General features: G+C 62.3%; 96 protein-coding genes, 1 tRNA gene and 1 pseudogene (1 of these 98 only partly in view). 34 read left to right on the top strand and 64 right to left on the bottom strand.

Features of this window, described 5'->3' with window-relative positions; all coding sequences use genetic code 11:
• Window positions 1–39: 39 nt before the first annotated feature.
• The gene (locus INS93_RS18865; protein ID WP_192984835.1) at window positions 40–300 is read left to right on the top strand and encodes a DUF2790 domain-containing protein; all 261 of its coding nucleotides are present in this window, start codon (window positions 40–42) and stop codon (window positions 298–300) included.
• A 96-nt stretch (window positions 301–396) separates the two neighbouring features.
• Here INS93_RS18865 and xerD read toward each other — a convergent pair whose 3' ends face one another.
• Complete coding sequence (gene xerD / locus INS93_RS18860; protein ID WP_046492770.1) at window positions 397–1293, bottom strand: site-specific tyrosine recombinase XerD; 897 nt, start codon at window positions 1291–1293, stop codon at window positions 397–399.
• A 63-nt stretch (window positions 1294–1356) separates the two neighbouring features.
• Between xerD and INS93_RS18855 the strand changes: the two genes are divergently transcribed.
• A complete protein-coding gene (locus INS93_RS18855; RefSeq protein ID WP_192984832.1) occupies window positions 1357–3198 on the top strand; it encodes a cation:proton antiporter in 1842 nt (613 codons plus the stop codon).
• A gap of 52 nt (window positions 3199–3250) precedes the next feature.
• On the opposite strand, the gene INS93_RS18850 is transcribed toward INS93_RS18855, so the two are convergent.
• The 6 genes from INS93_RS18850 to ffh form a co-directional block, all read right to left on the bottom strand.
• On the bottom strand, window positions 3251–3664 hold the full coding sequence (locus INS93_RS18850) for an acyl-CoA thioesterase (RefSeq protein ID WP_160016606.1): 414 nt from the start codon (window positions 3662–3664) through the stop codon (window positions 3251–3253).
• An 81-nt stretch (window positions 3665–3745) separates the two neighbouring features.
• On the bottom strand, window positions 3746–4096 hold the full coding sequence (gene rplS, locus INS93_RS18845; protein WP_003246155.1) for a 50S ribosomal protein L19: 351 nt from the start codon (window positions 4094–4096) through the stop codon (window positions 3746–3748).
• A gap of 42 nt (window positions 4097–4138) precedes the next feature.
• Entirely contained in the window at window positions 4139–4882 is a 744-nt protein-coding gene (gene trmD, locus INS93_RS18840) for a tRNA (guanosine(37)-N1)-methyltransferase TrmD (RefSeq protein WP_021488829.1), read from the bottom strand.
• A gap of 5 nt (window positions 4883–4887) precedes the next feature.
• Window positions 4888–5424, bottom strand: coding sequence for a ribosome maturation factor RimM (gene rimM / locus INS93_RS18835; RefSeq protein ID WP_046492759.1), 537 nt, complete (start codon window positions 5422–5424; stop codon window positions 4888–4890).
• 8 nt (window positions 5425–5432) lie between these two features.
• Window positions 5433–5684 carry a 30S ribosomal protein S16 gene (gene rpsP, locus INS93_RS18830; RefSeq protein ID WP_003246162.1) on the bottom strand — a complete coding sequence of 84 codons (252 nt, stop codon included), beginning with the start codon at window positions 5682–5684 and terminating at the stop codon, window positions 5433–5435.
• Between the two features lie 185 nt (window positions 5685–5869).
• Entirely contained in the window at window positions 5870–7249 is a 1380-nt protein-coding gene (gene ffh / locus INS93_RS18825) for a signal recognition particle protein (protein ID WP_192984830.1), read from the bottom strand.
• A gap of 157 nt (window positions 7250–7406) precedes the next feature.
• Between ffh and INS93_RS18820 the strand changes: the two genes are divergently transcribed.
• Window positions 7407–8207 carry a cytochrome C assembly family protein gene (locus INS93_RS18820; RefSeq protein ID WP_192984828.1) on the top strand — a complete coding sequence of 267 codons (801 nt, stop codon included), beginning with the start codon at window positions 7407–7409 and terminating at the stop codon, window positions 8205–8207.
• Between the two features lie 10 nt (window positions 8208–8217).
• Complete coding sequence (locus INS93_RS18815) at window positions 8218–9504, top strand: HlyC/CorC family transporter (protein WP_192984819.1); 1287 nt, start codon at window positions 8218–8220, stop codon at window positions 9502–9504.
• Here the strand turns inward: INS93_RS18815 and INS93_RS18810 are convergent.
• From INS93_RS18810 to INS93_RS18790, 5 genes are read right to left on the bottom strand one after another with little or no spacing between them, the layout of a single operon-like run.
• On the bottom strand, window positions 9476–10210 hold the full coding sequence (locus tag INS93_RS18810) for an SGNH/GDSL hydrolase family protein (protein WP_192984817.1): 735 nt from the start codon (window positions 10208–10210) through the stop codon (window positions 9476–9478). The genes INS93_RS18815 and INS93_RS18810 overlap by 29 nt on opposite strands.
• Complete coding sequence (gene purT / locus INS93_RS18805; protein ID WP_192984815.1) at window positions 10207–11388, bottom strand: formate-dependent phosphoribosylglycinamide formyltransferase; 1182 nt, start codon at window positions 11386–11388, stop codon at window positions 10207–10209. Before purT ends, INS93_RS18810 begins: the two co-directional genes overlap by 4 nt.
• 21 nt (window positions 11389–11409) lie before the next feature.
• Window positions 11410–11607 carry a DUF1289 domain-containing protein gene (locus INS93_RS18800; protein ID WP_075749219.1) on the bottom strand — a complete coding sequence of 66 codons (198 nt, stop codon included), beginning with the start codon at window positions 11605–11607 and terminating at the stop codon, window positions 11410–11412.
• Window positions 11600–12127 (bottom strand): gamma carbonic anhydrase family protein, encoded by a 528-nt coding sequence (locus tag INS93_RS18795; RefSeq protein WP_192984813.1) that lies wholly within the window; start codon window positions 12125–12127, stop codon window positions 11600–11602. The genes INS93_RS18800 and INS93_RS18795 overlap by 8 nt, the downstream gene beginning before the upstream one ends.
• A 20-nt stretch (window positions 12128–12147) precedes the next feature.
• Complete coding sequence (locus INS93_RS18790; protein ID WP_075751179.1) at window positions 12148–12753, bottom strand: CoA pyrophosphatase; 606 nt, start codon at window positions 12751–12753, stop codon at window positions 12148–12150.
• Window positions 12754–12902: 149 nt separating this feature from the next.
• Between INS93_RS18790 and INS93_RS18785 the strand changes: the two genes are divergently transcribed.
• Both INS93_RS18785 and INS93_RS18780 read left to right on the top strand, forming a co-directional pair.
• The gene (locus INS93_RS18785; protein WP_192984811.1) at window positions 12903–13457 is read left to right on the top strand and encodes an NUDIX hydrolase; all 555 of its coding nucleotides are present in this window, start codon (window positions 12903–12905) and stop codon (window positions 13455–13457) included.
• A gap of 18 nt (window positions 13458–13475) precedes the next feature.
• Window positions 13476–13979 carry a L,D-transpeptidase family protein gene (locus INS93_RS18780; protein WP_046492739.1) on the top strand — a complete coding sequence of 168 codons (504 nt, stop codon included), beginning with the start codon at window positions 13476–13478 and terminating at the stop codon, window positions 13977–13979.
• A gap of 46 nt (window positions 13980–14025) precedes the next feature.
• Here INS93_RS18780 and INS93_RS18775 read toward each other — a convergent pair whose 3' ends face one another.
• From INS93_RS18775 to purL, 3 genes are all read right to left on the bottom strand, one after another.
• Window positions 14026–14343 (bottom strand): YqfO family protein, encoded by a 318-nt coding sequence (locus INS93_RS18775; RefSeq protein WP_160016598.1) that lies wholly within the window; start codon window positions 14341–14343, stop codon window positions 14026–14028.
• A gap of 156 nt (window positions 14344–14499) precedes the next feature.
• On the bottom strand, window positions 14500–14676 hold the full coding sequence (locus INS93_RS18770) for a CDGSH iron-sulfur domain-containing protein (RefSeq protein WP_226945625.1): 177 nt from the start codon (window positions 14674–14676) through the stop codon (window positions 14500–14502).
• A gap of 301 nt (window positions 14677–14977) precedes the next feature.
• A complete protein-coding gene (purL, locus tag INS93_RS18765; protein ID WP_192984807.1) occupies window positions 14978–18874 on the bottom strand; it encodes a phosphoribosylformylglycinamidine synthase in 3897 nt (1298 codons plus the stop codon).
• 167 nt (window positions 18875–19041) lie between these two features.
• On the opposite strand from purL, the gene mltF reads away from it, so the two are divergent.
• Complete coding sequence (gene mltF / locus INS93_RS18760) at window positions 19042–20508, top strand: membrane-bound lytic murein transglycosylase MltF (RefSeq protein WP_192984805.1); 1467 nt, start codon at window positions 19042–19044, stop codon at window positions 20506–20508.
• A 270-nt stretch (window positions 20509–20778) separates the two neighbouring features.
• On the opposite strand, the gene INS93_RS18755 is transcribed toward mltF, so the two are convergent.
• Genes INS93_RS18755 through INS93_RS18745 form a run of 3 tightly spaced genes read right to left on the bottom strand, consistent with a single transcriptional unit; the run spans window position 20779 to window position 23174 of the window.
• On the bottom strand, window positions 20779–21246 hold the full coding sequence (locus tag INS93_RS18755; RefSeq protein WP_192984803.1) for a hypothetical protein: 468 nt from the start codon (window positions 21244–21246) through the stop codon (window positions 20779–20781).
• A gap of 21 nt (window positions 21247–21267) precedes the next feature.
• Entirely contained in the window at window positions 21268–21744 is a 477-nt protein-coding gene (tadA, locus tag INS93_RS18750; RefSeq protein WP_192984801.1) for a tRNA adenosine(34) deaminase TadA, read from the bottom strand.
• A gap of 56 nt (window positions 21745–21800) precedes the next feature.
• Complete coding sequence (locus tag INS93_RS18745) at window positions 21801–23174, bottom strand: multicopper oxidase family protein (protein ID WP_192984799.1); 1374 nt, start codon at window positions 23172–23174, stop codon at window positions 21801–21803.
• Window positions 23175–23354: 180 nt separating this feature from the next.
• On the opposite strand from INS93_RS18745, the gene INS93_RS18740 reads away from it, so the two are divergent.
• Both INS93_RS18740 and INS93_RS18735 read left to right on the top strand, forming a co-directional pair.
• Window positions 23355–23825 (top strand): hypothetical protein, encoded by a 471-nt coding sequence (locus tag INS93_RS18740; protein ID WP_192984797.1) that lies wholly within the window; start codon window positions 23355–23357, stop codon window positions 23823–23825.
• An 8-nt stretch (window positions 23826–23833) separates the two neighbouring features.
• A complete protein-coding gene (locus tag INS93_RS18735; RefSeq protein WP_319017562.1) occupies window positions 23834–24343 on the top strand; it encodes a hypothetical protein in 510 nt (169 codons plus the stop codon).
• A gap of 104 nt (window positions 24344–24447) precedes the next feature.
• Here INS93_RS18735 and INS93_RS18730 read toward each other — a convergent pair whose 3' ends face one another.
• The 3 genes from INS93_RS18730 to guaB form a co-directional block, all read right to left on the bottom strand.
• Entirely contained in the window at window positions 24448–26571 is a 2124-nt protein-coding gene (locus tag INS93_RS18730) for a TonB-dependent siderophore receptor (protein ID WP_192984792.1), read from the bottom strand.
• A gap of 647 nt (window positions 26572–27218) precedes the next feature.
• A complete protein-coding gene (gene guaA, locus INS93_RS18725) occupies window positions 27219–28796 on the bottom strand; it encodes a glutamine-hydrolyzing GMP synthase (RefSeq protein WP_192984790.1) in 1578 nt (525 codons plus the stop codon).
• A gap of 74 nt (window positions 28797–28870) precedes the next feature.
• On the bottom strand, window positions 28871–30340 hold the full coding sequence (guaB, locus tag INS93_RS18720) for an IMP dehydrogenase (protein ID WP_192984788.1): 1470 nt from the start codon (window positions 30338–30340) through the stop codon (window positions 28871–28873).
• A 145-nt stretch (window positions 30341–30485) separates the two neighbouring features.
• Between guaB and INS93_RS18715 the strand changes: the two genes are divergently transcribed.
• Window positions 30486–32588 carry a TonB-dependent siderophore receptor gene (locus INS93_RS18715; protein ID WP_192984786.1) on the top strand — a complete coding sequence of 701 codons (2103 nt, stop codon included), beginning with the start codon at window positions 30486–30488 and terminating at the stop codon, window positions 32586–32588.
• Window positions 32589–32696: 108 nt separating this feature from the next.
• Here INS93_RS18715 and INS93_RS18710 read toward each other — a convergent pair whose 3' ends face one another.
• Window positions 32697–33251 (bottom strand): sugar ABC transporter ATPase, encoded by a 555-nt coding sequence (locus INS93_RS18710; protein ID WP_192984841.1) that lies wholly within the window; start codon window positions 33249–33251, stop codon window positions 32697–32699.
• Window positions 33252–33306: 55 nt separating this feature from the next.
• A complete protein-coding gene (locus tag INS93_RS18705) occupies window positions 33307–33774 on the bottom strand; it encodes a multidrug/biocide efflux PACE transporter (RefSeq protein WP_192984784.1) in 468 nt (155 codons plus the stop codon).
• 34 nt (window positions 33775–33808) lie between these two features.
• Between INS93_RS18705 and INS93_RS18700 the strand changes: the two genes are divergently transcribed.
• The 10 genes from INS93_RS18700 (at window position 33809) to leuA (ending at window position 45246) form a co-directional block, all read left to right on the top strand.
• On the top strand, window positions 33809–34741 hold the full coding sequence (locus INS93_RS18700) for a LysR family transcriptional regulator (RefSeq protein WP_192984782.1): 933 nt from the start codon (window positions 33809–33811) through the stop codon (window positions 34739–34741).
• 43 nt (window positions 34742–34784) lie between these two features.
• Window positions 34785–36164: an exodeoxyribonuclease VII large subunit gene (gene xseA / locus INS93_RS18695; RefSeq protein WP_192984780.1), complete on the top strand. Its 1380-nt coding sequence runs from the start codon at window positions 34785–34787 to the stop codon at window positions 36162–36164.
• Window positions 36165–36185: 21 nt separating this feature from the next.
• The gene (locus tag INS93_RS18690) at window positions 36186–37124 is read left to right on the top strand and encodes a LysR substrate-binding domain-containing protein (RefSeq protein ID WP_160019801.1); all 939 of its coding nucleotides are present in this window, start codon (window positions 36186–36188) and stop codon (window positions 37122–37124) included.
• Between the two features lie 164 nt (window positions 37125–37288).
• Window positions 37289–38329 (top strand): TRAP transporter substrate-binding protein DctP, encoded by a 1041-nt coding sequence (dctP, locus tag INS93_RS18685; protein ID WP_192984778.1) that lies wholly within the window; start codon window positions 37289–37291, stop codon window positions 38327–38329.
• 66 nt (window positions 38330–38395) lie between these two features.
• Window positions 38396–38890 carry a TRAP transporter small permease gene (locus tag INS93_RS18680; RefSeq protein WP_192984776.1) on the top strand — a complete coding sequence of 165 codons (495 nt, stop codon included), beginning with the start codon at window positions 38396–38398 and terminating at the stop codon, window positions 38888–38890.
• Window positions 38887–40167: a TRAP transporter large permease gene (locus tag INS93_RS18675; protein WP_192984774.1), complete on the top strand. Its 1281-nt coding sequence runs from the start codon at window positions 38887–38889 to the stop codon at window positions 40165–40167. Before INS93_RS18680 ends, INS93_RS18675 begins: the two co-directional genes overlap by 4 nt.
• Window positions 40168–40171: 4 nt before the next feature.
• Window positions 40172–40939 (top strand): M15 family metallopeptidase, encoded by a 768-nt coding sequence (locus tag INS93_RS18670; RefSeq protein WP_192984772.1) that lies wholly within the window; start codon window positions 40172–40174, stop codon window positions 40937–40939.
• A 95-nt stretch (window positions 40940–41034) separates the two neighbouring features.
• Window positions 41035–41862, top strand: a complete 828-nt coding sequence (locus INS93_RS18665; protein WP_420707326.1) for a peptidoglycan DD-metalloendopeptidase family protein — start codon at window positions 41035–41037, stop codon at window positions 41860–41862.
• A gap of 120 nt (window positions 41863–41982) precedes the next feature.
• Window positions 41983–43239 carry a mechanosensitive ion channel family protein gene (locus tag INS93_RS18660; protein ID WP_192984768.1) on the top strand — a complete coding sequence of 419 codons (1257 nt, stop codon included), beginning with the start codon at window positions 41983–41985 and terminating at the stop codon, window positions 43237–43239.
• Between the two features lie 336 nt (window positions 43240–43575).
• On the top strand, window positions 43576–45246 hold the full coding sequence (gene leuA, locus INS93_RS18655) for a 2-isopropylmalate synthase (RefSeq protein ID WP_160019807.1): 1671 nt from the start codon (window positions 43576–43578) through the stop codon (window positions 45244–45246).
• Window positions 45247–45331: 85 nt separating this feature from the next.
• On the opposite strand, the gene INS93_RS18650 is transcribed toward leuA, so the two are convergent.
• From INS93_RS18650 to trmJ, 22 genes are all read right to left on the bottom strand, one after another.
• On the bottom strand, window positions 45332–45793 hold the full coding sequence (locus tag INS93_RS18650; protein ID WP_226945616.1) for a hypothetical protein: 462 nt from the start codon (window positions 45791–45793) through the stop codon (window positions 45332–45334).
• Between the two features lie 11 nt (window positions 45794–45804).
• Window positions 45805–46587: an amidohydrolase gene (locus INS93_RS18645; RefSeq protein WP_192984766.1), complete on the bottom strand. Its 783-nt coding sequence runs from the start codon at window positions 46585–46587 to the stop codon at window positions 45805–45807.
• A gap of 156 nt (window positions 46588–46743) precedes the next feature.
• On the bottom strand, window positions 46744–47892 hold the full coding sequence (locus INS93_RS18640) for a pyridoxal phosphate-dependent aminotransferase (protein WP_192984764.1): 1149 nt from the start codon (window positions 47890–47892) through the stop codon (window positions 46744–46746).
• 141 nt (window positions 47893–48033) lie between these two features.
• A complete protein-coding gene (gene der / locus INS93_RS18635) occupies window positions 48034–49512 on the bottom strand; it encodes a ribosome biogenesis GTPase Der (RefSeq protein ID WP_017675169.1) in 1479 nt (492 codons plus the stop codon).
• Between the two features lie 113 nt (window positions 49513–49625).
• Window positions 49626–50777 (bottom strand): outer membrane protein assembly factor BamB, encoded by a 1152-nt coding sequence (bamB, locus tag INS93_RS18630; RefSeq protein WP_160019810.1) that lies wholly within the window; start codon window positions 50775–50777, stop codon window positions 49626–49628.
• A complete protein-coding gene (locus INS93_RS18625) occupies window positions 50770–51408 on the bottom strand; it encodes a tetratricopeptide repeat protein (RefSeq protein ID WP_160019811.1) in 639 nt (212 codons plus the stop codon). Before INS93_RS18625 ends, bamB begins: the two co-directional genes overlap by 8 nt.
• Window positions 51409–51440: 32 nt before the next feature.
• On the bottom strand, window positions 51441–52727 hold the full coding sequence (gene hisS / locus INS93_RS18620; RefSeq protein WP_160019812.1) for a histidine--tRNA ligase: 1287 nt from the start codon (window positions 52725–52727) through the stop codon (window positions 51441–51443).
• Window positions 52728–52747: 20 nt separating this feature from the next.
• Window positions 52748–53860, bottom strand: coding sequence for a flavodoxin-dependent (E)-4-hydroxy-3-methylbut-2-enyl-diphosphate synthase (gene ispG / locus INS93_RS18615; RefSeq protein ID WP_160019813.1), 1113 nt, complete (start codon window positions 53858–53860; stop codon window positions 52748–52750).
• A 3-nt stretch (window positions 53861–53863) separates the two neighbouring features.
• Window positions 53864–54853 carry a helix-turn-helix domain-containing protein gene (locus INS93_RS18610; RefSeq protein WP_192984762.1) on the bottom strand — a complete coding sequence of 330 codons (990 nt, stop codon included), beginning with the start codon at window positions 54851–54853 and terminating at the stop codon, window positions 53864–53866.
• On the bottom strand, window positions 54850–55611 hold the full coding sequence (pilW, locus tag INS93_RS18605) for a type IV pilus biogenesis/stability protein PilW (protein ID WP_160019815.1): 762 nt from the start codon (window positions 55609–55611) through the stop codon (window positions 54850–54852). The genes INS93_RS18610 and pilW overlap by 4 nt, the downstream gene beginning before the upstream one ends.
• Before the next feature lie 13 nt (window positions 55612–55624).
• Complete coding sequence (gene rlmN, locus INS93_RS18600) at window positions 55625–56773, bottom strand: 23S rRNA (adenine(2503)-C(2))-methyltransferase RlmN (RefSeq protein ID WP_160019816.1); 1149 nt, start codon at window positions 56771–56773, stop codon at window positions 55625–55627.
• Between the two features lie 26 nt (window positions 56774–56799).
• Window positions 56800–57231 (bottom strand): nucleoside-diphosphate kinase, encoded by a 432-nt coding sequence (ndk, locus tag INS93_RS18595; protein ID WP_072426064.1) that lies wholly within the window; start codon window positions 57229–57231, stop codon window positions 56800–56802.
• Between the two features lie 101 nt (window positions 57232–57332).
• Complete coding sequence (gene iscX / locus INS93_RS18590) at window positions 57333–57533, bottom strand: Fe-S cluster assembly protein IscX (protein WP_160019817.1); 201 nt, start codon at window positions 57531–57533, stop codon at window positions 57333–57335.
• A gap of 112 nt (window positions 57534–57645) precedes the next feature.
• Window positions 57646–57987 carry an ISC system 2Fe-2S type ferredoxin gene (gene fdx, locus INS93_RS18585; RefSeq protein ID WP_037049601.1) on the bottom strand — a complete coding sequence of 114 codons (342 nt, stop codon included), beginning with the start codon at window positions 57985–57987 and terminating at the stop codon, window positions 57646–57648.
• Between the two features lie 3 nt (window positions 57988–57990).
• Window positions 57991–59856, bottom strand: a complete 1866-nt coding sequence (hscA, locus tag INS93_RS18580) for a Fe-S protein assembly chaperone HscA (RefSeq protein ID WP_192984760.1) — start codon at window positions 59854–59856, stop codon at window positions 57991–57993.
• A 45-nt stretch (window positions 59857–59901) separates the two neighbouring features.
• The gene (hscB, locus tag INS93_RS18575) at window positions 59902–60423 is read right to left on the bottom strand and encodes a co-chaperone HscB (RefSeq protein ID WP_192984758.1); all 522 of its coding nucleotides are present in this window, start codon (window positions 60421–60423) and stop codon (window positions 59902–59904) included.
• 9 nt (window positions 60424–60432) lie between these two features.
• Window positions 60433–60756 carry an iron-sulfur cluster assembly protein IscA gene (gene iscA, locus INS93_RS18570; protein WP_017675181.1) on the bottom strand — a complete coding sequence of 108 codons (324 nt, stop codon included), beginning with the start codon at window positions 60754–60756 and terminating at the stop codon, window positions 60433–60435.
• Window positions 60757–60769: 13 nt separating this feature from the next.
• The gene (gene iscU / locus INS93_RS18565; protein ID WP_017362576.1) at window positions 60770–61156 is read right to left on the bottom strand and encodes a Fe-S cluster assembly scaffold IscU; all 387 of its coding nucleotides are present in this window, start codon (window positions 61154–61156) and stop codon (window positions 60770–60772) included.
• 74 nt (window positions 61157–61230) lie between these two features.
• Entirely contained in the window at window positions 61231–62445 is a 1215-nt protein-coding gene (locus INS93_RS18560; protein ID WP_072426067.1) for an IscS subfamily cysteine desulfurase, read from the bottom strand.
• A 30-nt stretch (window positions 62446–62475) separates the two neighbouring features.
• Complete coding sequence (iscR, locus tag INS93_RS18555) at window positions 62476–62967, bottom strand: Fe-S cluster assembly transcriptional regulator IscR (protein ID WP_037001944.1); 492 nt, start codon at window positions 62965–62967, stop codon at window positions 62476–62478.
• A gap of 138 nt (window positions 62968–63105) precedes the next feature.
• The gene (gene cysE, locus INS93_RS18550) at window positions 63106–63891 is read right to left on the bottom strand and encodes a serine O-acetyltransferase (RefSeq protein WP_160019821.1); all 786 of its coding nucleotides are present in this window, start codon (window positions 63889–63891) and stop codon (window positions 63106–63108) included.
• Window positions 63884–64663, bottom strand: a complete 780-nt coding sequence (gene trmJ, locus INS93_RS18545) for a tRNA (cytosine(32)/uridine(32)-2'-O)-methyltransferase TrmJ (protein WP_178094771.1) — start codon at window positions 64661–64663, stop codon at window positions 63884–63886. The genes cysE and trmJ overlap by 8 nt, the downstream gene beginning before the upstream one ends.
• Before the next feature lie 145 nt (window positions 64664–64808).
• Between trmJ and suhB the strand changes: the two genes are divergently transcribed.
• Entirely contained in the window at window positions 64809–65624 is an 816-nt protein-coding gene (gene suhB / locus INS93_RS18540) for an inositol-phosphate phosphatase (RefSeq protein ID WP_192984756.1), read from the top strand.
• A gap of 130 nt (window positions 65625–65754) precedes the next feature.
• Here suhB and INS93_RS18535 read toward each other — a convergent pair whose 3' ends face one another.
• From INS93_RS18535 to INS93_RS18505, 7 genes are all read right to left on the bottom strand, one after another.
• Window positions 65755–66297: a glycine zipper 2TM domain-containing protein gene (locus tag INS93_RS18535; RefSeq protein WP_192984754.1), complete on the bottom strand. Its 543-nt coding sequence runs from the start codon at window positions 66295–66297 to the stop codon at window positions 65755–65757.
• A 118-nt stretch (window positions 66298–66415) separates the two neighbouring features.
• Window positions 66416–67333 (bottom strand): protein translocase subunit SecF, encoded by a 918-nt coding sequence (gene secF, locus INS93_RS18530; RefSeq protein ID WP_192984752.1) that lies wholly within the window; start codon window positions 67331–67333, stop codon window positions 66416–66418.
• Window positions 67334–67342: 9 nt separating this feature from the next.
• Window positions 67343–69211, bottom strand: coding sequence for a protein translocase subunit SecD (gene secD, locus INS93_RS18525; RefSeq protein ID WP_192984750.1), 1869 nt, complete (start codon window positions 69209–69211; stop codon window positions 67343–67345).
• 69 nt (window positions 69212–69280) lie between these two features.
• The gene (yajC, locus tag INS93_RS18520; RefSeq protein ID WP_160019827.1) at window positions 69281–69610 is read right to left on the bottom strand and encodes a preprotein translocase subunit YajC; all 330 of its coding nucleotides are present in this window, start codon (window positions 69608–69610) and stop codon (window positions 69281–69283) included.
• 40 nt (window positions 69611–69650) lie between these two features.
• Entirely contained in the window at window positions 69651–70766 is a 1116-nt protein-coding gene (gene tgt / locus INS93_RS18515) for a tRNA guanosine(34) transglycosylase Tgt (protein ID WP_192984837.1), read from the bottom strand.
• A gap of 20 nt (window positions 70767–70786) precedes the next feature.
• Entirely contained in the window at window positions 70787–71830 is a 1044-nt protein-coding gene (gene queA / locus INS93_RS18510) for a tRNA preQ1(34) S-adenosylmethionine ribosyltransferase-isomerase QueA (protein ID WP_192984748.1), read from the bottom strand.
• 35 nt (window positions 71831–71865) lie between these two features.
• On the bottom strand, window positions 71866–72639 hold the full coding sequence (locus tag INS93_RS18505; protein WP_192984746.1) for a substrate-binding periplasmic protein: 774 nt from the start codon (window positions 72637–72639) through the stop codon (window positions 71866–71868).
• Window positions 72640–72844: 205 nt separating this feature from the next.
• On the opposite strand from INS93_RS18505, the gene INS93_RS18500 reads away from it, so the two are divergent.
• From INS93_RS18500 to INS93_RS18490, 3 genes are all read left to right on the top strand, one after another.
• Window positions 72845–72929: transfer RNA gene (locus INS93_RS18500), tRNA-Leu, on the top strand.
• A 336-nt stretch (window positions 72930–73265) separates the two neighbouring features.
• Window positions 73266–73478 carry a cold-shock protein gene (locus tag INS93_RS18495; RefSeq protein WP_003459665.1) on the top strand — a complete coding sequence of 71 codons (213 nt, stop codon included), beginning with the start codon at window positions 73266–73268 and terminating at the stop codon, window positions 73476–73478.
• 312 nt (window positions 73479–73790) lie between these two features.
• Window positions 73791–74288, top strand: a complete 498-nt coding sequence (locus tag INS93_RS18490; RefSeq protein ID WP_192984744.1) for an RDD family protein — start codon at window positions 73791–73793, stop codon at window positions 74286–74288.
• Between the two features lie 61 nt (window positions 74289–74349).
• Here the strand turns inward: INS93_RS18490 and lptG are convergent, their stop codons facing one another.
• Entirely contained in the window at window positions 74350–75414 is a 1065-nt protein-coding gene (lptG, locus tag INS93_RS18485) for an LPS export ABC transporter permease LptG (RefSeq protein ID WP_160019830.1), read from the bottom strand.
• Window positions 75407–76531, bottom strand: coding sequence for an LPS export ABC transporter permease LptF (gene lptF / locus INS93_RS18480; protein ID WP_192984742.1), 1125 nt, complete (start codon window positions 76529–76531; stop codon window positions 75407–75409). Before lptF ends, lptG begins: the two co-directional genes overlap by 8 nt.
• Window positions 76532–76674: 143 nt before the next feature.
• Here lptF and INS93_RS18475 point away from each other — a divergent pair, with 143 nt between their 5' ends.
• The 8 genes from INS93_RS18475 to INS93_RS18440 all read left to right on the top strand — a co-directional run bounded on the left by INS93_RS18475 (window position 76675) and on the right by INS93_RS18440 (window position 87618).
• On the top strand, window positions 76675–78162 hold the full coding sequence (locus tag INS93_RS18475) for a leucyl aminopeptidase (RefSeq protein WP_192984740.1): 1488 nt from the start codon (window positions 76675–76677) through the stop codon (window positions 78160–78162).
• 121 nt (window positions 78163–78283) lie between these two features.
• Window positions 78284–78703: a DNA polymerase III subunit chi gene (locus tag INS93_RS18470; RefSeq protein ID WP_192984738.1), complete on the top strand. Its 420-nt coding sequence runs from the start codon at window positions 78284–78286 to the stop codon at window positions 78701–78703.
• A gap of 60 nt (window positions 78704–78763) precedes the next feature.
• Complete coding sequence (locus INS93_RS18465) at window positions 78764–79192, top strand: DNA polymerase III subunit chi (protein WP_192984736.1); 429 nt, start codon at window positions 78764–78766, stop codon at window positions 79190–79192.
• A 183-nt stretch (window positions 79193–79375) separates the two neighbouring features.
• Complete coding sequence (locus tag INS93_RS18460; protein ID WP_192984734.1) at window positions 79376–82207, top strand: valine--tRNA ligase; 2832 nt, start codon at window positions 79376–79378, stop codon at window positions 82205–82207.
• 220 nt (window positions 82208–82427) lie between these two features.
• A complete protein-coding gene (gene nhaC, locus INS93_RS18455) occupies window positions 82428–83858 on the top strand; it encodes a Na+/H+ antiporter NhaC (protein ID WP_192984732.1) in 1431 nt (476 codons plus the stop codon).
• Between the two features lie 187 nt (window positions 83859–84045).
• Window positions 84046–85422, top strand: coding sequence for a sodium:proton antiporter NhaD (gene nhaD / locus INS93_RS18450; protein WP_192984727.1), 1377 nt, complete (start codon window positions 84046–84048; stop codon window positions 85420–85422).
• 37 nt (window positions 85423–85459) lie between these two features.
• Window positions 85460–85756, top strand: a complete 297-nt coding sequence (locus INS93_RS18445) for a winged helix-turn-helix domain-containing protein (RefSeq protein ID WP_192984725.1) — start codon at window positions 85460–85462, stop codon at window positions 85754–85756.
• Window positions 85757–85788: 32 nt separating this feature from the next.
• Complete coding sequence (locus tag INS93_RS18440; protein ID WP_192984723.1) at window positions 85789–87618, top strand: SLC13 family permease; 1830 nt, start codon at window positions 85789–85791, stop codon at window positions 87616–87618.
• A 6-nt stretch (window positions 87619–87624) separates the two neighbouring features.
• Here INS93_RS18440 and INS93_RS18435 read toward each other — a convergent pair whose 3' ends face one another.
• A complete protein-coding gene (locus INS93_RS18435) occupies window positions 87625–88095 on the bottom strand; it encodes a bacteriohemerythrin (protein WP_192984721.1) in 471 nt (156 codons plus the stop codon).
• A gap of 209 nt (window positions 88096–88304) precedes the next feature.
• On the opposite strand from INS93_RS18435, the gene rlmF reads away from it, so the two are divergent.
• On the top strand, window positions 88305–89306 hold the full coding sequence (rlmF, locus tag INS93_RS18430) for a 23S rRNA (adenine(1618)-N(6))-methyltransferase RlmF (protein WP_192984718.1): 1002 nt from the start codon (window positions 88305–88307) through the stop codon (window positions 89304–89306).
• 490 nt (window positions 89307–89796) lie between these two features.
• Here the strand turns inward: rlmF and INS93_RS18425 are convergent, their stop codons facing one another.
• From INS93_RS18425 to INS93_RS18395, 7 genes are all read right to left on the bottom strand, one after another.
• Window positions 89797–91041, bottom strand: coding sequence for an SLC13 family permease (locus tag INS93_RS18425; RefSeq protein ID WP_192984716.1), 1245 nt, complete (start codon window positions 91039–91041; stop codon window positions 89797–89799).
• Window positions 91042–91385: 344 nt separating this feature from the next.
• Window positions 91386–91928 (bottom strand): hydrolase, encoded by a 543-nt coding sequence (locus tag INS93_RS18420; protein ID WP_192984714.1) that lies wholly within the window; start codon window positions 91926–91928, stop codon window positions 91386–91388.
• A gap of 2 nt (window positions 91929–91930) precedes the next feature.
• Window positions 91931–95365 (bottom strand): SbcC/MukB-like Walker B domain-containing protein, encoded by a 3435-nt coding sequence (locus INS93_RS18415; RefSeq protein ID WP_192984712.1) that lies wholly within the window; start codon window positions 95363–95365, stop codon window positions 91931–91933.
• 59 nt (window positions 95366–95424) lie between these two features.
• Window positions 95425–95790 (bottom strand): hypothetical protein, encoded by a 366-nt coding sequence (locus tag INS93_RS18410; RefSeq protein ID WP_192984710.1) that lies wholly within the window; start codon window positions 95788–95790, stop codon window positions 95425–95427.
• 70 nt (window positions 95791–95860) lie between these two features.
• The gene (locus INS93_RS18405; RefSeq protein WP_319017561.1) at window positions 95861–96832 is read right to left on the bottom strand and encodes a GGDEF domain-containing protein; all 972 of its coding nucleotides are present in this window, start codon (window positions 96830–96832) and stop codon (window positions 95861–95863) included.
• Between the two features lie 201 nt (window positions 96833–97033).
• On the bottom strand, window positions 97034–97639 hold the full coding sequence (locus INS93_RS18400; RefSeq protein WP_192984706.1) for an N-methyl-D-aspartate receptor NMDAR2C subunit: 606 nt from the start codon (window positions 97637–97639) through the stop codon (window positions 97034–97036).
• A 48-nt stretch (window positions 97640–97687) separates the two neighbouring features.
• Entirely contained in the window at window positions 97688–98173 is a 486-nt protein-coding gene (locus INS93_RS18395; protein WP_192984704.1) for a shikimate kinase, read from the bottom strand.
• A gap of 163 nt (window positions 98174–98336) precedes the next feature.
• On the opposite strand from INS93_RS18395, the pseudogene INS93_RS18390 reads away from it, so the two are divergent.
• A pseudogene (locus tag INS93_RS18390) lies at window positions 98337–98516 on the top strand (IS110 family transposase); the annotation flags it as partial.
• Between the two features lie 128 nt (window positions 98517–98644).
• Here the strand turns inward: INS93_RS18390 and sbcD are convergent.
• Complete coding sequence (gene sbcD, locus INS93_RS18385; RefSeq protein WP_192984702.1) at window positions 98645–99865, bottom strand: exonuclease subunit SbcD; 1221 nt, start codon at window positions 99863–99865, stop codon at window positions 98645–98647.
• Window positions 99862–99874: the 3' portion of an Lrp/AsnC family transcriptional regulator gene (locus INS93_RS18380; RefSeq protein WP_192984700.1), read on the bottom strand. It continues 407 nt past the right edge of the window; only the last 13 of its 420 coding nucleotides appear in the window; its start codon lies beyond the right edge, outside the window; its stop codon occupies window positions 99862–99864. Before INS93_RS18380 ends, sbcD begins: the two co-directional genes overlap by 4 nt.

The following is a 99874-nucleotide window of genomic DNA, read 5'->3' as shown; positions in this document are numbered from 1 at the left end:
GGCCAACGCCCGAGCGCGGCACCCAAGAGGAGAACCACCATGAAAGCCCGCACCCTGTTCGCCACCGCCCTGACCGCCATCGCACTCAGCGCGTCGCTCACCAGCCTCGCCCACAGTGCCGAGGCCACGACCTACCGCTACGGCCAGAACCTGGATATCGCCAAGGTGATTTACATCGACGCGCCCAACAGCCCGCAGTGCGAAGTGGTCACGGCAACGATGACCTACCGCAACAGCGCGGGTGACGTGGAAGTTCTCGACTTTGAGCAGCTCTCCAGCGCCTGCGCCAGCCAGAGTTGATGATCAAGACCTGCCCGCCCGGCAAGCCAGAGGGCAGCCACTGAAAAGAGTGATCCCCGCCACCGGCAACGGTGGCGGGGATTCGTTCATGGCCAGTCAGCCGCGCGGATGGTGCTGCGCATGCAACTCCTGCAGGCGAGCGCGAGCGATGTGGGTGTAGATCTGCGTGGTGGACAGGTCGCTGTGGCCCAGTAACATCTGCACCACCCGCAGATCGGCGCCGTGATTGAGCAGATGAGTCGCGAAGGCGTGGCGCAGCGTGTGCGGCGACAACGCCTTGCTGATGCCAGCGACCTGCGCCTGATGCTTGATACGATGCCAGAAGGTCTGCCGAGTCATCTGCTCGCCACGCAGGCTGGGAAACAGCACATCGCTGGGCTTGCCGCCCAGCAACAGCGGGCGCGCCTCACGCGTGTAGCGCTCGATCCAGGCAATGGCCTCTTCACCCAATGGCACCAGACGCTCCTTGCTACCTTTACCGAACACCCGCAGCACACCCTGGCGCAGATTGACCTGCTCCAATGTCAGCCCAACCAACTCACTGACCCGCAAACCGCAGGCATAAAGCACCTCGAGCATGGCGCGATCACGCAGGCCGATTGGGTCATCCAGGTCTGGCGCCTGCAGCAGCGCTTCGACATCCGCCTCGGACAATGACTTGGGCAGTGGCCGACCGATCTGCGGCAAATCGATCTGCAAAGTCGGATCTTCACTGATCAGCGTTTCGCGCAGCAAAAAACGGTAGAAACCACGCACCCCTGAGAGAAAGCGCGCAGTGGAACGCGCCTGATAGCCCTGCTCGAGGCGCCAGGCCAGGTGATCGAGAATGGCGTCACGGCCGACGTGCTGCAGGGCCAGACCGCGCCCATCGAGCCAGGCATTGAAGTGTTCCAGATCACTACGATAGGCGGCCTGGGTGTGGGCGGAGAGTCCCTTTTCCAACCACAGGGCTTCGAGGAAGCGTTCGATCAGAGGATGAGTTAACGTTGCCATCGAGGGTCCATGACGAAATATGATTGCTAGTTTTCCACAGCCCCACCGCGATAGGGAGATCCAATGAGCGAGACTCATATCCTGCTGAGCCTGGGCGGCATCGGCCTGCTGGCCCTGGCCAGTCAATGGCTAGCCTGGCGCCTGCGCCTGCCGGCCATCCTGTTCCTGCTGTTCGGTGGCATTCTCGCTGGCCCGTTGCTGGGCATGCTCGATCCGCAGGAGCTGTTCGGCCCCCTGCTGTTTCCGTTCATTTCCCTGGCCGTGGCGCTGATCCTGTTCGAAGGCAGCCTGACCCTGCACCTGTCGGAATGGCGCGAGATCGGCAGGGTGGTGCGGCGCCTGGTAACCATCGGCGCACTGCTCACCTGGGCGGTAATCACCGTCGCCAGTCATTATCTGCTGGGGTTCTCCTGGGACCTGGCACTGCTGTTCGGCACGCTTACGCTGGTTACTGGCCCCACCGTGATCGCCCCGATGCTGCGCGTGGTCCGACCCACATCAGCGGTGGCGAACATCCTGCGCTGGGAGGGCATCGTCATCGATCCCATCGGTGCTCTGCTGGCAGTGGTGACTTTCGCCTTCATCGTCAGTTACGCAGAAGGTAACGCCATGAGCGAGAGCCTGAGCACCTTCGCTGCGGTGATCGCTTGCGGCAGCCTGCTCGGCGCGGGTGCGGGCTGGGCCTTCGGCATCGTCCTGCGACGACGCTGGCTGCCGGAGTACCTGCATAATTTCGCGTCCCTCGCTGCAGTGCTGGGAATTTTCATCGCCGCCAACCTGATGGTGCATGAATCCGGCCTGCTCGCCGTGACGGTCATGGGCATGTGGCTGGCCAACATGCGCGGCGTGGACATCAGGCCGATCCTGCACTTCAAGGAAAACCTCAGCGTGCTGCTGATCTCCGGTCTGTTCATCATCCTCGCCGCTCGCCTGGACCTGCAGGCGCTGCTGGCACTGGGCCCGGCAACGCTGGCCTTGCTCGCGGTCATCCAGCTGATCGCACGCCCACTGAATATCGCCGTCTGCACCCTGGGCTCCAACCTCAACTGGCGCGAGCGCGCCCTTCTGGCCTGGATCGCACCACGTGGCATCGTCGCTGCTGCAGTCTCGGCGATCTTCGCCCTGCGCCTGGAGCAACAGGGCAATGAACAAGCCCACCTGCTGGTGCCGCTGACCTTTCTGGTCATCATCGGCACCGTGGTCCTGCAGAGCGCGACGGCGCGGCCTCTGGCGCGACTGCTCAAGGTCGCCGAACCCTCACCCAGCGGTTTCCTGATCGTCGGCGCGAACCCGGTCGCGCGAGCGCTGGGCAAAGCCATCCAGGGCCTGGGCAGCCAGGTCTTGCTGACCGATTCCAGCTGGGAAAACATCCGCGCTGCACGCATGTCCGGCCTGCCCACCTTCTTCGGCAACCCGACCTCGCAACATGCCGAGGCGCACCTGGATCTGGTCGGCCTGGGTCACCTGCTGGCACTGACGCCCTCGGCAGAACTCAATGCTCTGGCCTGCATGCATTTTCGTCACGACTTCCCCGGTAACCGGCGCTTTACCCTGCCCACCAGCGCCGACGGCAGGCGCAGCGACAAGCACCGCAGCAGTGATGAGGTACGCGGGTTGCCGCTGGGCGGACAGCCACTGAGCTTTCCGCAGTTCGCCAGCCGCCTGGCGCGCGGCGACGAAGTACGCAGCACCACTCTGACCCAGACCTTCGACTGGAATGCCTACAACGCCCTCTACGGCAAACGAGCCACACTGTTGCTGGCTCGCGCACCGAATGGGTGGCTGCATATCGCCACGCAACCTCTGAGCTTCACTCCTGGTACCGGCTGGACATTGATGGCACTGATCGAATCAGAAGAACCAGCCAGCGAGCCCAGTGCGCAGGAAGCCCACGCCGCCATGTGAGTCCCGAGCGGCCAGCCTGACAGTCAGCTTGTGCCCCCGAGATGCGGGCTGACTACTGATCGAAGCCCGGCAAGACCGGCACGGGCTTTTGCTGATCATCGACGGCAACGAAGCTGAAGCTGCCGCTGATCGCCCGCTCGCGCCCTTCCTGATACAGCCCCTCGACGAACACCTCGACCTCGACCTTGAGACTGGTGTTGCCGACCTTGATCACCCGCCCGATCAACTCGACGATGGAGCCGGCCGGTATCGCATGCTTGAAATCGATGCGATCACTGGACACCGTCACCAGCGGCAAACGGCAGAAACGCGTGGCAGCGATGAACGACACTTCGTCCATCCAGGCCAGCGCGGTGCCGCCGAAGAGGGTGTTGTGATGATTGGTGGTCGGCGGAAACACCGCCTTGGTCACGCGGGTTTCCGACAGCACAATGCGCCGCTGAATCTCTTGCTCTCTTGGAGTCATGTCACTGCCACTCATGATTACTGGAAGCCAGAAACGACAAAAGCAGCCCGAAGGCTGCTTTTGTCAGAAAAGCGTCCGAACTTAGGACAGCTTTTCCTTGATGCGTGCGGCTTTGCCGGACAGGTCGCGCAGGTAGTACAGCTTGGCTTTGCGCACGTCACCGCGACGCTTGACGCTCAGGCTGTCGACCAGCGGCGAGTAGGTCTGGAAGGTACGCTCGACGCCAACACCGCTGGAGATCTTGCGCACGGTGAAGGCGCTGTTCAGGCCGCGGTTACGCTTGGCGATAACGACGCCTTCGAAGGCCTGCAGACGCTGACGGTCGCCTTCCTTCACTTTCACCTGAACGACTACGGTGTCGCCCGGGGCGAAAGTCGGGATTTCTTTGTTCATCTGCTCGGCTTCGAGCATCTGGATAATCTTGTTGGTCATGCTGCGCTCCTAAGACAAGCCTCCCGGCCTGCCATCGATACGTTAACTATCGTCCCGCTGGCGGATGTATTCCTCCAGCAGCTTTTTCTCTTCTCCAGAAAGCGAGCGGCTATCCAGAAGATCAGCGCGACGTTCCCAGGTCCGACCAAGGGACTGCTGTAAACGCCAGCGCCGGATGTGTTCGTGGTTGCCACTCAGCAACACTTCGGGAACACGTTTATCCGCATACACCTCCGGGCGGGTGTAGTGCGGGCAGTCGAGCAGGCCATCCGTAAAGGAGTCCTCCTCGGCCGAATCGGCATGACCCAATGCACCAGGCAAAAGGCGCGTCACCGCATCGATCAGCACCATGGCCGGCAGCTCACCGCCGGACAGGACGTAGTCGCCAATCGACCATTCCTCATCGACATGCGTTTCGATGAAACGCTCGTCGATGCCTTCATAACGACCGGCAATCAGGATCAGTGCATCTTCCTGAGCCAGCTCGCGGACCGCAGCCTGATTCAGGCTACGTCCCTGCGGCGACAGGTAGATCACCTTCGCCGTCTCTCCCGCGGCTTGCTTGGCACTGGCCAAGGCATCCTCGAGAGGCTTGATCTTCATCACCATCCCCGGACCACCGCCGAAAGGGCGGTCATCCACCGTATGGTGACGATCGGTCGTGTAGTCTCGCGGGTTCCAGCAATTGAGCTTGAGCAGCTCCTGCTTGACCGCACGACTGGTAATGCCGTACTCGCCAATGGCAGCAAACATTTCCGGGAACAGGGTGATGACTTCTACGCGCATGAGCCTTAGAAATCCGCATCCCAGTCGACCCGCATCTCGCCGGCTGCCAGGTCGATCGAAAGCACGCACTGATCCGTATAGGGCAGCAGACGCTCGCGATCATCCAGACTGCCCGCGCAGGGCTTGACCACCATCACATCGTTGGCACCGGTTTCGAACAAGTGGTCGACCACACCGAGCAACTGCCCCGCCTGATCAATGACCTTCAAGCCCTGTAACTGGTACCAATAGAACTCGCCATCTTCCAGATCCGGCAGCTCGCTACGCGGCACGCAGATCTCGAAGCCGGCGTAGGTACGCGCGATTTCTCGATCATCCAGACCTTTCAACTTGGCTACCAGCACCTTGCCCTGAAGGCGGCCGCTGGCCAGTTCCACTTTCTTTACCTCACCGTCACGCTTGAGCGTCCAGTTGCGGTAATCGAGCACGTTATCGATAGGATCGGTAAAGGAGTACACCTTCACTTCACCCTTGACGCCGTGCACCGAAACAATCTTGCCGAGAACGATCAAATCCTCGGCGACGGCCGGCGTCGTACTCATAAAGATGCTTAGGCAGCAGCCTTGGCAGCTTCCTTGAGCAGCTGAGCAACACGCTCAGACGGCTGAGCGCCCTGGCCCAGCCAGTAGGTCGCACGCTCTTGGTCGACGGAAAGACGCACTTCGCCACCGGCAGCGATCGGGTTGAAGAAACCGATACGCTCAACGAAACGACCATCGCGCGCATTGCGGCTGTTGGTCACGGTCAGGTGGTAGAAGGGGCGCTTTTTGGAGCCGCCACGAGCAAGACGGATGGTTACCATGTGAACATCGTTCCTATAGTCGGTGCTAACTTGAGGCACACATTAAAAATGGGCCTGGGCCCGAAAGGCCGCATATTCTATGAGCAAAAGCGACAAGCTTCAAGCCACAAGCTACAAGTAAAAGCAGATTTCCAGACTGCAGCTCTTTCTTGCGGCTTGAAGCTCCTGGCTTGTGGCTGCTTTGCCTAGAATTTCGGCATGCCACCGCCGCCGGGCAGCATACCGCCCATGCCGCGCATCATCTTGGCCATACCGCCCTTGGCGGTGAATTTCTTCATCATCTTCTGCATCTGCTTGTGCTGCTTGATCAGCCGACCAATGTCCTGCACCTGGGTACCGGAACCCAGAGCGATGCGACGCTTGCGCGAGCCGCTGATGATATCCGGGTCGCGGCGCTCGGCAGGGGTCATCGAGTTGATGATCGCCTCCATCTGCTTGAACTGCTTCTCGGCCGCGCCCTGGGCGCTGCCCATCTGCGACAGGTTGACGCCACCAATGGACGGCAGCTTGTCCATCAGGCCGCCAAGGCCGCCCATGTTCTTCATCTGCTGCAGCTGATCACGGAAGTCTTCGAGATCGAAGCCCTTGCCCTTCTTCAGCTTCTTGGTGAGCTTCTCGGCCTTCTCGCGATCAAGGGTCTGCTCAGCCTGTTCGATCAGGCTGAGCACGTCACCCATGCCGAGGATGCGCGAGGCGATACGATCCGGGTGGAAGGGCTCGAGCGCGTCACTCTTCTCGCCCATACCGATGAACTTGATCGGCTTGCCGGTGATGTGGCGCACGGACAAGGCCGCACCGCCCCGCGCATCACCGTCGACCTTGGTCAGCACCACGCCGGTCAGCGGCAACGCTTCGCCGAACGCCTTGGCCGTGTTGGCGGCATCCTGACCGGTCATGGCATCGACCACGAACAGCGTCTCGACCGGGTTGACCGCAGCATGCAGCGCCTGGATCTCGGCCATCATCTCGGTATCCACGGCCAGGCGACCGGCGGTATCGAGAATGACCACGTCAATGAACTTCAGCTTGGCTTCGCGGATCGCTGCATTGGCGATATCCACCGGTTTCTGGCTGGCGTCGGAGGGGAAGAAGGTCACCCCGAGATCGCTCGCAAGGGTTTCCAACTGCTTGATTGCCGCCGGACGGTAAACGTCGGCCGACACCAGCAGCACAGACTTCTTCTTGCGCTCCTTGAGGAACTTGGCCAGCTTGCCGGCAGTGGTGGTCTTGCCCGCCCCCTGCAGACCCGCCATCAGCACCACGGCAGGTGGCGCCGCATTGAGTGCCAGATCTTCGTTGGCCGCGCCCATCAGCTCTTCCAGCTCGGCGCGGACGATCTTCACGAAGGCCTGCCCCGGGGTCAGGCTCTTGGAAACTTCGGTGCCAACGGCGCGATCCTTGACCTTGCCGACGAAGTCCTTGACCACCGGCAGCGCCACGTCGGCCTCGAGCAGGGCCATGCGCACTTCGCGCAGGGTGTCCTTGATGTTGTCTTCGGTGAGCTTGGCCTTGCCCGTGACGTTACGCAGCGTCTGGGACAGGCGATCGGTAAGATTTTCGAACATGCGCGTTCCTTTGATAGGTGCGACCCGGCGCGCCGGGTGTGCGACAGGCGGCGGATTATAGCGAAGTCGCCGAGCTGCCGACACCGCCGGCAGTCTTTCGTGCTGATGCCCTTCTGTGCCACACTCAGCGCCTTTCGGGCTCGCCTTACACGGATTTATGCACCCTCTGTTGCCCAGCCTCGCCGCCGCCCTCCTCTACGCTGGCGCCGCCGCTTACCAAGGACTGCGCCTTACGCAGCGCAGCATTCCTGACAAACGTCTGCTCGCGCTGCTTGGCGTGGTCGCGCTTTGCCTGCACGGCATCAGCCTGTTCTATCAGCTGTATGACGTCCACGGCCTCAGCCTGGACTTCTTCAATGCCGCCAGCCTGATCGCCTGCGCGGTCATTGGCCTGATTCTGCTGGCCTGCCTGCGCATCCCGGTGGAAAACCTGCTGCTGCTCCTGTTCCCGCTCGGCACATTGACGGTCCTTGCCGCAGAGTTCATGCCCAGCGGCACCATCAACCCAATCGACGAACACCCTGGCATCCTCGCCCATATCCTGTTCTCGATCATGGCCTACGGCATGCTCACCATCGCCGTGTTCCAGTCGGTCCTGTTGCTGCTGCAGGACCATCAGCTCAAGCACAAGCACCCGTCGGGGCTGATCCGCAACTTTCCACCACTGCAGACCATGGAAAGCCTGCTGTTCGGCTTTCTCTTCGCGGGCTGGCTGCTGCTGTCGCTGTCGCTGCTGTCCGGCGCGCTGTACATCGATGATCTGTTTGCCCAGCACCTGGCACACAAGACCATCCTTTCCTGCTTCGCCTGGGTGGTTTTCGCCGTTCTGCTGTGGGGGCGCCACCAACTCGGCTGGCGCGGCCACAAGGCCATTCGCTGGACCCTCGCCGGGTTCTGCCTGCTGATGCTGGCGTACTTCGGCAGCAAGCTGGTACGCGAATTCATCCTGCACATCTGAGACAGACGTCGTGGACGACATTCATTCGAGCTACCTACTCGGCCTGCTGATTTTCCTGATTCTCTGCTCGGCGTTCTTTTCCAGCTCCGAGACCGGCATGCTCAGCCTCAACCGCTACCGACTCAAGCATCTGGCCAAGGAAGGGCATAGCGGCGCCAAGCGCGTCATCCGCCTGCTCGACCGCCCGGACCGCCTGCTCGGCACCATCCTGGTTGGCAATAACGTGGTCAACATTCTCGCCGCCTCCATCGCCACGGTGCTGGCAGTGGACCTCTGGGGCGAAGCCGGCATCGCCATCGCCACGGCGGGCCTGACCATTATCGTGCTGATCTTCGGCGAAATCACGCCCAAGACCCTGGCCGCCCTGCGCCCGGAACTGGTTGCCTTCCCCGCCAGCCGCGTGCTCAGCCTGCTGCTACGCGTACTCTACCCAGTGGTGTGGCTTACCAGCGTGATCAGCAACGGCCTGCTGCGCCTGCTGGGCGTCGACCCGGCGAAGCGCGCCAGCGACAGCTTGTCCACCGAAGAGCTGCGCAGCGTGGTGCGCGAATCGGGCTCGGAGCTGCCACTGAATCGACAGAGCATGCTGCTGAGCATCCTCGACCTCGAACGGGTCACGGTCGACGACATCATGATCCCGCGCAACGAAGTGACCGGCATCGATCTCGACGACGACCTGGAAATCATCATCGGCCAGTTGCGCAGCACCTCGCACACGCGCCTGCCGGTGTTTCGTGGCGACATCAATCAGATCGAAGGCGTGGTGCACATGCGCCAGATCGCCCGACTGCTGAGCCACAACCAACTGACCAAGGACTCGCTGCTGGCAGCTTGCAACGAGCCTTACTTCATCCCTGAAAACACGCCCCTGGCGACCCAACTGATCAACTTCCAGAAGCAGAAGCGGCGCATCGGCATCGTCGTCGACGAATATGGCGATGTGATCGGCATCGTCACCCTGGAAGACATCCTCGAAGAGATCGTCGGCGACTTCAGCAACCAGGACAGCCTGCGCAGCCCGGATATCCACCCGCAGGAGGATGGCACTCTGGTCATCGACGGCGCCGCCTACATTCGCGAAGTGAACAAGACCCTCGGCTGGCACCTGCCCAGCGACGGGCCCAAGACCCTCAACGGCCTGATCACCGAAGCGCTGGAGAGCATTCCTGACAGTAGCGTCTGCCTGAAGATCGGCCCCTACCGCCTGGAAATTCTCCAGGCGGCGGAGAACCGGGTGAAGAGCGTGCGCGTCTGGCAGGTGGAAAAGGTCAAAGCGGACGCAACAGCTCCGGAGTGAGGCGCTCGGCAAGGCCGGCTGCCCATTGCCGATAGCCCAATGCCGACGGGTGATAGCCATCCTCGGCCAGATAATGCGCCTCGAACGGTAGGTCCAGCACGCAGTGCCGCGCGCCCAGCCGTTGCGCCAGGCTCTGCAACTCACGATCCAGCAAGCTGGCCCGCCAGCCCATCAACTGCCGCAACAGCCACGGCAAGGCGCTGAAATGCTGCAAGGGCGGCACAGCGCTGAACGCCACGCGACAGCCCCGCTCGCCCAGCGCATCGGCCATGCCCGTGAGCGCCTGCAACCAGCGCTTGCTCGGCGTGAGGTGCGTGGTGTCATTGACGCCGAACACCAGCAGCGCCAGGTCGGCCGGCTCGGCCAATCCAAGCGGCAGCAGGCGTTCATGCGCCTCAGAGGCGGTGATGCCGTTCTCGCCACAGGCGCGCCAGCGTATCGGCCGCCCCAGGCGCTCGGCCAGGGCGACCGCCAGACAACTCGCCAGCGACTGTTCGAAACTCGTGACGCCGACACCCACCACGGTCGATTCACCGATCAGCAGCAGGCGAAACGCCTCACCCGGTAAATGCGCGGCAGCGATGCCGCTTGGCTCGCCCTGCGCAACCGGCAGACGCAATGCCGTGCGTCGGGCGTGCAGGGCCAGAGGCAGCGCCAATGGCAGCAGTGGCACAGTCGCCAGCCACCACAGCGCATGCCGACTCACAACTGGACGCGAACCGCTTGCGCGCTGCGCAGTGCCTTGGCGCGAGCTGCTTCGATGGATTCGTCACGCGCCAGCGCCACGCCCATGCGGCGCTGGCCCTTGACCTCGGGCTTGCCGAACAGACGCAGCGCGGTGTCTGCCTCGCTCAATGCGGCTCCGAGGTTGGCGAAGCTGGCCTGCTGCGAATTGCCCTCCACCAGAATCACCGCCGACGCGGACGGGCCCATCTGGCGGATCGCCGGAATCGGCAAACCGAGAATCGCACGCGCATGCAGGGCGAACTCGGACAGTTCCTGGGAAATCAGCGTCACCAGACCGGTATCATGCGGGCGCGGCGAGACTTCGCTGAACCACACCTGGTCGCCCTTTACGAACAGCTCGACGCCGAACAGGCCACGGCCGCCCAGCGCTTCGGTCACCGCCAGCGCCACGCGCTCGGACTCGGCCAGGGCCTTCGGGCTCATGGGTTGAGGTTGCCAGGACTCCTGGTAATCGCCGTTCTCCTGGCGATGGCCAATCGGCGCGCAGAAGCTGGTGCCGCCGACATGACGCACGGTGAGCAGGGTGATTTCGTAGTCGAAGTCGATGAAACCCTCGACGATCACCCGCCCCTTGCCGGCGCGTCCGCCCTCCTGGGCGTAGTCCCAGGCGCGCTGCAGGTCGGCGTCGCTCTTGAGCACGCTCTGGCCCTTGCCGGAAGAGCTCATGATCGGCTTGACCACGCAGGGGTAGCCGACGGATTTCACCGCTGCGGTGTAGTCCTCGAAGGTGTCGGAGAAATGGTACGGCGAGGTCGGCAGGCCCAGCTCTTCGGCTGCCAGACGACGAATGCCTTCGCGGTTCATAGTCAGCTGTGCGGCGCGTGCGGTCGGCACCACGTTGAAGCCTTCGGCCTCCAGCTCGACCAGGGTGGCAGTGGCGATGGCTTCAATTTCCGGGACGATGTAGTGCGGCTGCTCCTTCTCGATCACTGCACGCAGGGCTGCACCATCGAGCATGTCGATGACGTGGCTACGATGTGCCACCTGCATGGCCGGCGCATTGGCGTAACGGTCGACACCGATGACTTCGCAGCCCAGGCGCTGCAACTCGATCACCACTTCCTTGCCGAGCTCGCCGCAGCCACACAGCAGTACACGGGTCGCGGAGGACGACAAAGGGGTTCCAATACGGGGCATGAGTGTTCCTCGAACAGTGAATCAGGAGGTCATTAAGAGACCGGAAGCACGGGCGCGCTCCAGGCAGCGTTGCAGTACCTCGCGGCGCTCGGCATTGTCCATGCGGCCCCAGCGGGTGATTTCGGCGACGGTACGCTGACAACCAATGCAGACATCCTGCTCGTCCAGCGCGCAGACATGCACGCAGGGCGAGCGCACCGGCTTTTCTACATCACTCATCGTCATCAGGTACCAGCTCACGGGAATAGCGCTGCGCATTATGAACGTAATGAGCGGCGCTGGCCTCCAGCATCTTCTTCTGCGCCTCGGTCAGCTCGCGCACCACCTTGCCGGGGCTGCCCATGACCAGGCTGCCATCAGGAATCACCTTGCCTTCGGGAATCAGGCTGTTGGCGCCGATGATGCAGTACTTGCCGATCCTGGCCCCATTGAGGATCACCGCATTGATGCCGATCAGGCTGTAATCGTCCACCGTGCAACCATGCATCATCACGTTGTGACCCACGGTGACGCCCTTGCCCAGGGTCAGCGGAAAACCCATGTCGGTGTGCATGACACTGCCGTCCTGCACGTTGCTGTTCTCGCCGATATGGATCAGTTCGTTGTCGCCGCGCAGCACGGCACCGAACCAGACGCTGGCACCGGCCTCCAGGCGAACCTTGCCGATCAGGTCGGCACTTGGCGCGACCCAGCTATCAGGATGGGCGTCGACACGGAAGCTTCCCAGGCGGTATTTCATGCTCGTCAGTCCTCGGCGCTTCAGCGCAGGTGTATGAAGTGTTCGGGCGGCTGGTGCAGAGCGATCTGCGCATCATCGAAGACCAGGTTGACCAGTTCCACCACCATGATCGCCGTGAGCCCCCAGATGCGGTATTCGCCATAGGTGTAGGACGGCACGTACCAGCTGCGCCCGAGGTAATCGATGCGATGAGTCATCTCGCGCGGATCGCTGCGGAAGAACTCCAGCGGTACCGAGAATACCGAGGCGATCTCGGCGTCGTTGGCCTTGTACTCGACATAATCCGGCACCAGCCCGACGTAGGGCGTGACCTGAATGCCGTGGCGTGAGACCAGGCTGCTGAGCGGCCCGACTACTTCCACCAAGCCGGGTGGCAGACCTATTTCCTCTTCGGCTTCGCGCAGCGCGGTGTCCACCAGATCACGATCTTCCGGGTCGCGCCGGCCACCGGGAAAGGCGACCTCGCCACCGTGGGTCGACAAACCGCTGGCGCGCAGAGTCAGCACCAGCTCAGGTTCATCACTGCGGGTAATCGGGACCAGCACCGCCGCCTCGGGGAAGCTGCGCTCGGTCTCCAGAGGACGCGGACTGTAGCCGCGCACGCGATGGAGCAAGTCGTCCAGCATGGGCATACTCGGAGTCTTGTTTTGCCGGGCATCATGGCATGAAAGCAGGCGGGCGCCCAACCCCGACGACAGGACAGGCTGGCCGCAATAGCGGGCTTGCCGGCCACCTCTCAGCCGGCCAAGATAACGCCAGAAAAAGAGGAGCGGGCATGAAATTCTGCAGTCAGTGCGGCAACTCCGTCACGCGCATGATCCCGGCTGGCGACAACCGCATGCGCCATGTCTGCGCTCACTGCGCCACCGTGCATTACGAAAACCCGCGTATCGTCGCTGGTTGCCTGCCCGTATGGCGCGACCAGGTGCTGCTGTGCCGCCGCGCCATCGAGCCGCGCCGCGGCTACTGGACATTGCCGGCCGGCTTCATGGAAAACGGCGAAACCATCGAGCAGGCCGCCGCCCGCGAAACCCTCGAAGAAGCCTGCGCCCGCGTGCGCGATCTCAGCCTCTACACCCTGTTCGACCTGCCGCACATCAGCCAGGTGTACATGATGTTTCGCGCCGAGCTGGTCGATCTGGATTTCGCCGTGGGCGAAGAGAGCCTGGAGGTGCGACTGTTTACAGAAAGCGAAATCCCTTGGTCAGAGCTGGCTTTCCCGACCATAGGCCGTACCTTAGAATGCTTCTTCGCCGACCGTCGGCAAAATCTCTTTCCGGTACGCAATGAGCCACTTGAAGCACTGCGTGCCCATTACACACCCCGTTGACCCTTGCGGACGTTCCCGATGCGTTGGTTGTTGCCCCTGCTTTGCCTGACTCTCAGCTTCAACGCCCTGGCCAGCGCCACGCCAGCGACCAGCAGCCGCACCGTGGACAAGGTGCTGGTACTCAAGGCCGAGCGCAAACTGCACCTGCAACAACGCGGCGAGACCATCAAGTCCTACCGCATTTCGCTGGGCAAACAGCCCAGCGGCGCCAAGCAGCGCGAAGGCGATCTGCGCACACCGGAAGGCTTCTACTGGATCGACTGGCGCAAGCCGAGCGACAAGTACCAACTATCGCTGCACATCTCCTACCCCAACGCCCGCGACCTGGCCAAGGCCAAGGACGCCGGGGTGCCGCCGGGCAGCATGATCATGATCCACGGCACGCCGCTGGATGAGGAATACCCGGAGTGGTTCTTCCACACCCTGGACTGGACAGAAGGCTGCATCGCCATGAAGAACGACGACATGCGCGAGGTCTGGAGCCTGGTCAAGGATGGGACGCTGATCGAAATCAGGCCCTGAGCCACTGCATTGAAAAAGGCGCCATCGGCGCCTTTTTCATATCGACTCAAAACTGCAGATCGGACAAACGCCAGACGTCGAAGGCCGGCGTTTCGTAAGGATGGCTCTTCTTCAGCGCCTTGACAGCATCGTGGATCAACTCGTCGGCGACGACCATTTCCACTTTCCATTCGGCAACCTGCTCGACGCTGCCGACCTGCCCGATGAACGGCTGGCTACCTTCCAGAGCACGGAACTGGCCATGACCCAGCACCTGCCAGCAGCAACTGTCGTAACGCCCGATGCGCCCGCCTCCAGCTGCGAACACCGCCTTTTTCACCGGTTCCAGATGGGCTTCCGGCACGTAGAAACACAGTTTGTACATCAAGTTCTCCGCAAATGGGCAACCGAACAACAGACAAGCCATGACGCCAATATGATGTCACTTTGACATGGAGTTGTCTTGAGATCGCCCGCACAAATCCACACGTAGAATTAAGACGATCTGCAGCCTTCGACTCAGGCGACGGGCGTGGCGTTCTCAGCGACCGCTGAAAAAGCGCCGCCATTTGTCGGCCAGACCAGAGGCCGGCGGGCTGTGGCTACCGTCGCAGTAGGGCGGGTTTGCGGATCGGCTACAGCGGCATAACAAAAGGCGCTGCTCACGCTCGGGGCGCAGAATCAGAGAGTGGACGCAACCGGGCGTGCAGTTCGGCATGCCGGGCGAGTGCCCGCAGCGGCATAGGCGATGAGTTTCACCGGGTGTGACCAGGCGAACTTCGGGAAGCACAACGCGGGGATCATCGGCCATGGTTGGGCCTATGTAGCCCGGATGAAATCCGGGGCGAGGTGTGACGGCGTTTTCCCGGATTGCATCCGGGCTACGGGCCCTGCTCCCCTCTCCCGCTTGCGGGAGAGGGTCATCAGAAGACTGGTGCGCGACCGCTTTCCCTCTCCCGCCCTGCGGGCACCCTCTCCCAATGGGAGAGGGTCATCAGAGGGCCGCTACGCGGCCGCTATTAGTCCACCCAGACGCGAGCGTTGCGGAACATGCGCATCCAGCCGCCATCTTCCTGCCACTCGTCCGGGCGCCAGGAGTTCTGCACGGCGCGGAATACCCGCTCCGGGTGCGGCATCATGATGGTCACACGGCCGTCGCGGCTGGTCAGACCGGTGATACCGCGCGGCGAGCCATTGGGGTTGGCCGGATAGGCTTCGGTGACCTTGCCATGGTTATCGACGTAACGCAGCGCAATGGTGCCGGACAGATCAGCCTCCAGCAGCGCCTCCTCGCTTTCGAACTCGGCATGACCTTCACCGTGGGCGATGGCGATCGGCATGCGCGAACCGGCCATGCCCTGCAGGAAGATCGACGCCGACTCCTGGATCTGCACCATGGCCACGCGCGCTTCGAACTGCTCGGAGCGGTTGCGCACGAAGTGCGGCCAGAACTCGGTACCGGGGATCAGCTCGTGCAGGTTGCTCATCATCTGGCAGCCGTTGCACACGCCGAGGGTGAAGCTGTCACGACGCTCGAAGAAACCCTGGAAGGCATCGCGAGCACGGGCGTTGAACAGCACCGACTTGGCCCAGCCCTCACCGGCACCGAGCACGTCGCCATAGGAGAAGCCACCGCAGGCAACCAGGCCTTTGAACTCTTCCAGGCTAACGCGACCGGCGAGGATGTCGCTCATGTGCACGTCGATGGCGGAGAAACCGGCACGGTCGAACGCGGCAGCCATTTCCACCTGGCCGTTGACGCCCTGCTCACGCAGGATAGCGACCTGCGGACGCACGCCCTTCTTGATATAAGGCGCAGCGATGTCCTGATTGACGTCGAAGCCAAGCTTGATCGACAGGCCGGGGTTGTCTTCCTCCAGCAGCAGATCGAACTCCTGATCCGCGCCCTGCGCGTTATCACGCAGACGCTGGATGCGGTAGCTGGTCTCGGCCCACTGACGCTGCAGCAGACGGCGCTCACCGGCGAACACCGGTTCGCCATTGAAGCTGATGCTGACCTCGCCGTTGTTCACGGGCTGACCGATCACGGCCACGCAGTCGTCCAGACCGGCGGCGCTGAACTGCGCCAGCACTTCCGGAGTGGCGTCCTGGCGCACCTGGATCACCGCACCCAGCTCTTCGTTGAACAGCACGGCTGGAAGCTCGGAGCTGTCGTCAGCCAGCGCGTCGAGGTTCAGCGACAGGCCGCAATGACCGGCGAAGGCCATTTCCAGCACGGTGGTCAGCAGGCCACCGTCGGAACGGTCGTGGTAAGCCAGCAGATGGCCGTCGGCATTGAGGCCCTGGATCACGGCGAAGAAGGCCTTGAGGTCTTCGGCGTCGTCGAGGTCCGGCACCTGCTGGCCGATCTGCGAATAAACCTGCGCCAGGATCGAGGCGCCCATACGGTTCTGGCCACGACCGAGGTCGATCAGAATCAGATCGGTCTCGCCCTTGTCCATGCGCAGTTGCGGAGTCAGGGTCTGGCGGATGTCCTGCACCGGAGCGAAACCGGTGATCACCAGCGACAACGGCGACGTCACGCTCTTGTCGACGCCCTCGTCCTGCCAACGGGTCTTCATGGACATGGAGTCCTTGCCCACCGGAATGGTGATGCCCAGCGCCGGGCACAGCTCCATGCCGACAGCCTTGACGGTGTCGTACAGGCGGGCGTCTTCGCCGGGGTGGCCGGCAGCCGCCATCCAGTTGGCCGACAGCTTGATGTCGGACATTTTCTCGATGCGCGCAGCCGCCAGGTTGGTAACGGTCTCACCCACCGCCATGCGGCCGGAAGCCGGCGCGTCGAGCAGCGCCAGCGGCGTGCGCTCACCCATGGCCATGGCTTCACCGGTGTAGACGTCGAAGCTGGTGGCGGTAACGGCACAATCGGCCACAGGCACCTGCCACGGGCCGACCATCTGATCGCGCGCCACCAGACCGGTGATGGTGCGGTCGCCGATGGTGATCAAAAAGCTCTTGCTGGCCACGGCCGGATGATGCAACACACGACCCAGCGCTTCTTCGATATCGACGCTGGCGGCGCTGAAGTCATCGCCCTGCTCGGCTTCACGGCTGACGCTGCGGTGCATGCGCGGCGGCTTGCCCAGCAGCACTTCCAGCGGCATGTCCACCGGGGTGTTGCTGAAGTGGCTGTCGGTCACGGTCAGGTGCGGCTCTGCGGTGGCCTCGCCGACTACAGCGAAGGGGCAGCGCTCACGCTCGCAGATGGCCTTGAAACGCTCGAAGTCGGCAGCGTCCACGCTCATCACGTAACGCTCCTGCGACTCGTTGCACCAGATTTCGTGCGGAGCCATGCCTGGCTCGTCATTGGGCACGTTGCGCAGTTCGAAGCGACCGCCGCGACCGCCGTCGTTGATCAACTCAGGCAGGGCATTGGAGATACCGCCGGCGCCGACGTCGTGGATGAACTTGATCGGGTTGGCCTCGCCCAGCTGCCAGCAGCGGTCGATGACCTCCTGGCAGCGGCGTTCCATTTCCGGGTTTTCGCGCTGCACCGAGGCGAAATCCAGATCGGCCGAGCTGGCACCGGTGGCCATCGACGAGGCCGCACCGCCGCCGAGGCCGATGAGCATGGCCGGGCCGCCGAGCACGATCAGCTTGGCGCCGACCGAAATCTCACCCTTCTGTACGTGGTTCTCGCGGATGTTACCGAGGCCGCCTGCGAGCATGATCGGCTTGTGGTAGCCGCGCACTTCTTCGCCACGAGGGCTGCTGACAGCCTGCTCGAAGGTACGGAAGTAGCCGTTGAGTGCCGGACGACCGAATTCGTTGTTGAACGCGGCGCCGCCCAGCGGGCCTTCGATCATGATGTCCAGCGCGCTGACGATGCGCTCGGGCTTGCCGTAGGGCTTTTCCCAGGGCTGGAGGAAATCGGGGATGTTCAGGTTGGAGACCGAGAAACCGGTCAGACCGGCCTTGGGCTTGGCGCCACGGCCGGTCGCGCCTTCGTCGCGGATCTCGCCACCGGAGCCGGTGGAGGCGCCCGGGAACGGCGCGATGGCGGTCGGGTGGTTGTGCGTCTCCACCTTCATCAGGATGTGCACCGGCTCCTGCACCGCGCCGTACTGGCGGGTCTCAGGGTTGGGGAAGAAGCGCCCGGCGGTGTGGCCTTTGATGACCGAGGCATTGTCCTTGTAGGCGGACAGCACGCCTTCGTTGTGCATCTGGTAGGTGTTCTTGATCATGCCGAACAGCGACTTGTCCTGGCTCTCGCCGTCGATGTCCCAGCTGGCATTGAAGATCTTGTGGCGGCAGTGCTCGGAGTTGGCCTGGGCGAACATCATCAGCTCGATGTCGTGCGGATTGCGCCCCAGGTCATTGAAGCTCTTCACCAGGTAGTCGATTTCGTCCTCGGCCAGGGCCAGGCCCAGGTCCTGGTTGGCCTGCTCCAGCGCGGCGCGCCCCCCACCGAGTACGTCCACGGCGGTCAGCGGCTTGGGCTGGGCGTGGCTGAACAGCGCGGCGGCGTCTTCCAGCGCATTCAGAACGAGCTGGGTCATGCGGTCATGCAGCACTGCGGCGACGGCAGCACTGTCGGCCTCGCTCAGCTCGCCGCTGATGTAATAGGCGATACCGCGCTCAAGACGCTGGATCTTGGCCAGGCCACAGTTACGGGCGATGTCGCTTGCCTTGCTCGACCAGGGCGAGATGGTGCCGAAACGCGGAATGGTCAGAAACAGTTTGCCGCTGGGCTCCTGCACCGGCACGCTCGGGCCGTACTTGAGCAGCCGCGCCAGCACTTGTTCCTCATCGGCGTTGAGCACGCCTGTCACGTCGGCGAAATGCGCGAACTCGGCGTACAGCCCGGTCACGGCCGGCACCTTGCTGGTCAGTTGCTCGAGCAATTTGCCATGGCGGAAAGCGGAAAGGGCGGGAGCGCCGCGCAGAATCAACATCGTCGGAACAGCCTCTGGGAAGGGGTGTGCTGGAGGCCGGGCATTCTACCCTAAAGCGTTGGCCTGCGGCACCTGTAGCCTGGCGCTTAAAGGACGAACGCTCACTAGCAGAGAAGCGAAGCGCTGTCGAGATATGGCGCCGCCTGCGCTTTGCGTATACTGCGCCGATGTTTGCACGACCTGCGATACGCATGCGTTGCGCCAAAGGGCTGTTGGCGATTGGAACCCTCCTGATGCTTGCTGGCTGTGGCGAAGAACCCAAGCCCAGCGTACTCGAGCAGGCAAAGGCGGAGGGAGAGCTGCGCGTGGTCACTCGCAACAGCCCCGCCACCTACTTCCAGGATCGCAATGGCGCCACCGGCTTCGAATATGAACTGGCCAAGCGTTTCGCCACCGATCTCGGCCTCGAACTGAAGATCGAAACTGCGGACAACCTCGACAATCTGTTTTCCAGCCTCGACCTCGCCAACGGCCCGGTAATGGCTGCCGCCGGCCTGGTGGACACGCCACAGCGCCAGCGCCAGGCACGCTTCTCGATTCCCTACCTGGAAGTCACGCCACAGGTCATATATCGCCAGGGCGAGAGCCGCCCCACCAAACCTGCGGACCTGGTCGGCAAGCGCATCCTGGTGCTGGCCGGCAGCAGCCACGCCGAACAGCTGGCCGCCCTCAAGCTGGAACAACCGGAGCTGGAATTCGAGGTATCTGACGCGGTAGAAGTGGTCGACCTGCTGCGCATGGTCGACGAAGGACAGATCGACCTGACCCTGGTCGACTCCAACGAGCTGGCGATGAACCAGGTGTACTTCCCCTACGTACGCGTGGCCTTCGACCTCGGCGACACCAACACCATGCGTTGGGCGGTAGCCGCTGGCGAGGATGACAGCCTGCTGCAGGAGATCGACGCCTTCCTCAAGCGCTCCGAGGCCAACGGCACCCTGCAACGCCTGAAGGAGCGCTACTACGGCCACGTCGACGTACTCGGCTACGTGGGCGCCTACACCTTTGCCCAGCACCTGCAAAAACGCCTGCCGCGCTACGAAAAGATGTTTCGCCAGGCCGGCCACGCCAACCAGGTTGACTGGCGCCTGCTCGCCGCCATGGGCTATCAGGAGTCGCTGTGGCAACCCAACGCCACCTCCAAGACTGGCGTGCGCGGTCTGATGATGCTCACCCAGCGCACAGCCCAATCGGTCGGCGTCTCCAACCGTCTCGACCCCAAACAGAGCATCGACGGCGGTGCCCGCTACTTCATCCAGGTTCACCAGCAACTGCCGGAAGGTATCGTCGAGCCGGATCGCACCTGGTTCGCCCTGGCCGCCTACAACGTCGGTGGCGGCCACCTGGAAGATGCGCGCAAGTTGACCGAAGCCGAAGGACTGGACCCGAACAAGTGGGCCGACGTGCAGAAGATCCTGCCGCGCCTGGCGCAAAAGCAGTGGTACAGCAAAACCCGCTACGGCTATGCCCGCGGCGGCGAGCCGGTGCACTTCGTGCGCAACATCCGTCGTTACTACGACATTCTTACCTGGGTAACCCAGCCGCAGCTGGAAGGCACGCAAGTGGCCGAGAGCGGTACCCACCTGCCCGGTATCGACAAGCGTAAGCCCGAAGAAGAGACCCCGCCGCTCTAGGGTCTGTTGCCGTTTCGACGCGAGCCGCGTTGCTGCGCCAAATTGCGCCAGGCTAGGCGTGGGATGCAGGCAATGGTCGTTCCCTTGTCAAATCCCGCAACGACGCATGGCGCAATTTGCCGCGCAACCCGAAGGGACGGGCCAGTTTTTGCGTGGAACGTCGTTACTCGACGGCTCATTTGGGCGACCAAACTTCGCGTCTCGCGCCTAGCCCCACGCAAAAACTGGCTCCGTCGCGGCCGTGCGCGAAACGGCAACAGACCCTAGCGGTCAGAGCAAGCCCTGACTCCCCACTGCACAGCGACTGATCGCCTGCCGCACCTGTGGCAAGCTTTTGAGGCGAGTCGCACACTGCGCCTGACTCGCCATCCGCTCGACCTGCAGATTGGCCTGCTCGTCGATGCTGATCAGATAGGGATGGGCGTAACGCGCGCGGTCGTTCCAGGCGCTGAAACGCTGAGTACTGAACACGCAGCGATAGTCGAGATGACCGGTAAAGCCCTGAAAGCGATCACGCATGAAGATGTGGTGATAACGCTGCCAGTCGCGATCACGCTGGCCGACACGCACGGCCTCCTGGCACTCTTCAAGCGTGGCGATCCGCGGCTCGTGCAGGAAAATGCTCTGCGCCAGATTGGAGCCGCCCAGCTGCACACTGGCGACCAGATACACCTCGGATTGCTCAGCGAACGCCGGCGCAGCCAGGAGCGCCAACACACTCAATATCCGTTTGTTCATGCTCATTCCCTGTATGAACGCTCAGCCTCGTCGAGCCTTGAAGAACTCTTTCAGCAGCGCCCCGCTCTCCTCGGCCAGCAACCCACCCTCCACGCGTACGCGGTGATTGAGAAAACCCTGATCGAAGAACTGCCCCTGGCTGATCGCCACCCCCGCGCGCGGCTCGCTGGCGGCGTAAACCACCCGAGCGATGCGAGCATGCACGATCAGGCCGGCGCACATGCTGCAGGGCTCCAGCGTGACGTACAGGGTGCTGCCTGGCAGCCGATAGTTCTGCACGCTTTGCGCTGCCGCGCGGATCGCCACCATCTCGGCATGGGCACTGGGGTCGTGACGCAGAATCGGGCAGTTGAAGCCCTGCCCCACCACCTCGCCATCCTGCACCAGCACGGCGCCGACCGGCACCTCGCCCTGCTCCGCGCCCAAACGCGCCTGCGCCAGCGCCAGGCGCATGAAATGCTCGTCACGCGAGCGGTCGATGATCTGCGGTCGTTTCATTGCATCAATCCGAAGGGTGACCGCTCTGCTAGGCGGACCGGAAAACGGCGCCTACCCTACACCACTTCGATGGCCGCCATCAGCCCCGTTTCCATATGGTCGATGACGTGGCAATGGAACATCCACACCCCAGGATTATCGGCAACGAAGGCGATGCGCGCCGTCTCGTTCTTGCCCAGCAGGTAGGTGTCGGTGAAATACGGAACGATCTTGCGTCGATCCGAACCCAGCACCTTGAAGGTCATGCCGTGCAGGTGAATCGGGTGCTGATACTGCGCCATATTGCGCAGCACGAAGATGTAGTGACCATCCTTCTTCAGCGTGGCAATCGGGCGATCGGCGCAGGTCTTGTCGTTGATGTCCCAGGCCTGGCCGTTGATCTGCCAGTACTTGTAGCGACCGGCGGCCTCGTCGGCCGGCGAGGCCAGCGCGGCGGCCCACTCGAAGTTGAAGCGCAACGTCTCGGCGCGTGACAGATCAGGCTCGGCGATCGGGTTGGCCGGCAACGCCGGCGGCCAATCCCCGGCCACTTCGCTACTGGCGATGCCCTTCAAGGTCGCCAGGCGCAGCGGTCCGTTACGCAGGGACAACTCCTCTCCAGCAGCGGGAACCTTGAGCGCCAGGTCGATACGCATACCTGGCCCCAGCCAGTACTCCTTGCCCAAAGGGCGCGGCTGAACCGGGTTGCCATCCAGCGCATAGATGCGTGCCTCGCCACCCGGCAGATTGAGGCGATAGGTGATGGTGCTGTCGACATTGATCAGACGCAGGCGCACCACCTGCCCTTCTGGCAATTCGAGGGTCGGGTTGGACTCACCGTTGATGGTGGTCAATCGTCCACGCGTACCTTCACGCGCCGCCTGACGCGGCACCAGAAATTCGGTGAAGGCGCCCTGCTCGTCGATGTGCCAGGTCTTCAGGCTCAGCGTACGCTCATGGCGGAAGCCGGTTGGCTCGCGCTCCTCGACGATCAGCGGCCCGACCAGGCCACGCCCCAACTGCTCGGCGCTGGTGGTATGCGGGTGGTACCAGAAGCTGCCAGCGTCGTGGCAGATGAAGTCGTAATCGAAGTACTCGCCCGGCAGTACCGGCGCCTGGGAAACGTAGGGCACGCCGTCCATCTCCAGCGGCAAGCGGATGCCATGCCAGTGGATGGTGCTCTGCTGCTCCAGCTTGTTGATGAAGCGCACCCGCAAGCGCTCGCCCTGACGGCAGCGCAACTCGAACCCGGGAGCCTGACCGCCGTAGGCCCAGGCCGGCGTCACATGCCCCGGCACCAGCTCAAGATCGAGCGGCGCGGCGATCAGCTCGTAGTCATGGCTCGCCACGTTCTCCGGACGCCCCAACCAGTAACGCACACCGCCAGCGCCGAAGCCGGCAACACCCAGGCCAGCAAGCCCGGCGAGCACTTGTCTACGGGTAAACGACATCTTCATCCTCGGCAATCTGCGGGCATACTCAATTGCGGTATCTTCTCATTTTCATGGATGACCAGACGAGCGCCCCGGCAAGACAAATTGCCGCGGCACCAGGTGCGAGATACCGCCCAGATAGGAAACCGCCGATCGGTATAGAATCGCAGGGCACTTCACAGGAACGCTCACCAGAACATGGACAGTTTCTTCTTCGACGCCCCCTTGGCAATCATGATGGTGGCGATAACCCCCATGCTCCTGCTCATGTGGATCGGGCTCATGGCTGCGTTTGGGGAAATGATCTGGACTGACTGCTACCGGCTGAGCCGCCCACACGACATCGTAAAAGCGACGATCATCGATCAAAAGCTTGTCAAAGCACGCATCAGCGTTGGCAAAAACACAATGGTCAGCCTCAAGCCCGTCTATCGCCTGCGTTACGAGTACGAACAACACGCCTACGAAGTGGAGCATCTCGTGCTCAACCAAGAGCATGTCGAGCTCAACCAGCAGGAAGGAACCTTTCTGCTATACGTTCCCAAAGCGAACCCGGCCGATGCCTCCCCCGAAGCCCCAAGCGCCGCATCGCCCTTCGCCGCAATCATGCTGATGATCATGGGCTACCTCATCTGGGAAGCCGCGCCGACACTGCTTACAGGGTTCTGAGCGTGATAGTGCTATTCATCGTGCTCGGCGGCCTACTATGGCTGATCAGCCTGCTGCTTTTCGCCTTTTCCGCCTGGGCTTCTTACAAACTTATGCGACTACTCTGGGGAAAAATCCGCAGAGCCTTGTTGCGTCCGGGCACGGCGCAAATCACGTCCTATGAAGTATTCACACCTGATCCTGAAGACATTCACGTCCAGGATACCCGCCCGCAAATCCGCCTTGAACTCGATTGCGAGCGGCACGGTCAGCGCTTTCAGGTATCCCTGGGCCCCTTGACGTGCGAGGAGTTGTTCCCTGCGCTGGATTTACCGGCACACCACATCGCCTGCTGGCTAAGCGATGAAGATTGGCGCCAGCTGCTGGAAAAACGCTGGGTCACGATTGCCTGCGACTGGCGCCTGCGCAAGGCGATACTCACCAGCCAGATTCGTAATGACAGACGCCTGCTGCTGATCAGTGTTCTGAGCCTGAGCCTGTTCGCACTCACCGTCACGCTGTCTCTGCTGCCACACTGAAAGCATGCAGCCATGAAAAAACCGGCCGAAGCCGGTTTCTTCATTGAGCCCTGAAGCCAATGCCAACCAATGGCTACTGGCCCCGTCCGGGCGCCTGGGCCGACTTACCAGCTGTAGCTCAGCTTGGCTGTAACCTCACGGCCCGGGTTGTAGTAGTCAGCAGTACCGGAGCCGACCACGTGCTGCTCATCCAGCAGATTGCTGACGTTCAGAGCCAGATCCGTACCCTTGACGATGTTGTAGGTGAAGGCGGCGTCGAACACTGTTGCGGCATCACTCTTATTGGTGTTGGCGGCAGCAAAATAGTATTCGCCAATGTAACGAGCACCCAGACCTACGCTCATCTTCGTACCCGGCACACTGTAGTAGCCCCAGAGCGAAGCGCTATGCCGTGGCGTGACTTCAAATTCATTGCCCTTGAGAGACGTGCCATCTCGCAGCGAGCCGCGAAGTACATCCGACGCCATGTAGGAGTAACCGCCGACCAGGCTCAGGTGCTCGGTCAGCTCGGCCTTGGCCTCCAGATCCAGACCTCGCACCCTCGTCTCACCCACCGTCTGCCGCTGAATGCCAGCGCCAGGCACGACAACGGCAATGGAGACATTTTCCTGAGTCAGGTCATAGATGGCGGCAGAGAAGAGCGCATTCATGCCTGCCGGTGAATACTTCGCGCCTACTTCATACTGCTTGCCCCGCTTCGGAGTAACGCCGATTTCCGGCGGAGACACGGATTCCACCATGCTGACATAGGTCGAAACCTCGTCACTGACGATGTAGGTCAATGCGCCACGGTAAGACGTTTCAGAAAAACTATCCGAGGTTTTGGTTGAGGTGAGCTTGTCGGTTTCAGTCAGATCCATCGAATCGTTGCGCACGCCCGCAGTCACGATAACGCGGTCGTAGAACGACAGGTTCTGCTGCAGGAATACCGACTTGGTGGTGTAATCCCGGCGCTGAACAAGGTAGGGCGACAGTCCGCCTGGAGCACCGCTGTAGACCGGGTTGGCAATATCAATGGGTGTCGCTCTGGTGTAGATAGAGCTGGCGTCGGTCGTGGAATCGCCGTACTCGACTCCCACCATGGTGCTGCTATCGATATTTCCGAGACGGGCATCGTACTGCAGCATCAGATTACCGTTGACCTGCTCGGCATCGGTATCGGTACCAAAAGCATCACGATCTCGCAGCGTTCCTGCTCCTGTCCCGCTCAGGTACAGGTAAGCAAAATCATCCGTCAGCTCGCTGTACCGCAGGTTGCTACGCAGGATGAAACCGTTGTCGAAATCGTGACTGAAACCACCACTGATATTGGTGCGTTCCACATCGTGGAAGTTGTAGCCCGGCTCACCGAAGAACTCATCGCGGTCATATTCCCTGTCTGTCGGGTAACCGCCACTGTTGGGGGTGCTCTTGGTCTTGAGGTGATCCACGACAAGCGTTGCCGAGGTATAGGCCGTGGGCGCCCAGGTCAGCCCGCCCATCAGGAGCTGATTGTCGTCCTGAGAGTGATCATATTCACGATCACTGTCCTGGAACTTGCCGGTGAAACGATAAGCCAGGGTCTTATCCGCATTCAGCACATCACCGACGTCGATGCCGGTTTCCTTGTGGTTGAAGGAACCGTAGGTGCCATAGATCTGACCGAATTTCTCGAAGCGCGGTTTCTTGGTCACGAAGTTCACCGAGCCACCAGGGTCGGCCGCGCCAAACAGCGTGGAGTTGGCGCCCCGCAGAATTTCAACGCGCTCGAAGGCGAACGGGTCTTCGCGAACACCGCGCATGGAGCTCAGTGTCAAACCGTCGCGGTAGGTGGTCGCCTGGAAGCCACGAATCTTGAAGTAGTCGTTGCGGTCATCGCTGCCGTAGTAGTCGGTGATGACGCCTGGCGTGTATTGCAGGAGTTCTTCTGTGGTGTTGACGCTGCGCTGCTCGATTTCCTTCTGGGTCACCACGGAAACCGAAGCCGGGGTATTGAGGATACTGGTAGCGACCTTGCCGCCGACCCAGAGCTCCTGAGCGACGACCGAGCTGGCATCATCACCTGCCGAGGCCTTGGCGTTGACGATAATCGGCGCGAGACGAAAGGGTTCATTCTCTGCGGCTGCGCTTGCCTCTTGCGCCTGAACGTATAGAGGCGCAGCCACCAGCGGCGTGCAAAACAGAGCAACGCTGGTAACGCGCCGCCAGGGCGCTCGTGTATCGAGAACCCCGTTCTTACTATCGGTCATGCTCATGGTCCTTATCGGTTAAGAGGCGTGTCAGCGGCCTGCCTTGTCATCTTTCTATCGTGGCGATACCGCCTGGTTGGCGGCGGCAACATAGCAGAAAACACACATCAAAACGATAATGACTTACATATAGATTTACTGATATCTCTTGATATTGAGCCAGTTATGCACCAGGCGCGCACCACCTCAATTGCTTGCTCGGAGCGCAGGGCGGTGCCGGACCGCTTGCCAGATAGAGCGCACAGCCACGCAGAGCACGGGGAAACTCACTGACGCGAGAACACCCACCACTGACGCTCTTCGGGTGTCTGATTTGGTTGCTCGAATGCTGGCCAGCACGCCCGGAAGCCTTTCAGGGCTTGAGCTTTGCCTGAGACCGGGCTCATGACGGCCTTTACCGTCAAGGGCCAGGAGGCCTGCTGATGCAGGGAAAGCCGCATGGCACAGGCTTCCCTGGAGGAGATTTACCGTCAGCCCCGATAGCAGCGGGAGAGCCTTGATCAGGCCGCCGATGCCTACCGCTGCCCTTACCGCCAGAGCCTTCTGCTGCCCGGCGATAGCCACCGACAGATACCGTGACGCAATTCTTCTGAATCAACACGTCACGGCATCTATAGATTGCTACCGAAGCTCGGAAGGACCTGGCTTCACTCCCACTCGATCGTCGCCGGCGGCTTGCTCGACACGTCGTAGGTGACGCGGGAGATGCCTTCGATCTCGTTGATGATGCGGCCGCTGACGGTCTCTAGCAGCTCGTAAGGCAGATGCGCCCAGCGAGCGGTCATGAAGTCGACGGTTTCCACGGCGCGCAGGGCGACGACCCAGGCGTAGCGACGACCATCACCGACCACGCCAACCGATTTCACCGGCTGGAACACCACGAATGCCTGGCTGGTCTTGTGGTACCAGTCGGCCTTGCGCAGTTCTTCGATGAAGATGTGGTCGGCGCGGCGCAGGATGTCAGCGTATTCCTTCTTCACTTCGCCGAGGATGCGCACACCCAGGCCCGGCCCCGGGAACGGGTGGCGGTAGACCATGTCGTAGGGCAGGCCCAGTTCCAGGCCGATCTTGCGCACTTCGTCCTTGAACAGCTCACGCAGCGGCTCGACCAGCTTGAGGTTCATTTCCTCCGGCAGGCCGCCAACGTTGTGGTGGCTCTTGATCACGTGGGCCTTGCCACTCTTGGCGCCAGCCGACTCGATCACGTCCGGGTAGATGGTGCCCTGGGCGAGGAACTGGATATTGTCCAGCTTGCTGGCCTGCGCATCGAACACGTCGATGAAGGTGCGACCGATGATCTTGCGCTTCTTCTCCGGGTCGGACTCGCCGGCCAGATTGCCGAGGAACTGCTCTTCGGCATCGGCACGGATCACCTTGACGCCCATGTTCTCGGCGAACATGGCCATGACCTGATCGCCTTCGTGCAGACGCAGCAGACCATTGTCGACGAACACGCAGGTCAGTTGATCGCCAATGGCCTTGTGCAGCAGGGCTGCGACCACGGAGGAGTCGACACCGCCGGACAGGCCGAGCAGCACGTTGGCGTCGCCGACCTGGGCGCGCACGGCAGCGATGGCGTCTTCGACGATGTTGGCCGGGGTCCACAGGGCTTCACAGCCGCTGACTTCCAGCACGAAGCGCGAAAGGATGCGACCGCCCTGCTTGGTGTGAGTCACTTCCGGGTGGAACTGCACGCCGTAGTAGTGGCGAGTGTCGTCGCACATGGCGGCAATAGGGCAGCTCGGGGTGCTGGCAAGGATGTGGAAGCCTTCCGGCAGACGCGTGACCTTGTCGCCGTGACTCATCCACACGTCGAGACCGAGCACGCCGTCGGCGTCGACATGGTCTTCGATGCCGGCCAGCAGCTGGCTCTTGCCGACCACGTCGACACGGGCATAGCCGAACTCACGCAGGTCGGAACCTTCCACCTTGCCGCCGAGCTGCTCGGCCATGGTCTGCATGCCGTAGCAGATGCCCAGTACCGGCACGTTCAGGTCGAACACGGCTTGCGGAGCACGCGGACTACCTGCTTCGTGCACCGACTCCGGGCCACCGGCGAGGATGATGCCGCGCGGAGCGAAGGCGCGGATATCTTCGTCGCTCATGTCCCAGGGGTGCAGTTCGCAATAGACACCGATCTCGCGCACGCGGCGGGCGATCAGTTGGGTGTACTGGGAACCGAAGTCCAGAATGAGGATGCGGTGGGCGTGAATGTCGTGGGCCATGGCCGTCTCTCGTAGGTATTCACAAATGACACGGGGCTGATCGAACAGCCCCGTTATTCATACATTGCGGCGAATCAACCAACTCTATAGTTGGGAGCCTCTTTGGTGATCTGCACGTCGTGGACGTGCGACTCAGCCATGCCGGCACCGGTGATGCGCACGAACTCCGGTTTGGTACGCATCTCTTCGATGGTAGCGCAGCCGGTGTAGCCCATGGAGGCACGCAGACCGCCCATCAGTTGGTGAACGATGGCACTCATCGCGCCCTTGTACGGCACGCGACCTTCGATACCTTCCGGCACCAGCTTCTCGGCACCCGCCGAGGAGTCCTGGAAGTAACGGTCGGAAGAGCCCTGCGCTTGCGCCATGGCGCCCAGCGAGCCCATACCACGGTAGGCCTTGTAGGAGCGGCCCTGGAACAGCTCGACTTCGCCCGGTGCTTCTTCGGTACCGGCCAGCATGGAGCCAATCATCACGGCGGACGCGCCAGCGACGATGGCCTTGGACAGGTCGCCAGAGAAGCGGATGCCACCGTCAGCGATCAGCGGTACGCCGGTGCCGGCCAGTGCTGCAGCCACATTGGCCACGGCGCTGATCTGCGGAACACCGACGCCAGCCACGATACGGGTGGTGCAGATGGAGCCTGGACCGATACCGACCTTGACGCCATCGGCGCCGGCTTCGACCAGCGCCTTGGCAGCTGCGCCCGTGGCGATGTTGCCACCGATCACCTGGACGTCCGGGAAGGTCTGCTTGACCCAACGCACGCGGTCGATCACGCCCTTGGAGTGGCCGTGAGCGGTGTCGACGATGATCACATCCACACCGGCATTGACCAGAGCGCCTACGCGATCACCGGTGTCGGCACCAGTGCCGACGGCAGCGCCAACGCGCAGACGACCTTGATCGTCCTTGCTCGCCAGCGGGTAGGCCTTGGCTTTCTCGATGTCCTTGACGGTCATCATGCCCTTGAGGGCGAAGGCGTCATCGACGATCAGCACCTTCTCGATACGGTGCTTGTGCAGCAGCTCGCGCACGGTTTCCTTGGCGGCGCCTTCCTTGACGGTGACCAGGCGTTCTTTCGGCGTCATCACGTCACGCACTTTAGCGTCCAGACGGTTTTCGAAACGCACGTCGCGGGAGGTCACGATGCCCACCAGGTCGCCGTTGGACAGCACCGGTACACCGGAGATGTTGTGCAGGCGGGTCAGCTCGAACAGGTCGCGCACGGTAGCGTCGGCCTCGATGGTGATCGGGTCCTTGACCACACCGGCTTCGAACTTCTTGACCTTGCGCACTTCGGCAGCCTGCTGCTCGATGGTCATGTTCTTGTGGATGATGCCGATGCCGCCTTCCTGGGCCATGGCGATGGCCAGGCGCGCTTCGGTAACGGTGTCCATGGCGGCGGACAGCAGCGGGATGTTCAGTTCGATGCCGCGGGTCAGGCGGGTCTTCAGGCTGACGTCCTTGGGCAACACCTCGGAATAACCGGGGATGAGCAGGACGTCGTCGAAAGTGAGTGCTTCTTGGCTGATGCGCAGCATGGACGGGCTCCCGAGCGGGAAAATAAGAAGCGCGGCATTATACCCAGCGAGCCCATCTCACTCAATGCAAAGTATGCCTCTAGGCAGTCATGCCTTGAAAATCATAAAATAATGATTCTCAAAAACATCTGCACTTGAGTACCAAATGAAATCTACCCGCCCTTTCTTGAGTAGCCGATGCGCCACTCTGCTTACCCTTTGCCTGCTTCCAGCCGGTCAACTGCTGGCCCAGGAGCTGGAGCTGCCCAGCCAGGAGGTGGTCGCCAAGCCCAGCATGGAAGAAGACGGCTACCAAGCCAAGCGCGCCAGCACGGCAAGCAAATCTTCCGTCGCACTCAAGGATGAGGCCCAATCAGTGCAGGTGGTAACGCCACAGACCATCGAGGACTTTCAGGTCAGGTCGCTGGACGATGCGATGAAGTTCGTCAGTGGCATGACCCAGAGCAACACACTGGCTGGCACACAGGATGGTTTCGTCAAGCGCGGCTTTGGTGCCAACGCCGACGGGTCGATCCTCCGTGACGGCATTCGCTCCAGCCTCTCACGCAACTTCAGCGCCACCACCGAACGCGTGGAAGTACTCAAGGGGCCAGCGTCGCTGCTTTATGGTGCCCTGGAACCAGGTGGGCTGATCAACGTCATCAGCAAGAAACCGCAGTACCAATGGGGCACGCAACTCAGCGCGGACAGCTCCAGCTTCGGCGGAGGCAGCCTGGCAGTCGACGTTACTGGCCCAATTGCCGATAGCGGCCTGGCCTTTCGCCTGGTTGCCGAGCGTCAGCACGAAGATTATTGGCGTAACTTCGGCGAAGAAGAGCACAGCCTGATCGCGCCCTCGCTGAGCTGGGAGGGCGAACGTCTGCGCCTCAATATCGCCTACGAATACAAGGAATACAGCAGCCCGGTGGATCGAGGCACGGTGATCATCAACGGCAAGCCGGCCAAGGTTTCCTATAACGACCGTTTCAGCGAGCACTGGTCCAAGGCTGAAGGTATCGATGAACTGCTCACGGCTACTGCCGAGTACCAGCTCAGCGCCGACTGGTCGAGCCGCCTCACCTACGGCTGGAACAACGAGCGCTACGACTATGCCGAAGCTCGCCCCAACGCTCTGAATGCCAATACAGGCGCGCTCAGCCGCCGCTCCGATGGTAGCGAGCATGACAACCAGACCCAATATCTGGCCTGGGACTGGATCGGCAAGGCCACGCTATTCGGTCAGCGCCATGATCTGCTGATTGGTGCAGACACAGAACGCGTCGACAACTTTCGTGGCGATACCTGGCGCGGCCCAGCAGTCGGCGGTTTCAACATCTACAACCCGGTCTACGGCAACCTTGCCGCACCCTCCCTGCTCAATCTGTCACAGAGCGATCGCCGCGACGAATTGCATTCGCGCTCACTTTACGTGAAAGACAACTGGCACTTGAACGAGCAATGGATTCTGGTGCTTGGCGGCCGTTACCAGCGCTTCGAGCAGTTGGTAGGGCAAGGTCGAGGGGCGCTGTACAAGCCGACCACCGACCGGCAAGACACCACCTTCCTGCCCTTCGGTGGCCTGGTCTTCCAATTGAACGACCAGGTGGCGTTCTACGGTAACTACAGCCGCTCCTTCGTGCCCAATGCCTCGGATACCGATACCGGCCAGGCATTCGACCCCGAAGAAGGTCGCAGCTACGAGCTGGGCGTGAAACTCGATCTGCCTCAAGGTATCGGCGCCAGCCTGGCGCTGTTCGATATCGAGAAGGAAAACGTCGTAGTTACCAACAATTCCGTATCGGAAGCCGCAGGCAAGGTCGGTTCGCGCGGCGTAGAGTTGGATATCACCGGCCGCCTCAGCGAGCGCTGGGAACTGCTTGGCAGCTACGCCTACACCGATACGGAAATCCTCGATGACCCGGCCAACGAAGGCAACGAACTGGTCAACGCCGCGCGCAATGTCGGCAGTCTCTACCTCGTCCATCATCTGCATCTGCCCCAGGAGTTGGGTCAGTGGAGACTGGGTGGCGGCGCCCGTTACGTCGGTGAGCGTGCCGGCGACAACGCCAACACATTCTGGCTGGACAGCTACACGGTGGCCGATGCCTTCGTCAGCTGGGACAGCCAACTGCTCGGCGAAAAGACCCGCCTGCAACTGAATGTACGCAACCTGTTCGACGAGCGTTACTACTCCTCCAGCGGCGGCAATCTACGCGTTGCAGTGGGCGAGCCACGTGAACTGCGCCTGTCGGCCAGTGTCGAGTTTTGAGCTGATCCCGATTACAACTGCCGAGCGCCTGTGGGAGGCGCTTCAGCGGCGACTGAAGACAGCACAAGTCGCGGCTGAAGCCCCTCCCACGGGCCTAAGCGCACCTGCTCACGCCGGATCGTCGACCCGCACCTGCCTCACCGCAAAGCCCAGGCGTTCGCCGAACTCTTCGACGAATACCGGGCGCAGGCCGGCGTCCATCCAGCCGTTGAAGATGAAGCCCAGGTTGGAAAACCCGCAGGGTTGCAGGAACAGGAAGCCGTTGATGTCATCTTCATGCCCGCATTCCGGGCAGGTGAAGTTGTCGGTTTCCCCTGGCCACCACACCTCCAGGCTGTCGAACAGCGGCACGCCCACTTCCTTGCGGCATTCGGCGCAGCCCGCCTCTTCGAGAAAGCCCTGCGTCGGCATGTATATGCAGCGGTTGGTGATGATCTCCAGGCCATTGTGCGCCTGACCATAGGGCAGCAACTCGGGACGCTGGGCGATACGCCGAGCGCCTGGCCCGATGGCGTAGGCCATGCCGTTGCCGCCCTGGCCGCAGGTGGTCGGCAACGCCTCGACGATCTCCCGCTTGACCAGCCAGCGCAGCATGGCCTGGGCCTTTTGCTCGTGGGCGGGAAGCGTGGATATCTGCGGGACGAGGATCAGTTGCGCGATCATGGTGTTCGAACGGTCGGCGAAGAAAGGCGGCAGCTTAGGCGCTGCCACCGGCAAATCAAGCCCCGCGACAAATCGCAGCAGTCGCCTGTGCTTCGCGCCGAGCCACCCAGCGAGCACGCAATACGTCATAAACCCAGTTGAATGCCAGGGTGTACGGCAGGAAGAACAGGATCAGCACGATATCCAGCAGCAACGCCTCGAGCAGACCAATCGACAGCCACCAGGCCGCCAGTGGTACCAGCACGACGATCAACCCCAGCTCGAACAGCAGCGCATGACTGACCCGCGCCCACAGGCCGCGCTCGAAGCCCAGACGACTCTGTGCGCGGTCGAACAGGTAATTGAACAGCATGTTCCACAGCATCGCCACGGTGGAGAACATCAGGGTCAGCACACCCAGGTGCAGCAGTGGTTTATCCATGAACCAGGCCATGGTCGGGGCGCAGATGAGCACGGCGATGGTCTCGAAGGCCAGAGCGTGACCGATGCGCTCACGCAGGGAGCGCGGCAGGGGCTGAGTCATGAAACGAACCTCGTGATAAGTGACGACGAGCGCTATGATCATCGGAATATCAGCCAAACCAAAGGTAGCTGCCATCGGCAAAACCGATATGAATATTTCCCCCGATTCCCTCCAGGCCTTCGCCCAGGCGGCCAACTGTGGATCGCTCAGCGCCGCCGCGCGGCGCCTGGGCAAAAGCCAGTCGACCATCAGCGAGGCCGTCGCCCGCCTGGAAATCGACCTGGGCGTGGCACTGTTCGAACGCGGCCCACGCAAACTGCAGCTGACCGCAGCCGGTGCCAGCCTGCTGGCCCACGCTGAAGAAGTGCTTTGCGCCAGCGACCGCCTGGCGCGACACGCCGCCGGTTTGGCCAGAGGCCAGGAGGCGCGCCTGACGCTGGCGCTGTCCGACGCCTACCAGCCAAAACAATACGAAGTGCGCCTGCAGGAGCTGGATCAGCGCTTCCCCGATCTGCAGTTCGAAAGCCTGATCGCCGAACAGACCGACGTGCTCGACCTGGTCACTCAGGGCCGCGCGCAGCTGGGACTGCTCGGTGCGCAAGCGAGCTACCCGCCGCATATCGCCCACGCCCGCCTGGAAATGAGCAGCGAGTTCGGCCTGTTCGTCGCCAAGGGTCACCCCCTGAGCACGCTGCCCCAGGTGCGCCAGGACGACTTGTCGCGCTGGCGCCTGCTGCGCCTGAGCAGCGTCGCCCATGACGATGCGAACACCGACGACCTACCCGGCAGCGGCGGGCGCTGCTGGGCTGCGCCGGACTACCTGATGCTGCTGGAGATGGCACGGCTGGGCTTCGGCTGGGCCGAACTGCCGCGGCAACTGGTCGATGCCTACGGCTTTGGTGGCATGCATGAACTGCCCTGCAGTGGCTGGCCGCGGCGGGTGACGGTAGACGCCATTTGGTCGCGCCAGCGCGAGCTCGGCCCGGTCGCGGCCTGGCTGCTCGAACGCCTGCTGCAAGACGCCTGATGAAGGTCGCGCCGATGTCGCTCTCGACTTATCATGCCGCCCCATGATCAATGACCCTTTTGCCCGCCTGAACCTCGACCGCGAGGTCCTCAGCGTCAGCCAGCTCAACAACGGCGCCCGCCTGCTGCTGGAGGACGTGTTCGCCGGCATCTGGGTTGAGGGGGAAATTTCCAACCTCGCCCGCCCGGCCTCCGGCCACATCTACTTCACCCTGAAGGACAGCCAGGCCCAGGTGCGCTGCGCGCTGTTCCGGCAGAACGCCGCGCGCGTGCGCCAGGTGCTGCGCGATGGCCTGGCGGTGAAGGTGCGCGGCAAGGTCTCGCTGTTCGAGGGGCGCGGCGACTACCAGCTGATTCTCGACGCCGTGGAGCCAGCCGGTGACGGCGCCCTGCGCCTGGCCTTCGAGGCGCTGAAAGAAAAACTTGGTGCAGAGGGATTGTTCGCCACCGAACGCAAGATCGCCCTGCCCGCCCATCCCAAGCGTATCGGCATCGTCACCTCACCGACCGGTGCGGTGATCCGCGACATCATCAGCGTATTCCGCCGGCGCGCGCCGCAGGTGGAGCTGAACCTGATCCCCACCGCCGTGCAGGGCCGCGAGGCCACCGCACAAATCGTCCGCGCCCTGCAACGCGCCGACGCACAGGGGTTCGATGCACTGATCCTGGCCCGTGGCGGCGGTTCGCTGGAAGACCTCTGGTGTTTCAACGAGGAAGCCGTCGCTCGCGCCGTGGCTGCCTGCGTCACGCCCATCGTCAGCGCCGTGGGCCACGAGACGGACGTGTCCATCGCCGATTTCGTCGCAGACGTGCGTGCACCGACGCCTTCGGCCGCCGCCGAACTGCTGGCCCCGGACAGCAGCGAACTGGTGCAACGCCTGCACAACCTGCAACGCCGCCTGGTCCTGCACATGCAAGGACGCCTGGCTCGCGAACGTCTACGCCTGGAAGGAACGAGCCGACGCCTGCGCCACCCCGGCGAACGCCTGCGCCAGCAAGCCCAGCGCCTGGACGACCTGGACATGCGCCTGCGCCGCGCCTTCAACCAGCAACTGGCCAATCAACGCGAGCGCCTGGCCCGCCTCGATGCACGCCTCGCCGCCCAGCATCCGGGGCGCAACCTGGCCCTGCTGCGCCAGCGTCTGGATGGCCTGGCCACGCGCCTGCCGCGTGCCATGCAAGGTCAGCTGCGCAACCAGCGTCAGCAACTGGGCGCCCTGGCCGCGCAACTGCAGATTGTCAGCCCACTGGCCACCCTGGGCCGGGGCTACAGCATCCTCCTCGACGAACGTGGCCACGCCGTGCGCAGCGCCTCACAGACCCGGCCGGGCCAGCGCCTCAAGGCGCGCCTGAGCGAGGGCGAACTGGATGTACGCGTCGAAGACAACCACATACAACCGGCGACGCTGTCGCTACTGGATTGACTGCCGCCGGAGACCCTGCCGATGTCCCGCCTGAGCCAGCGCGCCCTCGCCTACCTGAATGAGGTCGTGCACTTTCGCTCCCTGCGCAAAGCCGCCCAACACCTGAACATCGATCCGTCGGCCATCAGCCGACAACTCAGCGCGCTGGAAGAGGAACTGGAAATTCGCCTGCTGGAACGCACGCCACAAGGTGTGATTCCCACCGAGGCCGGCAACATGCTGGTCGCCCACTTCCGCCAGCAGCGCGCCAACGAGCAGGGCGTGCTGTCACGCCTCTGCGACCTCCAGGGGCTGCGTCAGGGCAGCGTCCGCATCGCGGTCGGTGAAGGCTTCATCACTGACCTGATTTCGCAGCCGCTGCAGAGCTTCATCCTGCGCTATCCCGGCATCGACCTGGAAGTACAGATGGCGGGTGCCAACGAGGCCGTTGGCCTGCTCAAGGAAGATGCCGTCGACCTCGCACTGGTCTATGCACCGATCGAGGACGAAGCCCTGACGGTGCATGTCGACACCCGCCAGCCACTCGACCTGATCATCCCGCCGCAGCATCGCCTGGCCAGCCATCGCGGTGCCGTATCGATGACCGAGCTGCGCGGCGAAGCCCTGGCGCTGATCCACAGCAGCACCGGCATGGGCCAGCTGGCGGTGATGGTGGCGCAGCTGGAGCACATGGAGCTGCGCCCCAAGCTTCGCACCAACTCGGTGGCCGTGCTCACCAACTTCGTCAAATCCGGCATTGGCGTGGCCTTCATGCCGGAGCTGACCGTCAGCCATGAGCTGCAAGCCGGCAGCATCCGCCGACTGCCCATGGCAAACCCGGCACTGCGCGATGCCCGCGCGCGCATTCTCAGCCACCAGGGGCGTGAGCTGACGGTGGCCAGCCTGGCCTGCCTGGAGCACCTGCGCAAAAGCATGCGCTTCTTCAGCGGCGATGCGCCGGGGCTGGCTCGCAGCGCCTGACAGCGCCGTCCAGGTGTTGACTTTCATGCATCACCCATCGACTTGAATAGTCAACACGACAACGGCTAGCGTGTCCCTGCTCCTGCGCCAAAGCTTCGCTTTTCCTATAAGAACCAAGCAGTCTGCGCCCTTCTCTACCCTAGTCCTGCCATAAGGAAAACAATATGCAAACGACTCTGTTCGGCAATCTCGGCCGCCATTTCGGCACTGGCCTGTTGCTCACCGCCATGGGTTTGAGCGCGTCCCTCGCCCAGGCGGCTACCGTCATCAACATGAGCTACAACGGCGCGGCCGACCTGGAGAAAAACCCGGTTCACCTGTTCGCCAGCAACGTCAAGCGTCTGGTCGAGGAAAAGAGCGGTGGCGAGCTGGAAATCAAGCTCTACCCCAACAGCATGCTCGGTGAAGAAGAACAACGCATGGAACAGGTGATCAGCGGCCCGGGACTCAACGTGGCCTCTTTTGCCGGCATCGCCCCGCTGTTCCCGGAGATCTACGTCAGCGCCATTCCATTCATGTTCAAGGACGCCCAGGCTGCCCACAGCTTCTTCGACCAAGGCACCTACTGGCAGGCCGCCAAGCAGGAATTCAAACAGCGCACGGGCACGGAACTGCTGGCAGTGGTAGAGGAAGGCGGCTTCCTCAATTTCACCAACAGCAAGAAGCCAATCGCGGCACCGGCGGACTTCAAGGGCCTGCGCTTTCGCGCGATGGACCCCAGCCAGGTCGCCCTGTATGAATCCTTCGGTGCCTCCGGCACGCCCATTCCGTGGACCGAGCTCTACATGGCGCTGCGCTCCGGTGTAGCCGACGGACAAATGAACCCGACCTCGTACATCATCCTCGGCAGCCTCTATCAGGTGCAGAAATACCTGACCCTGGCCAACATCCAGTATTCCGACCAGTTCCTGGTGGCCAACGGTGCAATGCTCGACTCGCTCTCGGCAAAGGATCGCCAGGCGCTCACCGATGCAGCGCTGGAGGCCACACGCCTGAATCGTGAGGCGATTGCCCAACAGCAGGAAAAGGAACTGGCCTTCCTCAAGGAGAAGGGCATGGAAATCATCGAACCTTCGACCGAGGATCTGCAGGCATTTCGCAGTCAGGGCCAACCGGCCTACCTGAGCTGGCTCAGGGAACAGAGCATCGATGCCGGCTGGATCGACAAGGCACTCCAGGACGTCGGGCTGAACACCGTCCAGTAACCCACCGTCTGCCACGGCCCGCCCTGCTTGAACAGGGCGCGGCCCAGTCTTCGCCTCGGAGCCACCATGCCTGCGTTCATCAAACGTGTGCGCGCCCTGCTGTTCAATCTCGGCGCCCTTTTGTTACTGCTCGACCTGCTATTGCTCATCTACGGCGTATTCGCCCGCTACCTGCTCGGTAGCGCACCGATCTGGCTGGATGAGATGGCCCGCTACCTGATCATCGGCAGCGTCATGCTGGTGTTGGGCGCCCTGTGGGTCGAGGGCGGCCACATGCGCATCAATCTGCTGGAAGAGCGCCTGCCTGCGCATCTGGCGCGCTGGGTACGCCTCTATCAATGGCTGGCAGCCACCGCCTTCTTCGCATTCGCCAGTTGGGTCAGCCTGCGCTATGCGCTCGATGCCGGGCGCTTCCGCAGCCTGGGTCTGGGTGTGAGCCGGACATGGCCACTGCTCAGCCTGCCTGTTGGCTTCAGCCTGCTGACACTGCTGATCCTGTTGCGCGGCCCCTGGCCGGCGGCACCCGACACCGACGAAACAGCCGGGAGCGTGCAACCATGATGGGTGTTGCCATGCTTCTCGCCTTCGTCGTCAACCTGCTGCTGGGCCTGCCGCTGTTCTTCTGCCTGCTGCTGACTGCCCTGGTGGGCTTCCTGTTCGTCGACGTCAACCTGTTCATCAACATCCTGCCGCAGCGTTTTTTCGGCGGCATGGACATCTTCTCGCTGATGGCCATTCCGCTGTTCATCCTCGCCGGCAACCTGATGAACACCTCCGGCATGACCCCGCGCCTGATACGCCTGGCCAATGCCATGGTCGGCCACCTGCGTGGCGGCCTCGGGCACGTCAACGTGGTGGCGGGCGTGTTCTTCGCAGGTGTCAACGGCTCGGCCGCCGCCGATGCCTCGGCGCTCAGCTCGCTGCTGGTGCCCGCGATGGAGAAGGAAGGCTACTCGCGCAAGTTCGCTGCCGGCCTGACTGCTGGCAGCTCGTTGATCGGTCCGATCATCCCGCCGAGCATCTTCATGATTCTCTACTCCTCGCTGACCAACACGTCGGTCGGTGAACTCTTCCTCGCGGGCGTGGTGCCAGGCCTGTTGCTGGCACTGGGCTTCATGGCGATGAACGCGATCTATGCGCACAAGGCCGGTCTGCAGACACGCCATGCCAAACCGGCCTGGAGCGAAATGTTCGCCGCCCTCTCCGGTGCCGCAACCGCGCTGGTGGCGCCTGTGCTGATCGTCGCCGGCATCGTCCTGGGCGTCGTCACCCCGACCGAGTCGGGCGCCCTCATCGTGCTCTACGTCGCGGTGATCGGACTGTTGCGCGGCCAACTCTCGCTCCAGGGCTTCTGGGCCTCGCTGCGTGAAACCGTGCGCCTGACCGGCAGTATCTACGCCATCATCGCCGCCGCATCGGTGGTCAACTGGCTACTCAACTACACCCAGGTCGCCAGCGCCTTCGCCGAGCTGCTGGGGCCGTTCAGCGACTCGCCGACCCTGATCCTGCTGGTGATCAGCGCCATCATCTTCATCTGCGGCATGGTCATGGAAGAAGTCTCGGTGCTGATGCTGCTGACACCGATCATCGTCCCGGTGGCCCTGGCCGCCGGCGTGGATCCGGTACACCTGGGGCTGATCTTTACCCTCAACATCACCATCGCCATGATCACGCCCCCCATGGGAGCCTGCCTGTTCATCGTCGCGACAATCAGCAAGCTGGACATCATCGAGATGTTCAAGGGTATCTGGCCGTTCGTGCTGATGGCGCTCGGGGTGCTCTACCTGCTGATCATCTTCCCGTCCCTGACCCTGTGGTTACCCCGCCTGCTGAGCTGATGCCATGACTTCTTTCACCACCCCGATCCCGCTGCAGCCCGAGCCGGACTGGCCAGCCGTCGCAGCCATTCCCATCGTCGATGACGAACAGCCACTGCACCCCCTCAGCCTGAGCCGGGTACTGCGTGTATACCCAGCCTATTTCCGCATGGGGGTGCGCCATGCGCTGCCCGAATGCTATTCACGCATGGCTGTATTCGAACGCCTGCTGCAGGTAGCCAGAAGCCTGCCGCACGGCATACATCTGGTGGTACTCGATGCCTGGCGCCCGTTCGCCGTGCAGCAGTACCTGTACGACAGCCTGTATGACGCCATCCGCGAGTACTACCCGAAACTGGACGAGCGCCAGCTCGAGCACCTGACCCGACAGTTCGTCTCGCCGCCCAGCAGCAGCCGCAACACGCCAAGTCCGCACCTGACCGGAGGCGCCGTGGACGTCACCCTGTGCGACGAAGACGGCCGCTGGCTGGATATGGGTACGGCCTTCGACGAGGCCAGCCCACTGTCGGCCACGGCACACTTCGAGCAGCTCGCGGACTACCGCGAGCGTGACTTGCAGATACGCGACAACCGCCGCACGCTCTACAACGCCATGGCGGCGCAAGGCTTCAGCAACCTGTCCAGCGAGTGGTGGCATTACGACTACGGCGATCAACTCTGGGCCTGGCACACCGGAGCGTCAGCGGCGTTGTACGGCCCAGTGCAACTGCAGACACTCGACACCCTCTGGCGCAAACAGCTGGAGCAACAACTGGCTGCCGAGCAACATTGATAAAGTCCATCGACGTCCGCCGGGCTTTGCACCGGCGCGTATTTGCGCCAGCATAGCCCGCGATCTCGAACCGGAAACCCAGCTCCATGCCCACTATGCTGCGATTGTTGTTGGCCTGTATTGCCCTCACGCTCACCCTCCCCGCCCATGCCGAAGGCTTTATCACCCGCCTGCTGAACAAGCCGGTGCCGGGTGGTGTGGCGGTGATCGATCTGGGTAATCCGGCGCTGGCGCCGAAGGTGCGCTATCAGGGCAAGCCGGTGCTGACCGTGCATGAAGAAAGCAAGCGCTGGATTGCCATCGTCGGCATTCCACTCAGCGTCAAGCCGGGTACTCAGCAGGTAGAGGTCGAGGGCGGCCAGAGGCTGAATTTCCAGGTGGGTGCCAAGCACTACACCGAGCAGCGCATCACCATCAAGAACCAACAGCAGGTCACGCCCAACGCCGCCAACCTCAAACGCATCGAACGCGAACTGGCCGAGCAGACCCGCGCCTACCGGCAGTTCAGCGCACGCCAGCCGAGCAATCTACTGTTCGACAAACCGGTCAACGGCCCGCTGTCCAGCCCGTTCGGCTTGCGTCGTTTCTTCAACGGCGAGGAACGCAACCCGCACTCGGGCCTGGATTTCGCCGCTAACCGTGGCACCCCGATCAAGGCGCCAGCAGCCGGCAAGGTGATCCTCATCGGCGACTACTTCTTCAATGGCAAGACAGTGTTCCTCGACCACGGCCAGGGGTTGATCAGCATGTTCTGCCACCTGTCAGAGGTCGACGTGAAGCTCGGCGACGACATTGCCCGAGGCGGCCATGTCGGCAAGGTCGGCGCCACCGGACGTGCCACCGGCCCGCACCTGCACTGGAACGTCAGCCTCAACGACGCGCGGGTCGACCCGGCGATCTTCATCGGCGCGTTCAAGCCCTGAGAGTACGCAGCTTGCAACAGCTGCCGTTTGGGTTAACCGAGTATTTTTGCTAGGGTACGGCGGCTCAGATGGCCGGCCCTGTAGCGTCGGCCCTTCCTCCTGCCTGCTTCGGAGCCGGAAATGCCGAATGAGCTCAACACCTGGATGGACTGGCTGAACACTCAGCCAGAACTGCTCACCCTCACCGCTACCCTCGCCCTGATCATTGCCGCCTGGCTGTCGAACTGGATCGTCAAACGCATTCTGGTACGCGCCATCTACCGCGTGGTGGGCGCCACCGCCGTTGGCCGCCATGGCCAGATCAAGGAAAGCGGCATCATCACGCGCCTGTCCAATATCGTACCGGCGCTGGTGCTCTCCTCCGGTGTGGCCGTAGTGCCGGGCATGCCGGAAGCCGTGGTGACGGTTACGCAGAACGTCTGCGGCGCCTTCATCGTGCTGACCATCGCACTGGCCATCGGCGCCCTGCTGGATATTCTCAACACCCTCTATCAGCGCCGCCCAAATGCGCACCTGAAGCCGATCAAGGGCTACCTGCAGGTGATCAAGATCGCCATCTTCGCCATCGCCGCGATCCTGATAGTAGCGACGCTGATCGACCGCTCGCCGCTGATCCTGCTGTCTGGTCTCGGCGCCATGGCTGCCGTACTGATGTTGATCTTCCAGGACACCCTGCTGTCACTGGTGGCCAGCGTGCAGATTTCTTCCAGCGATATCGTGCGCGTCGGCGACTGGGTGGAAATGCCCCAGCTCAACGCCGATGGCGATGTGATCGACATTGCCCTGCACACCGTGAAGGTGCAGAACTGGGACAAGACCATCACCACCATCCCGACCAAGCGCTTCATCACCGACCCGTTCAAGAACTGGCGCGGCATGCAGGAGTCCGGCGGCCGCCGGATCAAGCGCGCGCTGTACCTGGATCAGACCAGCGTGCATTTTCTCAGCGACGAGGAAATCGCCCGCCTGCGCCGCTTCATGCTTCTGGATGAGTACCTGGACCGCAAGGACCAGGAACTGCAGGACTGGAACACCAGGCTGGCCGAACACGGCAAAGAGGCAGTGAACACCCGCCGCATTACCAACATCGGCAGCTTCCGTGCCTACGTCGAACACTACTTGCGCCACAACCCGAACATCCACCAGAACATGACCCTGTTGGTCCGCCAGCTCAATCCGACTGCCGATGGCCTGCCGCTGGAAATCTACTGTTTCACCAACACCATCGCCTGGAATGCCTACGAAGGCATCCAGTCGGACATCTTCGACCACCTGCTGGCCATCCTCCCCGAGTTCGGTCTGCGCGTGTTCCAGCATCCGAGCGGTGCGGACATGCGCGAATTGCGCCCGACCCTGGTGGCTCAGCAACCAGGCTGAAGCACGAGCCGAAGGCCGGGCATACCCGGCCTTCGGCTCGCCGTGAACGCCCCCGCAATGTTCCTTCAAACAAGCGCCCTCATGCGCCATAAAACGTCGCAACAGAGCGGTAGAAGATCGTTTCTACCAATTTTCACGCAATGCTTGCCAGCCTTCATCAAGATCACTAGGGTTGGCAGCATGAACACTGCACATACCCTCATTCTGCTACGGCAACATCGCTGCCTACGCCTGGTCAGCCCGCGACTGCGGGGCTGAATCCCTGAGGCCATCCGGCCACCGTCGACCGCCCTATTCGTTTCCCAGACAAGGCGTCTGGACCCAAGGATTTTCACCATGACCATGCTCAAAGACCCGTCGAAGAAGTATCGCCCCTTCACCCAGATCCAGATTCCGGATCGCACCTGGCCGGACAAGATCATCGACAAGGCACCGATCTGGCTGTCCACCGACCTGCGCGACGGTAACCAGTCGCTGATCGAGCCGATGGATGCGCAGAAGAAGATGCGCTTCTTCAAGTGTCTGGTGGCCGTGGGCCTGAAGGAAATCGAAGTGGGCTTCCCGTCCGCATCGCAGACCGACTTCGACTTCGTCCGTGAGCTGATCGAAGGTGGCCACATCCCCGACGACGTCACCATTCAGGTGCTGACCCAGGCCCGTGACGATCTTATCGAGCGCACCTTCGAGTCGCTCAAGGGCGCCAAAAAGGCCATCGTGCATTACTACAATGCCTGCGCGCCGAGCTTCCGCAAGATCGTCTTCAATCAGGACAAGGCCGGCGTCAAAGCCATCGCCGTGGCCGCCGGCACCACCATCAAGCGCCTGGCCGATGCCGCGCCGGAAACCCAGTGGGGCTTCGAGTACTCTCCGGAAGTGTTCAGCAGCACCGAGATCGACTTCGCCGTCGAGGTGTGCAACGCGGTGATCGGCGTGTTCCAACCGACTCCGGCGAACAAGCTGATCCTCAATCTGCCGGCCACCATCGAGTGCGCCACGCCGAACAACTACGCCGACCAGATCGAGTGGTTCGGCCGCCATGTCGACCGCCGTGACAGCGTGCTGATCAGCGTGCACACCCACAATGACCGTGGCACTGGCGTCGCGGCCTCGGAACTGGCGGTAATGGCTGGAGCAGACCGTGTCGAAGGCTGCCTGTTCGGCAACGGCGAGCGCACCGGTAACGTCTGCCTGGTGACTCTGGCGCTGAATCTCTACACCCAGGGCATCGATCCGCAGCTGGACTTCTCCGACATCGACGCCGTACGCAAGGTGGTCGAGGACTGCAACCAGATCCCGGTACACCCGCGCCACCCGTACGTCGGCGACCTGGTACACACCGCCTTCTCCGGCTCGCACCAGGACGCCATCCGCAAGGGCTTCGCCCAGCAGAAGGAAGACGCCCTGTGGGAAGTGCCGTACCTGCCGATCGATCCGGCCGACATTGGCCGCGACTACGAGGCGGTGATTCGCGTGAACAGCCAGTCGGGCAAGGGCGGCATCACCTTCCTGCTCGAGCAGGAGTACGGCATCTGCCTGCCGCGTCGCATGCAGATCGAGTTCAGCCAGGTGGTGCAGCGTGAAACCGACCGTCTCGGCCTGGAAATGACTGCCGCACAGATCCATCAACTGCTCGAAACCGAGTACCTGCAAGCGCGCAGCCCCTACGCCCTGAAAGGCCATCGCCTGCAGGAAGAAAACGGCACCAGCGCAGTGGATGTGGAGGTCGTCGAAGGTGGTGAAAATCACCATTGGCGCGGCATCGGCAAAGGCCCGCTGGAAGCGCTGGCGGCTGCGTTGCCGGTCGCGGTTGAAGTCATGGACTACAGCGAGCACGCCATCGGCGCCGGCACCCATGCCAAGGCGGCGGCCTACATCGAACTGCGCGTCAACGGCGGTCGTGCCCTGCATGGCATCGGCATCGACGAGAACCTGACCACGGCGAGCTTCCGCGCCCTGTTCAGCGCGCTGAACCGCGCCCTGAGCCAGGCCGAGTCGCAAGCGGCCTGATTATTCAGCGCCGAACACGAAAACGCCGGGCAATGCCCGGCGTTTTTGTATGCGTAGCCCGGATCAAATCCGGGAATCAAGACGTTTAGATATCGAAGATCATCAGCACCGCGAACATCAGCGCGGCCAGGCCGAGGGTGAACATCAGACCGATACCCGCGGCCCGCCAGTTGGACAGAAACGCACCACCGGCCTCGGCATGCTGCTTGAGATCGGCTTCCATGAGGCTCTTGGCAAACATGATCATCGCCATCAACTGTGCGATGGCGAACGGCATGGCGGGCACCTCTTCCGGCAAGACGAAAGCCAGGACCAAGGTAACCACCAGAAGGAGGACGGAAATACCCCAGACCATTGCCACTCGATGGGCCTGGCCGAGCAGTTGCAGGTTATGCGCCAGCAGCCAGGCGCCAGCCAGCGGCGTGCCGATGAAGGTCGCCAGGCCAACACCCGCGACACTGTAGAGCGGCGACTGCTGCGTGGTGGCCTGTTGCAGTTCAGCCTGCGGAGGCTGGAAGGGATTGCTCTGCTGTACGTCCATGTTCATGTAGCTCCTGGTCAGTTCAAGGTGAAGGCATCGGCATCCAGGTGTGCGGGGAAGCGCTCGCGGTAGGCAGCCAGTGCCTCGCTCGACAGCCGGGCGCGGAACACACCATCACCATCGCCTGCCGCCAGCAGAGTCTCGCCCTGGAAATCCAGCACCTGAGAATCGCCAGTATAGCCATGGCCCTTGCCGTCCTCGCCGACGCGGTTCACAGCCGCGACATAGCACAGGTTCTCGATGGCTCGCGCTGGCAGCAGGCGGTTCCAGTGCTGGCGACGCGCCCCCGGCCAGTTGGCGGTATACAGCAGAAGATCGGTGCCACCCGCATCGCGACTCCAGACCGGGAAGCGCAGGTCGTAGCAGATCAGCGGGCGCACGCGCCAGCCCTTGAGCTCCAGCACCACCTGCTCGTCACCTGTGCTGTAATGCTTGTGCTCGCCGGCCATGCGGAACAGATGACGCTTGTCGTAGTGCGCCAAAGAGCCATCCGGGCACGCCCAGAGCAGGCGATTGCGGTAACTGCCGTCGGCCGCCTGGATGATCAGGCTGCCGCAGATCACCGCATCGATACGCTGCGCCTGCTCACGCAGCCAGACGCTGCTGGGGCCATCCTCGGACTCGGCCAGCTCGGCCGACTCCATGGAAAATCCGGTGGTGAACATTTCCGGCAGGATCACCAGATCGGCGCCGCGTGCCTGTTCCAGCAATGCCTGGAAGTGCTCGCGGTTGGCGGCAGGGTCGTGCCAGGCCAGGGTGGTCTGGATCAGCGCCAGTTCAAGATCGGTTTTATCGCTCATTGGGGCGCCTCGCTCGCCGTAGGGAGGGTGAAACCCTCCAACTCCTTACAGGCGGGTTACACCCGCCCTGCCCTCACACCGCGCACAGCGCGTAGGGTGGATGTCGTTTTTCACATCCACCGGGCTTTGGTGGATAACGCTTCGCGGTTATCCACCCTACACCCCGCACAGCTTCTCGGCAGCCTCGCGCAGAGTCTCCTCGCGTTTGGCGAAGCAGAAGCGTACCAGGCGCATCTCCTTGGGCGCCGACTGATAGAACACCGATACCGGAATCGCTGCCACGCCGTGCTCGCGGGTCAGCCACTCGGCCATGGCCACATCGTCCAGATCCGGACGAATGGCCGAGTAATCAGCCAGCTGGAAGTAGGTGCCAGGTGCGCGGGTGAAGGTGAAGCGCGAGCCCGCCAGAAGGTTGCAGAACAGGTCACGCTTGGCCTGATAGAAAGCTGGCAGCTCTTCGACATGCTCAGGGTGCGCGGCCATGAAATCGGCCAGGCCGAACTGCAGTGGCGTCACGCCGCAGAAATTGACGTACTGGTGAATCTTGCGCAGCTCGGCAGTCAGCGTGGGTGGCGCCACCACATAGCCGGTCTTCCAGCCAGTGACGTGATAGGTCTTGCCGAAGGAGCTGACCACGAAGGCGCGCTGATAAAGCTCGTCGTGGGCCAGCACGCTGGCATGGCGGGCGCCGTCGTAGATCAGGTGCTCATAGACCTCGTCACTGATCACATGGATATCGCGGTCACGAATCAGCTCGGCCAGCTTGTCCAGATCGGCACGGGTCAGCAGAGCACCGCTGGGGTTGTGCGGTGAGTTGAGAAAGATCAGCCGGGTACGCGGGCTGATGGCATCACCCAGGCGCTGCCAGTCAATGGAGAAATCCGGCAGTGCCAACGGAACATGCACACAGCGCCCGCCAGCCAGCTCCACCGACGGCTCGTAGCTGTCGTAACAAGGGTTGAGGACGATGGCTTCATCACCCGGACGGATCAGCGCCTGTACCGCACAAAAGATCGCCTCGGTGGCGCCTGGGGTGATGGTGATCTCGCTGTCGGCATCACGCTGCACGCCGTAGCTGCGGGCGATCTTGGCCGCAACCTGCTGGCGCAGACTCGGCAGCCCGGTCATCGGCGAATACTGGTTGCGCCCTTCCATGACATGCCGCGCCACGGCCTCACGCAGCGCCTGCGGCCCGTCGAAGTCGGGGAAACCCTGGGACAGGTTGATCGCGCCGGTCTCCAGGGCGAGCTGGGACATCCGCGTGAAGATGGTGGTGCCAACGTTGGGCAGTTTGCTGACGAGCATCGCGACTTCCAAGAGGAACAAGGCAAGCCGCGAGAATAGCCGAAGGGCGCTGCAGACGGCACCCACAGCGCTTATGAAAATGTGTTGGAAGCTTATGCCGTGCACGCCGAGTGATCCCCGGCGCGCACGCTGCGACAGAACTTACTTGCGCTTGTCCTTGCGCTTCTTCTCAGCCTTCTTGTGGTGGCTCATCAGACGGCGCTTCTTGTTCACCTGACGGTCGGTGAGCTTGTTCTTGTTGCCCTCGTAAGGGTTCTCGCCGCCCTTGTACTCGATGCGAATCGGCGTACCGACCAGTTTCAGCACACGCCGGAAGGTATTTTCCAGATAACGGGAATAGGCACGCGGGACCGCGTCGACCTGGTTACCGTGGATCACGATCAGCGGCGGGTTGGCGCCCCCCAGGTGGGCATAGCGCAGCTTGATGCGGCGACCATTGACCAGAGGCGGCGCGTGGTCGCTCACGGCATCTTCGAGAATCTGCGTCAGGCGGCTGGTGGGCCAGCGAGTGATGGCCGACTTGAACGAGGCCTGCACCGACTTGTACAGATGGCCGACACCAGTGCCGTGCAAGGCGGAGATGAAATGGATATCGGCAAAGTCGACGAAGAACAGCCGGCGCTCCAGCTCGGTCTTCACATAATCCTTCTGGCCCTGATCCATGCCGTCCCACTTGTTCAGGGCGATGACCAGGGCGCGGCCACTTTCCAGCACAAAGCCGAGCAGGTTGAGGTCGTGGTCGACCACACCCTCGCGGGCGTCCATGACGAACACCACGACGTTGGAGTCCTGAATGGCCTGCAGCGTCTTGACCACGGAGAACTTCTCCACGGCCTCGAAGATCTTGCCGCGACGGCGCACGCCTGCGGTATCGATCAGCGTGTACTTCTCGTCGTCACGCTCGAACGGGATGTAGATGCTGTCGCGGGTGGTGCCGGCCTGGTCATAGACGATGACCCGCTCTTCACCCAGCATGCGGTTGACCAGGGTCGATTTGCCCACGTTGGGGCGGCCGATGATGGCGAGCTTGATGCCGTCCTTCTCGCTCGGACCGGGAATGCGCTTGGCCTCCTGGCCTTCGAGCACCTCTTCCTCTTCTTCCGCGCCCTCTTCCGGTTCACCGGCATCCTTGGGGAAGGCGCCGAGCACCACCTCCAGCATCTGAGTGATGCCACGACCATGAGCACCGGCAATCGCCAACGGCTCGCCCAGCCCCATGGGACTGAATTCGGCGCGGGCCAGGTCAACGTCAAGGTTGTCGACCTTGTTCACCACCAGGAAGCTCTGCTTGTTACGACGACGCAGGTGCTCACCGATCATCTGGTCGGAAGCGGTCATGCCGGCGCGCGCGTCCACCAGGAACAGCACGGCATCGGCCTCTTCGATGGCCTGCAGCGACTGCTCGGCCATCTTCGCGTCGATGCCTTCTTCGTCACCGGAAATACCACCGGTGTCGATCACGATATAGGTGCGCCCCTGCCACTTCGCCTCGCCATACTGGCGGTCGCGGGTCAGACCGGACAGGTCACCGACGATGGCGTCGCGGCTGCGGGTCAGGCGGTTGAAGAGTGTGGACTTGCCGACGTTCGGCCGGCCCACCAGGGCAATTACGGGAACCATCAGGCTCTCCACTTGAGTTAATTCAGAAAATGCAAAGGCCGCTGCAGGGGCAGCGGCCGGAATCTGTTGCGCTGCGGCATCCAAGACTCAGGTCTGGATGCAGCATAGTCGGTTCATTTGATGGTCAGTGCCACCAACTTGCCGCTGTTGCCGTAGACGTACAGCCAATCCCCCACCACCAACGGCTGGGCGCGCAGGCCATCACTGTCGATACGGGTACGACCGACGAAACGGCCATCGACCTGGCTCAGCAGATGCAGATAGCCTTCCACATCACCCACGGCCACATAACTGGAAAACACTTGCGGTGCCGACAGCTGACGGCGCGCCAGGGAATCGTTGCTCCACAGCGCCGAAGCACTGCGCTCGTCGATACCTTCGACGGTGCCGCTGGCATGGCTGACGTACACGTTACCGAAGCCCTGAGCGACGCCTACCGAACTCGATGCCTCGCGTTGCCACAGCACGCGGCCGGACTCCAGATCCATGGCCACGACTCGACCCTGGTAGCTCACCGCGTAGACAGTGCCACCGGACAGCAGCAGGCCGCCGTCGATGTCTACCACGCGCTCCAGCTCGGAACGGCCTTGCGGAATGGCTACACGCTGTTCCCACACGGGCAGGCCGCGTTGGGCGTCGACCGCGACCACCTTGCCACTGGACAGGCCGGCGACCACCAGACGGTTGGTCACCAGCGGAGCGCCAGTGCCACGCAGGGTCAGTACGGCCGGAGTATTTTCAACGATCCAGCGCTGGCTACCGGTGCTGGCATCGAAAGCGATCAGACGATCGTCCTGGGTCTGCACCACGACGATATCGCCGTTGCTGGCCGGCGCAGCCAGCACTTCGCTGGTCACGCGCGAGCGCCACTGTTCTTCACCATCGCTGGAGTCGAGCGCGATCACTTCGCCCTTGAGCGTACCCAGCAGCACCTGGCCGTAGCCAACGCCAATGGCACCGGAAACCGGGATTTCGAGTTTCTTGCGCCAGATGACCTTGCCGCTGTTGCGGTCCATGGCCATGACCAGACCTTCGACGTCGGCGGCGTAGATCACCTCGCCATCGATGGCCGGTACCAGCATGTTGAAGGTTTCGCCCTGACCGTCACCGACAGAGCGGCTCCACTCGGTGCGCAACTCGACTTCTTCGTCGAATTTGGTCAGTTCGGCGGGCGGCAGTTCCTTCTTGCTATTGCTGCTGCAACCCACGACCAGAACGGCCAGAGCCAGCAGTGCGGCATTCTTCCAACGCATCACGTCACGCATCCCCTTTTGCCAGGTCGTCCAGCTTCATCTGCAGACCGCCAACAGCGGCATCTTCGGCCAGCGCATCCTTGGCCTTCTGATAGGCAGCGTGCGCGTCATCGCTGCGACCCAGCTGTACCAGCAGGTCGCCCTTGAGTTCTTCACGGCTGGCGAGGAAGGCATCCTCGACCTGGGCATCGAGCAGTTTCAGTGCATCATCGGCCTTGTCCTGCGCGGCCAGCACACGCGCCAGACGCTGACGTGCCAGCTCACCGAGCGTGGCGTCGGCAGGCTTGTCGAGTACGCGCTGCAGCGCTGCAGCGGCATCGTCGAGGCGGTCCGCCTCGACGGCGACCTTGGCGACGAACAGGCTGCCGTACTGGGCGTAGTGGGTACCGCCGAACTCGTTGTCGAGCTTGCCGGCCAATTCGGCAACTTTCGCGGCATCGGGCTTGCCGGCCGGGTCCAGCGCGGTTTCCAGCAGTTGCTGGTAAAGCACCGAGGCCCCTTGCGCCTGATTGTCCTGGTACTTCTGCCAGCCCTGCCAGCCGAATACGGCTACCAGTGCCAGTACGCCACCGGCCAGCAAAGGCTTGCCGTTACGATCCCACCAGTCCTTCAGTTGCGCGATCTCTTCGTCTTCGGTCTGCATGTCTAACCCCGTACTCCTAATCGAGAGCCTGCTCAGGCCTGCTGGCAGGCAGCCAGATGCTCAGCCAGAGCATCCCAGGCAACACTTTGTTGTTCACTGTCGTCGCGCAGCGGTTTGCAACCTACCACGCGCCCTGCCAATTCGTCGTCCCCCAGAATCAGCGCATAGCGTGCGCCGCTCTTGTCGGCCTTCTTGAACTGGCTCTTGAAACTGCCACCACCGGAGTTGAGCAACAGGCGCAGCCCCGGCAACTCGTCGCGCAGACGCTCGACCAGCGTCAGCGCCGCCAGCTCAGCCGCCTCGCCGAAGGCGCAGACGTAGACATCGGCGGCACGGTTGAGCTCGGCCGGCAGCAGTTGCAGGGTATCGAGCAGCAGCACCAGGCGCTCGACGCCCATGGCGAAACCAACACCCGGTGTAGCCTTGCCGCCCAGTTGCGCCACCAGGCCATCGTAACGGCCGCCGGCACACACCGTGCCCTGGGCGCCGAGCTTGTCGGTGACCCACTCGAACACGGTGCGATTGTAGTAATCCAGGCCACGCACCAGCTTGTGGTTGATCTGGTAGCGAATGCCAGCCGCATCCAGGCGCGCCTTGACGCCCTCGAAGTGCAGGCGCGACTCCTCATCGAGGTAGTCACCCAGTGTCGGCGCGCCAACCAGCGCGGCTTGGGTCGCCTCGTTCTTGCTGTCGAGGATGCGCAACGGATTGGTGGTCAGACGGCGCTGGCTGTCTTCGTCGAGCTGATCGAAACGCTCCTGCAGGTAGGCCACCAGTGCATCGCGATAAGCCGCACGCGCCTCGCTGGAGCCCAGGCTGTTGAGCTGCAGGGTCACGGCATCGGCCAGGCCGAGCTGCTTCCACAGGCGCCAGGTGAGCACGATCAGCTCGGCATCGACGTCCGGTCCAGGCAGGTTGAAGGCTTCCACGCCCACCTGATGGAACTGGCGATAGCGGCCTTTCTGCGGCTTCTCGTAACGGAACATGGGGCCGGCGTACCAGAGCTTCTGCACCTGGCCACCACCGGACAGACCATGCTCGAGCACGGCGCGTACGCAACCGGCAGTGCCCTCGGGACGCAAGGTCAGGGATTCTTCGTTGCGGTCGAGGAAGGTGTACATCTCCTTGTCGACCACGTCGGTACCCTCGCCGATACCACGAGCGAACAGCTCGGTGTACTCGACGATGGGCAGGCGGATTTCCTTGTAGCCATAGCCATCGAGCAGGCTGACCAGAGTATTTTCCAGGTAGCGCCAGGCAGGCGTCTGCTCCGGCAGGATGTCGTTCATGCCACGAATGGCTTGCAGGGACTTGCTCAATTGTATTCCTTACGCACGGATCAGCCGCGCACGATCACGGCGGCATCGGCGGCAACCTTTTCGGCTGCCTTGTCGCGAATGAGCTTCTCCAGCTCGTCCACCAGATTTTCATTGGTCAACTTCGAGGCCGGCTTGCCGTCGATGTAGACCAGGTTGTTCGGGCTACCGCCAGTGAGGCCGATGTGCGCCTCCTTGGCTTCACCGGGACCATTGACCACGCAGCCGATCACGGCCACATCCAGCGGCACCAGCAGATCTTCGACGCGGGCCTCCAGCTCGTTCATGGTCTTGACCACATCGAAGTTCTGCCGTGAGCAACTCGGGCAGGCGATGAAGTTGATGCCTCGCGAACGCAAGCGCAAAGACTTGAGAATGTCGAAACCGACCTTGATCTCTTCCACCGGGTCGGCGGCCAGCGAGATGCGGATGGTATCGCCAATTCCGTCGGCCAGCAGCATGCCCAGGCCGACGGCGGACTTTACAGTACCGGAGCGCAGCCCGCCGGCTTCGGTGATGCCCAGGTGCAGCGGTTGCTCGATCTGCTTGGCCAGCAGGCGATAGGCCTCAACGGCCATGAACACATCCGATGCCTTCACACTGACCTTGAAGTCCGGAAAATTGAGACGATCGAGGTGCTCGACATGGCGCAGCGCGGACTCGACCAATGCTTCGGGAGTCGGCTCGCCGTACTTCTTCTGCAGATCCTTTTCCAGTGAGCCGGCATTGACGCCGATACGGATCGGGATGCCCTTGTCACGGGCTGCCTCGACCACCGCTCTGACGCGATCTTCACGGCCGATGTTGCCGGGGTTGATACGCAGGCAGTCAACGCCCAGTTCAGCCACGCGCAGCGCGATCTGGTAGTCGAAGTGAATATCGGCCACCAGCGGTACACGCACCTGCTGCTTGATCAGGCCGAAGGCTTCGGCGGCGTCCATATCCGGCACCGAAACGCGCACGATATCGGCGCCGGCATCTTCCAGGCGCTGAATCTGCGCCACGGTAGCTGCCACATCGTTGGTGTCGGTGTTGGTCATACTCTGCACCGCGATCGGCGCATCGCCGCCCACTGGTACCGAGCCAACCCAGATCTTGCGCGACAGTCGGCGCTTGATCGGTGATTCGCAATGCATGCTTTACAACCCCAATTTCAGGCGCGCGGTTTCGCCAGTCATGTGCGGCGCAATGTCCACGCTTTCGCCGTTGTAGGTCACTTGGGCGCCACGGGCAAAGCCCAGGCGCAGCTCCAGAGGTGCCTTGCCGGCGAGTTCGACGCGCTCACCACTGCGTTTGAGTGCACTGAGCAGGACCTTGCCATCGGCATCGGTAACCTGAGTCCAGCAATCGGCGGTGAACTGCACGTAGAGCGCTCCCTGCCCGGCAGCAACGGCTACAGGTGCTGCCGGTTCGGCAACAGACGCAGACGGCGTAGCAACGACTGCCGGCGCGCTCGCCACAGGGGCAGCAGGAGCTTCTGGTGCGCTTTCCGTGGTGCTGGCTTCGACAGCAGGAGCAGGCGGTTCTGCGGCAACGATCTCTTCTGGTGTTTCGCCTGGCGCCTCCGGTAGCAGCAGTGGGGTGCCCTGCTCGCCACCCTGAGCAGCGATTACCGCCTGGTCTTCCGGCTCGGCAAGCGAGTGCACCTGAGTGGTACCGTCGGCACCCTCCACTTCCACATGCTCGAGCCCCAGATCAGCCAGGCTGGCCACCGGACGGCCCTGATCCTGCCACCAGAGAAAACCCGCGCCGATCAATGCCAGCAGCAGCAGAAAACTCACTAAACGCAGGATGCTCTGCGAATAACGAACGGGCTCTTCGATGCGGCCAAGAGCGTGCACGCTGCTGCCAGTGGCATCGGTCCCCGTGAACTGATCGAACTCCAGCACCAGCCGGTTCTGGTCCATCTCGAGAAGCTTGGCATAGGCGCGGATGTAACCACGGGCGAAGGTGGTACCCGGCAGTTTGTCGAACGCTCCGGCTTCGATCTGGGCAAGGCGCTGCGGGGTGAGGTTGAGCTGAGTCGCCACTTCGGCAACGCTCCAACCCTTGACCTCCCGGGCCTGACGCAGGCTTTCGCCTGGGTTGGTCGGCATCGGCTGAGTCACTTCGCTATGTGCCGCTTTCATTGTTGCCCCGAAACAAATTGCTGATATTCCTGAGAGGCCGGATACAGGCGGCGCAACTGCAGACCCAGGCTGGCGGCCGTGTCACGGTCCTCGAATACGTTGGCCAAGCGTGCGCCTAGCAGCAGGCTGCGCGCATTCTGTGGCGCTATTTCGCTGTAGCTGTCGTAGTAACGACGTGCCGGTACATATTCCTTGTCCTCGTAGGACATCACCGCCATTTCCAGCAATGCGCGCGGCTGTCTGCTGCTCAGGCGCAAGGCGCGCTGGAGGTATTCTTTGGCCTGCTCGCGCTGGCCGAGTTGCGCAGCAGTCATACCCAGGTTCTCGAACACCCGCGAGCGCTCTGGATAGAGGTTGTCCTCTGCGGCCTTGAGGTAAGTGTTCATGGCCTCCTTGTAGCGCTTCTGCTCGAACAGGAAGCCACCGTAATTGTTGAGCAGGCGGGCATCATTCGGCCGCTGGGACAGAGCCTTGCGAAAATGCTCATCGGCCAGCTTCGGTTCCATCTCCAGCTGGAAGGCCAGGGCCAGGGCGGCATGCGCATCGGCACTGGACGAATCCAGATCGAGGGCATTCTTCAGCGGCACCTTGGCGCGCTGGGTATCGCCCTGCTGGATATAGGCAAGACCCAGTTGCACATAGGCATTACGTGCCTCGTCACGCCCTTTCGCCGTACGCATGGGGTCGACATCGCCCGTGGTCACACAACCAGCAAGCAGACTGACAACGAGCAATAACAGCGCTGGGCGCAGGGTCATAGATATCCTCTCTTCAATTTCGATTGGTGGCAGCATGAGGCTCTTGCGCCTCGTTGCCCAACTGGCGCACGGCGATGTAGCGCTCGCTGCGCCGAGTACGGTCCATGACCTGACCAACCAACTGGCCACAGGCAGCATCGATATCGTCACCACGGGTAGTACGTACCGTGACGTTATGGCCAGCCTTGTGCAACAGGTCCTGGAAGCGGCGAATGGCGTTATTGCTCGGCCGCTCGTACCCCGAGAAGGGGAAGGGATTAAACGGAATCAGGTTGATCTTGCAAGGTACATCGGCCAGAAGTGCGATCATCTGCTCAGCGTGCTCGGGCTGATCGTTGACCCCCTTGAGCAGGGTGTACTCGATGGTCAGCACACGCTTCTCGCCAAGCTTGGCGACATAACGCTTGCAGGCGGCCAAGAGCACTTCCAGCGGGTACTTCTTGTTGATCGGCACCAGTTGGTTACGCAACTCGTCGTTGGGCGCGTGCAGCGACAGGGCCAGGGACACGTCGATGACTTCAGCCAGCTTGTCGATCATCGGCACCACGCCGGACGTGGACAAGGTGACCTTGCGCTTGGAAATACCGTAGCCAAGGTCGTCCATCATGATCTGCATGGCTGAGACGACGTTATCAAAGTTCAGCAGCGGCTCGCCCATGCCCATCATCACCACGTTGGTGATGGCACGGTCGACCTTGGCCGGCACGCTGCCAAAGGATTTGTTGGCGATCCATACCTGGCCAATGATCTCGGCGCTGGTCAGGTCGCTATTGAAGCCTTGTTTGCCGGTGGAGCAGAAGCTGCAATCCAGGGCGCAGCCGGCCTGCGACGAGACACACAGGGTGCCACGGCCGTTCTGCGGGATATACACGGTCTCCACACAGCTACCCGACGCCACCCGCACTACCCACTTGCGCGTGCCATCGGCGGAAATATTTTCGCTGACCACTTCCGGGCCACGAATCTCGGCAGAGGCCTCGAGCTTTTCGCGCAAGACCTTGCCGACATTGGTCATGGCGGCGAAATCATCGACGCCAAAGTGATGAATCCACTTCATTACCTGGCCGGCACGAAAGCGCTTCTCGCCGATAGACTCGAAGAACTGTTCCATTTCCGGCTGGGTCAGGCCCAGCAGGTTGATCTTGCCGGTGGTATTGGTCATGGCTTCACCCTCGCTTCATTCGCCAATCAGCGAATGCGCGCGCACAGCTCGGTAGCGGAGAAGAAGTAAGCGATCTCGCGAGCAGCAGAGGCTTCGGAATCCGAACCGTGAACAGCGTTTTCGTCGATGGAAACGGCGAAGTCAGCACGGATGGTGCCGGCAGCAGCTTCTTTCGGGTTGGTAGCACCCATCAGCTCGCGGTTTTTCAGAACGGCATCTTCACCTTCCAGAACCTGAACGATGACCGGACCGGAGGTCATGAAGGCGACCAGGTCCTTGAAGAAGCCGCGCTCGCTGTGCTCAGCGTAGAAACCAGCGGCTTCACGCTCGGACAGTTGCACCATCTTCGAAGCGACGACGCGCAGACCAGCTTTTTCGAAACGGGTGGTGATCTCACCGATGACGTTCTTGGCAACGGCGTCAGGCTTGATGATGGAGAAAGTACGTTGAACAGCCATGTGAAGCTCCAGAAACTTTAGGGTTAAAGCGAAAAATTAAACCCGCGAATTATACGCGGGTTCCGGTTAAAAGCGTAGGGCGGGCGCCGTAAGCGCCTGTTTCAATCGAGTTCTTCGATCCAGGCGGCCTGTATCGCCTCCAGCACCTTCTCTCCCCCACGCTGCGGGTCATCGGAGAACTCAGGCAACTCCAAGACCCAGCGGTGCAGATCGACGAAGTTGACGTAGCGCGGATCGACATCCGGCTTCTGCTCGCTCAACTCGATGGCGATATCCAGTACATCGACCCATTTCAGACTCATGATGATGCTTCCTGGTTAACGTGAAAGTCGCGTAGCGACACCTTCCCCTGAGCCCTTCTCCCCTCGGGAGAAGGTGGCGCGAAGCGCCGGATGAGGGACTCGGCCATGCCCGTCAGTGCGGCGCTTCAGCTGCGTGATTGAGCGAATACTTGGGAATCTCGACGGTGAGATCTTCCTCACCAACGATGGCCTGACAGGCCAGGCGCGACTGAGCCTCGAGCCCCCAGGCCTTGTCCAGATAGTCCTCTTCCAGCTCGTCGGCCTCGTTCAGCGAGTCGAAACCTTCGCGCACGATGCAGTGACAGGTGGTGCAGGCACACACGCCACCGCAGGCGCTTTCCATCTCGATATGGTGCTCGTGCGCCAACTCGAGGATGGAAACTCCAGGCTCAGCCTCTACCACCAGACCATCCGGGCAAAATCGCTCGTGAGGCAGAAAAATTACCTGCGGCATCAATTATTCCTCGATCTCATTCAGATTGCGCCCGGCCAGCGCAGCTTTTACCGTCGAATCCAGGCGGCGGGCCGCGAAGGCGTCAGTGACCTGCGACAGCCGCTTGGTCTGCCGCTCGATCGCCAGACCATCGCTGCCCGCAAGCAGGTCGCGCAATTCCTGCACCTGCAGCTCGATGACCTCGCGCTCCTCGGCATCCAGCAAGCGCTCGCCATCGGCCTGCAGCGCCGCTTCGACCGCCTCGATCAGACGCTGACCATCGACTTGCTGCTCACGCAGCGCCCGGGCGGCCTTGTCGCCTCCAGCATTCTGGAAGGAGTCTTGCAGCATGCGTGCAATTTCGCCATCGGTCAGGCCGTAGGACGGCTTGACCTGAATGCTCGCCTCGACGCCGGAAGCCAGCTCCCGCGCGGCAACGCTGAGCAGACCGTCCGCATCGACCTGGAAGGTCACGCGAATCTTCGCCGCCCCTGCCACCATCGGCGGAATGCCGCGCAATTCGAAACGCGCCAGGGATCGGCAATCGGCGATCAGCTCGCGCTCGCCCTGCAGCACATGAATCATCATGGCCGTCTGGCCATCCTTGTAGGTCGTGAATTCCTGCGCACGCGCCACCGGGATGGTGGTGTTGCGCGGGATCACCTTCTCCATCAGCCCGCCCATGGTTTCCAGGCCGAGCGACAGGGGGATCACGTCCAGCAGCAGCAACTCCTCGCCGTCGTCACGCTGATTGCCGGCCAGGGCATCGGCCTGGATTGCAGCACCAATGGCCACCACCTGATCCGGGTCGATGTTGGTCAGCGGCGCACGACCGAACAGTTCGCCGACAGCCTCACGCACACGCGGCACGCGGGTGGAGCCACCGACCATGACCACAGCACCCACCTCTTCCAGTTCAACACCGGAATCACGCACGGCGCGACGACAAGCCTTGAGACTGCGCGCCACCATCGGCTCGATCAGCGCCTCGAACTGCGTGCGTGACAGCGAACCACGCCAATCACCGTGATTCAGCTCGACGCTATCGGCATCCGTCAGCCCTTCTTTGGCCACACAGGCGGCCTGCAGCAGACTGCGCTGGGTCGCCGGATCGAGATCACTGGAAATGCCGGCCTGCTGGATTATCCAGTCAGCCACGGCATGATCGAAATCGTCACCACCCAACGCGCTGTCGCCGCCGGTAGCCAGCACCTCGAACACGCCGCCGGTCAGGCGCAGGATGGAAATATCGAACGTGCCGCCGCCCAAGTCATAGATGGCAACCACGCCTTCGGCCTTCTGATCCAGTCCATATGCGACTGCAGCGGCAGTAGGCTCGTTGAGCAGACGCAGCACGGTCAGACCGGCCAGGCGCGCAGCGTCCTTGGTGGCCTGACGCTGAGCGTCATCAAAATAAGCCGGAACGGTAATCACAGCCCCGACCAGTTCACCGCCCAAGGTTTGCTCTGCGCGCAAGCGCAGGGTCTTGAGAATTTCCGCCGACACCTCGACCGGGCTCTTCGCCCCCTGCACCGTCTCGATGAAAGGCATGTGCGACTCGCCTGCCGCAAAGCGGTAGGGCATCTGCTCGCCGAGCTGATGCACGTCGGCGATTCCGCGCCCCATCAGGCGCTTGACCGACAGCACGGTATTGAGCGGATCGCTGGCGGCGGCCAACTTGGCCGACTCGCCGACCTCGATGCTTCCAGCGTGGTAACGCACGGCAGACGGCAGGATGACCTTGCCATCATCGTCAGCCAGGGGCTCGGCCAGGCCGCTACGCACAGCGGCAACCAGCGAGTTGGTGGTACCCAGGTCAATCCCCACTGCCAGACGACGCTGGTGCGGTTGCGGGCTCTGCCCGGGCTCGGCGATCTGCAATAAGGCCATGGTCTTCTTGAAGTCATCAGGCAGGCTGCCGTGGCAACCTACAGGTTAATCGTCGAGGCGCTCTTCTAACTGGCGCACTTCATGGGAGAGCTTGTCGAGGAACTGCATGCGGCGCATCAGGCGCTCGGCCTCTTCACGGCGAGCCTCGTCATCCCAGCATGCAGCGAAGCGCTCATTGAGATGCTCTTGCGCCGTTTTCAGGCGACGCTTGAAGGCTGCAACACCAGCGACATCGGCGTCATCCTGCAACTCTTCCAACTCTTCACGCAGCTGCATTTGTTGCAGGAGGAAGTCAGGGTCCTGCACCGTCACTTCCAGCGGCAGCTCAGGGCCGCGCATTGCAAGCAGGTAGCGCGCGCGCTGGGACGGTGTTTTCAGAACCTGATAAGCCTCGTTGAGGCAGGCCGAGCGCTCGAGCGCAAGGCGCTGCTCACGCTCGCCGGCATCGGCGAAACGATCAGGATGAACCTGACGCGCCAGCTCACGGTAGCGAGCAGCCAGCTGCTCCATATCGAGGCGAAAGCTCGGCTGCAGGTCGAACAGGGCGAAATGACAAGGATTACCCACGCGAGCGCCTCAAACGTTGAAGCTTTCGCCGCAACCGCATTCGCCGCGCACGTTGGGGTTGATGAACTTGAAGCCCTCGTTGAGGCCTTCCTTGACGAAGTCCAGTTCGGTGCCATCGAGATAGACCAGGCTCTTGGGATCGATGATCACCTTGACGCCATGGCTCTCGAATACCTGATCCTCTGCCGCCAGCTCATCAACGAACTCGAGCACGTAGGCCAGGCCGGAGCAACCGGTAGTGCGCACACCGAGGCGAATACCCTCACCCTTGCCGCGCCCTTCAAGAGAGCGTTGCACGTGGCGGGCAGCTGCTTCAGACATGGTGATGGCCATTACAAACCTCGTATCAGAGCAAGCCTTTCTTCTGCTTGTAGTCGCGCACAGCGGCCTTGATGGCATCTTCAGCAAGTACAGAGCAGTGGATTTTCACTGGCGGCAGTGCCAGTTCTTCGGCGAGCTGGGTGTTCTTGATGCTCTCGGCCTCATCCAGGGTCTTGCCCTTCATCCACTCGGTCGCGAGGGAACTGGAGGCAATAGCCGAGCCGCAACCATAGGTCTTGAACTTGGCGTCTTCGATAACGCCACTCTCGCTGACCTTGATCTGCAGGCGCATCACGTCGCCGCAGGCCGGCGCGCCGACCATGCCGGTGCCGACGTCAGGATCTTCGGCGTTCAGCTTGCCGACGTTACGCGGGTTTTCGTAGTGGTCGATGACCTTGTCACTGTAAGCCATGTTGTACTTCCTCTCTCATCAGGTGCCGCTCTCCGGCGAACCGTTGGAAACCAAGCGATCCGCCTCGGCAGCTTTTAGTGTGCTGCCCATTCCACGGAGGAAATGTCGACACCTTCTTTGAACATATCCCACAGGGGCGACAGTTCACGCAGCTTGTCCACGGCCTCACGGACCTTGGCAGCGGCGTAGTCGACCTCTTCTTCGGTGGTGAAACGACCGAAGGTGAAGCGAATCGAGCTATGCGCCAGTTCATCATTGCGGCCCAGGGCACGCAGCACGTAGGACGGCTCCAGGGAAGCCGAGGTGCACGCCGAACCGGACGATACGGCGAGATCCTTGAGCGCCATGATCAGCGACTCACCCTCGACATAGTTGAAACTCAGGTTGAGGTTGTGCGGCACGCGAGCAGTCAGGCTGCCATTCACGTACAGCTCTTCCATGTCTTCCAGCTGGCGGTAGAAACGATCTCGCAGAGCTGCGATACGCTGATTCTCTGCAGCCATTTCTTCCTTGGCGATACGGAATGCTTCACCCATACCGACGCACTGGTGAGTGGCCAGGGTACCCGAGCGCATACCGCGCTCGTGGCCGCCACCGTGAGTCTGCGCTTCCAGGCGCACACGCGGCTTGCGTCGCACGTAAAGAGCACCGACGCCCTTGGGGCCGTAGGTCTTGTGCGCGGAGAAGGACATCAGATCGACCTTCATCTTCTCCAGATCGATTTCGACCTTGCCAGTGGACTGTGCCGCATCGACATGCAGCAGCACGCCACGCGAGCGGGTCAGCTCGCCGATGGCAGCGATGTCGTTGATGGTGCCGATTTCGTTGTTGACGTGCATGACCGACACCAGCACGGTGTCCTCACGCAGCGCAGCTTCGATCATGGCCGGCGTGATCAGGCCATCTTCACCGGGTTCCAGATAGGTCACTTCGAAACCCTCGCGCTCGAGCTGGCGAGTGGTGTCCAGCACCGCTTTGTGCTCGATCTTCGAAGTGATGATGTGCTTGCCCTTGCTGGTGTAGAAGTGCGCTACACCCTTGATAGCCAGGTTGTTGGACTCGGTAGCCCCGCTGGTCCAGACGATCTCGCGCGGGTCGGCATTGACCAGCTCGGCGACCTGGCGACGAGAGTTTTCTACAGCCTCTTCAGCCTTCCAACCAAAGACGTGGGAGCGCGAGGCCGGGTTGCCGAAGTTGCCGTCGACCAGCAGGCATTCACTCATCTTCTGCGCAACACGCGGATCTACCGGCGTGGTGGCGGAATAATCGAGGTAAATGGGCAATTTCATTGGGTTTCTCCTATCAGGCAAACGCCCTGCTCACTCGATGGCAGACGCTTCAATCTTATCCAGGCGCGGCGTCCTGCCATTGCAGCGGCGCTGATCCTGGCGCAACGCGACCTCTTGAACCTCACGGCGCGCGACCAGATCGGCCAAGCTGATGCCACTGAGGAACTCATGAATCTGCTGACTGAGATCGCACCACAGGTGATGGGTCAGACAGGTGTCGCCAGAGTGGCAATCACCCTGCCCCTGGCAACGCGTGGCATCGACCGACTCGTTGACCGCATCGATCACCTGAGCCACCTGAATGCCGCGCATGTCACGCGAAAGCTGATAGCCGCCGCCCGGCCCGCGAACACTGGAAACCAGACTGCCACGGCGCAGCTTGGCGAACAGTTGCTCGAGATAAGACAGGGAAATGCCCTGCCGCTCGGATATATCGGCCAGGGAAACGGGACCGTGCTGTGCGTGCAGCGCCAGATCTAGCATGGCGGTAACGGCGTAACGGCCTTTGGTGGTCAGTCGCATGGCTCTCTACCACGAATCACTGAATTGCGGCGAAGTATGCAATTTCCGAGTATTTAAGTCAACTATAAGACCGATTGATTTACTCAGGATTGACCGCAAAAAGAGGCGGCATGATAGCAAATGCCGCCTCTGCGCGCATCAGGCAGCAGGCTTGTCACTCTGCTGCTGATCCTTGCACACATCGGCGAAGTCCTCGTCGCGCAAGGTAGGCAAATCCTTGGCGCAATAGTCGCTACCCAGGGCCGTCAACGCCTTGCACACACCCTCCAGGCGACCATCGACAGCATGCAGATGATCGAGCAACTGGCCGATGGCGCGCGCCACCGGGTCGGGCATGTCCTGACCGACGCCATAGGCATCAAAACCGATCTTCTCGGCCATGGCCTGACGCTTGGCCTCCTGCTCGTCATCGGACTTGACGATGATCTTGCCGGGAATGCCAACTGCAGTCGCCCCAGCCGGCACGGCTTTGGTCACCACCGCGTTGGAACCGATCTTGGCACCCGCACCGACCGTGAACGGCCCCAGCACCTTGGCCCCAGCGCCAACCACGACACCGTCCTCCAGGGTTGGATGGCGCTTGCCCTTGTTCCAGCTGGTACCGCCCAGCGTCACACCCTGATAGAGCGTGACGTCATTACCGATCTCGGCGGTCTCGCCAATCACGATACCCATGCCGTGATCGATGAAGAAGCGCCGCCCGATCTTGGCACCCGGATGGATTTCGATACCGGTCATCCAGCGCCCGAAGTTGGACACCACGCGCGCCAGCCACTTCCAACCCGAACGCCACAGAGCATGCGCCACACGATGCAACCAGACCGCATGCAGACCCGGATAGCAGGTCACCACCTCGAAGGCATTGCGCGCTGCCGGATCACGATGGAAAACACTTTGGATATCTTCTCGAATACGCTCAAACATCAGACTTCCCCTGCTTGTGAGGCTCTCCACGCACGGCCTTCTCTGTCTCGGTAAGGATGCCGCGCAGGATATTCATCTCCAGCTTGCTCACCGCACTGCGCCCATAAAGGCGACGCAGGCGCGTCATCAGGTGCCGCGGCTTCTGCGGATCGAGGAACCCGATCATCACCAGTACGCGCCGCAGATGACCGTAGAAGGACTCCAGCTCATCTGCCGTCGCTGCCTGAGTGTTGAGCATCGCAGTGGCTTCCAGCTTCTCTACCTTGGTCGGCAGATTCTGCGCCGTGAGCCACGCCATACGAACCTCGTAGGCCAGCACCTGCACCGCCGCCGCCAGATTCAGCGAACTGAACTCGGGATTGGACGGGATATGCACGTGATATTGACATCGCTGCAGCTCCTCGTTGGTCAAGCCGGCATATTCACGACCGAACACCAACGCCACTTCGCCGCCAGCAGCGGCCTGCTCGCAACTGGTCACGCCGCACTCGCGCGGATCCAGCAGCGGCCAGGGAATGCGCCGATCGCGAGCACTGGTGCCAATCACCAGACTGCAACCGACCAGCGCCTCTTCAAGACTACCGACGACCTGAGCAGCATCCAGCACATCGGTCGCGCCGGACGCGCGCGCCACAGCGTCGCCACTGGGAAAATCCTCCGGCTCGACCAGCACCAGGCGCGACAGACCCATGTTCTTCATCGCCCGCGCCGCGCCGCCGATGTTGCCCGGATGACTGGTGCCCACCAAAACCACGCGAATATTGTCCAGCAACGCAGACACTCTCAGAAATCTTCAGGGGGCAACGATCTTACCCAAGCCCTCCGATTAATGCCATGCAACGTACAGACGGCGCTTCAACGACAACGGTTTTCTGCTAACATGGCCGGCTTTCTTTAACGCCCCAGGTGAACCTCCCATGCAGCCCATGCTGAATATCGCCCTGCGCGCCGCTCGCAGCGCCGGTGAAATGATCTTTCGCTCCATCGAGCGCCTGGATGTCATCTCGGTAGACGAGAAGGATGCCAACGATTACGTCACCGAGGTCGACAAGGCTGCCGAGCTGATGATCGTCCAGGCCATTCGCAAGGCCTACCCGACCCACAGCTTCCTGGGGGAAGAAGGTGGCGCCCTGGAAGGCAGTGGCGACGGCGCTGACTATCAGTGGATCATCGACCCGCTGGACGGTACCACCAACTTCATCCGTGGCGTTCCGCACTTCGCCATCAGCATCGCCTGCAAATACCGGGGTCGCCTCGAGCATGCCATCGTTCTCGACCCGGTTCGCCAAGAAGAATTCACCGCCAGCCGTGGCCGTGGCGCTGCTCTCAACGGTCGCCGCCTGCGCGTGAGCAACCGCAAGAGCCTGGACGGCGCACTGCTGGGCACTGGCTTCCCGTTCCGCAACGAGCAGCTGGACAACCTCGAGAACTACCTGGGCATGTTCCGCAGCCTGGTCGGCCAGACCGCCGGCGTACGCCGTGCCGGTGCCGCCAGCCTGGACCTGGCTTATGTCGCAGCCGGCCGCTACGACGCCTTCTGGGAATTCGGCCTGTCCGAGTGGGACATGGCAGCTGGCGCCCTGCTGATTCAGGAAGCAGGCGGCCTGGTCAGCGATTTCAGCGGCAGCCACGAGTTCCTCGAGAAAGGCCAGATCGTTGCCGGCAACACCAAGTGCTTCAAGGCCGTACTGACCGCGATCCAGCCGCACCTGGCACCGTCAATGAAGCGCTGAGTTTCCATCGAGCAATAAAAAATCGCCCGGAGCGATTTTTGACGTCGCGCAGCGACGGCCCGTAGGGTGGCCGCCAAGGATGGCAGGCCACAAAAAAACGCCCCGAGGGGCGTTTTTTTGCTTTAGATTCTTACTGAGCCTGCTGCACCAGCACCAGCTCACCCTGATCATTGACCGGAATGCGGCTGCCCGGATCACGATCCATGCGCACGGTACCGACCTTCTCGTCCAACTGATACTTCACGTCATAGCCCACCAGCTTCTCACTGGTGTCAGTCACGGTATTGCAGCGGGTTTCGGTGGTCGTATAGGTGTCACGCTGCTGCATGCCTTCCTGAATCTTGTTGCCGGCGTAACCGCCGCCGACCGCACCAGCAACGGTGGCGATCTTCTTGCCAGTACCACCGCCGACCTGATTACCCAGCAGACCGCCCGCGATGGCGCCGATAGCGGTGCCGGCAATCTGGTGCTGATCCTGCACCGGACGCTGACGAGTGACCGTCACGTCCTTGCACACTTCCCGCGGGGTTTTCACGGTTTCATTGATCGGGGTTACAGCCAGCACCTCGGCATAATCCGGGCCGCGATCAACCAGGCTGTAAGTGGCGACAGCACCACCAGCGGTCACACCCACAGCACCCAGCACGGCACCTACCAACAGTGATTTATTCATTTCTTGTGTCTCCTAGGCTCGGCGACTCGCGCCCTTCTCCCTGCCTAGGACAGCAAAAAGCCGCGACAAGTTCGACTTGCCGCGGCTTTCGCTGACTTTCATGAAGCCCGTCACAACATCATGGACGACCGTCGTCTGCCTCGGCCTCGGCCACAGGAGGAATCAGGTCCTCCACGCTGAGCTTCAGCCACACCAGCACCGTGGCACCGATGTAGACCGAGGAGTAGGTCCCCACCACCACGCCGACCAGCAAGGTCAGGGCGAAGGCTGCCAGCACGTCACCACCGAAGAACAGCAACGCCAGCAGCGCCAGCGCAGTGGACAGCGAGGTGGCGATGGTACGCAGCAGAGTCTGGGTGATCGACACGTCGATGTTCTCGATCAGCGAGGTCTTGCGCAACACGCGGAAATTCTCGCGAATCCGGTCGTAGATGATGATGGTGTCGTTGAGCGAGTAACCGATCATCGCCAGGACCGCCGCCAGCACCGTCAGATCGAAGGGAATCTGGAAGAACGCCAGCACACCCAGGGTGATCACCACGTCGTGCACCAGGGATGCGATCGCACCGACACCGAACTTCCACTGAAAGCGGAAAGCCAGGTAGAGCATGATCCCGCCCAGCGCCAGAAGCATGGCGATACCGCCCTGGTCACGCAGTTCCTCACCCACCTGCGGGCCGACGAACTCGACGCGCTTGACCTCGAAGCGCGCAGCCTCGTCGACCTTGCGCAGCGCAGCCGCGACTTCATTGCCCAGGTCAGGGGAATCGCCAGCCAGACGCACCAGCACATCGGTACTGGCGCCGAAGCTCTGCACCACGGCGTCGGCATAACCTGCCTGGCCCAGCTCGGTCTTGATCAGGTCGAGGTTGGCCGGCTGCTCATACTGCAGTTCAATCAGGGTGCCACCGGTGAAATCCAGGCCGAAATTCAGCCCCTTGGAAAACAGCGCGCCGAGACCGATCAGCGTCAGCACGACCGTAATGGAGAAGGCGATATTGCGGATCGCCATGAAACGAATGGTTGACTTGATCATGGCTGCACCTCAGATCCACAGCTTCTTGAAGTTACGGCCACCGAAGATCAGGTTGACCATGCCACGGGTGAACATGATGGCGGTGAACATCGACGTAATGATGCCCAGCGACATCGTCACCGCGAATCCCTTCACCGGACCGGTCCCCATGGCGAACAGAATGCCGCCCACCAGCAAGGTAGTCAGGTTACTGTCCAGAATCGCCGAATAGGCACGATCGAAGCCCTCGTGCAGGGCACGCTGCACCGGCAGTCCATTGGCCAGCTCCTCGCGTATCCGCGAGAAAATCAGCACGTTGGCGTCAACCGCCATACCCAGGGTCAGCACGATACCGGCGATACCCGGCAGGGTCAGGGTCGCACCGATCGCCGACATCAGACCGACCAGCAGCACCAGGTTGAATGCCAGGGCAACGGTCGCCAGCACACCGAAGAAGCGATAAATGGCGATGATGAAGATAGCCACGAAGATCATCGCCCACTCGGTGGAAGCGATACCCTTGGCAATGTTCTCGGCACCCAGGCTCGGACCGATGGTGCGCTCTTCAGCGAAGTACATCGGTGCCGCCAGGCCACCAGCGCGCAGCAGCAGCGCAAGCTCGGACGACTCGCCCTGGCCGTTCAGACCGGTGATGCGGAATTGGCTACCCAGCGCAGACTGAATGGTCGCCAGGCTGATGATCTTCTTCTCTTCGACGAACGAAGAAACGGCAACTTCCTGCTCGACGCCATCGATGTTCTGGCGCACGTAGCGGGTGACCGGCTTCTGCTCGATGAAGATCACCGCCATGCTGCGGCCGACATTGTTGCGCGTGGCACGATTCATCAGATCGCCGCCGTGGCCGTCGAGGCGAATGTTCACCTGTGGACGACCATTCTCGTCGAAACTGGCCTGGGCGTCGGTCACCTGGTCACCGGTGATGATCAGCTCACGCTCCAACTGGACCGGCGGACGACCTTCCTCGCGAAAGCCGAAGGATTCGGTCGCGCCACGCGGGGCATCGAGGTCAGCCTGCAGACGAAACTCCAGGTTGGCGGTCTTGCCGAGAATACGCTTGGCCTCGGCAGTGTCCTGCACGCCCGGCAGTTCCACCACGATGCGGTTGGCGCCCTGGCGCTGCACCAGCGGCTCGGCCACACCCAGCTCGTTGACGCGATTGCGGACAGTGGTGAGGTTCTGGCGAATCGAGTATTCGCGAATCTCGGCGATCTTCGCTTGAGTCAGGCCCAACTGCAGGACCTGCTGACCATTGCGCTCGATGGTAGTCAGTTCGAAATCGCTGTAATCCTTGCGGATCAGGCGCTGGGCCTTTTCCAGCGCGTCACTGTCGGCAAAGCCGAGCTGAATGCGCTGGTTGCTTTCCGGCATGCTGCGGTAGCGAATGCGCTCCTTGCGCAGCAGGCTCTTGATTTCACCTTCATAGACCTTGCGGCGCACATCCAGCGCCTTGTCCATGTCGACTTCCAGCAGGAAGTGCACACCGCCGGACAGGTCCAGGCCGAGCTTCATAGGGCTCGCACCCAGGTTACGCAGCCAATCGGGGGTGGTTTGCGCCAGGTTCAGCGCCACGACGTAATCATCGCCCAGAGCACGACGGACGATGTCCTTCGCCGGCAACTGGTCATCCTGCTTGATCAGACGAATCAGACCGCCACGGCCACGCTCATCGATGCTGGCCGCCTTGACGGAAATGCCGGCGTCCTGCAGTGCTTTGCTGGCACGGTCTACATCCGCCTGCTCGATGCTCAGCGCCGAACTGGCGCCACTGATCTGCACGGCAGGATCGTCTGGATAAAGGTTGGGAATGGAGTACACCAGGCCGATTGCCAGAACGGACAAAATCAGCAGGTACTTCCACAGAGGATATTTATTGAGCATGAACGGGCCGCCCGTTTAAGACGCGGGGCGCTATAAGCGCCCCGTGGAATGGAAAAACCGAGAACCGAATCAGATGGCTTTCAGCGTGCCCTTGGGCAGAGTGGCAGCGATGGCCTGCTTCTGGAATTTCAGCTCGACGGTGTCAGACACCTCGATCACCACGAAATCATCGGCAACCTTGGAGACCTTGCCAGCGATACCACCGCTGGTGACCACTTCGTCGCCCTTCTGCAGGTTGCCGAGCAGGTTCTTGTGTTCCTTGGCGCGCTTGGCCTGCGGACGCCAGATCATCAGATAGAAGATGACCAGGAAGCCGATCAGGAAGACCCACTCGAAACCGCTGCCGGCAGGGCCAGCAGCCGCAGTGTCAGCGTAAGCGGCAGGGATGAAAAAGCTCATGTAACACTCCTAATGGAAAAGATCTTGAATCGTTCGGGAATCAGTCAAGCGGCGGCACAGGCAGACCGCGCTTGGCATAGAAGGTTTCGACGAAGGCGGCCAATGTACCCTGTCCGATAGCCTCGCGCAAACCAGCCATAACCCGCTGATAATGCCGCAAGTTATGGATGGTATTGAGCATGCTACCGAGCATTTCGCCGCACTTGTCCAGATGGTGCAGATAAGCGCGCGAGAAATGTTTGCAGGTGTAACAGTCGCAGGTCGGATCCAGCGGCGAATCATCGTGTTTATGCACCGCGTTGCGAATCTTCACCACGCCGGTATCGACGAACAGGTGGCCGTTGCGCGCATTGCGCGTGGGCATCACGCAGTCGAACATGTCCACGCCACGGCGCACGCCCTCGACCAGATCTTCCGGCTTGCCTACGCCCATCAGATAGCGCGGCTTGTCGGCCGGCATGTGCGGCGGCAGGAAATCCAGCACACGGATCATCTCTTCCTTCGGCTCCCCCACCGACAGCCCGCCAATGGCCAGGCCATCGAAGCCGATCTCGCAAAGCCCTTCGAGCGAGCGCATGCGCAGCTCTTCATGCATGCCGCCCTGGACGATACCAAACAGCGCTGCGCTGCTCTCACCGTGCGCGGCCTTCGAGCGCTTGGCCCACCGCAGCGACAGTTCCATCGAACGCTTGGCCACGTCGAATTCGGCCGGGTACGGCGTGCATTCGTCGAAGATCATCACGATGTCCGAACCCAGGTCACGCTGCACCTGCATCGACTCTTCCGGCCCCATGAAGACCTTGGCGCCATCGACCGGCGAGGCGAAGTACACGCCCTCTTCCTTGATCTTGCGCATCGCTCCCAGGCTGAACACCTGGAAGCCGCCGGAGTCGGTGAGGATCGGCCCTTGCCACTGCATGAAGTCATGCAGGTCGCCATGTTTCTTGATCACCTCCATGCCTGGACGCAGCCACAGGTGGAACGTGTTGCCGAGGATGATCTGCGCGCCGATGTCCTCGACGTCGCGCGGCAGCATGCCCTTGACCGTGCCATAGGTGCCCACCGGCATGAAGGCCGGGGTCTCCACCACGCCACGCGGAAAGGTCAGGCGACCACGACGGGCCTTGCCGTCGGTGGCCAGCAACTCGAAGGACATGCGACAGGTGCGCGACATACTCAAACCTCGGGCCCGCGCGCGGCGGGATTGCGGGTGATGAACATCGCATCACCGTAACTGAAGAAGCGATAACCCTGCGCCACGGCTTCGCGGTAGGCGGCCATGGTTTCGGGATAACCGGCGAAGGCCGACACCAGCATCAGCAGGGTCGACTCGGGCAGGTGGAAATTGGTCACCAGAGCATCGACCACATGGAACGGACGCCCCGGATAGATAAAGATGTCGGTGTCACCGCTGAAGGGCTTCAACTCACCGTCGCGCGCGGCGGTTTCCAGCGAACGCACGCTGGTGGTGCCAACGGCGACCACCCGCCCACCACGTTCGCGACAAGCCGCCACGGCATCGACCACATCCTGACCGACCTCCAGCCACTCGCTGTGCATATGGTGATCTTCGATACGCTCGACCCGCACTGGCTGGAAGGTGCCAGCACCGACATGAAGCGTCACGAACGCGGTGTCCACACCCTTGGCGCGGATCGCCGCCAGTAGCTCGTCATCGAAGTGCAGACCCGCAGTCGGAGCCGCTACGGCACCCGCCTTCTGCGCATAGACGGTCTGATAGCGCTCACGGTCCGCCTCGTCATCCGGCCGGTCTATATAAGGAGGCAGCGGCATGTGCCCGACGCGCTCCAGCAGCGGCAGCACCGGCTCGGCGAAACGCAACTCGAACAGCGCATCGCGACGCGCGACCATCTCGGCCTCGCCGCCACCGTCGATGAGAATCTGCGAACCGGGCTTGGGCGACTTGCTCGAGCGCACGTGGGCCAGCACGCGATACTGATCGAGCACACGTTCCACCAGCACCTCCAGCTTGCCACCGGAGGCCTTCTGACCGAACAGACGCGCCGGAATCACCCGGGTGTTGTTGAACACCATGAGATCACCAGGACGCAGTTGTTCCAGCACATCGGTGAACTGGCCGTGGCGCAGCTCGCCGCTAGGGCCATCGAGCTGCAACAGGCGACTGGCACGACGCTCGGCCAGCGGATGACGGGCGATCAGCGACTCGGGAAGATCGAAGTGAAAATCGGCAACACGCATGATTCGGAGGGGGTATTTCTGCAGGGTGGCAAAGCTTACCGGATTTCCACTTGCCCGACCACGTGAGCCTTAGGCGCATATCTGGCGACGATGCGCGCCAAGGTGCCATCGGCCTGCAGAGAACGAATGGCGGCATTGAATACCTCGAGCCGTCCGGCCAACTGTTGATGCAGGCGCAAGCGCAGCTGAGAGCGATTGATCGTAGGGCCTTCCTCTACCTGCCAACGGGGTGCCTGCAACTGCGCGTCTTCATGCTGCAGATAACGCCACTCCAGGCGATCCAGAATACCGGCCTCGCTACGCCCCTGCGCCACCAGATAGATCAGTGCTCGAACATCGGCGCCATCGTTGCGCTGAAAATACTCACTGCCGGCATAGCCATAACCGCGCACCGTTGCGATCGAGCGCCCCCGCAAGTCCTGCAGATGCTGGTAGGGGAAACGTCTGCCTGGCGCGAAGATCAGCATTTCTTCGGTTTCCAGCACCGGCACCGTCCATAGCGACACCGGCCCCCGATCACCATCGCTACGCCAGCTTTTGCTCACGCAGCATTCGATCTGTACTTGCCCATCACGGAAAAGCTTCTGCGTACGCAGAGGCGGCAGCGGATGACTGGCTTGCAGGTGCTCAGGCAATCGCTCATCCAGCGCGAGCATGAGTTCATGGAAGATGCCGCTGACGCGCTGATCCTCGACTATCCAGTAAGGCGCCCAGCTCTCGTCGGTCACGGCATAAGTCAGGGTCTGGGCCTGAACAACAGGCGCAAGTAGCAGGCCGGCGACAAGCGCTCTGCGCAAGATATTGATCACTCCCCCTCCCAACCTTGCAATGCCCCTGGCTATTTATATGCGTCGTACTCGACACGCTTGATGACAGCCTGCGATTCTAGCCGTAACCACGCAATAAAAGCCGGACGCCACCAGCAACACCATAGGCCGTTAGTAGATCAGTCAATCACAGCACCAACGCCGATTGACCGACGCAAGGCGCATCCCTATACTGCGCCGCCATTGTGCCCCGGTGGCGGAATCGGTAGACGCGGCGGATTCAAAATCCGTTTTCGAAAGGAGTGGGAGTTCGAGTCTCCCCCGGGGCACCACGATTAGAAGCCCGCAAGACATTGGTCTTGCGGGCTTTTTCGTGTCTGCGCGAACAACTTGGGCAATGCTTGCAAGCATGTTGCCGATGAACGTTTTCGGCACCTCGACAAGCCCCGCAAAACCTGGCCGGCGACCTTGCTGGCGGGGGTTGGCAATTGCGCAAAAGTTAGCGTAGAGTGAACCAACTGTTTGCATGGGTCGCTGTGAATCGTGACTCTGGTGCAGCAGATCATCTAGATCCGCTACATCCCGCTCGACTTCTATTACTCCTTGCAACCAGTCTCAGCCCTCTATACTTGGAGGCTGTCATCAACTCTAGTTTCAAGGAAAAAGACATGTCGAATCGTCAGAACGGTACCGTCAAGTGGTTTAACGACGAGAAAGGTTTTGGTTTTATCACTCCCGAAAGCGGTCCGGATCTGTTCGTGCACTTCCGCGCGATCGAAGGTAACGGCTTCAAGAGCCTGAAAGAAGGCCAGAAAGTCAGCTTCGTAGCTGTGCAAGGTCAAAAAGGCATGCAGGCTGACCAGGTTCAAGTCCTGGGCTAATCGCCGCTGCTTTGAAGAACCCCTGATATCCGTCAGGGGTTTTTTTTGCCTGTCATTCCTGTAACCCGCCCTTCGCAGCGCCAGGTTACAGATAGCCCACGCACCTCTTTATATCGATCGCAAAGTCGCGGTTGGCAGGCTGTTGAAAAACTACCTACGCTGCCATTGCTGCGTTAAAAACAGGCTCAAAATGCTCATTTACAACTCGTAAACTCCGCTTTTTCGCCTGTTTTTGCCTTGCACTGGCTGCCTCGCCTACGTCTTTCAACGGCCTGTTAGAATGGCGCGCACTTTCGTCTCAGCGAGCCCATCATGCCGAAACACCAATTACGTCCGCAGGGAGACTTCCCCACTGCCGGGCTGACTCGTCGCCTGGCGGCCCTCTTCTATGATTTTCTGCTTTGCGTGGCGTTGATCATGGTGGTCACCCTGATCTATCAGCAGGGCATTCTGCGCCTGATTCACGGCGGCGATGCGCTGATGGCCATGTCCGAAGCCGGCGCCCTGGATCATGATCCGATTCTTGCCAGCCTGGTGCTGCTGTCGCTGTTCGCCTTCTTCGCCAAATTCTGGACGCACAATGGCCAGACACTGGGCATGCAGGCTTGGGGGCTGCGCATCCAGAACGCCGACGGCAGCGCAATCGATCTGTGGCAGGCCCTGCTGCGTTTCGTGGTCGCCATCGGCTCCTGGCTGTTCGCTGGTCTGGGGTTCCTCTGGTTGTTGTGGGACAAGCAGGGACGCACCTGGCACGATATCTACTCCGATAGTCGTGTGGTGCAACTGCCAAAGAATATTCACAAGAAATAGCCCTGAGCAGATGCAAAAAAGCCGGTTCACTGAACCGGCTTTTTCATGCCCCTGATTCGACTCAGCCAGCCCGACGCAACAGCCACACACCAGCCAGCGCACAGATACCAGCCGGCACCAGCACCGCCAGCAGCGGCGAGAAACCGAATACCAGGCTCGAAGGGCCCAGCAGATCCTGGGCGATACGGAAGATGAAGCCCACCAAAACGCCGGTGAATACGCGCTGCCCCAGGGTCACCGAGCGCAGCGGGCCGAAGATGAAGGAAATCGCCATCAACACCAGCGCACCGGTCACCAGCGGCTGCAGCACCTTGGTCCAGAACGCCAGCCAGTAGCGGGCATTGTTCAGGCCCTGCTCACCCAGGTAGTGGATGTATTGCCATAGCCCGGTCACCGACAGCGCCTCGGGCGCCATCACCACGGTGCCGAGCAATTCCGGATTGAGCTCGATGTCCCAACGCTCTTCCGGCTGATTGACCACCTCGGAGCGATCTTCATGCAGCAGCGTGGTCTGCACGTTGCGCAGCATCCAGTGGCTGTCACGGTACTCGGCACGACGAGCGAAACTGGCCGAAAGCAGACGGCGTTCGTCATCGAAGCGGTAACGCGTCACCCCCAGCAGAATGCCATTGGGCTGCACGGCGTTAATGTGTACGTATTCCTGCCCCTGGCGGTGCCACATGCCGCGCTTGGAGCTCTGCGCCGCACCGCCCCCCTGAGCCAGGGCGCGATCCGCCTGCGCCTGGTTTTCGGTCAGCGGCGCGACGTATTCGCCGATCAGAATGCCGGCCAGCATCAGTACCAGCATGGGCTTCATCACCGCCCAGACGATGCGCCCGATGGAGACACCCGCCGCGCGCATGATGGTCAGCTCACTGTTGCTGGCCAACGAACCGAGACCGATCAGGCAGCCGATCAGCGCCGCCATCGGCAGCATTTCGTAAGCGCGACGCGGAGCGGTCAGCAATACGTACCAGAGCGCCTGACCAAGACCGTAATCGCCCTTGTTCAGATCGCCCAATTCGTCGATGAACGCGAACAGCAGTGCCAGGCCCAGAATGATGCCCAGCACTGCCAGAATGGCAAAGAACACCTGGGTACCGATGTAGCGATCCAATTTAGCCATGAGCCACCTCCGACACCGGCGCACGACGACTGGCCCACCACAGACTCAGACGCTCCCAATACAGCAACAACAGGCCGATGGCGAGGAAGATGCCGTGCACCCACCACAATCCCAGCGCTTCGGGCAAACGCCCCTTGTCCAGCGCGCCACGTGCCGCAATCAGCAGGCCGAGGTAAGCCATGTAGAGAAAGATTGCCGGCAATAGCTTGAGGAAGCGGCCCTGGCGCGGGTTGACCTTCGACAGCGGCACGGCCAGCAGGGTGACGATGAACACCAGCAAGGGCAGTGACAGGCGCCATTGCAACTCGGCCTGAAGGCGTGGATCGTCGCTGCCGAACAGCTCACGCGTCGGCGTCGCCTCGCGCTCGCTGGCTTCGATGGCGACCTCGGGCTTGGGCAGCAATACACCATAAGTGTCGTACTGGATGGCGCGGTAGTCAGCCTCGCCCGGCTCGCCGTCATAGCGATAGCCGTTTTCCAGAATCAGATAGCGACTGCCGTCTTCCTGAATTTCCTGACGGCCACTCTCTGCCACCAGCACGGTAATGCCACGCTCCGAGGTGCCATCGGTGGAGAAGCGCTTCTCCGACATGAATACGCCACGCAGCTCGCTGCGATCAGGCGACAGCTCCTGCGAATAGGTCACCCGTGAACCATCGCGTAGCGACTGAAAACGCCCCGGCACCAGGGTATCGAGCTCGGTCAGGGCATCCTGCTCGTTGAGGATGCGCGACACGCTGGCCACACCTTGTGGCGCCAGGCCCAGGCTCAACCAACCCACCAGCAGGGCGACGATCAACGCTGGCGCCATACTGTAGACAGTGAGGCGCTGCTGACTGATGCCAGTGGCTGACAGCACGGTCATCTCGCTATCCAGATACAGACGACCGTAGGCCAGCAGGAAACCGAGGAACAGGCCAAGCGGCAGGATCAGTTGCAGGAAGCCGGGAATCCGGTAGCCCATGATCAGAAACAGCACGCCGGGATCGAGCACGCCCTGCGCGGCCTGGGCCAGGTATTTGATGAAACGGCCGCTCATGATGATCACCAGCAGCACGGCACTCACCGCACTAAGGGTCACCAGCACTTCACGGGACAGATAACGGAAGACGATCAAACCGGACGCTCCAGGGTTGTCAGGCTCAGGCGCGAGCGCTCACACTAGCCGCACCTACTTGCCGGCCCACCGCAGGGTGGACCCTCGAAAAATGGCGGCCATTATCCGTCAAACCCGACTCTTTGTCTTGGGGACAGCTCACTATGGAATTCCTCGTCAAAAGCACCCGTGCGGAAACCCTGAAAACCGCGACCCTGGTCGTCACCATCGGTGAAGGGCGCAAGCTCGGCGACGCCGCCAAGGCCGTCGACCTGGCCAGTAACGGTGCGCTGAGCGCCGTGCTCAAGCGTGGCGACATCGCTGGCAAGCCAGGCCAGACCCTGCTGCTGCACAGCCTGCCGGGACTGAAAGCCGAACGCGTGCTGCTGGTGGGCTGCGGCAAGGGCGACCTATCCGACCGTCAACTGCGCAAATTGGTTGCAAGCGTGCATGGCGTGCTAAAGGGCCTGGGCGGCGGCGATGCCCTGCTCGCCCTGGGCGAACTCAAGGTCAAGGGCCGCGATACCTACGGCAAGACCCGCCTGATCGTGGAGACCCTGGCCGACGGTACCTACCTGTTCGAGCAGTTCAAGAGCCAGAAGGCCGACCCACGTGCACTGAAGAAAATCACCCTGATCGTCGACAAGGCCGAACTGGCCGCTGCCGAACGCGGCCTGCAGCACGCCCGCGCCATCGCCAGCGGCGTCGCCTTCACCAAGGACCTGGGCAACCTGCCGCCGAACCTCTGCCACCCCAGCTACCTGGCCGAAGAGGCCAAAGCGCTGGGCAAGGCTTACAAGAGCCTCAAGGTAGAGATCCTCGACGAGAAGAAGCTCAAGGAGCTGGGTGCTGGCGCCTTCCTCGCCGTGGCTCAGGGCAGCGAGCAGCCGCCACGGATGATCGTCATGCACTACCAGGGCGGCAAGAAGGATGAGAAACCCTTCGCTCTGGTCGGCAAGGGCATCACCTTCGACACCGGCGGCATCAGCATCAAGCCGGCAGCCGGTATGGACGAGATGAAGTACGACATGTGCGGCGCCGCCAGCGTGTTCGGCACGCTCAAGGCCGTGCTCGAACTGCAACTGCCGATCAACCTGGTGTGCCTGCTGGCCTGTGCCGAGAACATGCCCAGCGGCCGCGCCACCCGCCCCGGCGACATCGTCACCACCATGAGCGGGCAGACCGTGGAGATCCTCAACACCGACGCAGAAGGCCGTCTGGTGCTGTGCGACACCCTGACCTACGCCGAGCGTTTCAAGCCGCAGGCGGTGATCGACATCGCCACCCTCACCGGCGCCTGCATCGTTGCCCTGGGCAGCAACGTCTCCGGCCTGATGGGCAACAACGATGCACTGATCAAGCAGATCCTCAAGGCCGGCGAAAGCGCCGACGACCGCGCCTGGCAACTGCCGCTGCACGACGAGTACCAGGAGCAGCTTGATAGTCCATTTGCGGACATCGCCAATATCGGTGGGCCAAAGGCCGGCACCATCACGGCGGGCTGCTTCCTGTCGCGCTTCGCCAAGAACTTCCACTGGGCGCACCTGGATATCGCCGGCACCGCATGGATCAGTGGCGGCAAGGACAAAGGCGGTACTGGCCGCCCGGTGCCGATGCTGACCCAGTACCTGTTGGATCGCGCCAAGGTCTGATCCAGAATCCGGGCCATGCTCTTGTAGGAGCGGATTCATCCGCGATTTCATCGCGAATTATCGCGGATGAATCCGCTCCTACGACATCCAGACCACCACCGTCCGACTGTTGAAAAACCGAATGCCCAGAATCGAGTTCTACGTTCTCTCCTCCAACGACGCCGTTGGCCGCTTGCGCGCCGCCTGCCAACTGGCGCTCAAGGCCTGGAGCGCCGGCTTACCGGTATTCGTTCGTGGTAGCGACGAGGCGCAGTGCGGCGAACTCGATGAGTTGATGTGGCAATTCAAAGCCGAACGCTTCGTGCCTCATGATCTGCATCGCGATGCGCCACTGTCACCCGTGGCGCTGGGCATCGACGAAGTGCCGAGCACCGAGCAGGGCGTGCTGATCAACCTTGGTAGCAGCCTGTCACCGCATGTCGAGCGCTTTTCCCGCATCATCGAGATCGTCAATCAGCAGCCTGAACTGCTCAACGCCTGTCGCGAGAATTTCCGTACCTATCGCCAGCGCGGGTATGATCCGCAACGCGTCGAACTTTAGTGTCCGTGCACGCTCACAACACAAGTCACTACAGCCCCTTTTCTCGCTGCGCCGATAACCATGGACACCCCCAAGCCTCCACAGAAACCTGCTCAGCTGCTGCACGACCTGGAGTCGATTCGCGAGCTGCTGGGCGATAACGGCAGCGAACCGCCGCTGCTGATCGACTCGCTCGACCCGGACAGCATTCCGGTGCTGTCCGACATCGTCAGCGCGCCGCCTGGCCCGCCGCCGCCCTTTCACGCAACGCCGACGCCCAAACCGACACCAGTGCCACAGCCTACGCTGGCGCCAAGCACGCTGCGCGAGCGCATCGAGCCACGCCTGCATGACAGTGCCCGCGATCTGCAACACCTCAATGCCGAGTTGCGCGCCGCCGCTCAGTTGATCCTGCAGGACGTGATCGACGACTTCGTGCCGCAGATCGAGGCCGAACTCAAGCGCCGCCTCGAAGCCCGCCTGCCGCGCCTGCTGCCGCCACGCAAGTAGACGAAGCCGCTACCCAACCGTAAAACTGAACGCGGGTCTGCCATTTCCCTCAGGGCGGGTGCAACCCACCACGCCACGGATGGCGGGTTGCACCCACCCCACCGCTCAGGACTTATGGCTTGGCGCTCAGAAGCGGTATACTTATCGGCTTTTCCGATCAGCCGTCAAAGGGTCCCGCCGCGCATGGACAAGACCTACCAGCCGCACGCCATTGAAACCGCCCTGTACCAGAACTGGGAAGCCAAGGGCTACTTCGCCCCGCAAGGCTCGGGCGAGCCCTACACCATCATGATCCCGCCGCCGAACGTCACCGGCAGCCTGCACATGGGCCATGGTTTCAACAACTCGATCATGGATGCGCTGATCCGCTTCCGCCGCATGCAGGGCCGCAATACCCTGTGGCAGCCGGGCACTGACCACGCGGGCATCGCCACGCAGATGGTGGTCGAGCGTCAGCTGGCCGCCGACGGCATTGGCCGACACGATCTGGGCCGCGAGAAATTCCTGGAGAAAGTCTGGGAATGGAAGGAGCAGTCCGGCGGCACGATCACCCGTCAGATTCGTCGCCTGGGTAGCTCGGTGGACTGGTCGCGCGAGCGCTTCACCATGGACGACGGCCTGTCCGAAGCCGTGAAAGAAGCCTTCGTGCGCCTGCACGAGGACGGTCTGATCTATCGCGGCAAGCGCCTGGTCAACTGGGACACCAAGTTCCACACCGCCATCTCCGACCTGGAAGTGGAAAACCACGACGAGAAAGGCTCGCTGTGGAACCTGCGTTACCCGCTGGCTGACGGCAACAAGACCGCCGACGGCAAGGACTACCTGATCGTCGCCACCACCCGTCCGGAAACCATGCTCGGCGACAGCGCCGTGGCCGTGCACCCGGAAGACGAGCGCTACAAGGCGCTGATCGGTAGCTTCGTCGAACTGCCGCTGCTGGGCCGCCGCATTCCGATCATCGCCGATGACTACTGCGACCCCGAATTCGGCACCGGCTGCGTGAAGATCACCCCGGCGCACGACTTCAATGACTACGAAGTGGGCAAGCGCCACAACCTGCCGCTGATCAACATCTTCGACAAGAACGCCGCTGTGCTGGCTCAGGCCCAGGTGTTCAATATCGACGGTAGCGTCAACGCCGAGATCGATGGCAGCCTGCCAGCCGAATACGCCGGTCTGGACCGCTTCGTCGCGCGCAAGCAGATCGTCGCCGCCTTCGACGCCGCCGGCCTGCTGGAAAAGATCGAAGACCACGCCCTGAAAGTGCCGAAAGGCGATCGCTCCGGCACCGTCATCGAGCCGTGGCTGACCGACCAGTGGTACGTCTCCACCAAGCCGCTGGCCGAGAAAGCCATCGCCGTGGTCGAGAGTGGCGAAATCCAGTTCGTGCCCAAGCAGTACGAAAACATGTACTTCAGCTGGATGCGTGACATCCAGGACTGGTGCATCAGCCGTCAGCTCTGGTGGGGCCACCGCATTCCGGCCTGGTACGACGATGCCGGCAACGTCTACGTAGGCCGCGACGAGGCAGAAGTACGCGCCACGCACAACCTCGGCGATGCCAACCTGCGCCAGGACGAAGACGTGCTGGACACCTGGTTCAGCTCCGGCCTGTGGACCTTCTCCACCCTCGGCTGGCCGCAGCAGACCGATTACCTCAAGACCTTCCACCCCACCGACGTGCTGGTCACCGGCTTCGACATCATCTTCTTCTGGGTCGCCCGGATGATCATGCTGTCGACCCACCTGACCGGACAGATTCCGTTCAAGACCGTGTACGTGCACGGCCTGGTGCGCGACGGCCAGGGCCAGAAGATGTCCAAGTCGAAAGGCAACGTGCTCGACCCGCTGGACATCGTCGACGGTATCGACCTCGAATCCCTGGTGGCCAAGCGCACCAGCGGCATGATGCAACCCAAGCTGGCCGAGAAGATCGCCAAGCAAACCCGCGCCGAGTTCCCCGACGGCATCGCCGCCTACGGCACCGACGCCCTGCGCTTCACCAACCTGGCGTTGGCTTCTACTGGTCGCGACATCAAGTTCGACATGGGCCGCGTCGAGGGTTACCGCAACTTCTGCAACAAGCTGTGGAACGCCGCCAACTTTGTCATCGAGAACACCGATGACAAGGACACCGGGATCAATGGCGAGCCAGTCGAGCTGTCACCAGTGGACCGCTGGATCATCTCCGCGCTGCAGCGCACCGAGGCTGAGGTGACCCGCCACCTCGACGCCTTCCGCTTCGACCTGGCCGCGCAGACCCTGTACGAATTCATCTGGGACGAGTACTGCGCCTGGTATCTGGAGCTGGTCAAGCCGGTGCTGTGGGACGAAAACGCCCCCATCGAGCGCCAGCGCGGCACCCGCCGCACGCTGGTACGCGTGCTGGAAGTGATCCTGCGCCTGGCCCACCCGTTCATGCCCTTCATCACCGAAGAAATCTGGCAGCGCATCAAGGCCCAGGCCGGCGTCAGCGGCGAGACGCTGATGCTGCAACCCTGGCCCGTGGCCAATGAGAGCCGCATCGATGCCGCCGCCGAAGGTGACATCGAGTGGGTCAAGCAACTGATGCTCGGCGTGCGCCAGATCCGTGGCGAGATGAAGATCTCCATGGCCAAGCGTATCGACATCATCGTCGCCAACACCTCGGCGTCCGATCTGCGCCGCCTGGCCGACTTCGAGCCGCTGCTCAGCAAGCTGGCCAAGCTGGAGTCGGTGCGCGTGCTGGCTGCCGGCGAAGAAGCGCCGATGTCCGCCACCACCCTGGTCGGCGAGATGGAAGTGCTGGTACCAATGGCCGGGCTGATCGACAAGGACGCCGAACTGGCGCGCCTGGACAAGGAAATTGGCCGCCTGGAAGGCGAAGTGCAGCGCGTCGGCGGCAAGCTGAGCAACCAGGGTTTCGTCGCCAAGGCCCCGGCTGAAGTGCTGGACAAGGAACGCGCCAAACTGGCCGAGGCCGAACAGGCCCTGGCCAAGATGGTCGAGCAGCGCGGCAAGATCGCCGCACTCTGATCACTGCGCACCACCGAAAGACCCGCGCCATAACCGGCGCGGGTTTCTTTTTTGTGGGAAGGATTTGAACCCTGCTCGTAGGGTGGGCTTCAGCCCACCATCGGTACTTCGCATGGGCTGAACAGCCCCCTGCAAAGCCCGCCCAGTAACACACCCGACCTTTTTACGGAGAGCGCCTCCCAGGCCTCTACCCTTGTTCGATCGATCACCCGGAACACCCATGACTGCTCGCTCCCCCTCCCTGCTCGACGCGTTGCTACCCATTGGCGTACTCGTCGTGCTGCTCAGCCTCTCCGTTTACCTGTTCGGCGACAGCTCCTCCAGCGGCCCGAACCAGATCGCGCTGATGAGCGCCGCCTTCGTCGCCGGCCTGGTCGGCCTGAAGAATGGCCTGCGCTGGGCCGATATCGAGGAAGGCATACTCGCCGGCATCCATATGGCGATGAAGGCCAACCTGATTCTGCTGGCGGTCGGCGCGCTGATTGGCACCTGGATTCTCGCCGGCACGGTGCCGACCATGATCTGGCTGGGCCTGAAGCTGATCAGCGCCGAGTACTTCTACCTCACCAGTTGCCTGATCTGCGCGCTCACCGCACTGTCCATCGGCAGCTCGTGGACGGTGGCCGGCACCCTCGGCATCGGCCTGATGGGCGTGGCAGCCGGCCTGGGGCTGGACCCGGCGATCACCGCCGGAGCGATCATTTCCGGCGCCTACTTCGGCGACAAGCTGTCACCACTGTCGGACACCACCAACCTGGCACCCGCCGCTGCCGGTGCCGATCTGTTCGCGCATATCCGCAACATGCTGCGCACCACTGTGCCGGCACTGCTGATGGCACTGGTGATCTTCTTCACCCTCGGCCAGCAGGCCAGCGCCGAGCATGACACCGGGCGCATCGTCGAGGTGCTGACCGCCCTGGAGGCACAGTTCAACCTGGGCTGGCACCTGCTGCTGCCGGTGGCCTTCCTGCTGCTGCTCGCAGTGCGCCAGTGGGCCGCCTTCCCAGCGGTGTTTCTCGCCGCCCTGCTCGGTGCGGTGTTCGCCGTACTGTTCCAGCCGGAGGTGATGGCGCGCCTGGCGGACCCACAAGCCGGCGCCCTGGCGCCGCTGAAAACGGTATGGAGCGCGTTGTTCGCCGGCTATGAGTCGGCCAGCGGCAACGCCGAACTCGATGGACTGCTGTCCAAGGGCGGCATGGCCAGCATGCTCACCACGGTATGGCTGATCATCTGCGCCATGTGCTTCGGCGGTGTGCTGGAGCGCCTCGGCCTGCTGCAACGCCTGCTGCAGAGCGCCCTGCGCCTGGTACGCAGTGACAGCGGCCTGGTCGCCAGCACCATCACCACCACCATTGGCACCAACATCATCACCGCCGACCAGTACATCGCCCTGGTGCTGCCAGGGCGCATGTACCGCGCCGAATACGAGAAACGCGGCCTGGCGCCGACCAGCCTGTCGCGTGCGCTGGAAGATGGCGGCACTCTGACATCGGTGCTGGTGCCGTGGAACACCTGCGGCGCCTACATGGCCGCGACGCTCGGCGTGGCAACGCTGAGCTACCTGCCGTACTGCTTCTTCAATCTGATCACGCCGGTGCTGGCAATCATCCTCGCCTACCTGCTGCCACCCAAGCCGCAAACTGCCGTTTGATTTCACGCCCGTTCGGGCCGGCCAGTACACCGGCCCGAACTCCTCATTAGGTAGCAAAGCGCTCATCTCTTTGCTCTTTTCGCTATAAAAACCTTCCCTTTTTCCAATTGTTTCAGGCATCTTCACCCGCCTGGCAGCAGCTCTCCGGCACGTCCCACCCCATAAGAATCAGAGCGGAACTCCGAACATGTATGCGTTGATGGCACTCGTCTTCGTCCTCGGCTACCTGTGCATTGCACTCGAACACCCGTTAAAGATCGACAAGGCAGCGTCCGCTCTGCTCACCGCCGTGATCGCCTGGACCCTGCTGGTTCTCGGCGCCGACAGCATCCTGCCATTGCTCGGCACCGGTACGGCCGGAGCCAGCACCAACACCCATCACGTCGTCGAGGAACTGCGCCATCACCTCGGCGAGATTTCCGAGATCCTGTTCTTCCTCATGGGGGCGATGACCATCGTCGAGCTGATCGATGCCCACGAAGGTTTCAAGGTCATCACCGACCGCATCCGTACCCACAAGCGTGTGCACCTGCTGTGGTTGATCGGGCTGATCACCTTCTTCCTGTCTGCCGCGCTGGACAACCTCGCCACGACCATCGTGATGATCTCGCTGCTGCGCAAGCTGATCGCCGACCGTCACGAACGCTGGTTCTATGCCGGTATCGTGGTTATCGCAGCCAACGCCGGCGGCGCCTGGTCGCCGATTGGCGACGTCACCACCACCATGCTGTGGATCGGCAATCAGGTCACCGCCACCGGCATCATCACCAAGCTGTTCCTGCCCAGCCTGATCTGCCTGCTGGTGCCGCTGCTGATCATGAGCTTTCGCCTCAAGGGCGAAGTGGCCGAGCCGCGCATCAAGGAAAGCGCCGAAAGCCGCCGCGACCCGACCACCCCCTTCGAACGCAACCTGGTATTCGGTCTCGGCCTGGGTGCTCTGATCTTCGTGCCGATCTTCAAGACCATCACTCACCTGCCGCCGTACATGGGCATCCTCTTCGGCCTGAGCCTGCTGTGGATCACCACCGAGATCATCCACCGCAGCAAGAACAGCGAAGAGAAAGATCCGCTATCGGTGGTCGGCGTATTGCGCCGTATCGACATCACCAGCGTGCTGTTCTTCCTCGGCATCCTGCTTGCGGTTTCCGCGCTGTCCAGCGCCGGTCACCTGATCCAGGTCGCGACGCTGCTCAAGGACAGCCTGGGTAACGTCTACAGCATCGCCATCTCCATCGGCATGCTTTCGGCCGTGGTGGACAACGTGCCGATGGTCGCCGGGGCCATGAAGATGTATCCGCTGGTCAGCCCCGAAAACCTGGCTGCGGCGGCAGCGCACGAGCTGCCATGGCTGCGTAATTTCGTGGTCGACGGCAACTTCTGGGAAATGCTCGCCTACTGCGCCGGCACCGGCGGCAGCTGCCTGATCATTGGCTCGGCCGCTGGCGTGGCCGCCATGGGCATGGAGAAGATCAACTTCATCTGGTACTTGAAGAAAATCAGCGGCCTGGCCTTCATCGGCTACCTGGCCGGGGCCGTCACCTATATGCTGATGTTCGCCGCCTGATCCCGGTGCGGCGCTCGGATACGTACAGGGAGTCAGCATGCAGACGAGCAAGACCCGCACCAGTTTCTACCGCCGCCTCTACGTCGCCTGGCTGATCGACAGCGGCCAGGCCGTCAGCGTGCCGGCGCTGATGGACGCCACCGGCATGCCTCGACGTACCGCGCAGGACACCCTTGCGGCACTGGCCGAACTGGATATTGACTGCCAGTTCGAGCAGAAAGAGGGCGAGCGCAACAACGCCGGCCACTACCAGATTCGCGACTGGGGGCCGATCGACAAACGCTGGATCGCCGCCAACCTGCAGCAGATCAAGACCACGCTCGGTTACCCCTGAGATAATTCTTCCCATACCTCCTGGGAATCGCGATGAATCCGGACCTGCTCTGGGTGCTCGGCCTGCTGGCCGGCGCCGTCACTCTGTTCATCATCGGCAAGCCACGCATGGACGTGGTCGCCCTGCTGGTGCTGGTCGCCCTGCCGCTGACCGGCGTACTCGACCTGCAACAGACGCTGGCCGGTTTCAGCGACGCCAACGTCATCCTCATTGCCGCGCTGTTCGTCATCGGCGACGGCCTGGTGCGCACCGGGATCGCCTACCGCCTGGGCGACTGGCTGGTGGCCAGGGCCGGTAGCAGCGAAACGCGCCTGCTGATTCTGTTGATGCTGGCGGTGGCCGGCCTGGGCTCGGTGATGAGTTCCACTGGCGTGGTGGCGATCTTCATCCCCGTGGTGCTCGGCGTGGCTGCGCGCCTGCGCATCGCCCCGGCGCGACTGATGATGCCACTGGCTTTCGCCGGGCTGATCAGCGGCATGCTGACGCTGGTCGCCACACCGCCAAACCTGGTGGTGCATGCCGAACTGCGCCGCGCCGGGTTGGATGGTTTTGGCTTTTTCGATCTCACGCCCATCGGCCTGGCGGTGCTGGTGCTCGGTGTCGGCTACATGCTGATCGCCCGACGCTGGCTGGTGCGCAAGGACGCTGGTGAGGGAGGCGAGCCGCCGCGCCTGACCCTGGCTGACCTGGCCGAACGCTACCGTCTGAGCGAACGCGAACGGCGCCTGCAGGTACGTGCCGACTCGCCCCTGGCCAATCAGGTGCTCAACGAACTGCAGCTGCGTCGCGAGCACGGCATCAACGTCATCGCCGTCGAGCGCCGCCAGCGCCTGCGCACCCTGTTGCTGATGGCCAGCGGCAATACCCTGCTGGAGCCGGGCGACGTGCTGCTGGTGGATATCGCCAGCCCCACCATCGGCCTGCTCGGCAGCTACCAGGCGCTGGGCCTGGAACCAATGCCGTTACCGCATTCGTATTTCAGCCTGCACGCCCATGAGCTGGGCCTGGCCGAAGTGGCGTTGCCGCCGGAGTCGCAACTGCCGGGCAAGACCATTCAGGAGCTGGGCTTTCGTTCGCGACACAAGCTCAACGTGGTTGGCCTGCGCCGTCAGGGACAGGCCCTGGAAGGCGTGCTGGTGGACGAGAAACTCAAGGCCTCCGACACCCTGCTGGTAGCCGGCGCCTGGCGCGACATCCACCGTTTGCAGGGGCTGAACCGCGATTTTCTGGTGCTCAGCCTGCCGGCGGAAGTGGCCGAGGTGGCGCCTTCTGCGCGCAAGGCCCCCTACGCCCTGCTCAGCCTGGCAGTGATGGTGCTGCTGATGGTCAGCGGCCTGGTGCCCAACGTGCAGGCCGCGCTGATCGCCTGCCTGCTGATGGGCGCGTTCCGCTGCATCGACCTGGACAGCGCCTATCGCGCCATTCATTGGCCGACGCTGATCCTCATCGTCGGCATGCTGCCCTTCGCCCAGGCCTTGCAGCAGACCGGTGGCGTCGAACTGGCCGTGCAGGGCCTGGTGGGCGGCCTGGGCGATGCCGGGCCACGGCTGATTCTCGCCAGCCTGTTCGTGCTTACCGCAGTGATCGGCCTGTTCATCTCCAACACCGCCACCGCGGTGCTGATGGCGCCGGTGGCCATTGCCACGGCGCAAGCGCTGGGCGTCTCGCCACTGCCCTTCGCCATGACCGTTGCCCTGGCTGCCTCGGCCGCGTTCATGACGCCAATTTCTTCGCCAGTAAATACCCTGGTGCTGGGGCCGGGTCAGTACCGCTTCGGCGACTTCGTGCGCATCGGCGTGCCTTTCACCCTGCTGGTGATGATCGTCAGTGTGATGCTGGTACCGCTGATCTTTCCGCTCTGAGACAGCTCACGCCGCACTGCGGAAGAATCGCCGACCGGCGCGGCGCAGCCATCCACCCTCGGAGGTGTCGGCACTGAGCCGGCGCAGGTTTTCATTGATGGCTTCGACGTAATTGCGATCATCGCTGCGGATATGACTGAACAACCAGCGCCCCAACAAGCCCTTGAGCTCATCGGCAATATCCTCGCCGCCGATGAAGCGTTGGCGGTAGTCCTCCACACGCTTGATGAACAGCGCGTGCACCCTTTTGTGTGCCTTGGTGAAGACGTACCCCGCCTCCTCGAGCATCGCTTCCTCGAAGGCGAAATGTGAAACGGTGTAGTCAATCAACTCGTCGATCACCGTACCCACCTTGACCTTGCTGGCGGTGCGCTGGGCATCGTCCAACTGATTGATCATGGCAACGATACGCTTGTGCTGATCGTCGATGACCGCGATGCCGGTATCGAGGTCGTCGCTCCATTCCAGGTATGTCATGGTGCCTCCTAACTGCTGATCGAAGAGGCGCGCAGTCTAAGGCCGCAGGCGAGTCCCCGATTGACCTGGATCAACACAAGGTCAGCCACTTTATGGCCACTTGCCAGCTTTCATTGATCGCAGCACAGGTCGCTCCCTCGCTTCCATGGGTTACGAGCTGCAAGCAAAGCATGCGAAAATCCTGCGCCCGAACCGCCAGATGCTCGTTCATGCCCCAGCCGCCGAGACGCCCACGCAAGCCCGCCCCCGCCGCCGTGAAAACCGCACCGAGCAAGGGCAAGCTGCATCCGCGCAACCGTCACCAGGGGCGCTACGATTTTCCCGCGCTGATCAAGGCAAGTCCCGAGCTGGGCGACTTCGTCATCACCAATCCCTACGGCAAGCCGAGCATCGACTTCGCCAACCCGGCAGCGGTCAAGGTGTTCAACCGCGCGCTGCTGGCGCAGTACTACGGCATCCGCCACTGGGATATTCCCGACGGTTACCTGTGCCCACCGATCCCGGGGCGCGCCGATTACTTGCACAACCTCGCCGATCTGCTGGCGACTGACAACGATGGGCAGATTCCTCGCGGCGCCATGGTGCGAGCACTGGATATCGGCGTCGGCGCCAACTGCATCTACCCACTGATTGGTCGCTGCGAATATGGCTGGCAGTTCATGGGTGCCGACATTGCCAAGGAAGCACTGGCATCGGCACGTGCCATCGTCGCCGCCAACCCGCAACTGGCCGGCGGCGTCGAGCTGCGCCAACAGACCAATGCCGAGCACATCTTCCTCGGCCTGCTGCAGGCGCAGGAGTACGTCGACCTGAGCCTGTGCAATCCACCCTTCCACGCCAGCGCCGCCGAGGCCACCAGCGGCAGCACGCGCAAGTGGCGCAACCTGGGCAAACTCGACCCCAAGCGCAAGTTGCCGGTGCTCAACTTCGGCGGCCAGGCGGCCGAGCTGTGGTGCCCGGGTGGCGAGGCAGCCTTTCTCAAGCGCATGGCCAGCGAAAGCGCGCAGGTGGCCGGGCAGGTGCTGTGGTTCAGCAGCCTGGTGTCCAAAGGCAGCCATGTGGAATTGCTCCAGGGCTGGCTGGCCAAGGCCGGTGCGCTCGAGGTGCGCATCTTAGGCATGTCCCAGGGACAGAAGCAGAGTCGCCTGGTGGCCTGGACGTTCAAGAATGCCGAAGAGCGCAGCACCTGGAGCAAGAGTCGCTGGCGCTGAGACCTGCTGGTGCGCGCGGCGCACCCTACCTGGGCCGACCTTGATACCGAATTGGGGCGTAGGGTGCGCCGTGCGCACCGACCTCTCTACCAGGGCAACCAACCACCCAGCGCCAGGCCCCGCGCAACGCGCTCGCAGCGGCGGTGCGCGCGGCGCACCCTACCTGGGCCGACCTTGATACCGAATTGGGCCGTAGGGTGCGCCGTGCGCACCGACCTCTCTACCAGGGCAACCAACCAACCAGCGCCAGGCCCCGCGCAACGCGCTCGCAGCGGCGGTGCGCGCGGCGCACCCTACCTGGGGCCGACCTTGATACCGGGTTAGGCCGTAGGGTGCGCCGTGCGCACCGATCTCCCTACGTGGATAACCAACCACCTAGCGCCAGGCCCCGTGCAACGCGCTCGCAGCGGCGGTGCGCGCGGCGCACCCTACCTGGGGCCGACCTTGATACCGRRTTGGGCCGTAGGGTGCGCCGTGCGCACCGATCTCCCTACCAGGGCAACCAGCCACCGAGCACCAGCCACAGCCCGGCCACCGTCATGCTCAACAACGTCACCGGCACGCCGCTGCGCGCATAATCGACGAAGCCAAGCCGGACGCCCTGACGCTTCGCCCCTTCAGCGACGATCAGGTTGACCACGCTGCCGATCAGCAGCAGGTTGCCGGCCAGGGTCGACATCACTGCCAGGCCCATCAGCACCGAATGCGACAGTTCCGGCATCAGGCCCAGCAGCAGCACCACGAACGGCACGTTGCCGATCAGGTTGCCTGCCACCAGGGATGAAGTCGCCAGCGAGATCACGCCCTGCGGCAACAGGCCATGTTCGGCCATCCAGGCGGCGCCCTGCGCCAGTTGCGGCAACTGCAGCGCGGCGCCGCTGACCAGGAACAAGCCGACGAACAGCAACAGCAGGTTCCAGTCCACCTTGTTCACGTAGTCGCGGCTGTCCACCCGCCGCGACACCATCACCAGCACCGCGATCAGCAGCGCCGATAGCTCACGCGGCAGCGCCGTGGCGAACAACGCCAGCAGCGCCAGGCTGGCCAGCAGCGGTTTGAGATAGCTGCGCGCGCCGTAGATATGCTCGACCGGCGTATCGTCAGCGGCAAACGGCCTGGCTTCACCCCAACGATGGCGCCACTGCAGCCAGATCACTGCGTAAACGATGGCCATCGCGACCACAGCAGGTGGCCCGGCCACAGCCACATAACCCCAGAAATCCAGAGCGCCAGCCTGACCAATGAGGATGTTCTGCGGATTGCCGATCAGGCTCGCCGCCGAACCCGCGTTGCACGACAGCGCCAGCGCCAGGAGAAACGGCCGGGGCTCCAGCCCGCGCAGGTGCAGGCTGCGACACAACAGCGGGGTCAGGGCGAAGGCGACGATATCGTTGACCAGCACCGCCGAGAGCAAGCCGCCCAGCAGTACCACGCCGAACAACAGCACTGCCGGGCGCTCGGCATGCTCGGTCAGGTAGCGGTTGAGCCAGGCATACACCCCGGAAAAATCGAACTGCGCGGAAATCAGCATCAGCGCCAACAGCAGCAACAACGCGCCAGGGTCGAGATGATGGGCCGCGTCCTCCATGCTCAGCCCACCGCTCACCAACAACAGAACGGCAGCACAACAGGCGATCCAGCTGCGGTCGATACGCAAGCCGCGGATGCCACCGGCAGCCATGCCCAGATAGGTGAGGACGAACAGGCCGATGGTCAGCCAGGCAGCGGAAGTCATGCGCGATTCACCTGAACAGATGCAGGGGACAAGCCGCGCAATCTAGCGAGCCCGACGCAACACGGGAATAGCACACCGCACTTTTTTACCGCCATCAGGGCCGCACCGGGCAAGCCTTCATCCATGCCTGGTAGACCAGCGACTCACGCTGATGCGGCATCTCGGTCCAGACCCGCTCGGCCAGATCTGGGTTACGCGCCCAATACATGCCAGTGGCTCGACCGCCTACCGCAGTTTCGCCAGTAAGGCCGTTACCAAACCAAGCCGAAGCAGGCCACCCCGTAGCCCGGATGCAATCCGGGGCAGCGGTGCCTGATATTCCCGGATTGCATCCGGGCTACGCATCAGCGAATGAAACTGCGGCTGATCTCGCGAAACAGCTCGGTACCGGCCCGCTCCAGCCACTCGAAGGCGACCATCTCGCGCGAGACGATCACCGCGCCTGCACGCTCCATGCGTGCCAGGCCCAGCGCCTTGTCACGCGGCCGACGCGACCCTACGGCTTCGTCGACCACGAACACCTCACGCCCGGCTGCCAGCAGACCGAGTACCGTCTGCAGCACGCAGACATGCGTTTCCGTGCCACAGACGATGAACTGCTGGCGATCACCACCCGGCAAGTCGAACAGCCCTGCTCCTGCGGTCGCCGAAAAATGAATCTTCTCCCGCAGCCCCTCGCCCGGCAGCAGCTCATGCAGCCCCGCCTCGGTATAGCCCAGGCCCTTGGGGTACTGCTCGGTCGCGATCACCGGGACGTGCAGGCGCTGCGCCACACGCACCAGCCACGAGGCCTGTTCGATCACCGCCGCCCCGCCATCGATAGCCGGCAGCAGTCGCTCCTGCAGGTCGATGACCAACAGGGTGGAGTCCTTCGCTCGCATCAGCATCACTAAGCTCCTTCCTTCACGGCAAAACGCGCGTCGAGCCGGCTGTAGCCCAGGCCGACGCCCTTATGCACCCGCAGCTGCACGGGAATACGTTCCTTCATCGCCTCGACATGGCTGATCACACCGATGGTCTTGCCGCTGGCGTTGAGGTTGTCCAGCGCATCCAGCGCCACCTCCAGCGTCTCGCCGTCGAGGGTGCCAAAGCCCTCATCAAGAAACAGCGAATCGATGCTGGTCTTGTGGCTGACCAGGTCGGACAGCGCCAGCGCCAGCGCCAGACTCACCAGAAAGCTTTCGCCACCGGACAGCGTGCGGCAGTCGCGCGCCACGTCGGCCTGCCAGGTGTCGCACACCTCCAGCTCCAACTCGCCGCTGCCCTTGCGCGCCAACTGATAACGCCCGTGCAGCCGCGTCAGTTGGCGGTTGGCCAGGTGGATCAGGTGATCGAGGGTCAGCCCCTGGGCGAACTTGCGAAACTTGGCGCCGTCGGCCGAGCCAATCAGGCCGTTGAGTTGTTGCCAGAGGGCGTGCTCCCCCTCCTGCGCGTCGATCTCGGCGAACAGCGCCTGCTGGCTGCTGCGCCGTGCATCGTCGGCCTGCAACTGAGCCCGCAATTCGCCCTGGCGCTGGCTCAGTGCACGCAATTCGCTCTGCAGTAGATGCAGCTGCTCGTCCAATTCGCCAAGCGCCAGCTCGGTCTGCGGCGTGGCGGCGAGCTGCTGGAACTGCGTGTCGGCGGCAGCCAACAGCGTCGATGCCTCGGTCAGGGTTCGCTCCACACCTGCCTGCAACGCCAGCAGGCGCGCGCGCTCATCCTCCTCCAGCAGCGCGGCGAGAAACGCCGCAAGATCGCTGAAAGGACTGGCCGTCAGTGCCTGCAGCCAGTGCTGCTCGGCCTCGCTCGAGCGTTGCTGCAGTTGCTGCAGCACTGTGCGCTGACTCTGCTCGCGACCGCGCAAGGCATCACTTTCACGCTGGGCACTGGCAAGGCCATTGACGGCCTCATTCAACGCCACTTGCGGCTGTGCTGATGGCTCGGGTTCAGCCAGCGTCAGCGCACCTTCGCTATACCAGCGCTGTTGCCAGTGCTCGGCCTGTGCCTCTGCCTCAGCGAGCAGACGCTGCGCCTCACGCTGCTGCTCATGCAGCTGTTGGTCCTGCGCCTGGGCCTGCTGCCAGTCGCGCCATGCATGCTCCTGCTCGTCCAGCCAGGCGCCAGCGTCCGAAGGCAACTCCGTGGCAAAGCCTGCAAGACTGCTCAGCAGCGTCCGCTGGCGGTGCTGCAACTCCTGCTCCAGATGCTGCAGGCGCTCGCCCTGCTCGGTTTGTCGCGCCTGCAGGTTCTCCTCATCACGCGCCAGTAGCGCCTGGCGCTGCTGCGCATCGGCTACGGCATGCTCGGCCACCTCACGGTCACTACGCGCCTGCGCCAGTTGCGCCTGCCCGATCTCGACCGAGGTGAGTCGCGCCTGCAGATGCGTCAGGCTCTGCTCATGCTGGCGCTGCCATTCGCGCAAATCGGCGCCGTCAGTAACCTGCAGGGCCTGCTCGCTCAGTTGCTGCTGCCACTGCGCGTCCTGCTTGGCGGCCTGCTGATTCGCCTGCTCCAGTTGCTGCTGGATCTGAGCGATCTGCGTCGCCAGGCGGGTCAGTTCGTCACGCAGGGTGCCGCCCTGGCTTTCCAGTTGCGCCAGTTCGTTGCGGCACTGCTCCAGCGCCTGGCGCGTGGCGGAGACGTTGAGCGCCTGGTACTGACTGACCGCCGGATGCTCGTGCGAACCACACAACGGGCAGGCTTCGCCCGGCTGCAGCTGGGCGCGGTAGGCTTCCAGAGCCTGAATGCGCTGTTCCTGCTCCAGCAGCTTTTCCTTGTCGACCTGCTGTTGCTTGAGCGCCTTGTAACGCTCGCGCAGGCCGGTGATTTCATCGTTCTTGCTGGCGTGCTGCACCTGCAACTGAGCCAGACGCGGGGTCAGCTCGGCGACCTGGGCGGCCGTTTGCTCACGGACCTGCGCCAGTTGCTCCAGGCGATCCAACGCGCGCCCCTGCACTTGCAGCTGCTGCCAACGCTGACGCAACCCTGCCTCGTCGTCCTCGCCGAGCAATGCCTGCAGTTCGCTCTGCTGCCCGGCTTCGCTCGCACGCGCGGTCTCCAGGCGCTTCAGCGCGTCGGCCTGCTGCGCACCGAGCTGTTCACGCTGGCGCTGCAAGGCAGCGAGCTGTTCTCGCTCCTGCGCCAAGCGTGCGTGCAACGCCTGTTGCTCCTTGAGCAGTTGCCCACGCTGGTCGAACTGCGCGCGCCAGCCGCCAAGCAATTCGCCCAGACGCTCCTGCTGCGGTGCACTGCTCAGACGTGCATGCAGGGTTTCGCGTTGTCTGACCAGCCCCTGCAGCTGCGCCTGACGCAGGCTCAGACATTGCTGGGCATAGCGACTGGCCAGCCAGAGTTGCTGCTGCTCGCGTTCGCTGCTGTGGCGTTGCTGCTGGTGCAGATCATCCAGCGCCTGCTGCGCCTGTTGCCTGTCCTGTTGCACTTGCTGCCAGGCCAGGTAGAGCGGCTGCAATCGCGCGGCCGGTTCACTGGCAGCCAGACGCTGCAGTTCACCGGCAGCATCCTGACGCGCCTGCTGGGCCCGCTCCAGTCCCAATAGAGCCTGCTCCCGCTGCTGTTCAGCCTGCTGCAGCGCTTCACGCCAACGGCGCTGGGCCTGCAGAGCTTGCTGCCGGGCCAACAGCGGAGTCTCGTCCTGGCTCAGGCGCTGATGCTCGGCCAGCAGCTCGGTGCGCTGCGCCTCGTCGAGCAACTCCATGCCTTGTGCGCGGCTTTTCAGCAGATTGAGCGCCTGTTCGGCGGCTTTGGTGCGCTCGTAGACCTGCTGGGAAATCTGCCCGTACACCTCGGTGCCGGTCAGCTCCTCCAGCAGCTCCGCACGCTGGTTGGCATTGGCTTCGAGAAACGCCGCGAAGCCGCCCTGGGCCAGCAGCATGGACTTGGTGAAACGCTCGAAATCCAGGCCGGTCAGCTCGGCAGTCAGGCTCTCCTTTTCGCGAATCTTGTCGGTGAGGATTTCGCCATCGGCGATACGCGCCAGCTCGACCTTGGGCGCCTGCAGCGCGCCGTCCACCTTGTCGCGCGCACGGCGCTGGCTCCAGAAGGCGCGATAGCCCTGCCCCTTGACCTCGAACTCGACCTCGGCCAGGCAGTCGGCGGTGTGCCGCGTCATCAGTTCGTTGCCACTGGCCGACAGCGTGCTCATGCGCGGCGTGCGGTGATACAGGGCCAGGCAGATGGCGTCGAGCAGCGTAGTCTTGCCCGCGCCGGTCGGCCCGGTGATGGCGAACAAGCCGCTACCGGCGAAAGGCTCGGCAGCGAAGTCGATCTTCCACTCGCCCTTGAGGGAATTGAGGTTCTTTAGGCGCAGGCTGAGGATTTTCATGCACAGGTCGTAAGCCGTTGGAGGCGGTCATTCTGGCATATCCGCCCCCACGTAAAGGCTCAGTCGCGGCAATAACCCTCACCGCTGCGCACGGTCAGGCAATTCTGTTTATCCAGCAGCCATTTCATGCCGGTGGCTTCGCCGTCGGTGGCGCTGATGCTCTCCACCACGCCATCGCGCACGAAGACGATCTTCGCCCCCTGCGCGCGGCCGACGAAGCGGCGCGGGCCGTCGAGGTTGGCGATGGTCAGACGGTAGTCGGCCGACGTACCACTGATATCCAGGTAGGTACCCTCTGGCCCGTTCCAGCGCCCCAGCCATTGCTCGGTCACCCTGACGTCCTGCTCGCCGGACGACCCGGCGCAGCCGGATAGCAGCAGGGGAACGGCCGCAGCCGCGAGAAGAAAGTGCGCAGTTCTGTACATGACGCTCTCCACAGGAAGGGTTGCAGCGGTTTCGACCAGTGCCGCACATGAGCGGTTCAGGCCCAAGCGTTCACAGCATCTCGATACGGTCGCGGCCACTGGCCTTGGCGCGGTACATCGCCTGGTCCGCCCGCTCCATCAGGCTGTCCAGGCTTTCGCCAGGGCGATACTCGGCGATGCCGAAACTGGCGCTCTTGCGTTGCACCCGCTCGAACGAAAAACCGTTGATACGCTTCTGCACGGCCTGCTCTGCATGAGCCGCATCGGTCTCCGGCAGGATGATGAGAAACTCCTCGCCGCCAAGCCGCCCGACCTTGTCCATCACTCGCACACCGTCGCGCAGCAGACCGGCGAACTGGCGCAGCACACTGTCCCCCACCGCATGGCCATGCGTATCGTTGACGCTCTTGAAGTGGTCGATATCGATCAGCACCACCGAAAACGGCGTGCCATAACGATTGGTCCGCGCCACTTCCTCGATCAGAAAACGCAGGGTACGCGAACGATTCCACAGCCCGGTCAGGCTGTCGACACTGGCGCTCAGGGCCAGGCTGTCCTGATGCAGGAACATGTGTTTGTGCGCCTTTTCCAGAAGAAAGGCGCTGAGCAGGCCAAAGGAGAACGAAGCGAGAATCCAGATCAGGTGCAGGCGCTGCATGCCGGGCGTCAGCGAGTGCTCGAGCGTGACCAGCAAAATCGCCGCCAGAGAGAACAGCGCGGTAGCCATGGCACGCCTGAGCGTCAGCCCGGAGATGGCGAATGTCCACATCAGGTTGAGATAAATTTCCGGCGCGTAAAAGGCGAAACGCGCTGAGCCGAAATTGAAGTAGAGATTGGACAGCACCGAAATGATGGGCGCGAGTGACAGCAACCCCAGCATCAGCGGCTGCCGACCTGGTTGAAAACTCAGCAGCCCGATAGCCAGCAACGCTGCCGGTACCAACAACGCATGCACGATGAACCGCGCGAAGGGCTGATCGGCCTCGACGTTCTGCTCGATGGCGGCATAGATCAGATACAGCGCCATGGTCAGAAAAGCCACGTAGCGAATCTGCGGAATCTTCGCCTGTAGATACCAGCACGCAAACCCCTTCCGAGTCGCATCCGGCACTCCATGCAAAGGGTCAAGCGCACGCAGCAAGCTATTGAACAACGGCACTTCGCTCCCCTGTCGAATGGCCACTATTCACAGCATAGAACGCTTGTCGCATCGGAAGCGATGCAGGCTTCGCTCAATCGCCTGTCAAACCACGCCAGCCAGATTGATCCGAGCCTGTGCCTCGTAGCGCGTCCTGAAATGATCCGTGCTGTAAATCATCAAGCGCGCCAGAAATGACTTCAGAACGCTGCGCCGCTTCATGCGGTACACAAGGCCCGGCACCCAGGCGTACTCGGCACGCACCTGGGCGTCGTACTCGGCGAAACGCTCCGGCGTGGCGCCGAGAATGGCCAGGTCGATATCCACCAGCAACTGCTCATCCGGCTCGCCCGGCGTCGCATCATGCCGGGTGACCATGATCAGTCGTTCGACCCGCGCCAACGTCGCCTGGCCGGCCTGACAGCTCGCGAGCACCCGGATGGCCCAATCCGCACTCTGGCGCTCGTTGTTCTTGCCGCGCACGTCGTAGATGGCGTCATGGAACCAGAGCGCAATGGCCACCTCGCCCGGCTGCTGCGCCAAGTGCCGCGCCTGATCGAAATGCATCAGGCATTCGCGCAGGTGTTGCAGCGAGTGATAGTGCCGCTGCGGTTCCTCGTAGGCACGAACGAGTTGTTCGAACAGACCTGGCGGAGGCTGCAGGCCCAGGTCTGACCAGGCGCTGGCCCAGGATGATGGGAGAAGAGTCATTTAGGGTATCGATAGCGCTTGGCCAAGCGAGCGGTTTTGACGCATTTATTATACCGATTCATATTCGGCGGTATTTTTTAGCTCACGCTTCTTTCCGCTGAATGACTCAAACAAATATTTGTGGCTGCCAAGGCCATATTCATCCGTTCGTTTTTCATATGATTGAACCCATTCGATTAGGTTATTTAAGTTCTCATCTTGCTCTTCGATGGAATTGAATTTTTCAGGCTCCCAGGGCCTTGAGCGACAGTGAGCAATACATATATCCACCCCTGGATTCAGAAATACAAGCTCCTCGCACTCATCTAGAACAGCTTTGATTATGTTGGCATAACAGCCCTCAATGACCCAGCTATCATGTGACTGTATAAACTTCTTAACATCAGCGATGCTTTCTTTGAGCGGGCGTCGCTCCGCACCGTTATGAAATGCAACTTCATCCAGTGATAAGCGTGCAGCGGGTTCTCTAGCGATAATTTTTTTAGAGAGCGTGCTCTTTCCTGAGCCGGCATTTCCAAGAAGTATGAGTTTCATGAGTTTTCTTCTCGATTATCACGATCAAGCCAACGAGCAGGCAAAAGCGTAGCTTCTGACTGCCCAGCGAGCGAAGTGAGCGGCAGTTGAGTGCTGTAATGGACTCTCCCCGCGCCACGGTTCCATACCAAGGCGTTGAGGGTTGAACAAGTGGAGAGCTGCCATGAAACGAATTGCAGTTGATCTGGCCAAGTCCGTTTACCAAGTTGCCGAGAGCGTCCGTTCCGGCCGGGTGGTGCAGCGCAAGCGGCTGAACCGAGAGGCGTTCTGGCGATATATACAGGAGCAGGCCGAGCCGGTCGAGTCGGTGCTGGAGGCCTGCGGCACTGCGCCTTACTGGGGCGCTTCGCTTATCAGGTCATGCTGCTGCATCGATGGAGTCAGCCCGCTGGGTTGAGGGCAGCAGGCGCTTGGCCGGAGTGTCGCGACGGCCGTTCCCGGATTGCATCCGGGCTACGGAGGTCTGCGCCGCTAGGCCTTGGGCAGCGCTTCCAGCACCTGCCGGTACAACCCCTGCAAACGCTGGGCATCCTCTTCTTCCAATGTCTCTTGCTGCAAGCGTCGGGCGAATACGTCCTCCACGCTCAGTTCATCCAGCGTTTCCCGCGCTTCGCTGGCCAGGCTGGCACTGGCGTTACCGCGTTCACGGCGAATGCGCAGCACCTCCACGGGATGCCCTTCGCACAGGGTGTTGATCCGGCTTTGCAGGTCGCTCAGGTAGTCGTCAGTGCTCACTTGCACTTCCAGCCATACGGGCCGCTCGGGCGCGCCCTGAGCAGCGGCCTCGGCGATGGCGCCTGCCAGCTCCTTGAGCGAGCCGCGCAGGCTGGCCATGGGCTGGAACACCGGCACGGGCAGCGGTGTGATCGATTGCAACGTGGCAGCTCCGAACTCCAGCAGCAGGACTTCCTTCTGCTGACGCGCCTCGTCGAAGGACAACGCAATCGGTGAGCCGCTGTAGCGGATGTGCTCCAGCCCGCCGACCTTCTGCGGGCGGTGGATATGGCCAAGGGCGATGTAGTCCGCCGGTGGGAAGGCACTGGTGGGGAAGGCCTCCAGACTGCCGACGTAGATCTCGCGCACCGACTCGCTGGCGCTGGCACCAACCGTGGTGAGGTGACCGGTGGCGATGATCGGCAGCGCCTGGCCCAGCTCGTCACGCGTGCTCGACGCCAGCTCGTATAGCGCCCGGTAATGCTCGGCGATGGCCTGTTGCAGCGACTGCTGTTTGTCCTGCGCGCTCTGCCCCGCCTGGCTGGCCAGCACGTCGCGCGGGCGAATGAAGGGAATGGCGCAGAGAACGGCGCCTGGCTGGCCAGTACGATCGTTGAGCAGCAGTACCTGTTCAGCCAGGTCGACGCCCACACCCGGCACCACCTGGGCGCCCAGTTGCGCCAGCAGGCTGCGGCTTTCGCCGAGCATGGCGGGTGAGTCGTGGTTGCCGCCAAGCACCACCAGGGCGCAGCCGGCATCGCGCAGCTCCACCACCAGCCGGTAATACTGCTCGCGGGCGTAACTGGGCGGTGCGCCGGTGTCGAACACATCGCCGGCAATCAGCAAAACATCCACTTCACGTGCCCGCACCTGCTCCAGCAGCCAGGAGCAGAAGGCCTGGTGCTCGGTCTGGCGGGTCTTGCCCATGAAGTGCTGGCCCAGGTGCCAGTCGGAGGTGTGCAGGATGCGCAGGCTCATAGCGGCCAG

The sequence above is a fragment of the Pseudomonas sp. EggHat1 genome (assembly GCF_014892995.1).
Lineage (GTDB): Bacteria > Pseudomonadota > Gammaproteobacteria > Pseudomonadales > Pseudomonadaceae > Aquipseudomonas > Aquipseudomonas chaetocerotis.
This window is presented reverse-complemented; position numbering and strand designations above follow the sequence as displayed.

Bases quoted from the DNA above. Each gene is read 5' to 3' on its own strand.
- INS93_RS18645 (WP_192984766.1), bottom strand. From the start codon at position 46,587: ATGAGCGATAAAACCGATCTTGAACTGGCGCTGATCCAGACCACCCTG.
- INS93_RS18700 (WP_192984782.1), top strand. From the start codon at position 33,809: ATGATCATCGGAATATCAGCCAAACCAAAGGTAGCTGCCATCGGCAAA.
- rpsP (WP_003246162.1), bottom strand. From the start codon at position 5,684: ATGGTAACCATCCGTCTTGCTCGTGGCGGCTCCAAAAAGCGCCCCTTC.
- INS93_RS18445 (WP_192984725.1), top strand. From the start codon at position 85,460: ATGCAGACGAGCAAGACCCGCACCAGTTTCTACCGCCGCCTCTACGTC.
- INS93_RS18650 (WP_226945616.1), bottom strand. From the start codon at position 45,793: ATGAACATGGACGTACAGCAGAGCAATCCCTTCCAGCCTCCGCAGGCT.
- INS93_RS18755 (WP_192984803.1), bottom strand. From the start codon at position 21,246: ATGAACAAACGGATATTGAGTGTGTTGGCGCTCCTGGCTGCGCCGGCG.
- INS93_RS18400 (WP_192984706.1), bottom strand. From the start codon at position 97,639: ATGACTCTTCTCCCATCATCCTGGGCCAGCGCCTGGTCAGACCTGGGC.
- mltF (WP_192984805.1), top strand. From the start codon at position 19,042: ATGTTTGCACGACCTGCGATACGCATGCGTTGCGCCAAAGGGCTGTTG.
- yajC (WP_160019827.1), bottom strand. From the start codon at position 69,610: ATGAGCTTTTTCATCCCTGCCGCTTACGCTGACACTGCGGCTGCTGGC.
- sbcD (WP_192984702.1), bottom strand. From the start codon at position 99,865: ATGAGCCTGCGCATCCTGCACACCTCCGACTGGCACCTGGGCCAGCAC.
- INS93_RS18745 (WP_192984799.1), bottom strand. From the start codon at position 23,174: ATGTCGTTTACCCGTAGACAAGTGCTCGCCGGGCTTGCTGGCCTGGGT.
- INS93_RS18690 (WP_160019801.1), top strand. From the start codon at position 36,186: ATGTCCCGCCTGAGCCAGCGCGCCCTCGCCTACCTGAATGAGGTCGTG.
- INS93_RS18460 (WP_192984734.1), top strand. From the start codon at position 79,376: ATGGACAAGACCTACCAGCCGCACGCCATTGAAACCGCCCTGTACCAG.
- xerD (WP_046492770.1), bottom strand. From the start codon at position 1,293: ATGGCAACGTTAACTCATCCTCTGATCGAACGCTTCCTCGAAGCCCTG.
- tadA (WP_192984801.1), bottom strand. From the start codon at position 21,744: ATGAAACGACCGCAGATCATCGACCGCTCGCGTGACGAGCATTTCATG.
- iscA (WP_017675181.1), bottom strand. From the start codon at position 60,756: ATGGCCATCACCATGTCTGAAGCAGCTGCCCGCCACGTGCAACGCTCT.
- INS93_RS18395 (WP_192984704.1), bottom strand. From the start codon at position 98,173: ATGAAACTCATACTTCTTGGAAATGCCGGCTCAGGAAAGAGCACGCTC.
- INS93_RS18820 (WP_192984828.1), top strand. From the start codon at position 7,407: ATGCACCCTCTGTTGCCCAGCCTCGCCGCCGCCCTCCTCTACGCTGGC.
- INS93_RS18465 (WP_192984736.1), top strand. From the start codon at position 78,764: ATGGACACCCCCAAGCCTCCACAGAAACCTGCTCAGCTGCTGCACGAC.
- ispG (WP_160019813.1), bottom strand. From the start codon at position 53,860: ATGCATTGCGAATCACCGATCAAGCGCCGACTGTCGCGCAAGATCTGG.
- tgt (WP_192984837.1), bottom strand. From the start codon at position 70,766: ATGTCCTTCGAGTTGCTGGCCACCGACGGCAAGGCCCGTCGTGGTCGC.
- INS93_RS18680 (WP_192984776.1), top strand. From the start codon at position 38,396: ATGCCTGCGTTCATCAAACGTGTGCGCGCCCTGCTGTTCAATCTCGGC.
- fdx (WP_037049601.1), bottom strand. From the start codon at position 57,987: ATGCCGCAGGTAATTTTTCTGCCTCACGAGCGATTTTGCCCGGATGGT.
- INS93_RS18410 (WP_192984710.1), bottom strand. From the start codon at position 95,790: ATGTACAGAACTGCGCACTTTCTTCTCGCGGCTGCGGCCGTTCCCCTG.
- guaA (WP_192984790.1), bottom strand. From the start codon at position 28,796: ATGGCCCACGACATTCACGCCCACCGCATCCTCATTCTGGACTTCGGT.
- leuA (WP_160019807.1), top strand. From the start codon at position 43,576: ATGACCATGCTCAAAGACCCGTCGAAGAAGTATCGCCCCTTCACCCAG.
- INS93_RS18780 (WP_046492739.1), top strand. From the start codon at position 13,476: ATGCGTTGGTTGTTGCCCCTGCTTTGCCTGACTCTCAGCTTCAACGCC.
- hscA (WP_192984760.1), bottom strand. From the start codon at position 59,856: ATGGCCTTATTGCAGATCGCCGAGCCCGGGCAGAGCCCGCAACCGCAC.
- INS93_RS18800 (WP_075749219.1), bottom strand. From the start codon at position 11,607: ATGAGTGATGTAGAAAAGCCGGTGCGCTCGCCCTGCGTGCATGTCTGC.
- iscR (WP_037001944.1), bottom strand. From the start codon at position 62,967: ATGCGACTGACCACCAAAGGCCGTTACGCCGTTACCGCCATGCTAGAT.
- INS93_RS18740 (WP_192984797.1), top strand. From the start codon at position 23,355: ATGGACAGTTTCTTCTTCGACGCCCCCTTGGCAATCATGATGGTGGCG.
- guaB (WP_192984788.1), bottom strand. From the start codon at position 30,340: ATGCTGCGCATCAGCCAAGAAGCACTCACTTTCGACGACGTCCTGCTC.
- INS93_RS18495 (WP_003459665.1), top strand. From the start codon at position 73,266: ATGTCGAATCGTCAGAACGGTACCGTCAAGTGGTTTAACGACGAGAAA.
- queA (WP_192984748.1), bottom strand. From the start codon at position 71,830: ATGCGTGTTGCCGATTTTCACTTCGATCTTCCCGAGTCGCTGATCGCC.
- INS93_RS18420 (WP_192984714.1), bottom strand. From the start codon at position 91,928: ATGCTGATGCGAGCGAAGGACTCCACCCTGTTGGTCATCGACCTGCAG.
- rlmF (WP_192984718.1), top strand. From the start codon at position 88,305: ATGCCCCAGCCGCCGAGACGCCCACGCAAGCCCGCCCCCGCCGCCGTG.
- INS93_RS18475 (WP_192984740.1), top strand. From the start codon at position 76,675: ATGGAATTCCTCGTCAAAAGCACCCGTGCGGAAACCCTGAAAACCGCG.
- INS93_RS18865 (WP_192984835.1), top strand. From the start codon at position 40: ATGAAAGCCCGCACCCTGTTCGCCACCGCCCTGACCGCCATCGCACTC.
- INS93_RS18665 (WP_420707326.1), top strand. From the start codon at position 41,035: ATGCTGCGATTGTTGTTGGCCTGTATTGCCCTCACGCTCACCCTCCCC.
- INS93_RS18490 (WP_192984744.1), top strand. From the start codon at position 73,791: ATGCCGAAACACCAATTACGTCCGCAGGGAGACTTCCCCACTGCCGGG.
- INS93_RS18710 (WP_192984841.1), bottom strand. From the start codon at position 33,251: ATGATCGCGCAACTGATCCTCGTCCCGCAGATATCCACGCTTCCCGCC.
- INS93_RS18415 (WP_192984712.1), bottom strand. From the start codon at position 95,365: ATGAAAATCCTCAGCCTGCGCCTAAAGAACCTCAATTCCCTCAAGGGC.
- nhaC (WP_192984732.1), top strand. From the start codon at position 82,428: ATGACTGCTCGCTCCCCCTCCCTGCTCGACGCGTTGCTACCCATTGGC.
- INS93_RS18770 (WP_226945625.1), bottom strand. From the start codon at position 14,676: ATGCCGAACTGCACGCCCGGTTGCGTCCACTCTCTGATTCTGCGCCCC.
- INS93_RS18775 (WP_160016598.1), bottom strand. From the start codon at position 14,343: ATGTACAAACTGTGTTTCTACGTGCCGGAAGCCCATCTGGAACCGGTG.
- rimM (WP_046492759.1), bottom strand. From the start codon at position 5,424: ATGAGTACGACGCCGGCCGTCGCCGAGGATTTGATCGTTCTCGGCAAG.
- INS93_RS18470 (WP_192984738.1), top strand. From the start codon at position 78,284: ATGCCCAGAATCGAGTTCTACGTTCTCTCCTCCAACGACGCCGTTGGC.
- INS93_RS18535 (WP_192984754.1), bottom strand. From the start codon at position 66,297: ATGAATAAATCACTGTTGGTAGGTGCCGTGCTGGGTGCTGTGGGTGTG.
- lptG (WP_160019830.1), bottom strand. From the start codon at position 75,414: ATGGCTAAATTGGATCGCTACATCGGTACCCAGGTGTTCTTTGCCATT.
- xseA (WP_192984780.1), top strand. From the start codon at position 34,785: ATGATCAATGACCCTTTTGCCCGCCTGAACCTCGACCGCGAGGTCCTC.
- rplS (WP_003246155.1), bottom strand. From the start codon at position 4,096: ATGACCAACAAGATTATCCAGATGCTCGAAGCCGAGCAGATGAACAAA.
- rlmN (WP_160019816.1), bottom strand. From the start codon at position 56,773: ATGACCAATACCACCGGCAAGATCAACCTGCTGGGCCTGACCCAGCCG.
- INS93_RS18625 (WP_160019811.1), bottom strand. From the start codon at position 51,408: ATGCAGACCGAAGACGAAGAGATCGCGCAACTGAAGGACTGGTGGGAT.
- secD (WP_192984750.1), bottom strand. From the start codon at position 69,211: ATGCTCAATAAATATCCTCTGTGGAAGTACCTGCTGATTTTGTCCGTT.
- cysE (WP_160019821.1), bottom strand. From the start codon at position 63,891: ATGTTTGAGCGTATTCGAGAAGATATCCAAAGTGTTTTCCATCGTGAT.
- der (WP_017675169.1), bottom strand. From the start codon at position 49,512: ATGGTTCCCGTAATTGCCCTGGTGGGCCGGCCGAACGTCGGCAAGTCC.
- INS93_RS18715 (WP_192984786.1), top strand. From the start codon at position 30,486: ATGAAATCTACCCGCCCTTTCTTGAGTAGCCGATGCGCCACTCTGCTT.
- iscX (WP_160019817.1), bottom strand. From the start codon at position 57,533: ATGAGTCTGAAATGGGTCGATGTACTGGATATCGCCATCGAGTTGAGC.
- INS93_RS18855 (WP_192984832.1), top strand. From the start codon at position 1,357: ATGAGCGAGACTCATATCCTGCTGAGCCTGGGCGGCATCGGCCTGCTG.
- purL (WP_192984807.1), bottom strand. From the start codon at position 18,874: ATGTTGATTCTGCGCGGCGCTCCCGCCCTTTCCGCTTTCCGCCATGGC.
- INS93_RS18640 (WP_192984764.1), bottom strand. From the start codon at position 47,892: ATGCTCGTCAGCAAACTGCCCAACGTTGGCACCACCATCTTCACGCGG.
- ndk (WP_072426064.1), bottom strand. From the start codon at position 57,231: ATGGCTGTTCAACGTACTTTCTCCATCATCAAGCCTGACGCCGTTGCC.
- dctP (WP_192984778.1), top strand. From the start codon at position 37,289: ATGCAAACGACTCTGTTCGGCAATCTCGGCCGCCATTTCGGCACTGGC.
- ffh (WP_192984830.1), bottom strand. From the start codon at position 7,249: ATGTTCGAAAATCTTACCGATCGCCTGTCCCAGACGCTGCGTAACGTC.
- bamB (WP_160019810.1), bottom strand. From the start codon at position 50,777: ATGCGTGACGTGATGCGTTGGAAGAATGCCGCACTGCTGGCTCTGGCC.
- INS93_RS18785 (WP_192984811.1), top strand. From the start codon at position 12,903: ATGAAATTCTGCAGTCAGTGCGGCAACTCCGTCACGCGCATGATCCCG.
- INS93_RS18670 (WP_192984772.1), top strand. From the start codon at position 40,172: ATGACTTCTTTCACCACCCCGATCCCGCTGCAGCCCGAGCCGGACTGG.
- INS93_RS18850 (WP_160016606.1), bottom strand. From the start codon at position 3,664: ATGACTCCAAGAGAGCAAGAGATTCAGCGGCGCATTGTGCTGTCGGAA.
- INS93_RS18790 (WP_075751179.1), bottom strand. From the start codon at position 12,753: ATGCTGGACGACTTGCTCCATCGCGTGCGCGGCTACAGTCCGCGTCCT.
- nhaD (WP_192984727.1), top strand. From the start codon at position 84,046: ATGTATGCGTTGATGGCACTCGTCTTCGTCCTCGGCTACCTGTGCATT.
- INS93_RS18435 (WP_192984721.1), bottom strand. From the start codon at position 88,095: ATGACATACCTGGAATGGAGCGACGACCTCGATACCGGCATCGCGGTC.
- INS93_RS18795 (WP_192984813.1), bottom strand. From the start codon at position 12,127: ATGAAATACCGCCTGGGAAGCTTCCGTGTCGACGCCCATCCTGATAGC.
- INS93_RS18660 (WP_192984768.1), top strand. From the start codon at position 41,983: ATGCCGAATGAGCTCAACACCTGGATGGACTGGCTGAACACTCAGCCA.
- iscU (WP_017362576.1), bottom strand. From the start codon at position 61,156: ATGGCTTACAGTGACAAGGTCATCGACCACTACGAAAACCCGCGTAAC.
- INS93_RS18425 (WP_192984716.1), bottom strand. From the start codon at position 91,041: ATGACTTCCGCTGCCTGGCTGACCATCGGCCTGTTCGTCCTCACCTAT.
- INS93_RS18610 (WP_192984762.1), bottom strand. From the start codon at position 54,853: ATGAAAGCGGCACATAGCGAAGTGACTCAGCCGATGCCGACCAACCCA.
- secF (WP_192984752.1), bottom strand. From the start codon at position 67,333: ATGATCAAGTCAACCATTCGTTTCATGGCGATCCGCAATATCGCCTTC.
- INS93_RS18705 (WP_192984784.1), bottom strand. From the start codon at position 33,774: ATGACTCAGCCCCTGCCGCGCTCCCTGCGTGAGCGCATCGGTCACGCT.
- INS93_RS18730 (WP_192984792.1), bottom strand. From the start codon at position 26,571: ATGACCGATAGTAAGAACGGGGTTCTCGATACACGAGCGCCCTGGCGG.
- trmD (WP_021488829.1), bottom strand. From the start codon at position 4,882: ATGCGCGTAGAAGTCATCACCCTGTTCCCGGAAATGTTTGCTGCCATT.
- pilW (WP_160019815.1), bottom strand. From the start codon at position 55,611: ATGACCCTGCGCCCAGCGCTGTTATTGCTCGTTGTCAGTCTGCTTGCT.
- INS93_RS18440 (WP_192984723.1), top strand. From the start codon at position 85,789: ATGAATCCGGACCTGCTCTGGGTGCTCGGCCTGCTGGCCGGCGCCGTC.
- suhB (WP_192984756.1), top strand. From the start codon at position 64,809: ATGCAGCCCATGCTGAATATCGCCCTGCGCGCCGCTCGCAGCGCCGGT.
- purT (WP_192984815.1), bottom strand. From the start codon at position 11,388: ATGCCCCGTATTGGAACCCCTTTGTCGTCCTCCGCGACCCGTGTACTG.
- INS93_RS18675 (WP_192984774.1), top strand. From the start codon at position 38,887: ATGATGGGTGTTGCCATGCTTCTCGCCTTCGTCGTCAACCTGCTGCTG.
- INS93_RS18560 (WP_072426067.1), bottom strand. From the start codon at position 62,445: ATGAAATTGCCCATTTACCTCGATTATTCCGCCACCACGCCGGTAGAT.